Consider the following 115343-nt stretch of genomic DNA (forward strand, 5'->3'; position numbering starts at 1 on the left):
GTGTTCCCTTGGTTTATACACATCCGCAATCGCAATATCGGAAAGAGCATGGTGAAGCATGGCAATTGAGGCAAAGGGCCTGGAGATTCAGATCGGCGCACGCACGTTGCTTCACCCAACGGATTTCCATGTGGCGAAGGGCGACAAAATCGGTCTGGTCGGGCGCAACGGCGCCGGCAAAACCACGCTGACCCGCGTCATCACCGGCGACATGCTGCCCACCGCGGGCAATGTGCGCGTATCCGGCAAGCTCGGCTACCTGCCGCAGGACACCCATGCCGCCGATCCGACCCAGACCGCGCTCGACCGCATGATGAGCGCCCGTGACATCGCCTCGATCATCAGCCGCATCCGCAAAGCCGAGAAGGAGATGACCGACCCCGATCCCGACGTGATGACCAAGGCCATGAACCGTTACGACAAGGCCATGCAGGACTTCGACAAGGCCGGCGGTTACGCGGCCCAGTCCGAGGCGATCACCATGGCCGCATCACTCGGCCTGCCGCAGGACGTCATGGAACAGCAGCTGGGCACGCTCTCCGGCGGTCAGCGCCGCCGCATCGAACTGGCCCGCATCCTGTACTCCGACGCGGACACGCTGATCCTCGACGAGCCGACCAACCATTTGGACGCCGACTCCATCGAATGGCTGCGCAGCTATCTCAAGAAATACGAGGGCGGCTTCCTGGTCATTTCCCACTCCACCGAACTGCTCGACGAAGTGGTGAACAAGGTGTGGCATCTCGACGCGCAGCTCGGCCAGATCGACATGTATTCCCTTGGCTGGAAGGCGTATCTGCATCAGCGCGTGGTCGACGAGGAACGTCGCCGCCGCGAACGCGAAGTGGCCGAGAAGAAAGCCGACCGTCTGATGAAGCAGGGCATCCGCCTGCACGCCAAAGCCACCAAGGCTGTAGCCGCGCAGAACATGATGCGCCGCGCCGCGAAACTGCTGGAGAACACGTCGGAAGCGCAGAAAGCGGAGAAGGTCGCCGACATCCGGTTCCCCGAACCTGCACCCTGCGGCAAGACCCCGATCATGGCGAAGGACATCTCCAAGGCATACGGTTCGAACATCGTGTTCGCCGGCGTGAACCTCGCCATCGACAAGGGGTCGCGAGTGGTGATCCTGGGCTACAACGGCGCCGGCAAAACCACCACGCTGCGCCTCCTGGCACACATCGAAGAGCCGGACACCGGTTCCGTCGACTACGGCCACGGCTGCAAGATCGGCTACTTCGCGCAGGAACACGACACACTCGACCTCGACGCGACCGTACTGCAGAACCTCGTGCGCGTCGCCCCGGAACTCGACGACACCCAGGCGCGCAGCATCCTCGGCTCGTTCCTCTTCTCCGGCGACGACGCGATGAAACCGGCACGCGTGCTCTCCGGCGGCGAGAAAACCAGACTCGCCTTGGCCACACTGGTCACATCAAGGGCGAACGTGCTGCTGCTCGACGAGCCGACCAACAACCTCGACCCCGCATCCAGGGACGAGATCCTCAAAGCCATCGCCAAATACGAAGGCGCCATCGTGCTTGTCACCCACGACGAGGGCGCGGTACAGGCGCTGAACCCGGAACGCGTGCTGCTGATGCCGGACGGCGACGAGGACCTGTGGAACGACTCCTACCTGGATCTGGTCGCCGAAGAGTAGTAATACCGGCCGGCCGCATCCAACCACGGGCAGGCTCCGCATATGCCGGAGCCTGCCCGTTCCGTATCGAAGCGCACGATTGATAAGATGGGGGAGTCGGCCAGCCCCGGCGGAGCTGCACCGTCAAGGAAATTTGTATCCGGCGTGAGGTAGCAATATGGATATGACTGAACATGCAGATCAAAGCGTGAACACGACCACGATGGTCAAGGAATACACCAACCCGCTGAAAGCACCGATCGACAACGACATCAACCTGTTCGATTTCCTCGACCAGCGTGCAAGCCGCGATCCGGAAGGCTCGATGGTGGAATACAAGGGCGAAGACGGCCGTTGGCACTCCTTCACCGCACGCGAATTCCGTCAGAAAGTCATCGACATCGCCAAAGGCCTGATCGGCTGGGGCATCAAAAAAGGCGATTCCGTCGCCATCATCGCCCGCACCTGCTGGGAATGGACCGCACTCGACCTGGCGGTCATGTCCGTGGGCGCACTCACCGTCCCGGTCTACGAAACCAACTCCGCGCAACAGATCAAGAACGTCTTCAACGACTCGAAGGTGGTGCTCGCCGTCGCCCAGGACGATACGCAGCGCGACAAGGTCGAAACGGTGAAGGACGAAGTGCCGAGCCTACGCGGCGTGCTCATGATGGACGCCGGCGCCATCGACGCGATCATCGCGTTCGGCGAGGACGTCAGCGACAGGGAATTCTGGGCACGCAAGAACGCCGTGCATGGCGACGCGCTCGCCACCATCGTATACACCTCGGGTTCCACCGGCACTCCCAAGGGCGTGGAACTCACCCATGCCAGCTTCGCCTTCCTGTGCCTGTCCGCCACACAGTACATGCCCGGCGTGGTCAACGCCCCCGGTCGCAGGCTCCTGCTGTTCCTGCCGTTGAGCCACGTGTTCGCCCGCTACATGTCGTTGCTGTGCTTCGCCGGCACGTTGACGCTCGGACTGAGCTCCAGCATGAAAACCATCGTCAAGGATTTCGAAGGGTTCGGCCCCACGCTGCTGCTCGCGGTGCCGCGCGTGTTCGAGAAGGTGCACAACGCCGCCTCGCAGCGTGCCGGCACCGGTGTCGCCGGCAAACTGTTCGCCCGGGGCGCACGCACCGCACGCGAATGGTCGCATGTGCTGCAGGCCGGCGAGAAGCCGTCGCTGAAGCTGCGCGCGTCGCATGCATTGTACGAGCGTCTCGTCTACCGGAAGATCCGGACCATCTTCGGCCCGAACGCGCAGTGCGCCATCACCGGCGGTGCGCCGATGGACCCTGAACTGTCGCACTTCTTCAACGGCATCGGCATGCAGCTGCTCGAGGGGTATGGCATGACGGAAACCTGCGGTCCCGTGTGCGTGAGCCTGCCCGAGGATAACCGCATCGGCACCATCGGCAAGCCGCTGAACGGCGTGACGGTCGGCATCGCGGACGATGGCGAGCTGTGCATCCGCGGTCCGCTGGTGTGCAATGGCTACCATAATCAGTCTGAGGTCACCGCCCAGCAGATCGTTGACGGATGGATGCATACCGGCGATCTGGGCGATGTGAGTGACGACGGTTTCGTCTCCATCACTGGCCGTAAGAAGGACCTCATCATCACCGCCGGCGGCAAGAACGTGTCGCCCGCCATCCTGGAGGCTTCCGTCATGACCTCCCCGGTGGTGAGCCAGTGTCTGATCATCGGCGACAAGAAACCCTTCGTCGCGGCGCTGGTCACGCTTGATCTGGCGGATGCGAACGCTTGGCTCTCCGCGCAGGGCGCGCAGGGCGAACCGGATCTCGCCTCCCTAGCCCGCAATCCGATCGTCCGCTCCGAGGTCGAGCGCGCGATCAACGCGGCGAACGACGGCGTCTCGCGTGCCGAGTCCATCCGTAAGTTCGAGATCCTGCCCGACGAGTTCACCGAGGCGAACGGCATGCTCACCGCAAGCCTCAAGACCCGCCGTGCGCAGATCATCAAGCATTACGCCAAGCTCATCGACGAAGTCATCTACGTGCCGCTGAAGAAGTAGCGGATCGTCGGATAAGCCATGCGCCCCGATGCGAGCGGTTCCGTCCGCTCGCATCGGGGCGCAGTCCGTTCAACGGGGAATCGCGGATGGTTTTCGCGACACGCTCGAACAAGTGTTCGAACACCGGGGCGTGCGGTATCCTTGGGGCGAGTACCGCGGGCCCGTCCCGCAGAAAGGTGGGATGAGTATGGTCACCGGCAACACGAACGGCAGGGGAACGGCGGATGGTGCGCGCGCCGCGTCCAAGGCCAAGCGCGGATCCTCGAAGGCGAGGAACGCCAATGGTCCGGTGACGGTCAAGCAGGTGATCAGCGAGGACTCGTTCCTGTCGCGTGAGATCGCCAAAGCGCCGCTCATCGAACAGGATGGATGCCTCGTGGCGGACATCTCGCACATCCCCAACGATCTGAAGATCATCATCCAGGGTGCACGTGAACACAACCTCAAAAACGTCGACCTCGCCATCCCGCGCAATCGCATGGTGGTGTTCACGGGTCTGTCCGGTTCGGGCAAATCCTCGCTCGCATTCGACACCCTGTTCGCCGAAGGCCAAAGACGCTACGTCGAATCCCTGTCCGCCTACGCGCGCCAGTTCCTCGGGCAGATGGACAAGCCGGACGTCGACTTCATCGAAGGATTGTCGCCGGCGGTTTCCATCGACCAGAAGACCACCAACCGCAATCCGCGTTCCACGGTGGGCACCATCACCGAGATCTACGATTACCTGCGACTGCTGTTCGCACGCACCGGTGTACCCCATTGCCCGGAATGCGGCGAGCCCGTGCAGGCGCAGACCCCGCAGCAGATCGTCGACGCGCTGCTCGCCAAGCCGGAGCGCACGCGTTTCCAGATTCTCGCGCCCGTGGTCAAAGGACGTAAGGGCGAATTCGTGGACATGCTCGAACTGTTGCGATCCGACGGCTACGCCCGTGCGCTGATTGACGGCGAAATGCGCCAGCTGTCCGACGACATCAAACTCGCCAAAACACGCAAGCACACCATCGAAGTCGTGGTCGACCGACTGGTCGTCAAGGAGGGTGTGCGCCAGCGCCTCACCGATTCCGTCGAAACCGCGCTGAAACTCGCCAACGGCAGCATCGTCATCGACTACGTGGACGAGGAGGAGGGTAGCCCGGCCCGCCGCCAGCCGTTCTCCGAACATCGCAGCTGCCCGAACGGGCATACGCTCGAACTCGACGAGATCGAGCCGCGCACCTTCTCCTTCAACGCACCATACGGCGCATGCCCGGTGTGCACGGGTCTCGGTTTCAAACTGGAGATCGATCCGGAACTCGTCATCGCCGATCCGAGCAAATCGCTCAACGAGGGTGTCATCGAACCATGGTCGAACACCAAGATGACCTCGCAGTATTACAGGCATGTGCTCGAAGGCCTCGCCGACGAGATGGGCTTCTCCATGGATACGCCTTGGGAGGAGCTGCCGGAGGACGTCCGCCACGACATCCTGTTCGGCCATGATTTCAAGGTCAACGTCTCCTACCGCAACCGTTGGGGGCGTCTGCGCGAATATTCCACCGGTTTCGAAGGCGTGGTGCGTACGCTCATGCGCCGTCACGAGGAAACCGATTCCGAATCGATGAAGCAGTACTACGAGTCCTATATGCGCGAAGTGTCATGCCAGGCGTGTCAGGGCCGCAGGCTCAAGCCCGAGGTGCTGGCGGTCACCGTCGATGGCAAATCCATCTTCGACGTGTGCGACATGCCGGTGGTGCGTGAACTGGAATGGGTCCGCGGCCTGAACCTCACCGGCTCCGCGGCGCTCATCGCGGGCGAGGTGTTGAAGGAGATCAAGGCGCGTCTCGGCTTCCTCAACGATGTCGGCCTCGACTATCTGACGCTGTCGCGTGCGGCGGCCACCCTGTCCGGCGGCGAGGCGCAGCGCATCCGTCTGGCCACGCAGATCGGTTCCGGTCTGGTCGGCGTGATGTACGTGCTGGACGAGCCGTCCATCGGCCTGCATCAAAGGGATAACGAGCGTCTCATCGAAACGTTGCATCACCTGCGCGATCTGGGCAACACGCTTATCGTCGTCGAACACGACGAGGACACGATCCGCGGTGCCGACTGGCTGGTCGACATCGGCCCCGGCGCCGGCGAACATGGCGGCGAGGTCATCTATTCCGGCCCCGCCAGCCAACTGACGAAAGCGAAACGTTCGATCACGGGCGACTACATCGCCCATCGCCGTGAGATCGCCGTGCCGCAGCACCGGCGCAAAGTGCGCAAGACCGCGCGTCTGCGCGTGGTCGGCGCCCGCGAGAACAACCTCAAGAACATCACCGTCGATTTCCCGCTCGGCGTGTTCACCGTCGTCTCCGGCGTCTCCGGTTCGGGTAAATCCTCATTGGTCAACACGATTCTGTACCCGGTGCTGGCCGATAAGCTCAACGGCGCGCGCATCGTGCCGGGCAAGCATACGCGCGTGGAAGGCATCGACCAAGTGAAGAAGGTCATCCACGTCGATCAGAACCCCATCGGGCGCACGCCGCGTTCGAATCCGGCCACCTACACCGGCGTGTGGGACAAGATCCGCACCCTGTTCGCCAAAACGCCCGAGGCGCAGGTGCGCGGCTACGGTCCGGGGCGTTTCAGCTTCAACGTCAAGGGCGGTCGTTGCGAGGCCTGCCATGGCGACGGCACGCTGAAGATCGAGATGAACTTCCTGCCCGATGTCTATGTGGAATGCGAAACCTGCCATGGCAAGCGCTACAATCGCGAAACCTTGGAAGTCAAGTACAACGGCAAGACCGTGGCCGACATCCTCGACATGCCCATCGAGGAGGCAGCCGACTTCTTCAAGGCATACACCGGCATCTCACGCTACCTGAAGACGCTCGTGGACGTCGGCCTCGGCTACATCCGTCTCGGCCAGCCGGCCCCCACCCTGTCCGGCGGCGAATCGCAGCGCGTCAAGCTCGCCACCGAACTGCAGCGTCGTTCCGACGGCAAAACCGTGTACATTCTCGACGAGCCGACCACGGGCCTGCACTTCGAGGACGTGAACAAGCTGCTCAAGGTGCTGCAGGGTCTGGTCGACAAGGGCAATACGGTCATCGTCATCGAGCACAACCTCGACGTGATCAAATCGGCCGACTGGGTGATCGACCTCGGCCCCGAAGGCGGTGACGGCGGCGGTACCGTCGTCACCGAGGGCACGCCGGAACAGGTCGCGCAGTGCGAGGAATCCTGGACCGGCAAGTTCCTGAAGACGATGCTATGACCGCCATATTCGAACGTCACAGCCCCGACGAATGGCGCAAGACCGCTTCCGCGCTGCTCGACGGGCAGCGCGAGGGGCAGTCGGACGCGGCGGAGCGCCGCGGCGTGAACGTGAACGGTGCGCCCCTGCTGGGGGACAGCCGCGACCTGTTCCGTCCGAAAACCTCCGACATTCCGGCCGAACCCGGCGTCTACAAGTGGCGTGACGGCGAAGGCCGCGTCATCTACGTGGGCAAGGCGAAGAACCTGCGCAATCGTCTGACCAATTACTTCCAGCCGCTGTACCAGTTGCATCCACGTACGCAGACGATGGTGCTCACCGCCCGCAGCCTCGAATGGACGGTCGTCGGCAGCGAACTGGAATCGTTGACGCTCGAATACACGTGGATCAAGGAATTCGACCCCCGGTTCAACGTGCAGTTCAAGGACGACAAGACCTACCCGTATCTGGCGGTGTCCATCGGCCAGGAATACCCGCGTGTATGGGTGACGCGCAGCCGCAACCGCAAGGACACTAGGTATTTCGGCCCTTACGCCAAGGTCTGGCCGATGCGCCAGAGTCTCGACACGCTGTTGCGCACCTTCCCCGTCCGCACCTGCAACTCCAATGCGTTCCACAAGGCCGAGCTGACGAACCGACCGTGCCTGCTCGCATCCATCGGCAAATGCTCCGCGCCGTGCGTCGGTCGCATCTCCGCGGCGGAGCATCGTCGCATGGTCGAACGGCTGGTCGGTGTGATGACCGGGCGTATCGGCAAATCCTATATAGCCCAACTCACCCGCGATATGAAGGCCGCCAGCGCCGACCTTGAGTTCGAGAAGGCGGCCAAGCTGCGCGACGAGATCCAGCTGCTGTCCACGGTGGTGCAGAGCAATGCCGTGGTGATGGACGATCAGGTCGACGCCGACGTGTTCGGCTTCAGCACCGATGAGTTGGAGGCATCCGTCCATGCCTTCTTCGTGCGTGCCGGTTCGATTCGCGGCGAACGCAACTGGAACGTCGAACGGGTCGAGGATATCGAGGACGCCGATCTCATGGCCGATTTCATCGTGCGCGTGTACGCGGATGCGGCCGGAGCCGGAATCCCTGAATCCTCCTTGGAAACCGACGGCACGCGCATCGTCACCTCGCGTGACGCGCTGGCCCCCACGCAGTCGGTCACCGCCACGGATGCCGTGGCACGCGCCCAAGCCACACGCGAACGCAATCAACGTCAGGAGCAGACTGGTCGCGCCGACCTGCTCGCCCCGGTCGCGCCCGTACCGAGGGAGGTCATCGTCCCCATCGAGCCGAGCCGACGCGAGGAGTTGGAGGAATGGCTGACGGGTCTTCGCGGGGGAGCGGTGTCGATACGCGTCGCCGCACGCGGCGACAAGAAGCAGCTTATGGACCGTGCGAACGAGAATGCGGCGCAGGCGTTGCAGCGTTCCCGGATGAGCCGCATCAGCGATATGGAGGCGCGCACCAGGGCCATGAACGAGGTGGCCGACGCGCTGGGATTGAACGAGGCACCGCTGCGCATCGAGTGTTACGACATTTCGAACACGGTGGGCGGCGCGTTCCAGGTCGCTTCGATGGTGGTGTTCGAGGATGCGGTCGCGAAGAAAAGCGAATACCGCCGTTTCGCCATACGCGGTGATGACGGCAAAGGCGCGCTCGACGATCTGTCAGCGTTGTATGAGACGTTGACCCGCCGGTTCCGCCACGGCAATATCGCCGGTGATTCTGGCGAGGATATGAGCGAGGGGCGGGCGGCCTCCACTGACCGTCGCCATTTCGCCTATAAGCCGAATCTTGTGGTGGTCGATGGCGGCAAACCCCAGGCCACGGCCGCGGCCAAGGCCCTCCGGGACTGCGGTGTGACCGATGTCGCGGTCTGCGGCTTGGCCAAACGTCTCGAGGAGGTGTGGGTGCCGGACGACGATTACCCGATCATCCTCAAACGCCAGTCCGAAGGCATGTACCTGCTGCAACGTGTGCGCGACGAATCGCACCGTTTCGCCATCACCTACCATCGTCAGACCAGAAGGAAAGGCGCGCTGCGCAGTGCCCTCGACGATATTCCGGGCATCGGCGAACAATATCAGAAACGTCTGCTCGCCCATTTCGGCTCGGTCAAGGCCATGCGCGGCGCGAGCGTCGAGGATTTCGAAGCGGTCAAAGGCATCGGTCATGCCAAGGCGAAGGTGTTGTACGACGCGCTGCACGCCGACGATAACGGCTCCGGTTCCTCCGACGGTTCCTCCGACGGATCATCCGACGAAACTTCCACCGAATCCTCCGGCGAATGAACGATAGCCGCGACTCGGGCGTGTGGTGACGCTACCATGGAAGCGGAGAGAAGGAGATAAGGGCATGACCATTATCAACCATCGCTGCGCCGTACTGGGCAAGCCGATCGCGCATTCGCTGTCGCCGGTGCTGCACAACGCCGCATACCGCGCTTTGGGACTCGACGATTGGTTCTACGACAGGCATGAAGTGGGCGAGAGCGATCTCGACGGTTTCCTCAAGGGGCTTGATTCCCAGTGGGCCGGATTGAGCCTGACCATGCCGTTGAAAAAAACCATTCAGCCCTACGGTGAACCGTCGAATAAGTGGGCGAGGGAACTGGGGGTGGCCAATACCGCCGTGTTCGACTGGTCGGCTCCGAACGCGTCCGGCGTCGAAGGTCTTCCCGCCATCAGGCTGTACAACACGGATGTTCCCGGCATCCGTCTCGCCTTCGACCACGCCTATCGCGTCCACGGCGTCGACGAACCGGGCGACAGGTCCGGTGAGGCGGTCATCATCGGCAACGGCAACACCGCGACGTCGGCGCTTGCCGCGTGCACCATGATGCCCGGCATCGGCCATGTGACGATCGTGGCCCGCCATCCGGACGGCAACGCCGAGCTTGAACCTTTGGCGGGCAAATTCCTGCCGGGGGAGCACCCCATCAGCATTCTTGGCATGGATCATGCCGTCGAGGCGCTTCGCGCGGCGGATGTGGCGATCAACACCATTCCCGGCCATGCCGCTGACGGTGTGGCGGCCCGATTGCTTGACGCGGCTCCCGCCGTGAAGGGTACGTTGCTCGACGTGGTCTACGATCCGCGTCCGACCGAACTCATGAAGGCGTGGAGGCGTTGCGGAGGCCTGGCCATCGGCGGCGAGGAGATGCTTCTCTATCAGGGCATGATCCAGGTATGGCTGATGACGGGTATCCGCGGTGAGGACCCGCAGAGCACGGATCCGGCTGATCGGGAACGGAATGAAGCGTTGGGATCGGCCATGCGCCAGGCATTGGAGGAGGCGTTGTGATGAGCGGAGAGAACACGACATCCAAACGGAACGATAGCGACGAGGCGAACCGGCCGGCACCGGCCAGCACCTTCGAGGTGTTGCTCATCACCGGCATGTCCGGCGCGGGGCGCTCTCATGCCGCGGACTGCTTGGAGGACATGGGCTGGTATGTGGTCGACAACCTGCCTCCCAAACTGCTCGTGCCGCTCGTTGACATGATGACCAACGTGGCCGGTCCTACGACCGCCGCCGCGGACAACGCCGCTGTGCACAAGCTGGCCGCGGTCATCGACGTGCGTTCCCGCGCGTATTTCGACGATCTCAACGAGGTGCTCAGCCATCTCGACGATCTCGGCGTACGTACGCGCATCCTCTTCCTCGATGCCGCCAACGACGTACTGGTCACCCGTTACGAGAAGGTGAGACGCCCGCACCCGTTGCAGCACGGCAACAGCCTCATCGACGGCATCATGGAGGAACGGCAGCTGCTGCAGGGGCTCAAGGAGCGCGCCGATATGACCATCGACACCTCCCGCCTGAACATCCACCAGTTGTCCACGAAGCTGTACGAGGCGATGGTCGGTTCCGGCCCATCGACGGTTTCCGTCCACATCTTCAGCTTCGGGTTCAAATACGGAACCCCCACGGATGCGGATTTCGTCGCGGATGTGCGCTTCCTGCCCAATCCGTATTGGGTGCCGAGCCTGCGCGAATTGAACGGCCAGGACAAGGCGGTATCCGATTACGTGCTTTCCAGCGACGGGGCGACCGAATTCCTCGACGCCTATGAGAAGGCGTTGATGATCGCCATCAACGGGTACGCGAAGGAAGACAAGCATTTCGTGACCATCGCGGTCGGATGCACCGGCGGTCAGCACAGATCGGTCGCCATGAGCGAAGCCCTGGCGGACCGGTTGCGCTCACATGGGCTGGAAGTCAGCGTTTCCGCACGTGAACTGCGCCGCCGTCATTGACGGTCCATACGCCGCCCGTCAATATGCTCACATGGCGAGACGAGTGGTTTTAAAATAATGAAATCTGAGAGAGTCTTGTCCAAGTAGGTCGGTATCACAGAACTTCGGTGAAGTCGTGTGTAACCCCGCGACAGGTCTGCAAAGAGCAATGGAACAGATGGATTGAGGAGGTCTGCTCTTGGCGTTTATTGATGATGTGAAGAGCGAGCTCGCTGAGCTGGAAGACGAGAAGGTGGACGCCCGCAAGGCACAGGTCACCGCCATGATTCGCTTCGCCGGCGGCTTTATGAATAACGCCCAGAAACAGATCGTCATGCTTGCCACGTTCGATTCCCTTACACCCGCCGAGTGGTTGAAGAAGAACATCGAGGAGCTGTACAACCTCGAGGCCCATATCGCCACGTCCACGCGTACCACGCCCAGGGGAACGCATCAGTACCATATCGTCAAGGTGGAGCGCGGCGCGGTGAACCTCGCCGTCGCCACCGGTCTGATCGACCGCAACAGGGCGGTCCGTGGCCTGCCGGCGAAGATCGTGCAGGGCAAGATCGCGCAGGTTCGTGCCGCGTGGAGGGGCGCGTTCATGGTCAGGGGCATTCTTTCCGATCTGGGCAAGAACCCCTTCATGGAGATCATCTGCCCGACCAATGAGGCGGCCATGGCGTTGGCCGGTCTGGCACGTCGCCTAGGCATCACCGCCAAGCCGCGTCAGCTGAGCAAGTCCTTCCGTGTGACGCTCACCGACCCGGATTCCATCGAACGCATGCTCAACTCCATGGGTGCGGTTCGTTCGTCCCGCGACTGGACCGGTAAGCGTTCCGACGGCGAAACCCGTTCCAAGGCCAATCGTCTGGCGAATTTCGACGACGCGAACATGCGCCGCAGCGCCAAGGCCGCGGCCGAGGCATGCGACAAGGTCCGTCAGGCCTTCGACCTGTTCGAGAAGAACGGCGTGGATGTGCCGGAGAATCTGCGTGTGGCGGGCAAGCTGCGTCTCGAGCATGGCGACGCGAGCCTTGAGGAGCTTGGCCGTCTCGCCGAGCCGCCGATTTCCAAGGATGCCATCGCGGGCCGTATCCGTCGTCTGCTGCAGCTGGCCGATAAGACCGCGCGTTCGCTCTCCTGAGCGTTTCGACGCGATTCGAAGATTTTTGGGGCGAACCCCGTTTCAGACCCACCCGAGTGGTGGGTCTGTTGTATTATGCGAAGTGGCAAGAAGTCGCCACTTTCCGCGTCAAGCGGTTAGGAAAGGATACACATGAAGACACTCAAGGATCTTGGAGATCTCAAGGGCAAGCGCGTTCTGGTCCGCGCTGATTTCAACGTCCCGCTGGACGGCACCACCATCACCGACGACGGCCGCATCAAGGCCGCCCTGCCGACCATCAAGACTCTGCGCGAAGAAGGCGCGAAGGTCATCCTGATGGCTCACCTCGGCCGCCCGAAGGGCAAGGTCGTTCCGGAACTGTCCCTGGCTCCGGTCGCCGCCCGCCTCGGCGAGCTGCTCGGCATCGAGGTCCCGCTGGCCGCCGACACCTACGGTGAGGACGCCCAGGCCAAGGTCGCCGCGATGAACGACGGCGACGTCGTCCTGCTGCAGAACGTCCGCTTCAACCCGGAGGAGACCAGCAAGGATCCGGAGGAGCGCGCCGCCTACGCCAAGAAGATCGCCGCCCTCGGCGAGGCTTTCGTGTCCGACGGTTTCGGCGTCGTGCACCGCGCCCAGGGTTCCAACTACGACGTTGCCGCCGATCTGCCGGCCGCCGCTGGCCTGCTGGTCGAGAAGGAAGTCAAGGCCCTGTCCCGTGCCACCGAGAACCCGGAGCGTCCGCTGACCGTCGTGCTTGGCGGCTCCAAGGTCTCCGACAAGCTCGGCGTCATCGACAACCTGCTGGACAAGGCCAACCGTCTGGTCATCGGCGGTGGCATGGCGTACACCTTCCTCAAGGCCAAGGGCCTCGAGGTCGGCACCTCCCTGCTGGAAGAGGACCAGATCGAGACCGTCAAGGGCTACATCGAGCGTGCCGAGAAGAACGGCGTCGAACTCGTGCTGCCCACCGATGTCGTGCTGAACCCGGTCTTCCCGAAGTCCGATGAGGACATCGCTCCGGAAGTCGTCGCCGCGGACGCCATCCCGGCCGACAAGATGGGTCTGGACATCGGTCCGGAATCCCAGAAGCTCTTCCACGACAAGATCGTCGACTCCAAGACCGTCGTGTGGAACGGCCCGATGGGCGTGTTCGAGGTTCCGACCTTCGCCGAAGGCACCAAGGCCGTGGCCCAGGGTCTGGTCGACGCCACCGCAGCCGGTGCGTTCACCATCGTCGGTGGCGGTGATTCCGCTTCCGCCGTGCGTAACCTCGGCTTCCCGGAGGATGGCTTCTCCCACATCTCCACCGGTGGCGGCGCTTCCCTCGAGTTCCTTGAGGGCAAGGAGCTGCCGGGCCTGAAGGTGCTCGACTGAGAGAACGGTTCCAAGGAACCCTTGATGTGACTGGCCGAGGGGCGGCTCCGTATGGATCTGCCCCTCGCCCATTACGAAAGGAATCACGCGCATGGCAGCGAAGCGAAAGCCTCTGGTGGCGGGCAACTGGAAGATGAATTTCGACCATATCGAAGCCACGTATTTCGTGCAGAAGCTTTCCTGGCTGCTCAGAGACTCGCGATTCGACTACAGGCGCTGTGAGGTCGCGCTGTTCCCGTCGTTCACCTCGCTGCGCAGCGTGCAGGTGCTTGTCGAAGCGGACAAGCTGCATATCGGCTATGGTGCGCAATCGGTATCCGTGATCAATCAGGGGGCGTTCACCGGCGACATCTCGGCCGATATGATCGCCCACCTCGGCTGTTCCTATGTGATCATCGGGCATTCCGAACGCAGGAAATACCATCCCGAGGATGACGCCAACATCGTCGATCAGGTGCGTGCGACGCTCGCCGCGGGCATGCGTCCGATCCTGTGCGTGGGGGAGAGCTTCGAGGAACGCCGTCAGGGCATCGAACTCGACTTCGCCGTCGGGCAGGTGCGTGACGTCACCAGGGACCTGAACGAGGACGAGGCCGCCAAACTGATCGTCGCCTACGAACCCGTATGGGCCATCGGCACCGGTATGGTCGCCACGCCGGATTCCGCCCAGGACGCCGCGCAGGCGATTCGCGCGGATCTGCGGAAAACCTTCAATGAGCATGTGGCCAACAGCGTGCGCATCCTGTACGGCGGTTCCGTGACGTCGAAGAACGCGGCGGAACTCATCGAGGAACCCGATGTGGACGGCTTCCTGGTGGGCGGCGCCTCGCTCGACGCCAACGAATTCGCATCCATATGCCGTATCGCGGCCGGGTCGAAGGCATGACCCAGCCGTTTTCCAACATACAAACCGTAATACGTATTTTTTCAAGACGTTGCGCTATGCTGTAACAAGATGTAATGGAACCCGGAGGTAATCGACCCGTGACTGCTCTCAAGATCACACTGGAGATTGTTGTCGTGCTGCTCAGCTGCCTGCTGACGCTGCTTATTCTGATGCACAAGGGCAAGGGCGGCGGCCTTTCCGACATGTTCGGCGGTGGTCTCACCCAGAACGCGGGTACTTCCGGTGTCGCCGAGAAGAACCTGAACCGTTGGACGGTCATCATCGCGCTGCTGTGGGTCGCGATCATCATCGCCCTCGGCCTGTTGACCAAGTTCGGTCTGATCTGATTCATTCCTATGTGACGTCGGCCCATACCATTGTGGTTATGGGCCGACGTTTTTGTTTGCCCAATCGTAAAGCACGCGCGTAAAGCGTGAAGAAAGAGGGGTCATGATGGTTTCCGTGAGCAGTAACAAGGTCGTTGTGGTCGGCACCGGTCAGGTCGGCTCGACCACGGCGTTCAGCATCATCACGCAGGGATTGTGCAATGAACTCGTACTGATCGATCCGGCCACGGCCAAGGCGATGGGCGAATGCCGCGATCTTGACGACGGCAGCGAGTTCCTGAACCGTCACGTCAAGGTGCGGGTGGGGGATTACTCCGATTGCGGTGATGCTGATGTCATCGTCATCACCGCCGGACGTCGCCCGCCTATGGGTTCCGACCGCATGGGCGAGCTGGCCTTCACCGTCGGCATCGTCGGCGAGATCACCGACAACATCATGGCCAGCGGATTCGACGGTGTGATCGTGGTGGTGTCCAATCCGGTGGATGTCATGTCCTGGTATGTCTGGAAGCGCAGTGGCCTGTCACGCACGCAGGTGCTTGGCACCGGCACGGCGCTCGACACGTCGCGTCTGAAAACCATCATCGGCGAGGAAACCGGTCTGGATCCGCGCAACGTCGGCGGTTTCGTCATGGGAGAACATGGCAATTCCCAGTTCGTGCCGTGGTCGGCGGTGTCGCTTGGCGGCAAGCCTTTCGCGCAATTCCTCAACGACAATCGGAACCGTTTCTCCTCGGTCTCCACCGACGATTTGGAAGCCAAGACGCGTGAACGCGGCAATGTCATCAGGGATGCCAAAGGCGGAACGAACTACGGTATCGCCTCCACCGTAGCGGGAATCGTGCAGACCATCCTGTGGGATGAACGGCGCATCGTCCCCGTGTCCACGCTGCTTGACGGTGAATATGGCGAGCATGACGTGTTCCTGGGTGTGCCCACGGAACTGCGCTCCAATGGCGCCAATGAAATCGTCGAACTGTCGTTGACCGCCGATGAACAGGCCAAACTGCATCATTCCGCGCACGTCGTGCGCTCCTACTGCGAAGGGCTGCTGTGATGAACGAATCCGAAATCATGGGAAACGATGCCGCGACGTCGATGATCGTCGCCGATCTTGACGGCACGCTGTTGCATGACGCCGCGGTGTTCGAGGATCGCTTCATCACGCAGCGTTCCATCGATGCCATCTATCGTCTGCATGATAACGGCGTGAAGTTCGTCGTCGAAACCGCTCGTCCGGTGAGCACCGGCTACCAGTTCGTCGAGAAACTGCCGGTGGATGGCGTGGCTTATCTGAACGGCGCTCTGATCGATTTCGCCCCGGGCCTGTCCGATTACGGCATGCTGACCAGCGGGGATATGCCCGCCGATGGGCATCTGGTGAAAATCGGCTTCTCGTCGCAGCGTGCTTGCGAAGTGTGCCGTTTCCTGTTGGGGGAGATGCCCGGGCTGAAGATCGGCATCGTGATGGATGACGTGCGGTACACCAACTTTGACGTGAGCGAATATTGGAAGACGCAGACCTGGCGGTACACGGATTTCGAGGATGTGCCCGACGGCATCGGCGACAAGATCATCATGTTCCCGGAACCGGAGCAGTGGAATCCATTGCGCGAGCTGATTCCCGCCGACTTCGACGTGCATATTTCCGAAGGGTCGCTGTGGATGCTCATGAATCCCGACGCGAACAAGGAACACGCCTTGGGGTTGCTTGCCGACCGCTTCCATGTGCCGCTATCGCAGACCGCCTCCTTCGGCGACGATCTGGTCGACATCGATATGCTTCGTCGTTCGGGCAGGGGAGTGGCCGTGGTCAATTCCAACCCGGAGGTGCTTAAGGTCGCCGACGAGATCTGCCCGGCCAACAATGATGACGGCGTGGCACAGTGGATTGAATCGCATCTGCTGTAACGGTGCCTGTGCCGTCGTGTGACCGGCACCGTATACACGGTACGCATACGCGACGGCACAGAAAGTTCAATTTCCTATGGTGGCTGTGGTGAAAAATTGAACTTGCATACGTATTGTTTTCATAATCTTCACATTATGAATTGAACTTCCGGATCATGCGGATACCTATGGTGTTAGACTTTGAACCAGTGTTTCCACAGAATTGAACTGGAGGTCGTCATGACCAATGCATCTTTCGTCAATCGCCTCAACGAGGCCATGGCGTTGCGCAAGATGAAACAGATCGATTTCGTGCATGCGGCCGAACGGCAGGGCGTCAAACTCGGCAAAAGCCATATGAGCCAATACGTCGGCGGCAAAACGGTTCCCCGGGCGGACATCGCCCGTTTCCTCGCTGCGACGTTGCGGGTGGACGAACGATGGCTGATGGGGGAGGACGTTCCCATGGAACACGGTACCGCCGCCATGCCCGGGCAGCCGGAGCGAATCGACGAAGGTCATGAAGCAACATCGACGCAATCGGAGGATAGAAAGCCCATGCGTACCTTTACCAAATCACACAAGCTTGATAACGTGCTGTACGATGTCCGCGGCCCGGTTGTGGACGAGGCCGATCGTATGGAAGCCGCGGGAACGCACATCCTGAAGCTCAACATCGGCAACCCCGCGCCTTTCGGATTCCGCACCCCCGACGAAGTGGTGCATGACATGGCCAGCCAGCTGCCCGACACGGAAGGCTATTCCCCGTCGAAGGGTCTGTTCGCGGCACGCAAGGCCATCATGCAATACGCCCAGCTGAAGAACCTCCCGAACGTCAGCATCGACGGCATCTACACGGGCAACGGCGTGAGCGAACTGATCAACCTGAGCATGTCCGCCCTGCTCGACAACGGCGACGAAGTGCTTGTGCCGGCCCCCGATTACCCGCTGTGGACGGCCTGTGTGAATCTGGCCGGCGGCAAGGCCGTGCACTACATCTGCGATGAGGAATCCGAATGGTACCCGGACATCGAGGATATGCGCTCCAAGATCACCGACAGGACCAAGGCCATCGTGATCATCAACCCGAACAACCCGACCGGTGCGTTGTATCCGAAGGAAGTACTCGAGCAGATCGTCCAGGTCGCCAGGGAGCATCAGCTCATCATCTTCTCCGATGAAATCTACGATCGCCTGGTCATGGACGGGCTTACGCACACTTCCATCGCCTCCCTCGCGCCCGACCTGTTCTGCGTGACGTTCTCCGGTCTGTCGAAATCCCACATGATCGCCGGATACCGTGTGGGTTGGATGGTGCTCAGCGGCAACAAGCGTGTGGCGAAGGATTACATCGAAGGCCTGAACATGCTGACCAACATGCGCATCTGCTCCAACGTGCCGGCGCAGTCCATCGTGCAGACCGCGTTGGGCGGTCACCAAAGCGTGAACGACTACATCGTTCCCGGAGGCCGCATCTACGAACAGCGCAATTACATCTACGAAGCGTTGAATTCGATTCCGGGCGTGTCCGCGAAGAAACCAAAGGCCGCGTTCTACATCTTCCCGAAGATTGACGTGAAGAAGTTCAACATCACCGATGACGAACAGTTCGCCCTTGATTTGCTGAAGGAGCAGCATCTGCTCGTGGTACACGGCGGCGGATTCAACTGGAAGGAGCCCGATCATTTCCGCGTGGTCTATCTGCCGCGCATCGAAGTGCTCAAGGACGCCACCGCGAAGCTCACCGACTTCCTCGAGTACTACCATCAGTAACTTCCATGATCGTCATTGCCGTAATCGCATGAGCCGGCCGATATCGGTGACCGGCGACGACAGAAACGGTTGTTCCGCTCCCCACCATGCATCGGTTGGGGAACGGAACAACCGCTTTTCGTTTGCGCTGACATGGCATGGTCGATCGGCTGCACTGATGGCTACGTTGAATCGGCTGCCTGCTACAAAAAATCCCCGCCATCTTGACGATGACGGGGATTTTCTAGCTATATACCGTTGAACGGTGCTGTATCAGCGAATGATTCAGCCGTTGACGCGGTCGATGCCAGCCTGGACGTCGGCGAGGACGGTGTCCCAGGACTTGATGAAGGCGGCGACGCCGTCGGCTTCCAGCTTGTCGGTGACATCCTTGATGTTGATGCCAAGCTCGGCCAGCTTGTCCATGATGGCGTGGGACTCTTCGTAGGTGCCCTGGATGGAGGCGGCGCCGTTGCCGTGATCGGCAAGAGCGTTCAGGGTCTTCTCCGGCATGGTGTTGACGACGAACGGAGCAACCAGCTCGTCGACGTACTTGCAGTCGGAGTAGGCGGCGTTCTTGGTGCCGGTGGAGGCCCACAGCGGACGCTGCTTCTTGGCACCCTTGGCTTCGAGCTCAGCCCAGCGCGGATCGTTGGCGAACTTGTTCTCGAACAGTTCGTAAGCGAGGCGAGCGTTGGCGACAGCGGCCTTGCCTTCGAGAGCCTTGGCCTCATCGGAGCCGTTGGCTTCCAGCAGCTTGTCCACGGCGGTGTCCACGCGGGAGACGAAGAAGGAAGCGACGGAGCCGATGTGCTTCAGGTCGTGGCCGTTGGCGGCAGCCTGGGCGATGCCCTCGATGTAAGCGTCGATGACCTGCTCGTAGCGCTCCAGGGAGAAGATCAGGGTGACGTTCACGGAGATGCCCTTGGCCAGGGTGGCGGTGATGGCCGGCAGACCTTCGAGGGTTGCCGGAATCTTGATCATGGCGTTCGGACGATCAACCTTCGCCCACAGTTCCTCAGCCTGCTTCTCGGTGGCTTCGGTCTCGTGAGCCAGACGCGGATCGACCTCGATGGAGACGCGGCCGTCGACGAAATCGGTCTTCTCGGCGATCTCGCGGAAGATATCGGTGGCGTTGCGCACGTCGGTGGTGGTGAGCTCGCGCACGGCGGTCTCAACGTCGACCTTGCCCAGTTCCTTCAGCTGCGGGTCGTACGGGCCGACCTCGTGCAGAGCCTTCTGGAAGATGGACGGGTTGGTGGTGACGCCGACGACGTTCTTGTTGGCGATCAGGTCCTGCAGGGAGCCGGACTCGATGCGGGAGCGGGACAGATCGTCCAGCCAGATGGAGACGCCGGAATCGGACGTACGCTGAGTTGCTTCGGTCATTGTTTTTCTCCTTATATTCCGTTATGGAACAAATCTTGTTATATCAAAGGGGGAGGGGCGTCGGCGCTTGCGGCGCCCCTCCGAGGAATCACTTGGCGGCTTCGACTTCGGCGATGGAGGCCTTGGCGGCTTCCACCACGTGCTCGGCGGTGATGCCCAGATCGATCATGTTCTGAGCTCCATCACCCTGCAGGCCGAACTGCTCGATGGAGACGGGCTTGCCGTAGGAGCCGAGGTACTTGTACCACGGCATCGCCACGCCGGCCTCGACGGAGACGCGAGCCTTGACGGCGGCCGGAAGCACGGCCTCCTTGTACTCGGCGTCCTGCTCCTCGAACCATTCCATGGACGGGACGGACACGACGCGAGCCTTAACGCCTTCGCCGGCCAGGGTCTTGGCGGCGGCGACGGCCCACTGGACCTCGGAACCGGAAGCCATGATGATGACGTCCGGGGTGCCTTCGGTGTCGACGAGCACGTAAGCGCCCTTCTTCACGCCGGCCTTGGCCTTCTCGGCGGTCTCGGCGAGCACCGGGACGCCCTGACGGGTCAGAACCATAGCGGTCGGCAGGGTGTTGTCCTTCTCGAAGAAGTAACGGTAGGCTTCGGCGGTCTCGTAAGCATCGGCCGGGCGAACGACCTCAAGCTGCGGGATGGCGCGGAAGGAAGCCAGATGCTCGACCGGCTGGTGGGTCGGGCCATCTTCGCCGACGGCGACGGAGTCGTGGGACCACACGTACAGGTTCGGGATCTGCATGAGGGCGGCCAGACGGACGGCGGAACGCTCGTAGTCGGAGAACATGAAGAAGGTGCCGCCGAACGGACGGGTGTGGGAGCCCAGCAGGATGCCGTTGGTGATGGTACCCATGGTGAACTCGCGCACACCGAAGTGCAGCTGACGACCGTACGGGCTGCAGACCGGCCACTGCTTGGTGGCGCACTTCGCCGGGGCGAAGGTCTCGGCGCCCTTCAGATCGGTCTTGTTGGAGCCACCGAGGTCGGCGGAGCCGCCCCAGAGTTCCGGCATGACAGCGGCGATGGCGTTCAGCACGGAGCCGGAGGCACCACGGGTGGCGACGTTCTTGCCGGCTTCGAAGGTAGCCTCAAGGTCATCGATGGCCTTGTCGAAGCCTTCCGGCAGCTCGCCGGCCTTGATGCGGTCGTACAGGACAGCCTTGTCCGGGTTGGCCTTGCGCCATGCGTTGTACTTCTCGTCCCATTCCTTGTGGGCTTCCAGACCGCGATCGGCAACCTTGCGGGCGTGGGCCAGGGCCTCTTCGTCCACGTGGAAGGACTCTTCCGGATCGTAGCCGAGGAGCTTCTTGAGGCCGGCAACGGCCTCAGCGCCCAGCTTGGAGCCGTGGGAGGACGGATCGTTGGTCTTGCCCGGGGTCGGCCAAGCGATCAGGGTGTCGACCTTGATGAGCTTCGGCTGGTTCGGGGCGGCCTTCTGAGCCTTGGCGATGGTGTCGGCCAGACCCTCGACGTCCTCCTTGTAGGAGCCGTCGGGCTGGATGAAGCTGAACTCGTCGGTGTACCAGCCGTAGGCCTGGAAGCGCTTGAGCACATCCTCGGCCAGCACCAGGTTGGTGTCGCCTTCGATCTGGATGCGGTTGGCGTCGAAGATCACGGTCAGGTTGCCGAGCTCCTGGTTGGCCGCGAGGGAAGCGGCTTCGCCGGAGATGCCCTCTTCGATGTCGCCTTCGCCGCAGATGACCCAGATGTTGTGGTCGAACGGGGATTCGCCTGCCGGGGCTTCCGGATCAAGCAGACCGCGCTGGTAGCGCTGGCCGTAGGCGAAACCGATGGCGGACGCGAAGCCCTGGCCCAGCGGGCCGGTGGTCATTTCGATGCCCGGGGTCAGACCGTATTCGGGGTGGCCCGGGGTGCGGGTGTCGGCACCGCCACGGAAGTTCTTCAGATCATCCAGGGTCAGGCCATAGCCAGAGAAGTAGAGCTGAACGTACTGGGTGAGGGAGGCATGACCGCCGGAAAGAATGAAACGGTCGCGGCCTTCCCACTGGGGATCGTTCGGATCATGCTTGATGAAGTGCTGGTACAGCGTGTAGGCGATCGGCGCCAGAGAAACGGGGGAGCCGGGGTGGCCGTGTCCCGCACGTTCAACCGCGTCAGCAGAGAGGACCTTGGCCATCTTGATGGCACGCTCGTCGAGCTCGGTCTCCTTGAATTCGGTCATGGATTACTTTCCTTCCAATTGGTCGGGCCGCGTATCCGGCTTGTGCCGGGCGCAGGACGCCCTCACATTGCGGTTCCTATGCTAGCGTCGTGATACGACGTTGCGTGCAATATCGTGCACTATTTGGCGTGTTTTGGTAACTCCTGTTCTGTTAACGTTCGCGTTTCGTTCCTGATTCGCTGCGAACGAACGTTTCCGCATGAAGTCGGGAATGTCCACCTACAATGAACGGTGGTCTAATTTCGCAAGAGGAGGTATGCATGCAGCAGTCGCGGAGGTTGTTGGTGCTGCGTGCCGTCGTCGAGGATTACATCCGTTCGCAGGAACCCGTCGGCTCGAATGCGATCGCCCACAGGCATGATCTTGGTGTGAGCTCGGCTACGGTGCGCAACGACATGGCCGCATTGGAGGATGAAGGCTACCTCACCCAGCCTCACACGTCGGCCGGGCGTGTGCCCACCGAGAAGGGGTACCGGTATTTCGTCGATCAGCTTGCCACGGTGGTGCCGTTGTCCGCGGCGCAGCGCCGGGGAATAGGTGAGTTCCTGTCAGGATCGGCCAATCTGCAGGACACGTTGCAGCGGGCGGCCAGACTGCTCGCGCAGATCACCGGGCAGGTAGCCGTGATCGCCTCGCCGTCGCTGTCGAAGTCGTCGCTGCGGCATGTGGAGCTCGTGCCGGTGGCCATGAACGTGCTGCTCGCCGTTGTGGTCACCGATACGGGTCGTGTCGCACAGCACACGCTTCCCGTTTCGACCATGCCGTCGACGGAATCCATATCGCGGTTCACCGAAGCATTGAACGCTTCATGCTCCGGTTTGTCGCTCGCACAGGCGGCGCAACGGATGCAGGCGCTGGAAGCCGATCCGCGTTTCACATCACTCAAGGCGCTGACGGTGCAGTTGGAACGTGCGTTCGTTTCGATGGCCGATGACGAGAACGCGAGCGAATTGTATATGTCCGGCGCATCGCATCTGGCCCACCAGCGTTCCGCGGCCAATCTGGCGCCGCTGTTCGACGCGTTGGAGGAACAGGTGGTGCTCATGAAGCTCATGAGCGCATTGAGTGAGGAATCGTTGCGTGGTGATGGCGTCAACGTCGCCATCGGCTCGGAGACGCATACCCCCGGATTGCTGAACGCGGCCGTGGTGACCAGTGGATACGGTCATGCGGGTCATGCCGTCACGCAATCCGATCATGACGATGACGAGCGGGACGAGAGCGGGAACGGCGACGGAGTTTCGCGCGAGCATAATGCCGGCGAGACCGATAAGACCGCCGCGGCAAACAAGCCGGATGTGGCGGTGGTGCATGACACCGCAGGTGAACCCGTGGCATTCGTCGGTTCGATCGGTCCGACCCACATGGATTACGCGACCACCATCTCCGCGGTGCATGCGGTGGCCAGATACCTGACTTCGTTCCTCGCGCACGAGGAGATCGACGAATAAGGCGAGTGACCTTGCCTTGTGACAGAATTACCCGCTAGTACTCGGATAGAGCAGATAAAGCAAAGGAACTGGATAGAGTGGCAGACTACTACGAGGTTTTAGGCGTTGACCGCAACGCGAGCGAGGACGAGATCAAGAAGGCCTATCGCAAGATGAGCCGTAAATACCATCCCGATATCGCCGGTCCGGAATTCGAGGACAAGTTCAAGGAAGTCAACAACGCCTATGAGGTGTTGGGCAATGCGGAGAAGCGCCGTATGTACGATTCGGGCGTCGACCCGAATAACCCGAACTCCGGCGGTTTCGGCGGCGGCTTCGACATGGGTGATATGGGCGACGTGTTCAGCTCGTTCTTCGGTGGTGCGTTCGGCGGTTCCCAGGGGCCGGTTCCGCGTACGCAGCCCGGCCGCGACGCACTGGCCAGCATGTCCGTCGATCTGAAGACGGCGGTGTTCGGCGGTACCGAGCAGGTCCGCGTCAACACGTTCGTGCTGTGCCCCCAGTGCTCCGGCACCGGTTCGGCCGACGGTTCCCGTCCCACCACGTGCCCCGACTGCCAGGGTCAGGGCATGCGTCAGAAGGTCGTCCGCACCATGCTCGGTCAGATGATGACCACGGCGCCCTGCGAACGCTGCGAAGGCCACGGCAATATCATTTCCAACCCGTGTTCTTCCTGCATGGGTCATGGCCGTGTGCGTACCACCCGCAATATCGGCGTGAACGTGCCGGCGGGTATCCGTGACGATTCCCGTATCCGACTCGCCAGCCAGGGCGAGGTGGGCGAATGCGGTGGCGCCGCAGGTGATCTGTATGTGGACATCCACATCAAGCCCGACAAACAGTTCACCCGTGACGGCGATGATCTGCATTGCTGGGTGCGCGTGCCTATGATCTGGGCGGTGCTCGGCCATGATGTCGACATCGACACTTTCGATGGCACCAGGACGTTGCAGGTTCCGGCCGGCTGCCAGCCGGAGGATACCGTGACGCTCAAGGGTCTTGGAGCCGGTCGTCTGCGCGATGACGGCGCCCGTGGCGATCTGGTGGTGCATGTCGCGGTGGAGATTCCGACGAAGCTCTCCGATGACGAACGCGGACTGATGGAACAGCTGGAACAATCCTATGAGGAGTCCCACGGCGGCGATAAGAAGCCGGTTGCGCAGAGCTCACGTCCGACCCGTGAGAAGAAGGGCTTCTTCTCCAAGCTGAAGGATGCGTTGAGCTGATCAGTCACTGAGACGAATAAAAGCAGGCTTTTCGCCTGTAAATGAGCCGCGTCGCCGATGTTGGACTGAAGAAATTCAGATTGATGATCGGGGATGCGGCTCTTTCGTATTTGTATGAATCGGGGGAAACACCATGATGCCGGAACTGCAGGTGGTCATGGCGCTTGGGTTTGTCAAACCGAAGTCGTTCCTCGTGGTCTACTCTTGTAGTCGGAGGTTGCTATCCTTGTCGCTCATGATGTCACGATGAGCCTCTTTAATACCATTCTTTACGGCCCATTTAATGACAAAATATAAAGTAATTAAAACTACAATCGCAGTTCCGCCACTTATTCCTAACTCTTCCCACATAATTTAATTCTCCAGAATATATTGTTGTCGTTCAAGTGTTGTATGGATATTTTTTATAGCGATTAGACTCTTGTATTTATTTTCGCTATTATGATTTAACGACCAATGCAGGCAAACTGTTCTTCCTGCGAAGATCTACTACTCTTCTTTGAGAAAAACCTTGAAATAAGCTATTGTCTTGTTTTCTCCTCAAAATAGATTGATTCTCGCCCTGTGAATTTTGATACATTGGGTACTTTTTAAGTGTGTATATACCATAATACGCAAGAGCGACATAAGAGAAGAGGCAAGTTGCTAAAGCTACTAGAGGGTACTGATTACTTGTTGAGTAGCAAAAGGGAATGCCGCAGAGATTAACAATTAGATGCAATATAATAGGAACCCACAAATTGTCAGTTACAACATAAGCTGCCCCAAAATAAATACCAAGTGCAGTTGCCCAAAGAGTTTTAGCTACTACAGTTATAAGTGGTTGTCCAATAGCTCAGAAAATATGTCCTAACCCGAATAATGCAGAGGTGATCAGAATTGCATACAGTGCTGCATTTTTCTTTTGTGCGAACCATTCTTTAATGATGTTTTGCAGTAAACCTCTTAGATACAGTTCTTCCGTAATGGCAACGCCTATGTAGTACACAACACCTTCGACGGCAACTCTCCACACCGTTGACCTATTATCAAATGGCGCCAATCCGACGCAGAACGCAATCGTAACTATGGCAGTCGCGATTACCGCAGGTAATCCATATTTTTTCAATCCTGGCAGTATTCCATTAAATCGTAAACCGAAATGCCATTCTTTAATGAAGAATCTTTTGCATACCCAACAGATTACAAATGCAAATAAAAAATTCAACATCAATGTAATGTAAATCGGATTGATGTCTTTTATTTTTACATTACAAAATAGGACTGCCGGTAAAGCAGTCATCTCCATGAATGTCATTACAAGAGTCAAAATAACTGCTATGACTGTCGTGTTCTTTTTGATTCCCATGTGGCCCCGCTAAAAAACATATTCTTCATCCGAGATGGATGTTTCTCCGAATTATACGTTTTGTCCATTCGAACGCTTGAGACCGGGGCTAATGCGTGGCACCGTGCATGGGGACGCCAAACGATGCCAGATACGACTGAGGGACGCGCCTCGGAGAAATTTCCGGAGTGCGTCCCTCGTAGTCGAGCCAGTGCCCTGACGAACAGCGCCTAACGATCGAGGCGCAGTCCAAGGTGGAAGGCGTTTGTGCTTATGCGGCTCCGTTCGTCAGCCTGCCATGGAGGGGTCGATGGCAGGCAGCACGCCGGTGATGAGCAGCAGAGCCACCACGACGGCGAGCGCGATGCGGTAGATGGCGAACGCCTTATAGGAGAAGGTGCTTACGAACTTCAGGAAGGCGATGATCACGATGTAGCCGACGAGGAACGCGACGATGGTCGCCGCGATGGTCGCGGGCCAGCCGGGGAACGCGCCGATCGCCGCGCATGCGTCGGCGGCCTTGGTGGCGGAGCATGCGTTGACGTCCTTCACCGCGGAGACCGCTTCGAGGATGCCGGCGCCGAACACGGCGGGAATGGCCATCAGGAAGCTGGTGCGGACTGCCGCTTCACGGGTGTAACCCATGGCGCGTCCGAAGGTGATGGTGCCGCCGGAGCGGGAGACGCCGGGGATGAGGGCGAGCATCTGGCCGATGCCGAAGATCAAGGCGTCCTTGGCGGTCATCTCGTCCATGGTTTTGATCTGCTTGGAACGTGCGTCGAACACCCACAGCAGCACGCCGAAGAGGGCGAGCACGGTGACGGTGATCCACAGGTTCCTCAACGTGGTTTCGATGACGTCCTTGAACAGCAGGCCCGCGATGAGAATGGGCAGGGTGCCGATGATGATGAACCAGCCCATTTGGGTGTCGCTGTTGTGGGCGCCCAAGCGGGACTTCCAGTCCTTACCTTCCTTGCCGAACAGGGAGCCGAACCATGAGCCCAGGATACGGATGATGTCGCGGCGGTAGTACAGGATCACGGCGAGTTCGGTGCCGATCTGGATGATGGCGGTGAAAGCTGCTCCGGGGTCGCGGCCGATCATCAGATCACCGACGATGCGGATGTGCGCGCTGGACGAGACAGGCAGGTACTCGGTCAGGGCCTGTACGAGTCCAAGGAAAATGGATTGGATGAAATTCATGATGTCGTTATTTTCCCTAGTTCACTTCCGTGAATTGCGGATGGTTTGCTGTATTGACTGTTGCTACTTTACTCAGGCATCATCACGAAACCGAGGTTTTCCCAGGTATTGTCCAGATTGTCTCACGCGATGCACACAATAAGTCCATCGACCGTTCAGAAAAGGAGTCGAAATGGCGACGTATCGCAAGCATAGGGCATTCGCACCGAAGGGGTTCTTCGAATGTGAGGGACGTGGTCTGCAATGGCTGGGGGAGGCGCAAGCCCAAGGTGGCCCCAGGGTTGTCGATGTGATCGGTTGGGGTGACGGGTATCTCGATATCGAGCGCGTCGATTCCGCTATGCCGACCATCGAGGCGGCGAAGGCGTTCGGGGCCGCGTTGGCGAGGATGCATGATGCGGGTGCACCGTATTTCGGTTCGGCTCCGGCCGGCTATGAGGGGACATGCTATTTCGGCCCGCTGCAGGACCCTGTGCCGATGGATACCGGCGAATGGACCGACGTCGCCTCCTATTACGCGCAGGGCCGTCTGCGCCCGATGGTGGAGCTTGGCGTGAAGCGTGGTGAACTTGACCAATATGATGTGGAGCTTACGGAGGATGTGATCGCCGCGCTGCCTGATCTGCTGGGCAAGGCCGCGTCGGACAAGCCCGCGCGGGTGCACGGCGATCTGTGGAGCGGCAATGTGATGTGGACTGCAGATCGCGGCGAGACGGAAGCGGTGCTGATCGATCCCGCCGCCCATGGCGGGCACCGCGAGGAGGATCTTTCCATGCTCGCTCTGTTCGGTGTCACGTATTACCGGGATATTCTCGAAGGCTACCAGTCCGTGCATCCGTTGAAGACCGGATGGCAGGAGCGCCAAACCCTGTGGCAGCTGTATCCGATCGCCGGGCATTGCGTGTTCTTCGGCGGCGGCTACGTGAGCCAGTACCGTTCCATGTGCCGTTCGTTGCTTCGCTGATCGATTTCCACTGCTTTTTGTGTGGTAGCAGGCTGGGACGCATGATATGGGATGAAACCGAATCGTCTGATTCCGAGTAGTCTGTTGGAGCAGGAGGGTGACATGCTTTTGAGGAGAAAGGGGAACATGTCATGAATACGGAGGATCCGGTTATGTCCGGTCAGGACGCAACTCCTGCAGCGGAACCGTCGGGCCGTCCGGCCAAGAGGAAGCGCATGGGGTTCGTCGCGGCGGGTGTGGCTGTGGCGGTGCTGTTGGCGGGCGGCGGCTGGGCCGGGTGGAACGCGTACGAGGCCCACCGGCTGGAGTCGGCCCGCGCGGCGTGCGCTGACGCGTCGGAGTCGCTGCGCGTGGCGATGAACGAATACAACACGCTCAGGGACGGGCGGGTGACCGACGCGAAGGCGGTGACCGCCAAGCAGGTCGCGGACGCGAGGACCGTGACCGCGCTGGCCGAGGCGCTGGATGCGGAGGAACCGAAGACGGCCGCATGCGTGGCGGATTCCCGCGCGGACTACGAGGAACAGGCGGGCCGGGTGGAGGCGAACCGCGACAGGTACGCCAAGCACAAGTCGAGCCTCGCGAAGGCCGTGGAGGCGGTCGAGGGGTCGCGCGACGCGAAGGTTATCGCGGACGGGGCGAAGCTCCTGAACGACAGCAAGGGCAAGGTCGCGGATGAAAAGACCCGCACCGCGTTGGACAAGGCCGTCAAGGCCAAGGACGCGCAGGCGGTCGCCAAGGCCGTGAAGGCGGTGGACGCTTCCGTGAAGGCGAAGGCCGCGGCGGACGCGAAGGCGAAGGCGGCGCAGACGCAGACGGCCCCGGCCGGTGAGACGGGTTCGGCGGCGTCCGGTTTGACCGGCGGCGGGTACGCGTCCTCCGGTTCGACCGGGTAATCCGGCGGCTACTCCGGGTATTCGTCCGGTTCGACCGGTTATTCGGGCGGGTATTCCTCCGGTTCCACTGGGTATGCGGGCGGTTCCACCGGCGGCGGGTCCGGCGCGTCGAACACCCCAGCCCAGTCCTCGAACAACGGTGGCGGTTCCAGTGCGCCCTCCCAGTCCACGAGCGGCGGGTCGGGAGCTTCGGGCAGCGGGTCAGGAGCGCCCAATATGAATGGGTGGGATAGTAGCGGCTGGGTGCCGATAGAAGGCTCCGGTAGCGTTGGCAGCAGCGGTACATATTGGTGGTGATGCTATTCCCTTGCTCCTGAGAGGCGACCCAACTTACAAGGAAACCTTGTAGGTTGGGTCGCCTTCTTTTGTCCGCATAGACCTTTCCCGTGCGTGGGCATCGTCCGGTGCCCGCGCGGTCTAGAGAAAGGTCATGTATGGGTTCCAACAAACCCCACAGGCTGCGGCGGTTCGTGAAGGCGGCCGTCGCCACGCTCGCGGCGTTCGCGGCCACGGCGACCATGGGCGTGTCGAGCGCCCAGGCCGCCGTGGACAACCCGACGCTCGCCAGCGAACCGGCGTGGACGGGCGGCGTCATCGCCGGTTTCTTCGGCGCGGGCTACGACGAGTGGCTCGGCTCCTACAACGCGGGCAACGAGAAGGGCTACTGCTACGAGTCCGGCATCCCTACCGCCAGCGCCGCGCAGTACGCGTCCCCGTCCATGGGCTGGACGCAGAAGGAGGACAGCGCCCTGTCCCGGCGCATCGGCTGGCTGCTCGCGTATCCGGGCCAGGAGGACAATTCCCTCGATAACGCGGGCGTGGCCTACGCCATCCACATCCTGAGCGGCATCGACATCGGCCAGCAGGCCACGCGAGCCAAGCTCGCGGGACTGCCCGACTCCACCCCGGTCGGCTTGTGGCATAACGTCACGGTCGGCGGCACGAGGACGCACGAGGGGAACACCACGCTCGGCGCGGTGCGCCAGAAGGCGGCCCAGTTGTGGGCGCAGTCCGAATCCGCCTCCAAGTCCGGCAACCTCAACGTCAAGGAAATCCAGTACACGGACGCCCAGCGGCACCTGCGCACCAAGGAAATCTGGTACAAGGACGGCAACGGCCAGTTCGCCTCCACCGACGTCATCGTCACGCTCGATAACGTCTCCAAGTTCGATGCGGCGGCGAACGGCATGTACGGCGGTACCGTCTCCGCCGATGGAAAGACATGGACCGGCAAGACCCAGCCGAGCCTCGGCGCGGCAGGCCTCCAGCTGCCGTTCACCGCGACCGGCGACGGCGGCGGAAAATACAATGTGAGCTACAAGCAAGTCTGGTACACGTACCAGTACCCGCAGAACGCGCAGGGCTTCCAGCACATGGCGAAGAAGGGCGCTGGAAATCAGGACCCGGTCAAGGTCGAATCCCACGCTTACAACGTGCAGTGGAGCTTCCAGCCGCAGGCCGTGACCGTGACCGACCCGAAGAAGCTCGAACCCGGCGACACGCCCGTCGACAAGGTGACCAGCTCGGTCGGTGACCTCATCTCCGGCACCGGCGCGGACGGCACCACCCACAACACGTGGAACGCGAACACCGAGGTCAGGGCCGAAGGCTATTACTACACGTCCGAGGATGAGGGCATCCTCCAGCCCGTCAAGCGCAACGCGAACGAGACGGTCGACCAGTATCTGGCCCGCGTGAACAAACTGTACGGCAATCCGGTCGCCACCGGTTCGACCGTGTTCACCGCCGCCGGGCAGACCAACACCGTCCGTGCGCAGGCCAACGGCGTGGATTACACCGTGCCCTCCGATTTGGCGGGCTACTACGGCACGTGGGTGTGGGTGATTCGCAAGAACGCCCAGGCCCAGCCCGACCGCATCACGGGCGACTTCGTGGCCGAGGCGGGCAACAAGGACGAGGCGAGCCTGCATCACATCAATATGCAGGTGTCCAGCCAGACGGCGAACGCTACCATCACCGACAACGGCGAACTGGCCGACCGCATCACCCGCGGATAAAGATCTGTTCGGCCGTCAGAACCTTTTCAGGAATTCCTCCGCTTCCTGAACCAGCTGATCGGCCTTGTGGGGATCACTGCCGGATGCTTCCTTCGACTGCTCCGCCTTATCCCAATCCTCTTCGAGCTGATGCACGTAATCGCTCAACTGATTGCTGCATCGCGTGAGCATGGAGGCCTTGGCCTGCCATTCCCGCGTCTCCCTGATGAGTTTCGAGCTTTCGAAGCGAATGCCCAGCTTGTGCCCCAGAGCGTCAAGCAATGCCAGTGTGCCCATCGGGCAGTCGTCGTTGCCCATGTATTGCGGTACGGAAACCCATATCGACGTGCCTGCGAAACGCTGCTCGCGTGCCATGGCCTCCAATACGGTGGTGATGCCCACGGGGCCGCTGTATTCGCCGCAATCGCAATCGCTGTCGCAATCCACGTCGTCACATACGCCGACAGGGAGCGGACGCGTGTGCGTGCAATCCGCGAACATCGATCCGAGCGTGATGACGCTGCCCACATGGAGTTCGCTGGCGATGGACAGCACTTTCTGACAATACTCGCGCCAATGGTAATTCGGTTCGGGGCCGATGAGCGTGATGAGATGCTGGTCGGGGGAGCAGGACACGTCGTAGAACGACGTCTGAGGCCAGACGATGCGCGCTTTTCCATTGACGCGGCATAGCGTCGGACGTGACACTTGGTAGTCGTAATACCCGTCGCAATTGATATGTCGTATTTCGCATGCGTCGTAGGAATCGATGAGATGATGGAGGGCGTTCGTAGCCGACTGGCACGCGTCGTTCCATCCGCCGAATGCGGCGATCAGCGTGGATTCTCGTTCTTCACTCATATAATGCAAGCATAGCTTGCGAATGCTTTGGAAGCGTTGATTTCATGCCGTTTTCTCTGCGGGCGAGCAGGGCGACACGCCGAGTTTGCAAATCACGCGGATATCATTATAGTAGTTACTTGTGCTCAGGCAGGAACGACTGCTAGGAGCACAAGGCGGACATAGCTTAGTTGGTAAAGCGCAACCTTGCCAAGGTTGAGACCGCGGGTTCGAGTCCCGTTGTCCGCTCTAGGTCCGAAGAGTTGACAGACCTTTACGGTGGGTTAGCCAAGCGGTTAGGCAGCGGCCTGCAAAGCCGTATAGACGAGTTCGACTCTCGTACCCACCTCTCGGACTGAGGCGGAGCAATCCGCCTGATTTTTTGCAGACCTGGGCGGTTGGCGCAGAGGTAGCGCACTTCCCTGACACGGAAGGGGTCACAAGTTCGAATCTTGTATCGCCCACTCAAGCTGAAGTGATTCGGCTGAATAATTGAAGATCCGTCATGTACGGGCGATTGGCGCAGCGGCTAGCGCACTTCGTTCACACCGAAGGGGTCGTAGGTTCGATTCCTACATCGCCCACGAATCCTGTCAAGGATTTTTGCGGACATAGCTTAGTTGGTAAAGCGCAACCTTGCCAAGGTTGAGACCGCGGGTTCGAGTCCCGTTGTCCGCTCCATTATTACCCCGCTTCGTGCGGGGTTTCTTGTTTTCAAGCCCTTGTCACATGCCGATAGCGTTGTCCTTATATACGTTCCTTATTCATGGCTCTCTGTGTTTTTCGCTTTCGTATTCGCATTCACGGGTGTTTCGGCTTCGTGGAATGCAATGGAATCGTGAAGAATCGGGGAGGAGTTATCCACATTTTCCGTATGGCTGGACATTGCCATCCCTCATCCGTCATCGTGAAGCGGACAGACCCTAGGAAAGGAGATGAGGGATGGCAGGGAACAAACAATCGGAACAGGGCAGACGAAGGGTGATGCGCATCCGCCGCATGGTGGAGGAACGATGGCGTTCGGCAAGAGCATCCGTCATATGTTTGCTGATCGTATGCGCGTTGGCGGTGCCATGCCTGGCGTGGTCCGCGCAGCCGAAGGCACATGCTTCCGGCGAACGCAGCGCCTGTAGCGCCGCACAGGGAACGGTATCAGGTGCTGCCATGGCGTCGGATACGGAGACGCGGGGTGGGTATGTGGCGGTCGAATCCGCCTTGGGGAACACCTGCCATGCGATGCTCGACTGGCCTCTGCGCAAACCGGTCAGCATGCTGAGGGCATACGACGGGCCGGCCCAACCGTGGTTGTCCGGTCATCGAGGCGTCGACCTGAAGACAATGCCCGGCGAGGAACTTCTGGCGCCAGGCGACGGGGTGATCTCGTTCGCCGGCAAAGTGGCAGGGAAGGACGTGGTCAGCATGAAGCATGGGGAGCTGATCCTCACGTTCGAGCCTGCCGTCACGCAATCCTTTGTGGGGGCTTCCGTCAGACGAGGCGAACGGTTCGCAACCGTGGGCGAGCAGTCCGACCATTGCGACGATGTCTGCCTGCACTGGGGCATCCGCTCCGGCAAGCAGTCCTACCTCGATCCCGCATCGATGGTGTCGCCATACCGCATCGTGCTCAAGCCGGCCCGTTGAAGACAGGCGTTGCCTGCGATGCTATGCCGGGCGCGAGATGCTGGTTTTTGGACATACGAAAGGGGCGCGCATAGTAAATGCGCGCCCCTTGGGAAACCCGTGGCCGGATCAGGCCGACAGGTGGAGGATCACTTCTTCTTGGTGTACATCCGGGTGTTCAGCAGCGTGGCGTAACGCTTGATGACCTTCGGACGGATGACCTTCATCGAAGCGGTCATCAATCCATTCTCCTGCGTGAACTCCTCGGGAAGGATGATGAACTTGCGCACGGATTCGGCGCGGGAAACACCCTCGTTCGCCTGATCGACCCACTTCTGCACCTCGGCGCGGACCGCGGCGTTGTCGGCGGCATCCTTCAAAGACATGTTCTCGTCAAGGCCCTTGCTGGCGAGCCACGGGCGGAGGGTCTCCTCATCCAGCGTGATGAGCGCGGAGATGAAGGGGCGCTTATCTCCGAGCACCAGAGCCTGGGACACGAATTCGCAACGCTTGATGACCTCCTCGATCGGGCCGGGGGCGACGTTCTTGCCGCCTGCCGTGATGATGAGGTCCTTCTTGCGGCCGGTGATGTACAGGAAGCCGTCGTTGTCGATACGGCCAAGATCACCGGTGGCATACCAGCCGTCCTCGGTGAAGGAGGCTTCGGTGGCCTCCTCGTTCTTGTGATAGCGGGGGAACACGGAGGTGCCCTTCACCTGCACTTCGCCATCCTCGGCGATACGCAGCGAGAAACCGGGGAACGCGGTGCCGACGGAACCCTGATGGAACGTCTCCCCGGGAACGGTGAAGGAGCAGGGGGCCGTCGTTTCGGTCAGGCCGTAGCCCTCATACACCGGGATGTTCGCGCCGCGGAAGAACTCCAGCAGCTTCGGGTCGAGAGGCGCGCCGCCAGCCACGATCCACTTGGCACGACCGCCAAGCACCTCGCGCAGCGGCGTGTAGACCATCGGGTCGAACGCGGCGCGACGTGCACGCAGCATCACGGATGCCTTGCCGTTCTCGCTGATCTCCTGCATATAGGACTGTGCGGTGACCACGGCGGAGGCGAAGGCGAGTCCCTTCGGGCCATGACCGGCCTTCTGGGAGGCCGCGTTGTACACCTTTTCAAGCACACGCGGCACCACGATCATCACCGTGGGCTTGGCCACTTGCAGGTCCGCGGTCAACGTCTTGATGCCCTGCGCGATATAGATGTGCAGCTCGCTGGCGACGCAGATGTAGTTGATGGCACGTGCGAAGGAATGCGCCTGGGGAAGGAACAGCAGCACGGTGTTGCGCTTGTCGTTCAGCAATTCGGGCATGTAATCGGGAAGATTGAGCGCGGTGGCGCAGTAATGCTCGTGGGTCATCTCCACGCCCTTCGGCGCGGCGGTGGAACCGGACGTGTACACGATGGAGCACAGATCGGTCTTCCTGACCGATTCGATGCGCTCGTCAAGCTCCTCGTCGCTTACCTTGGCGCCGTACGCCTTCAGCTCGTCGAGACCGCCGGTGGCGATGGTGACGATGTGTTCCAGCGAGGGGCATTCCTCAATCGCCCCATCGGCCTTCTCCCGCATGTCGGTATCCTGCACGATAAGCAGACGGGCGTCGGAATTGTTCACGATGTTGCGGATCTGCTCCGCGGAATCCGTGTCATAGATGGTGGCGAGCACGCCGCCGACGGCCATGACGGCCGCGTCGGTCAGATTCCACTCGTAGCAGGTGCGGCACATGAATGCCACGCCGTCGCCCTTGCGCAGTCCGTACTTCATCAGGCCCTTGGCGATGGCGCGTACTTCGGCGAGGAACTCGTTGGCGGTGCGATCCACCCACTCGTTGCCGTCCTTATAGGTGTACAGCACGTCGTCGCCGCGCCTTGCGGCACGGTCGGCGTACAGGTCGTAAATGGAAACGCCGTCATCCAGCGGCGGATTACCCTGGGTGGTGGAGGTGAGCAGACCGGTCTCCGGATCGATGTCGGTGATGGTCGGACGGTCATGGCCCCATTCATCGGTGTGGGGGAGTGTGATACCGCTTTCGTCCTTGGCCGCGATATTGCCCGCGTAATCGGGCTGGTCCCCGGAATTGCCGCTACCGGGATGCACGAAATCCGTTCCGAGCTTCAGTGCCTTTCGGGTGAGATTGGTGGTCTGCTGCTTCAGCGAAGAGATAACGGACACGTGACGCTCCTTGATACTGTTCTGTTCTTGACTATCCAGTTCTCAAATAAGCCAGTCTAATCCTCTTATCGCGACACGTCACCTTACGGTAGCGTAGGGAAACCGCCACGTCAAACGTTATCAGCCGTACCGTGAACCGTCCGTTTTGTGGACATATACAAAGCGGCTCGGCTCAGTTGGTGGGAAAGGGAAGTCCCCATCACGGGTCTTTGACTACACTGATGCGGCGTAGGAAAAAGGCACGGCCAATAGCTAGAAAGGGCTCTCATGGCTGAACAGAAGGAAGCCACGGTGACCTTCGGTGTGCTCAACGAGACGTCGGATACCGAATCCCGCGTCGCGCTGACCCCCGATATCGTCATCAGGCTCGGCAGGAACGGTGTTTCCTGCATCATCGAAAGCGGCGCAGGCAACGCCGCCGAATACACGGACGAGGATTACAAGGCCGCCGGCGCGACTGTCGCGTCGCGCGACGAGGTCATCAACGCCGCCGACGCGCTGGGCTTCATCGACCGACCGTCCGCGCAGACCATTGCCAAACTCAAGGCCGGTCAGTGGGTGATCGGCATGCTCGGCTCGTTCACCGACGCCGCATACGTCGAATCCCTCGCCAACGCTGGCCTGGTGGGCGTCGCAATCGAAAAGCTGCCCCGTCAGCTCAGCTCCGCCCAGTCCATGGACGAGATGACGTCCCAGAACTCCGTCATGGGTTACAAGGCAGCAATCACCGCCGCCAACGCATACGGTTCGTTCCTGCCGATGATGACCACCGCCGCGGGCACCATCCGCCCGGCCAAGGCGTTGGTGCTCGGCGCCGGCATCGCCGGCCTGCAGACTATCGGCACGCTGAAGCGTCTCGGCGCGGTCGTCACCGCGTACGATGTGCGCCCCGCATCCAAGGGCGAAGTCGAATCCTTGGGCGCCAAGTTCCTCGACCTCGGCCTTGATTTCTCCAAGGGCCAGGGCGAAGGCGGCTATGCCCGTGCGTTGACCGCCGAGGAGCAGGCCCAGCAGCAGGCCGCCGTCGATGAGAAGGCGTCCGGCTTCGATATCGTCATCACCACCGCCAAGGTGCCTGGCCGTAAGCCGCCGGTGCTGCTGACCAAGGCCGGCGTCGACGGCCTGCATCGCGGTGCCGTGATCGTCGATTGCGCCGCATCCGATCTCGGCGGCAACGTCGAGGGCTCCACCGTGGGCGAGCAGGTCACCGAAGGCGGCGTCAAGCTGATCGGCGCCCCGTACCTCGCCAGCGGCGTGGCGACCACCGCATCCAACCTGCTGAGCCGCAACGTGGCCGACGTGCTGACCCACTTCGTGCGTGACGGCAAGCTGGGCATGGATCTGACGGAAGAACTTGACAACGCGCTGGTCGTGGCCGGCCGCGTCGAGTCCGAGGAGAAGAAGGAAGAGAAGTAACATGCCTACGCTTGTTGTATCCATCACGCTGTTCGTACTGGCGTTGCTCATCGGCATCGAGGTCATCGGCAAGGTCCCCGCGACCCTGCACACCCCGCTGATGTCCGGCGCGAACTCCATCCACGGCATCGTCATCGTCGGCGTCGTGATCGTGGCCGCCGAGGCCAACTCCCCGCTCGCCTATGTGTTCATCTTTCTGGCCGCCGTGCTGGGCACCATGAACGTCGTCGGCGGCTATGTGGTCACCGACCGCATGCTCGAGATGTTCAAGTCCAACAAGAACGAGAAGAAGGAGGCGAATAAGTGATGCAGAGCGCAGCCACCGTGGGCGCCATCGATATCGTCGCCTGGTTCGTCTACCTGTTCTCGGCCGTCATGTTCGTGGTCGGCCTGCACTTCATGAACTCCCCGAAGACGGCCCGCAAGGGTAACCGTCTGTCCGCGTTCGGTATGATCGTCGCCGTCATCATGGCCTTCGTCGTGCTGTTCGCCAAGGGATTCGTCAACATCATCGCCGTCGTCGTGCTCGTGGCCGGCATTCTCATCGGCGCCATCGCCGGTGTGGTCTCCGCCAAGAAGGTCAAGATGACCGACATGCCGCAGCTCGTCTCCGTGTTCAACACCGTGGGTGGTGGTGCCGCCGCGCTCGTGGCCCTGAACGACGTGCTCACCAAGGACGGCACCCCGGATCTCGTGGTCCTCATCACCGCCGGCCTCGGCATTCTCATCGGCTCCGTCACCTTCACCGGCTCGCTGATCGCCGCTGGCAAGCTGCAGGGCATCAAGTGGGTCAAGAAGCTCAGCCTTCCGGGCAAGGGCGTGTGGAACGTGCTGTTCGCCGTGCTCGCTATCGCCTCCCTCGTCATGCTGTGCGTGCAGCCGCAGCAGCGTCTCATGTGGTCGATCCTGACCACCGTGTTCGCTCTGTGCTACGGTCTGGTCTTCGTCATCCCGATCGGCGGCGCCGATATGCCCGTCGTGATCTCCGTGCTGAACGCCTGCACCGGTACCGCAGTCGCCATGAGCGGTCTGGCCATCGACAACGTGGCCCTGATCGTCGCCGGCGCACTCGTCGGTTCCGCCGGCGTGACCCTGTCCATCCTCATGGCCCAGGCCATGAACCGTCCGCTGCTCTCCGTCCTTGCGGGCGGCTTCGGCGGCGGTTCCGGTTCCGCCGCCGCGGGCGATGGCCCCGAAGGCACCATGAAGGAAACCTCCTCGGACGATCTGGCCGTTCAGCTGGTCTACGCCGACAAGGTCATCTTCGTGCCGGGCTTCGGCTTGGCCCAGGCGCAGGCGCAGCGCGAACTGGCCGATCTGGGCGAACTGCTCAAGGGCCATGGCGTGGAGGTCTCCTACGCCATCCACCCGGTCGCCGGTCGTATGCCCGGCCACATGAACGTCCTGCTCGCCGAAGCCAACGTGCCTTACGAGGAGCTCGTCGATCTCGATGAGATCAACCCGCAGTTCCCGCAGGCCAACGTGGCCCTGGTCGTCGGCGCGAACGACGTCACCAACCCGGCCGCACGCAAGCCCGGCACCCCGGTCTCCGGCATGCCGATCCTCGACGTCGACAAGGCGCAGAACGTGGTCGTCATGAAGCGTGGTCGCGGTACCGGTTACGCCGGCATCCAGAACGAGCTCTACTTCGAGGACAACACGCAGATGTTGTTCGGCGATGCGAAGAAGAGCCTGCAGGCCGTGATCGCGGCCGTCAAGGAGCTGCTGAACTGATAGCGTGACGCTCGCCCGCTAAGGCGCCGCAGCGTCATCACCAGAGCAGGCCGCTCGGTTGCGCAAGGCCTCTCCCGTGGATTACGGGAGAGGCCTTGCCGCGTTTTCGGGAGGTCTTTCGGGAGCGTTTCGGCTGAACTACGCGGAACGCGACACGCGAGTTATCCACATTTCCACAATTTTCGGCGAACCGGTGGCGACGCCGATACGACCTGTGCCACAGTGTCCATACCCATTACAAACAAAGGAGTTGCAATGAGCACGACATTCAATATGGACGACATGGGTCTGCTGCAGGAGTTCAACAGGCTGGGCAGACGGTTCGACGAGATGACATCACATGAGGCTTTGGGCAAGGTGCTGAATGGCGATGATCCGGTTTCGCCGTGCCGGCCGTTCGAAACCGATGAACGGTTGGCCGGCATGGTGGACGATCTGTTCGGTAACACCTCATGGTCCACGACGCTGCTGGCGGCCACGGTCGTGCCCGATGGGCGATTGACGCGGATCTGCCGTGATTTCATCTCGAACTGCGCCAATACGGTACGTGCCCATGGCATCAGCGTCTGGCTGTACGACCTGATTAACGACGCCGCGATCGCGATATCCCTCGACCGGCCCACGGAACGCATGCCGCCGCTGATCCGCCTGTGCGAGGGCGACGAGCTCGCCCGACGATGCAGGCCGAATGCCGGGAAACGTTACGGCGGTAGGAAGAAGCGTGAATTGGATATGACCGAGCACATACATCAGATGTATCGACTCGGCGCGTACGTCATGCTGCGTTGGGGCGCCGACGAGCCACGATCCGAAGCCATCGCCCGGATGATGCTCGCCGATGGCGGTCTGGGCATGTGCATGCTCAAGGAGGATGCGAAGGTGATGGCGATGGGTCCGTCACCGGACATGCGTTACCTCAGGGTGATCGACTATCTTGATGAACTTCGTGCGGCGGCGGATAAGGAATACGCGTATGCCGAACACCCCCACGTCAAAGCGCTTGCCGAGCGCGTCGCGGAGTGCTTTATGGATGATCTCAAGGCGGATGACCGTTACCTGTATGATGCGGACAAACTGATCGAGGCATATGCGGCGTTGTGGGATACGCGGACCATGCCATCCGAACGGATGCGCGGCGACCTGGAATTCAGACGTGTCAAACCCGATTGCGCACTGTGGGAGAATCCCGTGTATCTGCGCGAACTGGCCATATCGCTTATGGGAGCCAACGGTTCGGCGGATCTGGTACAGGGCTTCGAACAGCGTGACCGTGAACGTTTTGAACGTGGACGGGAATATCTGCAGAGGCTGAGGGGGATCGTCGAACTGCGGGGAATCAAGATGTTGCCGCCGATCATGGTCGTGTTGGGCAAAGCATGGGCGGATGACGTGGAACCGGCGTCGAACGTCGAGAGGACCAGGATGCTGCGCGGATATTGGAGATGCGGCGACGATGCCGCCGTGGTGGTGCTGTCGCGTCTGATGTATGACGGCTCCGCGAGGAAGGCCGCCACGGCCATTGCGGCATGCGATGTCGAGGAATACGTGGCGGCGTTCCCGATGCTGGGCGGTGGTTCATCCGACGGTGGTTCATCCGACGGTGGTTCATCCGACGGTGGTTCATCCGACGATGGTTCGTCCGGTGGTTCGTCTGGTGGTTCGTTCGACGATGACGATGCGTCCGATGAGCGCGATGACGAGAGGGGAGTCGTCGTTCTTGCCTGATTCGTTCGCCGCCCAGGGGCGTGAACGAGGCCGGACATGGGGCGTATATCGTATTCCGGATGCCGTATGCCGCCGCCCGGCCTCGTCCGATTCCATGGATATCGCGAACAGGGACCGCATAGTGGACATGCCGCGAGCGTGGGTTGACCCTACAACGGTTGTAGGGTTTAGGGTTTCCTGAGGAAATCAGTCAAGGAGAGGACCCGCGGGAAACCATGGAGAGGAATCTGACGACAGGCAGCGTGTTCAAAACCATCATCACCTTCGCGTTGCCCTATCTGCTTTCGTATTTTCTGCAGACGTTGTACGGCATGGCCGACCTGTTCATCGCCGGCCAGTTCATCGGGGTGGACGGCATCACCGCCGTGGCGAACGGCAGCCAGGTGCTGTACATGCTGACCGTGGTAATCGTTGGACTCGCCATGGGCGCGACCGTCACCATCGGCCATGCGGTCGGGGCGAACCGGTTCAGCGACGCGGCCAGAGTCATCGGCAACACCATCACGTTGTTCATATGCCTGGCGGTGGTGCTTACCGTGACGTTGCTGTGCAGCGTGCATGGCATCGTCGCGCTGATGGGGACACCGGTCGAGGCGGTGGACGGCACGGCCGCATACCTGAGCATATGCTTCGCCGGCATCCCGTTCATCGTCGCCTACAACGTCATCAGCTCCATCTTCCGCGGTCTGGGGGATTCACGAAGCCCCATGTATTTCATCGCGGTCGCCTGCTTCTGCAACATCGCGCTCGACTATCTGTTCATGGGAGCGCTGCATATGGGGCCGTCCGGCGCTGCGTTGGGCACCACGCTCTCCCAGACGATCAGCGTGATCGTCGCGCTCATCGCCATCAGGCGCAAGCGCACCGGCATTCATGTGGGTGCCGGCGACCTGCACCCGCAAAGGTCCGTGCTCAAGGAGATCCTGACGATCGGCGTGCCGACGGCGGTGCAGGACGGATGTATCCAGGTCGCCTTCATCATCATCACGGTCATCGCCAATTACCGTGGGCTTGATGACGCCGCGGCCGTGGGCGTGGTCGAGAAGGTGATCAGCGCCCTGTTCCTCGTGCCGTCATCCATGCTGGCCACCGTATCCGCCGTGTCCGCGCAGAACATCGGCGCCGGCAAACCGGCACGCGCACGACGGACGCTTCGGTACGCCACCGCCATCACCGTCATCTACGGCATTGTCATCTCGGTCGTCGTGGAGTTGACGGCAAGCTCCGTCGTCGGCCTGTTCACCGCCGACACCGCGGTGATCGTGCTGGGCACGCAGTACATCCGCAGTTACATCATCGACAGCATCTTCGCCGGCGCCCACTTCTGTTTCAGCGGTTTCTTCGCGGCATATGGCCGTTCCTACATCGGGTTCATCCACAACATCGTGGCCATCACGCTCGTCAGGGTCCCGGGATCGTATCTCGCGTCGAAACTGTTCCCCGACACCCTGTTCCCCATGGGGCTCGCGGCCCCCGCCGGTTCGCTGCTCTCCGTGCTGATCTGCCTGGGCTTCTACTTCTGGCTCAAGCGTCGCAGCGTGCTTTCGGCAACGGGGGTGAACGTTGACGGCGAAGCGTGACGAGGCGGATCACGCCATGCCGAAGGATGCGAGGCTGTTCCGCATCGGGCAGGTGGCTCGCATGTTCAACATCTCCCTGGGCTCGCTTCGTCATTACGAGCGATGCGGGTTGCTGGAACCCGCATACGTCGATCGGCGTACCGGATACCGTTACTATGGCGTCAAGCAGTTCGAGGTGCTCAACACCATCCGCTATCTGCGGGTGTTGGATATGCCGTTGGAGCAGATCGCCGAGTTCCTGCATAATCGCGATGTCCGCGTCATCGAGGACAAGCTGGTCGCGCAGAAGGCCCTCATCGAGCGCAAGCAGCATGAACTGGAGATGATCTCCAGGAAGATCGGGCATCGGCTGGAACGCTTGCGTGATGCCGTGGATACGGACCTTGACGTGATTCGACTGGTCGATCAGCCGGCCTGCAGAATCGCGTGGATCCGTGATTCGCCGACGCTTGATTCGTATCTTGGATTGGAATATTCAATCCGTCGTCTGGAGGAGCGGCAGGACGATCCGATGGTTTTCCTCGGCAATGTCGGCGTGGGTGTGTCGGCCGAGAATCTGGAACAGGGACGATATGACGATTACGGTCTGGTGTTCCTGCTGCTCGACGACGAGGACGAGTATCGGGGCGAGACCGTGGAACTGCCGGAAACGAAATGCGTGCGCGTCCGATTCGGCGGCAGTCACGGCGACGCCCCGGAACGATATCGTGCAATCATGCGCTATATCGGGGAGCATGGTCTCGAGGTCGCCGGGTTCTCGCGTGAGATCGCGCTCATCGACGAGGGACTGACCTCCGACCCCGAGCGTTTCGTGACCGAAATAAGCGTGCCGGTCCGGCAAGTGCGGCAGTAGGGGGAATCCGGGAACGAAGAGGCGGGAAGCCAGCCGCGCGATCGCGGCTCGACTTCCCGCCTCCTCGTATGTCATGACGTGTCGTATGTCATGACGTGTCGTATGTCATGACATGGCCGGACGGTTACTTGACGCTTTCCTTGAGTGTCGGTGCAAGGGTGCCGGCCAGCGCACGCTCGCCCGGCCTTGCCAGCGGGCCGACCAGCTCGTGTGCGGTGTACGGTTCCTCGAGATAGTCGATGTCGCTGGGGCTCAGATGCACGCCGAGCGCCTCGATGGCATCGTCCACGCGTTCCGGCTTCGAGCAGCCGACGAGGGGAGCCGTCACGCCCTTGGCCCAATGCCATGCGAGGGCGACCCGCGCCATCGGCACGCCGAGCCGTTCGGTGACTTCGTGCACGCGTTCGATGATCGGCATATCCTGCGCACGCGCCCGGTCATACTTGTTGCGCATGGTGCCGTCGGTGGAGCCACGCTTGGAACCGGAATCCCAACCCATGTGGGTCAAATGCCCGGACGCCATGGGGGAGTACGGCGTGAGCGCCACGTCATATTGGCGGCAGACGGGGATCATCTCGCGTTCATCCTCGCGGTACAGCAGGTTGTAATGGCATTGCATGCTGGTGAACTTGGTCCACCCGTTCGCCTCCGCCACGGTTTGCAGGGTATGGAACTGGTAGGCGTACATCTCGCTCGCACCGAGAGCGCGGACTTTGCCGGCCTTCACTAGGGAATCCAACGCCTCCATGGTCTCCTCGATGGGAGTGCCATAGTCGAAACGGTGGATGATGTACAGGTCGAGATAGTCGGTGTCCAGACGCTTGAGCGTGCCGTCGATCTCACGTTCGATGGCTTCGCGGGACAGATGCCCCTCGTTGAAAAGGAGCTCAAGGCCGGCCAGGCGGTGCGCGTCCCCGCCGATACGAAGCATTGGCATGGCGCGGCTCCCGGCGAATCGTTCTCCCATCTCGCCTTCATGGTCCCGACCGGCGATCCGAAGGCGATAAGCAACGAATGGCTCGAGCCCGTGGACGCCGAAGCATACAACGCGCTCAGCTGAACCGGATTCCACGAAAGACGCAATCGCTGAAGACCGCACCCGAAACGGTGCGGTCTTTTCACATTCGAGGGAATGTCGCTACGCTAACTGCCATTATCATGATATTGCTAACGGTTTTTAGCCGAGGAGGGCGTCATGAGGAGAAGCGATACGCGGCAAAGGATCATCGAGGAGGCTTTGCACCTGTTCGCATCCAACGGATATGATGCGGTCAGCGTTTCGCAGATAGCGCAGGCCGTGGGTATCAAAGCCCCGTCCCTCTACAAGCATTTTCCCAGCAAAAGGGCCATTTTCGACGCGATTGTGGAACACATGAGGCAACTGGACGCGGAGCACGCGAAACAGGCCGAAGTGCCGGGGATGGACGAGGAGGAAGCCGAATCCGAGATCGACGCCCCCGAGCCGGCGAAACTGCGCGCGTTCATGGTCGACCGGTTCCGTTACTGGACGGAGGACGGCCTCGCCCACGACTACCGGCGCATGCTCACCCTCGAACAGTACAAGTCATCGGAGAACATGGCCATGTACCAGAAGGTGCTCGGCAGCGGACCGGTCGCATACATCGAGGACATGCTCGGCGCGATGCTCGACGAGGGGCTGCTGCGCGGCGACGATCCGAAGAGGATGGCGATCGAACTGTATGCGCCGTTCTTCCTGCTGGTTAGCGCCGCCGACGCGGTGGAAAGCAAGAACGCCCGCCGTCGCGTGCTCGACATCTTCGCGAAGGGCGTGGATGACTTCATGGCCAGATACAAGGCGTAGCGCGGCATGTCCGCATGGCGGCGGGCCGCCTTCGCGCGGGTCCACCCCGCGGATATACTGGGAGCCCGGTGATGGGACTCGCCTGGGATTCGTATGGATCCCGAACCGCAATTCCGCTGATGGTTCCTGCGACATGCGGGTGTGCCATGCCTTAAGGCCGGGTTTCCACGCGGCACCCCGCGGAAAAGAGGGTGTATGGCACGATTACATATCATTCGTCTTAATCTCGTATGCGTGGTGTTCCTCGGAGGCTGCGTCGGCACCGCATTGCGGTACTCGCTTTCGGGCCTCGCCGACCTTGGTCCGTTCCATGTCGGGACGTTCGCCGCCAATATGATCGCATGCTTCGCGTACGCGGCGTTGTCCGCTTGGCTGGGCGGTACCGGCAGGATCGCCGGTCGCGCGAAAGAGTACGTGAACCGCGGATTCGGCATGGGCATGTGCGGCGGCCTGTCGACGATGTCCACGCTCGCGCTTGAGGAGTTCATGCTGCTGCGCGGCGGCGATGCCGCAGGATGCGCGTTGTATTGCATTGTGACGTTCGCCGTGGGCTGCGTACTCGCCTACGCCGGGGTGCTCGCCGGTCTGCGTCTCGCCGGTGCGGGGAATGGGAAGGAGTCGAACCGATGAACGCGTTCATCGTCATGGCGGTATGCCTGTGCGGCGGCGTCGGGGCTTCGGCGCGGTACATCTGCGATTCGTATATCAAGGCCTTCTGGAGGAAGGCGTTCCCGCTGTCCACGTTCGCCATCAACATCGTCGCCGGGTTCCTGGCGGGACTGGTCGCCGGCCTGTACGCGGATTCGGCCATGTCCGGGCAGGCGCGTCTGCTGATGGCCACCGGTTTCCTCGGCGGGTTCTCCACGTTCTCGACCATGATGAACGAATCCGTGACCCTGTTGCGCGGCGGGAGGACCGCGGTGTTCGCCGGGTATATGGTGGCATCGATCGTCGCGCCCGTGGCATGCGCCGCGCTCGGATTCCGTTGCGCCGCGTGAGGGGAACGGCCATGGCTTCCAAAGCGGGCACGCCGACGCATGTGGAGCATGGGTTCGGACCGGTGTGGGACGCCGGGTCGCGCGTGTTGGTGCTCGGTTCCATGCCCAGTCCGAAATCCCGTGAGATGCGGTTCTACTATGGTCACCCGCGCAACCGGTTCTGGCCGGTCATGGCCGCGATCTTCGGTGACGGTTCCTGCCTGTGCGAAGAGTGCGACGATCCTGCGCAGGTGGTGAGCGAACGCACCGATTTCGCGTTGCGTCACCATGTGGCGTTGTGGGACGTGATCGCCTCCTGCGACATCGTGGGCGCAAGCGACGCCAGCATCCGCAACGCGGTGCCCAATCGTCTCGCCCCGCTCGTCGCCGGATCGCGTATCGGCCACGTCTTCACGACCGGCGCCACGGCCGCGCGTCTGTATCGCACGCTGTGCGCGCCCGCATTGGAGGCGGCCGGATTCGCCGACCTGCCCATGACGCGCCTGCCGTCCACCAGCCCGGCCAACGCCGGCATCGGTCTGCCGGCTCTCATCGAGGTGTACGGATGCGTGGCCCGGGCCGCCGAATCGTAGGCCATCGCCGGTCCGCGGGCGTCGCCGGTGCGCGCGAGCGTGGACCGTCACATCATGTCCATGAGCATGTAGCCGAGCATCAGCTGCATGCGGTTCTTCAAGCGCGACAGATCCATGCCCAGCACGTCGCCCGCCTTGGCGATCTTGTAGTTCACGGTGTTGCGGTGGACGAACAGGTCGGCGGCGGTGTCGCGCACGCTGCCGTTATGGTCGAGATAGCCTCGCAGCACGTCGGTCAGATCCGTCCCGTTCTCCTTGTCGTATTCGAGCAACGGGCCCAGCACCTGCCGGTAGTATTCCTGTGATATCTCCGGATCCTCCACGCCGAGCAGCACGCGGTAGGCGCCGAGATCGTCGAAGAAATTGATCCGGTCGTCCAGTTTGCCTCTCGATTGCAGTTTCAATATGGATTCGGCCTGGCGATGGCTTTTGCAGATGCAGCGGATGCTCTGCGTCAGCTTGCCGACGCCGATCGAAACGGTCTCCTTCCCGCGCAGCGCACGTTGCGTGGTCTCCAACACACCTCGCCCGACGTCGCGCAGCTCCTCCGGGCTGGTGCAGTGGACGACGGCCACGATCCGTTCCCATTCCCCGTAGGTGGCGCTGAAACGGACTCGGCGGCGCAGGTATTTCCGCACGGTTTCGCTCATCGCGTCGATGCGCTTGTACGGATCGTCGGCGAAATCGTCAAGACGGATGATGATGACCGCGTAACGCCACTCTATTTCGAAATGGAATTCGGACAGCGCGGGGATGTACAGTTCCTGCCGGTCGGGGTAGGAGATGGCGTTGCGGAACGCGTTGCCGATCATACGGTCCTTCGTCTCCTCGTCGATGAGGCGGCGGCACAGCGGGCGTGCGATGCTTTCGAAGGGGACGTCCTTGGGGATGGCGAACAGGGGGAAGGCGTGTTCATCGCAGAAGGTCGTCACCTCTTCGGGGATGTGGTCGATGTAGTGGCCGGTGTCGAGGGCGACGCCCGCCGCGTCCCTCGCATACAGGGTGCGCACATAGGACATCAGGTCGTCATCGCCGCCCAACGCGACGCCGGTGGTGAGGATGAGCTCGTCACCACCCAGATAATCGCTGAGCATGGTGGACTCCAGCACATGCACCCACGTGACCCGATGTGTGAGACCGTCGGATCCGGCTAGCAGATCAAGCCTTGCGTCGGGGCATCCATCGAGCAGCTCCCTTAATTCCAAAGCCATGCGTAATCTCCCTGAAACATTGATGTAACGGCGTATCGGCGGTCGTTCTCCGATTACTTGGATGCTTTGGAAGCCTATCGGCGCCATATTGCGCCCTCCTACGCAGGTCCGCATTCCGAACGGCCTGAGTGTGTTAACAAATCCACGCCGATTGTGCCCGGGCACATTCGTTTTTGGGTCGGGGCGGCTGGAGAAGGAAAACGGAAACCAACATACTGAAGTCAGTTCACGCCGAAGAATCCAGCTGAACGGATCGCGCGAACCACGATCCACACCAAGCATCGCAAGGAGGACAGCATCATGAAGCTGCAGGATACCGGACTGACCTTCGAAGACATCAAGGGCAAGGTCAACAAGTACATGATCGAAACCTACGAGCGTTTCGACTTCCTGGCCGATCACGCCAAGGGCGTCTACATGTACGACGAGAACGACACCCCGTACCTCGATTTCTACGCGGGCATCGCCGTCAACTCCGTCGGCAACTGCAACGAGAAGGTCGTCAAGGCCATCCAGGACCAGGCCGCCACGCTGATGCAGACCTTCAACTACCCGTACACCGTGCCGCAGGCCCTGCTCGCCGAGAAGATCTGCACCTCCATCGGCATGGACAAGATCTTCTACCAGAATTCCGGCACCGAGGCCAATGAGGCCATGATCAAGATGGCCCGCAAGTACGGCGTCGAGAAGTACGGTCCGGAAAAGTACCACATCGTCACCGCACGCGAATCCTTCCACGGCCGCACCTTCGGCGCCATGTCCGCCACCGGCCAGCCGGACAACGCCTGTCAGATCGGCTTCGGCCCGATGACCGAAGGCTTCTCCTACGCGCCGTTCAACGATCTGGAAGCATTCAAGGCCGCATGCAACGAGAACACCATCGGCATCATGGTCGAACCGGTGCAGGGCGAGGGCGGCGTGCACCCCGCGACCCAGGAGTTCCTTCAGGGCCTGCGTGAATTCTGCGACGAGAAGGGCATCCTCCTGCTGCTCGACGAAGTGCAGTCCGGCTGGGGCCGTACCGGTGCGCTGATGTCGTACATGAACTACGGCATCAAGCCCGACATCGTCTCCATGGCCAAGGCGATGGGCGGCGGCATGCCGATCGGCGCGATCTGCGCCACCGACGAGGTCGCCAAGGCGTTCACCATGGGCTCGCACGGCACCACCTTCGGCGGCCACCCGGTCTGCTGCGCCGCCTCGCTCGCGGCGGTCACCGAGATCATCGACCGCGACCTGCCCGGCAACGCCAAGAAGGTCGGCGCCTACTTCATCGACAAGCTCTCCAAGCTGCCGCACGTCAAGGAGGCCCGCGGCCAGGGCCTGTTCGTCGGCGTCGAATTCGACGGCACCATCAACGCCGTCGACGTCAAGCACGGCTGCTTCGACCGCAAGCTGCTCATCACCGCCATCGGCAAGGACGTGATCCGCATGGTCCCGCCGCTGATCATCACCGAAGAGGATGCCGACAAGGCCGTGGCCATCATCGCGGACGCCATCGATTCGCTTTCCGAATGACCTCCGATCTGATCGGAAGGCACAACGCATGAAAGGCGGAACAGCATGAAGCACATGGTCATCACCATCGGCTGCGAATACGGTGCCGGCGGTCCGGAGATAGGCAGGATGCTCGCCGACGCGCTCGGTATCGAATACTACGACCGCGATCTGGTCGACAAGATCGTCAACGATCTGGACGTCGACAAGGAGCTGGTCGAGAAGGCCGACAAGTCGACGAACGTCCCCTACACCTTCGAAACGACGCTGGGCCCGCGCTACGCGAACCTGACGAACCGGGTGATCTCGCTGCAATACCAGGCCATGCACAAGATGGCCGAGAAATCCTCCTGCGTGATCATCGGACGCAGCGCGAACTACCTGCTGCAGGACCGCGACGATCTGGTCAACATCTTCATCTACGCGCCGGAGGAGGACCGGGTGCGAGCGGTGATGGAACGCCAGTCGGTGAGCGAAGCCAAGGCGCGGGAGATCATCAGCTACAACGACGAACGCAACCGCAGCCGGCACCAGTACATCACCGGCACGAACCGCGGCGACCGCACCCAGCGCGACCTGCTCATCGACAGCAGCCTGCTGGGCTGGGAGAAGACCTGCCAGTACCTGCTCCTGCTGGTGGAAATGCTGAACGAATAACACACGATCCGCCGTGCGGCCCGGGGAGTGAGGACCGCACGGCGATGCCATCGCACAGGACGCATTCGGAAGGAACGACGATGGAAACACATACAAGAACAAATTCGAATTTCAACAAGACCTTCAGTTCCATGGACATCCTGATGATCGCCTTCGGCGCCATGATCGGATGGGGATGGGTGGTTTCCACCGGCGACTGGATCGGCACGGCCGGCGTCGTCGGCGCCATGCTGGGCTTCATCCTCGGCGGCGTGATGATCTTCTTCATCGGCATGGCCTACGCCGAACTGACGCCCGCCATGCCGGAATGCGGTGGCGAGCACGTGTTCAGCATGAGGGCCATGGGGCCGGTCGGCTCGTTCATCTGCACCTGGGCCATCATCCTCGGCTATGTGAGCGTCGTATGCTTCGAGGCGTGCGCGTTGCCGACCATCATCACCTACGTGTGGCCGCAGTTCCTGCAAGGCTACCTGTATTCGGTCGCCGGATTCGATATCTACGCCACCTGGCTGGCCACGGCCATCGTCTTCGCGGTGTTCATCACCGTGATCAACATCATGGGCGCGAAAACCGCCGCCAAACTGCAGAACATCCTGACCCTCGCCATCGGCGCGGCCGGCATCCTGCTCATCGCCGCATCCGTGGTCACCGGCAACCCCTCCAACCTGGAAGGGCAGATGTTCGCCGGCAGCGGCATGCAGGGCATGATGAGCACCATCATCAAGGTCGCCGCCGTCAGCCCGTTCTTCTTCATCGGCTTCGACGTCATCCCGCAGGCCGCCGAGGAGATCAACGTGCCGCTCAAGAAGATCGGCAAGATCCTGATGCTCTCCATCGTCCTCGGCGTCGGCTTCTACGCCTTGGTCATCTTCTCCGTCGGCTACGTCATGAACGGCAGCCAGATCGCCGCATCCTACAACGGCAGCGGCCTGGTCACCGCCGACGCCATGGCGAACGCCTTCCACAGCACCATCATGGCGAAGGTGCTGATCCTGGCCGGCATGTGCGGCATCATCACCAGCTGGAACTCGTTCATGATCGGCGGCAGCCGCGCCATGTACTCCATGGCCGAGTCCTACATGATCCCGAAGTTCTTCGGCAAACTGCATCCGAAGACCAACACCCCGTACGTTTCCATCCTCGTCGTCGGCCTGCTCAGCGTGCTCGCCCCGTTCGCCGGCCGCAAGATGCTCGTCTGGATCGTCGATGCCGGCAACTTCGGCTGCATCCTCGCCTACTGCATGGTCTCCCTGTCCTTCATCATCCTGCACGTGAAGGAACCGACCATGCCCCGCCCGTACAAGGTGAAGCATTGGAAGTTCATCGGCGCCATGGCCGTGCTCATGTCGGCCATCATGATCATGCTTTACATCCTGCCCGGCACGGGGGTCACCCTCGCCCCGCAGGAGTGGGCGATGGTCGCTGGATGGACGCTGCTCGGCGTGGTGTTCTTCATCTTCAGCAAGCTCGTCTACAAGGAGAAATTCGGCTATTACGCCCAGCTCACCGTCGGCGAAACCGCCGGAAACGAAACCGAGGAGGACACGTCCATCCCGGCACGCGCGGCGACCAATCTCATGGCCGTGGAGGCCAGCGCCCCGGACGAGTGGAACCACGGCTTCGACTACTTCCTGCCGGTCAACCTGGTGTTCGGCCAAGGCAAGGTGGAACAGGTCGGCAAGATCGCCACCGTTCACGGTTCGACCGCGATGATCGTTACCGGCGGCAATTCCGTCAAGCGCACCGGCACCTACGACAAGGTCCGCACGCTCCTTGAAAACGAGGGCATGGACACCGTCCTGTTCGACAAGGTCACCCCCAACCCCCTGACCACCACGGTCGAGGAAGGTGCGAAACTGGCCGTCGAACGGCACGCCGACGTCATCATCGGCCTCGGCGGCGGCAGCGTCATGGATGCGGCCAAAGGCATCGCCTTCATGGCCATGAACGACGGCGACGTCACCGAATACATCTACGGGGAGAAGACATCCGACAAGGCCCTGCCGCTCATTCTCGTGCCCACCACCTTCGGCACCGGTTCGGAATCCAACGGGTTCGCGGTCATGACCAACCCCGACAACGGCGACAAGAAATCCCTGCGCAGCCCAGCGCTCGTCGCCACCGCGTCCATCGTCGACCCCGACCTCATGCGCAGCATGCCGAGCGGTGTCATCGCGGCCAACGGATGCGACATGCTCTGCCACTGCATCGAGGCCTTCACCGCCAACAACGCCCAGCCGTTCACCGACGCGCTCGCACTGTACGCGATCCCGCTGATCGCCAACAACATCGTGAGCCTGTACCGTGGCGAAGGCACCGACGAACAATGGTCCAAGGTCTGCCTGGCCGGCACCATCGGCGGCATGGTGATCAACACCGCCGGCATCACGCTGGGCCATGCCATGGAACATCCGGTCAGCGGCCTGAAGGACGTCACCCACGGCAAGGGGTTGGCGGCCATCGAACCCAAGGCCATCGAGGCGACCTGCAAGTACAACCGGTTCAAGTTCGGGCGCGTCGCGAGGATCCTCGGCGGCTTCACCGCGGAGGATTGCGCGCCACGCATGAGGACGCTGCTCAAGGATCTCGACCTCGACGTGACCCTCACCGACCTCGGCATCGAAAAGAAGGACATCCCGTGGCTCGCCGGCAACGCCCGCAAGGTCTCGCCCGGCAACCTGGTGAACACGCCCGGCTCCGAACTCGTCACCACCGAGGAATCGTTGGAGCGGCTTTACGAGTCGATGCTCTGAAACAGCCCGACGCTTGGTCCAAGGCGGGGCCCGCACCGAACCTACGGTGCGGGCCCCGCCTTTTCGTGTGCCGCGAATCCCGTGTCGAGTGGGATAAGCTTGTAGGGAACGAGTTTTTCGTCTTGTTCGAACAGACCGGCACGTGAGAGAACGCCATGGGGAACGACCGCCGGGTCGACACGGCCGAAACACAACGAAGTGAAGTCGAGGAAGAACCATGGGTAAATACGAAATCGACGTGAAACGCCTCCTGCAATATGTGGGCGGCAAACCGAACATCAAAGCGGTCTCGCATTGCATCACCAGGATGAGGTTCGTGCTGGCGAATCCGGGCCGGGCGGACATCAGCCTCATCGAGGCGCTGCCCAGCGTCAAGGGCACATTCACGCAGGCGGGGCAGTTCCAGGTCATCATCGGCAACGATGTGGCCGAATTCTACAACGAGTTCACCGATGTGGCGGGTATCGAGGGCGTGAGCAAGGAAGCCGTCAAGGACGCCGCCAAAAGCAACCAGAACATCCTGCAACGCGTCATGGGCGTGCTGGGCGAGATCTTCGCCCCGATCACCCCGCACTCGTCTGCGGCGGTCTCATTCTGGGCTTGCGTAATGTGATCGGCGAAATCCGTTTCTTCAACGACGGCACCCAGAGTCTGGCCGGCATCTCCCAGTTCTGGGGCGGCATGTACCAGTTCCTGTGGCTTATCGGCGAGGCCGTGTTCCATCTGCTGCCGGTCGGCATCGTATGGTCCATCACCAAGAAGATGGGCACCACGCAGATCCTCGGCATCGTGCTCGGCCTGACGCTCGTCTCGCCGCAGCTGCTCAACGGCTTCTCCGTCGCGTCCACGAAGGCCGCCGACATCCCGTTCTGGGATTTCGGTTTCGCCCATGTGCGGATGATCGGCTATCAGGGGCAGGTCATCGCGGCCATGATGGCCGGCTTCGTGCTGGTGTATCTCGAACGCCTCTTCCGGAGGATATGCCCCGAGGTCATCAGCATGATCGTGGTGCCGTTCTGCTCGCTGCTGCTCGCGGTGCTCATCTCGCATACGATCGTCGGGCCGATCGGCTGGAGGCTCGGTGACGGCATCGCCCATATCGTGTATTCGGGCCTGACATCCCCGTACCGTCTGTTCTTCGCCGCCATCTTCGGCCTGCTGTATGCGCCGCTCGTGATGACGGGCCTGCACCATATGACCAACGCCATCGACTCCCAGCTGATCGCGGCCACCGGCAGCACCATCCTGTGGCCGATGATCGCGCTGTCGAACATCGCCCAAGGCTCGTCCGTGGTGGCCATGTCCGTGCTGCAGAAAAGGAACAAACGCGCCCAGCAGGTCAACGTTCCCGCGTTCATCTCCTGCTATCTGGGCGTCACCGAACCTGCGTTGTTCGGCGTGAACCTCAAATACGTGTTCCCCTTGGTGTGCGGCATGCTGGGTTCCTCCTGCGCGGCCATGATCTCGGTCGGCTTCGGCGCGGAGGCGTTGAGCATCGGCGTCGGCGGCATTCCGGGCATCCTGTCCATCAGGCCCCGCTTCTTCCTTGTGTTCCTCGTCGCCATGCTCGTGGCCATGATCGTGCCGTTCCTGCTCACCCTGATCGTCGGCAAGGCGAAGCTGACCACATCCGAACGCGGCTTGGTATCCGCCGAAGTCGAGGGGGCGGACGTCGCCGATTCCGCCGCCCGGGGAGCCGGGGATGATGGGGATGCCGTTTCCGCCGTTTCCGCCGGGGCCGCCGAACCCGTCGATGACGGTAAGGCCACCGCAATCGTCGACGGCAAGGTCATTCCGCTCGATCAGGTGCCGGACGAAGTGTTCTCCAAAAAGGTCGTCGGCGACGGATTCGAATGCCTTGCCGGATTGGGAGACAGGGTGCGTCGCGGCGATCCGCTCATCCGCTTCGACGCGGGGAAGATCCGCAAGGCTGGGCATCCATGCACCACGATGCTCATCGTCACCTCCGAAGGCGACGCGACCGGCATAGCGATGCACACCGGCATCGACGCGAAGGCCGGCAGCACCCCGGTCATCACCTGGAACAACCAATCCTGACGCGCCACGCCGACGCCCTCCCATGCGGGGCGTCGGCATCCGTCAGCCATCACACCGACAACCGCACCGACAACCGCACCTCCGAAACGGCCATAGCAAACCGCATACAACGACCACGATCAAGGACACACCATGAACCACAGCAGCAAACCGCGTGACTTCCGCAAAAGCGTCGTCTACCAGATCTACCCGAAATCCTTCCGCGACAGCGACGGCGACGGATTGGGCGATATCAACGGCGTGATCGAGAAACTCGACTACATCAGGGATCTCGGCGTCGACTGCGTCTGGCTGACGCCGTTCTTCGTCTCGCCGCAGTATGACAACGGCTACGACGTGGCGGACTATTACAATATCGACCCGCGATACGGCACCATGGGCGATGTCGAACGGCTCATCGCCGAAGCCGACAGGCGAGGCATCGGACTGATGTTCGACATGGTGTTCAACCACGTGTCGACCGACCACGAATGGTTCCGCAAAGCCATCGCCGGCGACCCGTACTACAAGGATTTCTTCTTCTTCCGCAAAGGCAAGGGGGAGGGATGCCCGCCGACCAACTGGGCGAGCAAGTTCGGCGGCAGCGCATGGCAGTATGTGCCGGAATTCGACGAATACTACCTGCATCTGTTCGACCGCAGCCAAGCCGACCTCAACTGGGAGAACGAGAACGTGCGCCGTGAGATCCGCAGCATCGTCCGCTTCTGGATGGACAAAGGCGTCAAAGGCTTCCGTTTCGACGTCATCAACCTCGTCAGCAAGGCCGCGTTCGAGGACGACCCCAAGGGCGATGGCCGCAGGTTCTACACCGACGGGCCGAAGATCCACCGGTATCTGCGCGAACTGAACGCGACCACCTTCGGCACCGACGCGCGGATCGTCACCGTGGGGGAGATGTCCAGCACCAGCATGGAGGAATGCTACTGGTATGCCGGGCACATGGCCGGCGCACTGTCCATGGTGTTCAGCTTCCATCATCTCAAGGTCGATTTCGCCGGCGATGACGAATGGGTGATCGTCCCGCCCGACTTCGCCAAACTCAAGCGCGTCATGTTCGACTGGCAGACCGGCATGGCCGACCATGACGCATGGAACGCGGTCTTCTGGTGCAACCACGACCAGCCGCGCATCGTCTCACGGTTCGGTGACGACGGTCGGTATTGGCGGCAGTCCGCCACGATGCTGGCCACCATCATCCACTGTCTGCGCGGCACGCCATACGTGTACCAGGGTGAGGAGCTGGGCATGACCAACGCCGATTTCACCCGTATCGACCAGTTCCGCGACGTGGAAAGCCTGAACTACCATCGCATCCTGCAGGACAGGGGACTGAATGCCAAGGATGCGATGCGCATCGTGCAGATCCATTCGCATGACAACGCACGTACGCCCATGCAATGGGACGGATCGCGGTACGCGGGGTTCATGGACGAGCCGGAACGAGGCGCGCGGCATGCGAAGCCATGGATCGGCGTCAACGCGAACCATACGGTCATCAACGTCGAAAAGGAGAACGACGATCCCGATTCCATCCTGAACTATTACCGTGCGCTCATCGCCCTGCGCAAGAAGCTCGACATAATCGCCTACGGCGATGTGGAACCGCTTGCACCCGCCCACCCGTCGATGTTCGCCTACCGCCGCCGCCATGACGGCCATGAGCTCATCGTGGCCGCGAACCTCCACGGCAAGGACTGCATGTGGGAGGAAACCCCGGATCTCGCGGGATTCGAACGCGTGCTCGGCAACTACCCGAACCAGCGGGTCAAGGCATACGCCCGGCGCGTGCTGCTGCGCCTCTACGAGGCCAACGTCTGGTATCGCTGAAACCGTCGTGTCGGGCGGGTCGCCATGGCCGATCCGCCCGACACGACGCCATCCCATGGGCTCGCCGTTCCGGCTTGCGCCGGGGCATCCGATATGAGACGCCGCGCCGAAACGCAACCGTCCGCCATTATGCTGTGTGGTGTTTTCGGAAAGGAACCCCACACATGTACATCCATTCAAGAACGGCATCCATCATCTACAAATTCGCTCTGACGCTTATCGGCGTCGCGGCGCTGCTGTACGCCGCGGGCTTGGGCGACGGGCATTTCAACGGCTCGTTCTTCTGCTATTTCACCAACCTGAGCAACATCGCCGTCGTCGCCTACCTGTGCGCCGCCGCCGTGGCCGCGTTGCGCAACGGCGCACTCTGGCCAGAACCGTGGATGCCGAAGCTCAAGCATGCTCTCATGCTCGCCATCACCGTCACCTGGCTGGTCGCGCACTTCCTGCTCGACCATGGCGGCGTGTTCGCGGGCGGCACCTTCCATTGGACATCCCTCGTACTGCATTACATCGTGCCCATCGGCATGATTCTGGACTGGCTGCTGTTCGACCGCAAGGGCACGATGCGCGCCGTCGAACCACCGTTCTGGACGGTGTTCCCGCTGTGCTACCTCGTTTGCATCATGGTGGGTGTCTGGTGCTTCGGCCTGAACGTGCGCCCGGCCCAGCACAGCCGTTGGCCGTATGATTTCCTCGACTTCGACCATAACGGCGTGCCCGCCGTGACGGTCACCATCCTACTGCTGATTGTCGGTTTCGTGGTGCTCGGGTACGTGTACATGCTGATCGATCATCTGATGGCGAGGAAGGGCGTGGACTCGCAGCCGAACATCTGACGGGCATGCCGTGGTCCCAGGCGCCCCGGCCCATGGTCGCTACTCTGCTGGCGAAACACGGTTTGCGCAACGGGGTGCGGGCGTAGCATGGCTTTCGTCGGCAGACGTCGGATCGGCCGACCAACCGATGAAGGAGTTTTCATATGTGCACTGGCATTCGCTTCACCGACGACGAAGGCAACATGGTATTCGGACGCAACCTTGACTGGAGTTTTTCGTACGGCGAAACCGTTCTGGTCACGCCCCGCGGATTCTCCGGCGACTACGCATACGGTGACATCGACGGCGAGCGCAGCCGTGCGGTAATCGGCGTCGGCGTGGAAATGGGCGGCATGCCCATGTACTTCGACTGCGCGAACGAATCCGGGCTGGCCATCGCCGGCCTGAACTTCCCCGGTTACGCATCGTTCGCCTCTGAACCGGAGGACGGCCGTATCAACATCCTCACCGGCGAATTCCCGCTGTGGGTCGCCCGCAACTTCGACACCGTCGACGAGGCCGAGAAGGCACTGGCCAACGTCACCCTCGTCGCCCCCGACGATCCCAAGCGTCCCAAGTCGTTCCTGCACTGGTTCGTCGGCGACGCTACTCGCAGCATCGTCATCGAGCAGATGGCCGATGGCATGCACATCCACCACGACAACGTGGACGTGCTCACCAACCAGCCGACCTTCGACTGGCATATGGAAAACCTGCGCAACTACATGAACGTCGGTAGCGACATGGCCGAACCCGTCACATGGGGCGAACAACAGTTGACCGCATGGGGTGCCGGCGTGAGCATGCACGGCATCCCCGGCGACGTGAGCTCGCCGTCCCGCTTCGCCCGTGTGGCGTACACCAATACCCATTACCCTGTGCAGAACGGCGAAACCGCGAATATCGCCAGGCTGTTCCACACGCTCGGCTCCGTGCAGATGGTCGAAGGCATGGCCAGGATGGCTGACGGCAAATATGAGCGGACACTGTTCACCAGCGGTTACTACGCGAAGACGAACGCCTACTACATGAACACCTACGAGGATCCCGCCATCCGCACATACCCGCTCGCCGACTACGACCTTGACTCCACGGAGATCATCAAGGCCTGACCGGCATACCGCGAAACACGTCGCGCCCCGCGCACATCACGGCAAGGCCGCTTCCTCGCGATGGGAACCTTCCACCCATCGCAAGGAAGCGGCCTTGCCGTGATGTGCAAGCGGCCATCATCGCGACTAACCAGCACAGCGCCGCTGTTCCCGACTGCCACCCGCGGCAATCGGGAACAGACGGCAGGGTAGTCACCGCACAATATTGGGTATGGTCTTTCGCCCATGCGCCGATACGGGGACACATACACGGCGGACGACATACCACTCTTCGCGCACGCCGAAAACTGCTAGAATGCTACGTGCCGCGCATTGCCGCAGATTGCACGTTACTGCAGGCCAAACGTGCGCCTGATGAAACACTCCACCTTATGCCAGTACGCGTCCGGTGCCACGTCTGAACTTTCCATATGGTCGGCGCCGGGCACGAGCAGCCGTTCGCGATCGATGCTGGAACAGGCATTGTAATTCATGGCGAGGAAACGCGGGCTCACCATCCGATCGCCGCCGCCGTGGATGAACAGCATGGGAACGACCGCATGTTTCAACGACTTGACGCAGGACGCCTCGGTGAAATCGTAGCCCGCACGCTTCCGGCAGATCAGTCCGGCCGCATCCACGCACATCGCCGCTGCCAAACGCGGCAGGTGGAACATGGAATGCGCCATGTCGATGAACTCGTCGCGGGCGGAGGAATACCCACTTTCCGCGATGCCCGCGACCACATTGCGAGGTAGGCGCGGATCGCCCACCGTGTTCATCACCGTACTTGCACCCATCGAACCACCGTACAGCAGAATCCTCGCATCGGGGTCGCTGGCGACGATGAGACGAATCCAATCCAGCAGGTCATTGCGTTCCAGCCAGCCCATGCCCACATAACGCCCTTCGCTGAGCTCATGGCCGCGCTGCGCCGGGGTCAGTACCGTGAATCCGAGACGGGCGTAACGATGTGCCCACTTCGCCATCTCCGCCGGGGCACCGGTATAGCCGTGCACGCAGATCGCATAGGCATGGGGCAGGGGAGCGGCGCAATCCGGGTCGAACAGCCAGCCGTGCATGCGAAGACCGTCGGAGCTGACGATCCGCACCGGCTGCTTGGCCTGTTCGAACCATTCACCGGCCTCCTTGGCCTCACCCATGTTCATCTTCTCGTTGCGGTCGGGCGCGATGAGATTCCTACGGAAGATGGAGTTCTTGGACCGGGTGTCGATGGCGAATCGGAACATGCCGTCCGCGGTGATGGCAAGCAGTCCCGTCGCCGCGAGTGTGGCCGTCGTGGCTGCAATACAGGAAGTACGAACGATATCGTGGGTGTCATGCTGCGTCATCATTGCCTCGTTTCGGACATTCACTACTTCAGTACAGCTTACCTTCCTCCGGAGCGTTCGCGGCGTGCGGAGGTTTGTCCGGGCCATGCGTATGATTGAGAAGGCTTTGGCGAGGGAAGGCACGTGCGTGCGCTTCCGTTATCGACTCGGCGTATCTCACCCTCCTCGGGTGTTGTTCGGCGCGTCGTGGCGCCAATACAAGAACACTACGAAGGAGCAATTCCAACATGGCCAACACCATTTCCCTGAACGGTGAAGCACGTAACGAGTTCGGCAAGGGCGTCGCCCGTCGCCTGCGCGTCGCCAACAAGATCCCGGCGACCATCTACGCCGGTGGCACCGAGCCCGCATACCTCACCCTGCCGATGCGCGAGACCACCCTGGCCCTGCGTCACACCAACGCCCTGTTCAGCCTCACCTTCGACGGCCAGACCAAGATGGCCGTCGTCAAGGACGTGCAGAAGAACCCGGTCAAGCGTATCATCGAGCACATCGACTTCCTCGAGGTGAAGGCCGGCGAGAAGATCGACGTCGAGGTGCCGGTGTTCGTCGAAGGTCAGCCGAAGGGCGCCGCCGTGGCGTTCGTCGACATCCAGGAGCTTAAGGTCCGCGCCGATGTTGCCAACCTGCCTGAGAAGATCGTCGTGAATGTCGAAGGCCTGACCGACGGCACCAAGGTCCTGCTCAAGGACGTCCAGCTGCCGGAAGGCGCCGAGCTCGACATGGACGATCTCGAGGAGTCCGTCGTCACCGTCGAGGTGCCGGAAGACGCCACCGAGACCACTGCCGCCGCTGCTCCGGCCGCCGATGCCGCTGCTGATGCTGCTCCGGCCGCCGACGCCGAGTGAGCGTAATCGCCGCAGACGTGACCATATAGTTTGACGAAGGCCCGCGAATGATCGCGGGCCTTCGTTGCTTTCACGATGTGAACCTTTCCCGCGGCAAGCCGCATCGCTGTGAGAAAGTAAACATCAGCGCCCGCCACAAGCGGACAACATAGGAAACGGCCGCCCCCAACGGCCATCGATGTCAAGAAGAAGTGAAATGACTGAGAACACACATCACGATCCCGCAGCTTTGGACAAGCTGACCGAGGCATTCACCGTCCTGCCGAACGAGAACCCGGCATCCGACGCCAAGCGCAACGAACTGATCGACAAGCCGGCGTTCGGCCAGGTCTTCTCCGACAACATGGCGCACATGACCTGGACCAAGGGCGAAGGCTGGTCCGATCGTCGCATCGAACCGTACGCACCGCTGAAGATGGATCCGGGCGCATCCGTGCTGCACTACGCGCAGGAATGCTTCGAAGGCCTGAAGGCCTACCGTCACGCCGACGGCTCCACGTGGCTGTTCCGTCCGGATGCGAACGCCGAGCGTTTCCAGAACTCCGCCAAGCGTCTGTACCTGCCCGAACTGCCGATCGACGACTTCATCGGCTCCGTCGCGGCCCTCGTCAAGCGTGATGTGAACTGGGTTCCGTCCCGCCGCGAGTACACCCTGTACATGCGTCCGTTCATGTTCGCCTCCGAGCCGTTCCTGGGTGTGCGCGCCCCGCAGGAAGTGGACTACTGCGTGATCGCCTCCCCGTCCGGCCCGTACTTCCCGGGTGGCGTCAAGCCCGTGAGCATCTGGGTTGAAGACAAGTGGTTCCGCACCGGCCCCGGTGGCACCGGCTTCGCCAAGTGCGGCGGCAACTACGCCGCGTCCCTGCTCGGCGAATACACCGGCATCGACCACGGCTGCCAGCAGGTCTGCTTCGTCGACGCCGCGACCAAGACCTACCTTGAGGAGCTTGGCGGCATGAACATGATGGTCGTGCACAAGGACGGCCACGTGGAGACCCCGTCGCTGACCGGCAACATCCTGCCGGGCGTGACCCGTCGCTCCCTGATCCAGCTGCTGCAGGACGACGGCCACGATGTGGTCGAGACCATGATCGCTCTGGGCCAGTTGCTCGAGGACATCAAGTCCGGCGAGGTCACCGAGGTGTTCGCCTGCGGTACCGCCGCCATCATCACCCCGATCGGCCGCTTCAAGTCCGAGAAGTTCGACGTGACCGTCGCCGACGGCAACTCCGGCGAACTGACCATGGCCCTGCGCAACCAGCTGCTCGGCATTCAGCTCGGCGAGATCGAGGATCCGCACAACTGGATGTGGAAGGTTTGCTGATTCGCATCCGCTGAATCACTAACGTGAACCGCCGGAGGGCGGGACATGCGCCGCTTAACGCGACGCGCGTCCCGCCCTCTGTTTCGTTGTTTCCGAACATCGTGACCGGGGCGGGATGCCGGGATTCGGAATCAGGCGAATGATGGTAGGCTCGCCTAGGCCGAAGGAATGGAGGAAGTTATGGAAGTCGCCTTGGAGAGCAACGCGTTCTTCTGGGGAATCGAATATCTGGCGACGTTCTGCTGCGGCATGGTCGGGGGACTGACCGCAGTGCGCAAAGGGTATGACATTTTCGCGATTCTCGTCACGACATGGCTGACGGCTTTGGGCGGAGGCATCATCCGCGACGTGCTGCTCGGCGTATCGCCGCCCGTGGGCGTTTCTGACAAAGGACTGGTGATCACGGCCCTGCTCGCGGCGATCACGGTGGCCGTGGCGCATCCCGAAATCAACAAGTTGAAATGGTCGATGCTGACCTTGGACGCGTTGGCGTTGGGCCTGTATGCCGTCAACGGTACCAGCAAGGCCATGATGTACCACATGTCCGGCATCGCCGCCGTGTTCCTGGGCATGTTCACCGCTCTGGGCGGCGGGCTGATCCGCGACATGCTCATCAACGAAGTGCCCATGGTGATCCGCGACAAGCACTGGTATGCGGTGCCATCAGCGGTCGGCTGCGTGCTCACCGTGATCGTCTGCAAGGGCGTGGACGCAGGCATCATCGATTTCGCTACGGAGGAGATACTCGACGTGCTGATCGTGGCGCTGATGGTCGGCATGAGATTGGTATCCGTGATCTTTGACATCCAGCTTCCCGGGGCGTTGACACGGCATACCGCCCATCTTCCGGAAAATGCGAAGAAGGGGGACACGCCAGCGGCGCGCCGTGGGGAACGCGAGCGCAACGACTGACGGATTGCCGTGAGGGCTTTGCATAACAAAAAATCCCGCAGGAAAACCTGCGGGATTTTCATGTGCTAGGCGCTACGGCTCACAGAGCGTTGATCGCCAAGGCGAGACCGGACTTGCGGTTGGCGGCCTGATTCTTGTGAATCACGCCGGCGCCGGCAGCCTTGTCGAGCTTCTGAGCGGCGACCTTGTAGGCGGCTTCGGCAGCGGCCTTATCGCCGGCCTCGATGGCCTTGCGGGTGGCGCGGATAGCGGTCTTCAGACCGGACTTCACGGCCACATTGCGCTTGTGCGACTTCTCATTGGTGAGAACGCGCTTCTTCTGCGACTTAATGTTTGCCACGTTTACTCCAAACGATGTGTATTACAAGGACATACAAAAGTTAGAGGATAGCATGGGGGTTGGAAAAAGTCAGGATGCCACGCCGTAAACAGCGCGGGAATGACGGCGAACAGGCCGGCACTTGCTACACTGGGTGAAGTTTGAGCATTCGTCAGGAGGCATATTCGGTGGTCGTTCAGCACAACCAACCCGGTTCCACAGATCAGTCGTTGATCCGCAACTTCTGCATCATCGCGCATATCGACCATGGCAAGTCGACCGTCGCGGACCGTATTCTCCAGTTAAGCGGCATCGTGCCGGAACGTGAGATGCGCGACCGTTTCCTCGACCGCATGGACATCGAACAGGAGCGCGGTATCACCATCAAATCCCAGGCGGTGCGCGTGCCGTGGACCTTCGACGGCACCGAATACACGCTCGGCATGATCGACACCCCCGGCCATGTCGACTTCACCTACGAGGTCTCCCGTGCGCTGGCCGCGTGCGAGGGTGCCGTGCTGCTGGTGGACGCCACGCAGGGTATCGAGGCGCAGACGCTGAGCAACCTGTACATGGCCATCGACCACGATCTGACCATCATCCCCGTGCTGAACAAGATCGATCTGCCGAGCGCCGAACCGGACAAGCATGCGGAAGAGATCGCCGGACTCATCGGTTGCGAACCGTCCGACGTGCTGCGCGTCTCCGGCAAAACCGGCGAGGGCGTGGCCGATCTGCTCGACCAGATCGTCATGGACGTGCCCGCGCCCAAGGGCGATCCGGAGGCTCCCGCCCGAGCTTTGATCTTCGATTCCGTGTATGACTCGTACCGCGGCATCGTCACATACATCCGTATGGTCGACGGCGAACTGCGTTCCCGTGAGAAGCTGCACATGATGGGCATCGGCATGACGCACGATCCGATCGAGATCGGCGTGATCAGCCCCGACATGACGCCTACGAAGGCGCTTGGCGCCGGCGAGGTCGGCTATGTGATCACCGGCGCGAAGGACGTCAGCCAGTCCAAGGTGGGCGACACCGTCACCTCCGCGCTCAAGCCGGCGACCGAACCGCTGCCCGGCTACCGCGATCCGAAGCCGATGGTGTACGCGGGCCTGTTCCCGATCGACAACGCCCAGTTCCCCGAACTTCGCGAGGCGTTGGACAAGCTCAAGCTCAACGACGCTGCGCTGGTCTACACGCCGGAAACGTCGGTCGCATTGGGATTCGGCTTCCGTTGCGGCTTCCTCGGCCTGCTCCACATGGAGATCGTGTCCGAACGACTCAGCCGTGAATTCAACCTCGACCTCATCCAGACGGCTCCCAACGTCACCTATGAGGTGACCGCCGAGGATGGCAGTGAGCATCATGTGACCAATCCGAGTGAATTCCCGGACGGCAAGATCAAGAAGATCGTCGAACCGATGGTCGCCGCCGACATCATCGCGCCGAAGGAGTTCATCGGTGCCGTCATGGATTTGTGTCAGGATCACCGCGGCCAGATGGGCACGATGGAATACATCTCCACCGATCGCGTGGAAATGCATTACCGTATTCCGTTGGCCGAGATCGTGTTCGATTTCTTCGACCAGTTGAAGAGCCGCACGAAGGGCTATGCGTCGCTCGACTATCACGAGGACGGCGAGCAGTCCGCCGATCTGGTGAAGGTGGATATCCTCATCCAGGGTGAGAAGGTCGATGCGTTCAGCGCCATCGTGCACCGCGACAAGGCTTACAGCTACGGCGTGATGATGACGAAGAAGCTGCGTGAGCTGATTCCGCGCCAGCAGTTCGAGATTCCGATCCAGGCGGCCATCGGTTCGCGCATCATCGCCCGCGAGAACATCCGCGCCTTGCGCAAGGATGTGCTCGCCAAGTGCTATGGCGGCGATATCACACGTAAGCGCAAGCTGCTCGAAAAGCAGAAGGCCGGCAAGAAGCGCATGAAGATGCTCGGGCATGTGGAGGTGCCGCAGGAGGCGTTCATCGCCGCGCTGTCCACCGGCGAGGACGCCACCGACCGTGACACCAAGGACAAGATCCGCGCCGCGCAGAAGACCGAAGGCTGATGCTCGAGGTTGACGCAGTGAAGCGGGAAGCCCTGTGGGCTTCCTGTAGGCGAGGTGAGCGGCTTGCCGCGAAGGCCGCAGCGCGTGGAACGGGGGTATCCCTTGGAATATGAGATCTACATCCACGTCCCATTCTGTATGAGACGCTGCGGCTACTGCGATTTCAACACGTATACCGCCGTCGATCTGGGCGGCGGCGCATCGCGCGGCAATTACGCCAATATGGTGATCCGCGAGATGCGGTTGGTGCACGACTGGCAGCAGGCGCATGGCATTGATGAGCCGCCGGCTTCGACCGTGTTTTTCGGCGGCGGCACGCCGACCATCCTCAAGGCCGCCGATCTGGTGGCTGTGTTGGACGCCATCCGCGAGACTTGGGGAATCGTGGATGGTGCGGAGATCACCACCGAGGCGAATCCGGATACGGTGGACGCCGATTATGTGAGGGAACTGGCCGATGGCGGGTTCAACCGTATTTCCTTCGGCATGCAGTCGGCTGTGCCGTCCGTGTTGCGCACGCTTGACCGCACGCATACGCCGGCCAATGTCGTGGCGGGCGTTGAGGCGGCGAACGCCGCTGGCATGCGTTCCAGCGTGGACCTGATTTACGGTGCGCCGGGGGAGAGCCTCGACGATTGGCGCACCTCTGTGAAAACCGCCATCGATTTGGGTGTGAACCATATTTCCGCGTATGCGTTGGCCATCGCCCCGCATACGAAAATGGGTCGTCGGATCGCCGCGGGAACATTGTCCACGCCCGATGATGACGATGAGGCGAGCAAATACGAGATCGCTGACGACCTGTTGGGCGCCGCGGGACTCGAATGGTATGAGATCAGCAACTGGGCGCGGCCCGGCTACGAGTCCCGGCATAATCTCGGTTATTGGCGCAATGTCGATTGGGCGGGACTGGGCCCTGGGGCGCACAGCCATTACAACCGCTGTTCCGTGGATTCCCCTGAAGGCGTGGGGGAGAGGACGACTACGCCGCTCGGCCTGCGCAGTTGGGATATCGCGCATCCCCGGCTGTGGGGGCGATCCATTGATGGCGGCAAGGTGCCGTGGGCCGGAAGCGAGCGGATCTCCCGCGAGGAGAATCTTGAGGAGACCATCATGCTTGGTCTGCGCATCCGTGAGGGTCTGGACTTGAGTCGTCTCGGTGGTGCGGTCGACATGGCCCGTATCCGCCCTATGGAGGATGAGGGTTTGATCGAGATCCGCGACGGTCGTGTGATTCCCACGCGAACCGGTCGCCTGCTCAACGATACCGTCATCGAACGGTTCTTCGATGCCTGCTCGTTGTAGGTGCACGTGCGGATAACACTGAGGGGTGCGGAACATGATGTCCCGCACCCCCTCAATCATTCTTTCGGCTGTTACTTGGAGCCTTGTTCCTGAAGGCTTTCCGCCAATGGTGTTTCGTGGAGCATCGCCATGAGGATGCCGGCGACGATCATCAATGGGACCACGAGCATGAACAGGGGGATGAGCGCGTCGTTGTAGGCGGCGGCGACCGTGCTTTGCACGTGGGATGGCAGCGCGTGGACGATGCCCGGCGTGAACGAGTTCGGGTCGACGCCGAGCGCATGGGCGCCGCCCAGCGGTTTCAGCCGTTCGACGAGCAGATGGGTCAGGTTGCCGGTGAATATCGCTCCGGCCACGGATGAGCCCAATGTGGTACCGATTTCACGGAAGAAGTTCGTCGCGCTGGTGGCCGTACCCACCATGGTCGCGGGGAATTCGTTCTGCACGATGAGCACCAGGATCTCGAAGCTCAGACCCATGCCGAATCCCATGACCGTCAAATACAGGCAGACGAGGAACGGGGATGCGGTGGCCGTCAGCGTGCACAGTCCGAGTGCGCCGGCCAGCGCGATGATGAAGCTGGCCACCATGAGTTTCCTGTACCGGCCGTACTTGGCCACCAGTGCTCCGGAGATCAGTGATGCCACGAAGTACAGAATGGACGAGGGAACCTCCATGTATCCGGCGAGGGTGGCGCTCATGCCGTGCGCCAGCTGGAAGTAGGTGGGCAGGTATGACATGGCGGCCATCATGGCGAATAAGATGATGAATCCGCCGACCGTGGCCAATACGAAGTTACGGTTCCTGAACAGTGTGAGCGGCATGATCGGTTCGGCGGCGTGTTGTTCGGCGATGACGAAGAGCACGCCGAATATCAGGGTCGCCGCGATCAGGCCGATGATGACCGGCGAACGCCAATCATGCTGTACGCCTCCCCAGGAGGTGGCCAGTGTGAGCGTGGTCACCGCCACGGCGATGGTGATCATGCCGTACGAGTCGAAATGCTTCAACGACGCGTGCTGCGGGTATTTCGGCAGCAGGATGGCGCAGATGAGGATGCAGGCCGCGGTCAGTGGGATGTTCATCCAGAACGCCCAACGCCAGGTCAGGTGATCGGTGAACAGGCCGCCCAGCAGCGGGCCGATCAGCATGGGCACCGCCCAGCCGATGCCCATGGCGTTCAGGTAGATGGCGCGTTTGCGGGCGGGGATGATGTCGGCCACGATCGCCTGCGAAAGCACCATCACCCCGCCGCCGCCAAGTCCTTGGATGGCGCGGCCGGCGATCAGCCCGGCCATGTTCGGTGTGAATCCGCAGATGGCCGAGCCGATGAGGAACAGGGCGAGTGCGCCGAGGAACAATCCCCGTCTGCCGATGAGGTCGCCGATCTTGCCACATATGGGCATGCCGATGGTGCTGGCGAGCACATAGCATGTGGTGACCCAGAGCATGTGGTCCACGCCGCCCAGTTCGCCGACGATGGTCGGCAGCGCGGTGGCGACGATGGTCTGGTCGAGCGAGCTGAGGGTTTCTCCGATGAGCAGGGCGGCGAACACCAGTCCAATCGAGCGTACCTGGAGCGTGCCGTCCGATGTGCGTGCGTTCATGCCTCGCATCCTTCCGGTGTGGGATCGTTGTTCATGGTTTCTTCGACCCGTTGCACCAGCTCATGCATTGTGTCGATCATGGCCGCGATGCGGTCCACGCCGATCTGGTTCATGCACAGCTCCTCGGCGCGGCGCTCCTCGGCTCCGACACGCCTCGCCTTCTCCAATCCCGCTTCGGTCAGGGTGTGCACTTTGCTGCGTCGATCGGATTCGGATGCCTTCGTCGTGACCAGTCCGCGTTCCTCCAGTGAGGAGATGACCGAGCTGGCGGTCTGTTTCGGCATATAGAGGGGGATGCACAGCTGTTTCTGCATCCTTCCTTCGGGATGGTCGCGCAGCTCCTCCAGTACGCCCATGCTGAAGTACGTTTCGCCATGTCGTTTCGCCAATGCGCCGTATACCTTGTCCAATCGCAGTCCCAGGGTGTACAGCTCGTCGATCGGATGCAGCCGTTCCAGAGACGTTGTTTCCACGGTTCCTCCAATAGTCTGAGAATGGACTAATATAGTCCGAGAACAGACTAAACAATGGTGTGGCCAAAGAGGGGATGGCTCTGGGCGAGGGGGAGTGACGGGAACGATGATATGGAGAACGGCTCATTGCGAATCGACGTCGTTCCCTCGTGAGAAAGGGTCTTGACTTTTCCCGGTATTCGTTATATGGACATGATAATGTTCATGACACAAGGGGGCGGTATTCTAATCCACGCATTAAAGAACCGCAAGACTGTTCTTGCCCAAAAAACAATGAAGGTGGTTTCGGTGACTTTCCACGCCCCGTTAGATCTAACGATCCATGATTCCCAAGGTATGTACGATCCTGGAGCTGAGCATGACGCTTGCGGCGTGGGTATGGTCACCACCCTCAACAAGCGCCCGGAACGCAAGATCGTCGACGACGCCATCGAAGTGCTCGTCAACCTCAACCATCGTGGCGCGGTGGGCGCCGAGGAGAACACCGGCGACGGCGCCGGCATCCTCATGAGCATGCCCGACGAGCTCATGCGCGCGACCATCGACGCTGAACTGCCCGAGGAAGGGCATTACGCCGCGGGCATCGCATTCCTCGACCGTGACATCGCGACCTCCGGCCAGCAGGAACAGGCCATCGCCCGCATCGTGAGCGAAGAGGGCCTGGAGACGCTCGCCTGGCGCGTGGTGCCGACCAATCCCGACGGTCTGGGCCTGCAGGCGCTGGCCAGCATGCCGTCCTTCAAGACGCTTGTCGTGGCCGATCCGGAAGGCAAGCTCGCGGGCGTGGAACTCGACCGCAAGACCTTCCGCATCCGCAAGCGCGTGGAGCATGAGGTGGGCATCTACTTCGCCTCGCTGTCCGCGCGTACCATCACCTACAAGGGCATGCTCACCACCATGCAGCTCAAGCCCTTCTTCCTCGATCTTTCCGACGAACGCATGAAGGCCAAGGTCGCCATCGTGCACTCCCGCTTCTCCACCAACACCTTCCCGAGCTGGCCGCTGGCGCAGCCGTTCCGCCTGCTGGCGCACAACGGCGAGATCAACACCATCCAGGGCAACCGCAACTGGCTGTCCGCGCGTGAAGGCCGACTGAGCAGCGAACTGCTCGGCGAATTCGAGCCGCTGCTGCCGATCACCACACCCGGCTACTCCGATTCCGGTACTTTCGACGAATGCCTCGAACTGCTGCACCTCGCCGGCAGATCCCTGCCGCATGCCGTGTGCATGATGCTTCCCCCCGCGTGGGAGAAGAACGATCAGCTCGATCCGGACGTCAAGGCGTTCTACGAGTACAACAACACGCTCATCGAACCGTGGGACGGCCCCGCGCACATCGTGTTCACCGACGGTACCCAGGTCGGCGCCCTGCTGGACCGCAACGGTTTCCGCCCCGGCCGCTGGCAGCTCACCGACGACGGCTACGTCGTGCTGGCCTCCGAAGCTGGCGTGCTGCCCGAGATCGCGGACGAGCACATCGTCTCCAAGGGCCGCTTGGAACCGGGCAAGATGTTCCTGGTCGACACCGATGAAGGCCGCATCATCCCCGACGAGGAGATCAAGAAGAACCTCGCCTCCCAGCACCCGTACCGCAAGTGGGTCGAAGGCAACACCATCGAGATGAGCCAGCTGCCCAAGCGCGAGCACGTGAACCACTCCGGCCAGTCCGTGCAGCGCCGCCAGCGTGCGTTCGGCTACACCGAGGAGGACCTCAAGCTGCTGCTCACCCCCATGGCCAACACCGGCAAGGAGCCGCTGGGATCCATGGGCAACGACGCGCCGCTCGCCGCCCTGTCGTCCCGCAGCCGCATGCTGTTCGACTACTTCACCCAGAAGTTCGCGCAGGTCACGAACCCGCCGCTGGACTGGGAGCGCGAGAAGATCGTCACCTGCCTCGAATCCGCCATCGGACCGGAGCCGAACCTGCTGTCCGACAGCGAACTGCACGCCAAGAAGATCCTGATTCCGCTGCCCGTGCTCAACTCGGATGAGATGGCGCAGCTCAAGCGCCTGGACAAGGCCAAGCTGCTCGGCGGCTACTACAAGCCGTACGTGGTCAAGGGCCTGTATCAGGTCGCAGGCGGCGGCAAGGCGCTGAAGGAACGTCTGGACGAGATCTTCGTCGAAATCGACGAAGCCATCGCCGCGGGCAAGAATTTCCTCGTGCTTTCCGATCGTGATTCCAACCATACGTGGGGCCCGATCCCGTCTCTGCTGCTCACCTCCGCCGTACAGCACCACCTGCTGCGCCGCCATACGCGTACGCAGATCTCCATGGTCGTGGAGGCCGGCGATGTGCGCGAAATCCACCATGTCGCGCTGCTCATCGCCTACGGCGCCGCCGCGGTGAACCCGTATCTGGCGTTCGAATCCGTCGAGGACCTGGCCCGTCGCGGCTACCTCAACGTGGATGCCGAAACCGCCGTGAGCAACCTCACCAAGGCGCTGTCCACCGGCGTGCTCAAGATCATGGCCAAGATGGGCGTCTCCACCATCATGAGCTACCGTGGCGCCCAGCTGTTCGAAGCCGTCGGCCTTGACAAGAGCGTCATCGACGAATACTTCACCGGCACCACCTCCCGTGTGGGCGGCGTCGGCCTCGACGAGCTCGCCGAGGAGGTCGCCACCCGTCACCGCGTGGCCTATCCGAACCAGTGGACCGCGACCCCGCATCGCAACCTCCGCACCGGAGGCGACTACAAGTGGCGTCGCACCGGCGAGGATCATCTCAACGATCCGGAGGCCATCTTCCTGCTGCAGCAGTCGACCCAGCGCGGCGACTACGGCATGTTCAAGAAGTATTCGGACCACATCAACGACACGTCCAACCGTCTGATGACCCTGCGCGGCCTCATGAAGTTCAAGCAGACCCGCAAGCCGATCGACATCTCCGAAGTCGAACCGGCCAGCGAGATCGTCAAGCGTTTCTCCACGGGTGCCATGAGCTACGGCTCCATCTCCCAGGAGGCGCATGAGACGCTCGCCATCGCCATGAACAAGATCGGCGCACGTTCCAACTCCGGCGAGGGCGGCGAATCCGAGGACCGCATCAATGATCCGCTGCGCTACAGCAAGATCAAGCAGATCGCATCCGCCCGCTTCGGCGTCACCAGCGATTACCTGGTCCACGCCACCGACCTGCAGATCAAGCTCGCCCAGGGCGCCAAGCCCGGTGAGGGTGGCCATCTGCCCGGCGCCAAGGTCCCACCGTGGATCGCCAAGGTGCGTCACGCCACTCCTGGCGTCGAACTCATCTCCCCGCCGCCTCACCACGACATCTACTCCATCGAGGATCTGAAGCAGCTCATCAACGACGCGAAGATGGCCAACCCGAAGGCCCGCGTGCACGTCAAGCTCGTCTCCGAGTTCGGCGTCGGCACCATCGCCGCAGGCGTGGCCAAGTGCCATGCTGACGTGGTGCTGATCTCCGGCTACGACGGCGGCACCGGCGCAGCTCCGCTCAACGCCATCAAGCATGCCGGCACCCCGTGGGAGATCGGCCTGTCCGAAACCCAGCAGACGCTGGTACTTAACGGCCTGCGCTCCCGCATCACCGTGCAGTGCGACGGCGAGCTCAAGACCGGTCGCGACGTCGTGATCGCGGCGCTGCTCGGCGCCGAGGAGTTCGGCTTCGCCACCGCGGCGCTGATTGTCGAAGGCTGCGTCATGATGCGCGCCTGCCAGAAGAACACCTGCCCGCAGGGCATCGCCACCCAGGATCCGGAACTGCGCGCACGGTTCAAGGGCAAGCCCGAACACGTGATCAACTTCTTCATGTTCATCGCCGAAGAGGTCCGCGAACTGCTCGCCCAGCTCGGTTTCCGCACGCTTGAGGAGGCTGTCGGCCACGTCGAATGCCTCGACCAGAACGACGCGATCAAGCGCTGGAAGTCCGATGGCATCGACCTGAGCAACGTGCTCATGCAGCTCGGCCCGGTTCCGGGAACGATCCTGCACAAGACGATCGATCAGAACCATGAGCTTGACAAGGCGCTGGACAACAAGCTGATCGAAATCGCGCAGCCGGCCCTCGAGAACAAGGAGCCCGTGCGTATCGACATGCCGATCCGCAACGTGAACCGTACGCTCGGCACCATGGTCGGTTACGAGATCACCAAGCGTTACGGCGAGGAAGGCCTGCCCGACGACACCATCGACATGACCTTCCACGGTTCCGGCGGCCAGTCCATCGGCGCGTTCATTCCGCGCGGCGAGACCATGCGCATCTACGGCGAAGTCAACGATTACGCAGGCAAGGGCCTGTCCGGCGGCCGCATGATCGTGCGCCCCGAATCCGGCATCACCTTTGATCCGCACACCAACGTGATCGCGGGCAACGTGACCGGCTTCGGCGCCACCTCCGGCCAGATGTTCGTCGCCGGCCGTGCGGGCGAACGCTTCGGCGTGCGCAACGGCGGCGCGACCTTCGTGGTCGAAGGCGTCGGCGATCACGGTTGCGAGTACATGACCGGCGGCACCGTGGTCATCCTCGGTTCCACCGGGCGCAACCTCGGCGCTGGCTTCTCCGGCGGCAACGTCTACGTGCTCGACCTCGACATGGACAAGGTCAACCCGGATGCGGCGAAGAACGGCGCCCTGCTGTTCGAACCGCTCGACGGCGAATCCGACAAGCTGGTGCATAGCCTGGTCAAGCAGCACGCCGAGGAGACCGGTTCCGCGTTCGCGGCCGACCTGCTCGCCGACTGGGCGAACGCGTCCAAGCGGTTCACCCGCATCGTACCGAAGCACTTCCTCGCCATGCAGAAGGCGATGAAGGACGCCGAGGAGAAGGACATTGATTTCAATACGCCCGGCGTCTGGGAACAGGTGTACGAGCAGGTTATGGAAGGAGCGCGCTGACATGGGAGATCCTCGTGGATTCCTGAAGGTCCGTACCCGTCGCGAACTGGCCGAACGCCCCGTTGAGGAGCGAATCAAGGATTGGTTCGACGTCCACGCCGAATCCGGCCTGCAGCCTTGGACCACCGAACAGGCCGCACGCTGCATGGATTGCGGCACCCCGTTCTGCATGAACGGCTGCCCGCTGGGCAACATCATCCCCGAATTCAACGATCTGGTCCGCCAGGAGAAGTGGGAGGACGCGTACAACCGTCTGTCCGAAACCAACAACTTCCCCGAGGTCACGGGCCGTATCTGCCCCGCGCTGTGCGAGGCCGCCTGCGTGCTGGGCATCCACCAGCCGCCGACCATGATCAAGAACGACGAGTGCACGATCATCGATCAGGCATGGAACCTGGATTACGTCAAGCCGCTGCCGCCGCAGCGTCTGACCGACCAGACCGTGGCCGTGGTCGGTTCCGGCCCCTCCGGCCTCGCCTGCGCCCAGCAGCTCACCCGCGCCGGCCACACCGTGGTCGTGTACGAGCGTGACGACGCCATCGGCGGTCTGATGCGTTACGGCATCCCGAACTTCAAGCTCGACAAGCGACTGCTGGACCGTCGTGTGGAGCAGATGGAGGCCGAAGGCACCGTGTTCCGCACCGGCGTGGAGATCGGCAAGGACATCTCCTGGGATGATCTGCGTTCCCGCTATGATGCCGTGGTTGTGGCCATCGGCTCCACCGTGCCGCGCGACATGAAGCTTCCCGGCCGCGAGCTCGAAGGCATCCATTTCGCCATGGAGTTCCTGCCCGACGCCACCCGTCGCGTGTACGGCGTCAAGCCGGTGCACGATATCACCGCCAAGGACAAGCACGTCGTCATCATCGGCGGCGGCGACACCGGTTCCGACTGCCTCGGCACTTCCATCCGCCAAGGCGCGAAGGACGTCACCGTGCTGCAGATCATGCCGCAGGAGCCGAACGAGCGTCCCGACAACCAGCCGTGGCCGACCTTCGCCCGTCTCTACCAGAAGACCTCCTCCATGGAGGAAGGTTTCGAGACGGGACGCGCCGAATACGTCTACAACACCGATTCGGTGAACTTTGTCGGCTCCGAGGAGGATCAGGCCAAGGTCACGATCGAGAACTCCACCGCCACCGAAGGCTTCGTCGCCGACGAGAACGGCCATGTGACCGGTCTCAAGGTCGTGAACGTCGCCCCTGGCGAGAACGGTCCGTTCACCCGCCGGCCCGGTACCGAGCGCGTGATCCCCGCCGATCTGGTGCTCATCTCCGTGGGTTTCTTGCACCCGGACACCACCACGCTGGTCGACCAGCTGCCCGTCGAACTCGACGGTCGCGGCAACGTGGCCCGCAACGACGCTTTCGCCACCTCGCAGGATGGTGTGTTCGCCTGTGGTGATGCCGGTCGCGGCCAGAGCCTCGTGGTCTGGGCCATCGCCGAAGGCCGTTCCTGCGCCGCGGCGGTCGACGAGTACCTGACCGGAGCCACCGAACTGCAGGCGCCCATCGTCGCTTCCAAGCGTCCGATGATGCTGCCTCGCTGACCAGCGTTCCGCCGATAATACGGGTGTAATACGGGCGGTCGTGCGATTCCCTGCCGATGCGGGGGTTGCGCGGCCGCCCGATTGCTATGTGAAAACCGCCGTGCGAAGCGGGAATCGGAACGAAAAACGACCGAATCCCGCGCCGTGACCGGGAAAAACGACCGGCATGCAGTAAAGTGACATGCAGCGATACGTAACAAAGGAGTGTTTCAATGCCCAATCGTGCAGAACGTCGCGCCAAGGCCAAAGCCGACCGCAGGGGAGTGCCCTCCCAGTACGACCAGACCCGTGGGCGCGGGCGTGCGGGAATGATCGACGAATACCAGTTGCAGGAGAAGTCCCGCAGACTGCAGGAGGGGACCGACGGCCCCTGGAAGCCCACCGCACACACCATCACGGAGCAGGAGAGCCTGCTGACCACGAACCCCGATTACACGAATCCGAAGATGTTCAAGGCCCCGCATTCCGTACGCCAGTGGTTCCGCGTGGTCAGCTGGGTGCTGATCGCCCTGTCCATCATCGGCTTCTTCGTGGTGATGTGGCTGCCGAGCCACCCCATGTGGCTGATCGCCACCGTATCCGGCGTGTTCATCGTGGGCGTGCTGAGCCTGTTCTTCACAGCCGGCAACTACAAGCACAATCCGAATCTCGACGAAAACGGCACCGCGGTCTGACGGCGGTCGACCGTATGCCGTGTATGGCGTAACGGGGATGCGGACGGGACAAACCGTCATTCGCATTCCCGTTTTCGTATATGCCCCGGGCATAGGGGGAGCACGGGCGGCTGATATGGTTGGACGGGGAAACGGTTCGCCGGGTAAGAGAGGTTAACGGGGTGGCAGACGATTCACTGAAATGGCTTGGCGATGAGATCCGCAGCGAATGCGGCGAGGGGATGCTGCAGCGCGCGCAACGGATCGTGTGGTATGAGCAGGACCGGATAATGGGGGCGCAATGTCTGGATTCGTCGGACGGTGACGGCACCCGCATCACCCTGACCGCCCGTATGCGAGCCGCGTCGACATCGGCCGGCACCTATACCGTGCAGGCGACCATCGACCTCGGCGACGAACTGCTCCTGTCACGGTATTGCAGTTGCCCGGCGTTCGGGAAAACCGATGCGGGCGGATACCGGAGCATGGCCGGGTACCGTGATTTCGACACGGACGATTACGGGGATGGCGGCGCGTGCGGCTCATACGGCTCGTATGGGGATTACGACGACTACGACGATTCCGGGTATGAAAGCTACGGCACGGGTGGTTCGACGTTCGGCCATGTTCCCAATGACGATGAGCGGGGCGTCACACCCGCACACTGGTCCGGAAGCCTGACCGCGAACGCGCGCTATACCGGGGTCTGCAAGCATGTGGCGGCCATGATCCTGCTGTTCCTCGACAATCCGGACTTGTTCCACGGCTACCATGGGGTGGCCGGTGCGACGCCGCGACGGCTGGCTGACTATATGCGTCAGCTCGACGGGCGGAACGCCGGAACGGATGAGGATGTTCGCAGTGTTCTTCTCGAACGCATGGACGGGGCGAGACGGCGTCTCGCCGCCGAACAGGGCAAGCCGCAACCATCGGTCGGCAGGCCGGGCGCAGCAAAACGCGCCGGCACGCCGCCCGCGGTCAGACCGGGAAGCGTGGAACTGGAACCGACGCTGGTGCTCGGCTACGGGACATGGTCGCTGCAACTGCGCATCACGCATGCCGCGGGCGGGGCGAACGCCTCGTATGTGGTGCGGAACATCGCGAAGATGGTGGCCGACATCCGATCCGGCGTATACACCAGTTACGGCAGGAAACTCGCTTTCCGTCACTTCCCGGAGATGTTCTCCCCGTTCTCCCGGAGCCTGATCGATTTCATCGAACGCGCGATCCGATCCCGCAGGATCGCCATGCTGCAGAACCATCAGTACGCATCCGGCGTGATGGTCGACCGCGAATTGTTCCTCGCCGACTGGGAGGTTTGTGATCTGCTGGACCTGTACCATGAGCTGCCCGCCTCGATCGGCCTGCGATTGGACGGCACGACCGTATCGGGTGAGCAGGGTGCGCCCATAGTGGAAGGCGGCCCGGATGTCACCTTCCACGCGGAGTACACGCGTCGCATGGCTTCCGGCGGAGTGCGGATCACCGGCGATCGCACGGTGCTCGCCACCATTGCCGGCCAGCACAGCCGGTACATCCTCGCTTCGAAGGGCGGGCGTTCCCGGCCGGAGCTCCACCGTTGCCCCGCCGCGTTCGCCCCGGCGCTGCATGCGTTGGAATCATTGTGCACCGGTGAACCGGACGGCGTGTTCGTGCATGAGAACGACTGGCCGATGTTCGCCCGTACCATCCTGCCGGCGCTGGCGAAGGCCGGCATCGGCTTCGACGTGCCGCAGGAGATCGCGTACATCGCAAACGGCGAATGCGGGCTCGAATTCTACCTGGACCGCGATCTGAACGGCGTCACCTGCGAAGCCGTGGCCCGATACGGTGATTTCGCGTTCCAGCTCGTTCCCGCGGCGAAGTCGTTGCGCGGCATCATCCATCCGGATTCCACCAGTCGGGCGTCGCTCGTCAAACGCGACGCGGAACATGAACGGCTCGGCGTGGAACTCGTCGAACAATTGTTCCCCGAACATGACGATCATAGCCTTGCACGCATCGACGAACAGGATGAGGATGCCGTTCTGCTGCTGCTCACCGACGGCGTGGACATGCTCCGTTCCATCGGCGAGGTGTTCTCCACCGCCGCGTTCGACGGCATGCTCAAGGAGAGCGCTCCGACGGTGAAGGTCGGCCTGTCCATCGATTCGAATCTGGTGGAGATCTCACCAATCGCCGACGAGGTGCCGATGAACGAGGTCGGTTCGCTGCTGGCAAGCTATCGGCGCAGGCGCCGCTACCACAGGCTGCGTGACGGTTCCTTCGTCGACCTGAAAGACGCCGATCTCGATGAACTCGACACGGTCGCCGTCGATTTCGGGCTGACCGAACGCCAGCTCAACGAAGGCGGCATCGAATTGCCTGGCTATCAGGCGTTCCTGCTTGACTCTGACGTTTCCGACACCGAAAAAAGCGCATCGTTCCGCGCATACGTCGACGACGTCAAGGTGATCGACCCGCGGCGCTATGAGGTGCCGCAATCGTTGCGCGGCGTGCTGCGCCCATACCAGGTCGAGGGATTCCAATGGTTGTCGACGCTGTGCGACAAGGGGTTCGGCGGCATCCTCGCCGACGAGATGGGTTTGGGCAAATCCCTCCAGACGCTCACCCTGCTCGAATCCCGCAAGGGTAACGGTTGTTCGCTTATCGTCTGCCCGGCGTCGCTGGTGTACAACTGGGCCGCGGAATGCGCGAAGTTCACGCCCGACCTGCATGTCGAGATCGTCGCGGGGGGCAAGGCCGAACGCCGTCGCGTGCTGGCGACCGTGGCGCGGCCTGCGGATGCCGACGATACAGGGGAGTCGGGCGGGGCGGGCGATACTGACGAGGCCCGCGCCGCTGATGCGCCGGACATCCTGATCACGTCCTACGATCTGCTGCGCCGTGACATCGACGATTACGGGGATTGCGCGTTCGATTGCGTGGCGATCGACGAGGCGCAGTACATCAAGAACCATACGACCAAGGTCGCCAAGGCCGTGAAGCGGCTGCGGGCCGAGCATCGTTTCGCGCTCACCGGCACGCCGATCGAGAACCGGTTGAGCGAACTGTGGAGCATCTTCGATTTCCTCATGCCGGGATTGCTTGGTTCCTACGCGAGATTCCGCGAGCGCTACGAGCAGCCGATCCTCGCGCCGGGGCCGGAACAGTCGGTCATGGCCGCCAAACTGCAGGCGCTGGTCGGTCTGTTCATCAAACGCAGGCTGAAACGCGACGTGCTCACCGACCTGCCGGACAAGTTCGAGAACGTCGTCACCGTCAGGCTTGAGGGGGAGCAGCGCAAGCTGTACGCCGCGCATGAGCAGCGTCTGCGCGCCTCGCTCGACAAGGTCGACGATGCCGATTTCGATACGAGCAGGATTCGTATCCTCTCCGAGTTCACGCTGCTGCGTGAGATCTGCTGTTCGCCGAAACTCGTGTACGCGGATGCGAAGAACGCCTCCGCGAAGCTTGACGCGATCGACGATCTGGTGTCGAGTTGCATGGATTCCGGCAAGAAGGTGCTTATCTTCTCGCAGTTCACCTCGTTCCTTGATCTGATCGGCGAACGGCTCGCCCAGCATGGCGTCGCGTTCCATTCGATCACCGGCGAGACACCCAAGAAGCGTCGCGTCGAACTGGTCGACCGGTTCAACGGCGATGATGTGCCCGTGTTCCTCATCTCGTTGAAGGCGGGCAACACCGGTCTGAACCTGGTGGGCGCGTCCGTGGTCATCCATGCCGACCCGTGGTGGAACGCCGCCGCGCAGAACCAGGCCACGGATCGTGCACATCGCATCGGGCAGACGCACGATGTGAACGTGTACCAGATCGTGGCGCAGGACACCATCGAGGAGCGTATCCTGCGACTGCAGAAGGAGAAAAGCGAACTCGCCAAGCAGTTCACGGATGGCACCGCGGGCGGTGGCGTGGGTTCGCTCACCAAGGACGAGCTGCTCGGCCTGCTGTCCTGATGCGGTCACAGGGGATTTCCGTACGCGCCGGCGCTGCCTCCGGTACGTCACCGTGCCGATGAGGTAAGCTGAAAACGACTCCAATTCCAATGATGGAAAGGATCTTCCCCCATGAAAGTCGACATTCTCACCCGAGAGTATCCTCCGCACGTCTACGGTGGTGCCGGCGTGCACGCCGAGGAACTCTCCAAGGTTCTGGCGGAACGTATCGACGTGACGGTACGCGCGTTCGACGGTGCGCGCACCGACGCGGATATCCCCGCCATTCCCGGAACCGACCCGAAGGGCTCGCTGCGCCTGTTCGGCTATGACACGCCGGCCGAGCTGAGTGATGCCAACGCGGCGTTGAAGACCTTCGGCGTCGACCTGCAGATCGCCAACGACGTGGACGCCGATCTCGTCCATGTGCACACTTGGTATGCATGCTTCGCGGGGCGTCTGGCCCAGCAGCTGCACGAGGTGCCGTTGGTCATCACCGCGCATTCGCTGGAACCCTTCCGCCCGTGGAAGCGCGAACAGCTTGGCGGCGGCTACAACCTGAGTTCGTGGGCCGAACGTGACGCCTATGAGCATGCCGACCGTATCATCGCCGTTTCCGGAGGCATGCGCGAGGATATTCTCGCTGCCTATCCGAACGTCGACCCGGATAAGGTCGTCGTGGTGCACAACGGCATCACCATGTCCGATTTCGCCACCCCGGCCGAGGACGATGAAGGCTGGAAGGTGTTCGACCGGTACGGCATCGACCGCAGCAAGCCGACGCTGCTGTTCGTCGGTCGTATCACACGTCAGAAGGGCCTGCCGTACCTGCTCAAGGCGCTGCATCTGGTCGATCCGGGCATTCAGGTGGTGCTGTGCGCCGGCGCCCCGGACACCCCGGAGATCGCCGAGGAGGTCAAGACCGCGTTCGCCAGGCTTGATGAGGAACGCGGCAACATCATCTGGATCGAGGAGATGCTGCCCAAGCCCGAACTCAACGCGTTGGAGCATGGCTGCGATGCGTTCATCTGCCCGTCGATCTACGAGCCGCTCGGCATCGTAAACCTCGAGGCCATGGCCTGCGGTCTGCCGGTGGTAGCCTCCGCGACGGGCGGCATCCCGGAGGTCGTGGTCGACGGCGAAACCGGTTACCTGGTGCCGATCGACCAGCTGCATGACGGCACCGGCACGCCGACCGATCCGGACAAGTTCGTGGCCGACATGGCCGCCGCCATCGACAAGGTGATGGCCGATCCGGAACTGGCCAGGAAGATGGGGCAGGCCGGTTATGAGCGTGCACGCGATCATTTCAGCTGGGAGTCGATCGCCGACCAGACCGTCAAGGTCTACGAGGACGTGCTCGCCGAACGCAAGTAAGCCAGGTCCGGCCGCCGATCCGCACGTGTTCGTGACGGCTGGTGGACGGCGCAAGGCATGATGGCAGGCCGCGCGATATTCTTGCACACGGAATATCGCGCGGCCTTCGTGTCGCAGGACAACGCATATGCGAATGGGGATGAGATGAACGAAACCGTATTGCAACTCGACAACGTGGAATTCCGCCGCAACCGTCGTGTGATCATCACCGACATGAACCTGACCATCCATGCGGGGGAGCGCTGGGTGCTGTTCGGCCCCAACGGCATCGGCAAGTCGACCACCGTCGGCATGCTCGCCACGCGCACTTTCCCCTCCGAAGGCAAGGTGTTCATCCTCGGCCATCAGCTCGGCAAATACGACGTGTTCAAACTGCGCACCCGCATCGGCCTCGCCTCCGCCGCGCTCGGCCGGCAGTTCCCCGAAGGCGAGGACCCGTTGAACGCGGTGGTCACCGGATTGACTTCGGTGACCGGCAAATGGCATGACGAATACACCGCCGAGGAGTATGAACGCGCACGCCGTCTGCTGCATGATTTCTCTGTGGGCTATCTCGAAGGCAAGCAGATGTGGCGCCTGTCCGAGGGCGAGCGCACCCGCGTGCTCATCGCCAGGGCGTTGATGGGCGACCCGGAGCTGCTCATCATGGATGAGCCGACCACGGGTCTTGACTTGGGCGGCCGTGAACAGGTGATGCGCACGCTGAGCCGTATCGGGCGCGAATCCTCGGAACGTGCGGTGGTGCTCGTCACGCATCGTCTTGAGGAGATTCCCGAAGGCTTCGACCATATCGCCATCATGGGGCGCAAACCCGTCTCCTCGGAGGACGCCACCGAGGATGGCATCGACGCCATGGGCAATCCTTCGGCCGGCACGATCATCTACACGGGCTCCCTGGAGGATGGTCTGACGGACGAACGCCTGTCTGCGCTGTTCGGCATGCCCATCGAGGTCGAGCATTCGCACGGGCGCTGGGCCGCATACGCCGTGTGAGGGAACCTGTCCTCGGTTCCCGTGACTTTCGACGGGGGCATCGTCCGTCTTTCGCGCAAGTCGCGGATACTATGTGAGAAAAGCCGTGCAACTGTCCAGTTGCGCGGCTACTTTCGTTCCTTATGAGTGAGACTGAACCGAAGTTCCGTTACAACGCCGCAATGGCGCAGGACATCGAAACCAAATGGCAGAAGAAGTGGGATGACGAGGGCACGTTCTGGGCGGCGAACGTCGCCGGCGATCTGAAGGACGGCAAGGGCCGCAACGCCGAAGGACGCCCGTCGTACTTCGCGATGGACATGTTCCCGTACCCGTCCGGCAAGGGTCTGCACGTGGGCCATCCGCTGGGTTACCTCGCCTCCGACGTGGTGAGCCGCTACCACCGAATGAAGGGCGAGAACGTGCTGCACGCCATGGGCTATGACGCCTTCGGCCTGCCCGCCGAGCAGTACGCGGTCCAGACCGGCCAGCATCCGCGCGTGACCACCGAGGCGAACATCGCCAACATGTCCCGCCAGCTGCACCGCATGGGCCTGAGCTTCGACAACCGCCGCAGCTTCGCCACCATCGACCCCGGCTACGTGCGTTGGACGCAGTGGATCTTCTCGCGCATCTACGATTCCTGGTATGACGAGGACGCCACCAACCCGAGCGGTTCCAAGGGTTCCGCTCGTCCGATCAGCGAACTGGTCGCCAAGTTCGAATCCGGCGAGAAGGCCATCCCCGGCCATGAGGGTCAGGCTTGGGCCGATCTGAGCGAGGCCGAGCAGGCCGACGTGCTCAACGATTTCCGTCTGGCCTACATCTCCAAGTCCCCGGTGAACTGGTGCCCGGGCCTGGGCACGGTGCTCGCCAACGAGGAGGTCACCGCCGAAGGCAAGTCCGAACGCGGCAACTTCCCGGTGTTCCAGCGTGAACTGCGCCAGTGGTCCATGCGCATCACCGCGTACGGTCATCGCCTCATCGCCGATTTGGACGGCATCGACTGGCCCGAGAAGGTCAAGCTCATGCAGCGCAACTGGATCGGCGAAAGCCACGGCGCGTCCGTGCATTTCGAGGTCGAGACCGCTGACGGCGTGCAGGACATGGAGATTTACACCACCCGTCCCGACACCCTGTTCGGCACCACGTTCGCCGTGGTCTCCCCGGAGCATCACCTGCTGGAACACGTGCCCGCCGCATGGCCGGAAGGCACTCCGGAGGATTGGAAGGGCGGCTACGCCACGCCCGTCGAAGCTGTGAAGGCCTACCGTCTCGAAGCGGAATCCAAGACCGCCAAGGATCGTGTGGACGAAGCCTGTGAGAAGACCGGTCTGTTCACCGGCCTGTACGCCGTCAACCCGATCACCGGCGCCAAGCTGCCGCTGTTCACCGCCGACTACGTGCTCATGGATTACGGCACGGGCGCCATCATGGCGGTGCCGGGCGGCGATCAGCGTGATTACGATTTCGCCGTCAAGTTCGGCCTGCCGGTCATCTACACCGTGCAGCCGCTGCCTGAATCCGGTGACGACCTGTCCGCCTACGAAGGCAAGGCGCCGTTCGTCTCCCACGACGGCATCGTCATCAACTCCTCCGTCGAGGCGACCAAGGCCAAGGGCGACGCGCTGAGCCTCAACGGCCTGCGCGTGGACGATGCCATCGCCAAGGTGAACGAGTGGCTCGAATCCGCCGGCGTCGGCAAGGGCACCGTCAGCTACCGTCTGCGCGACTGGCTGTTCAGCCGCCAGCGCTACTGGGGCGAACCGTTCCCCATCGTGTACGGCGAGGACGGCACCCCGCATCTGCTGCCGGATTCCATGCTGCCGATCAACCTGCCGGACGTGCCGGACTATTCCCCGCGCACCTTCGACCCGATGGACGCCGAATCCAATCCGGAGGCCCCGCTGAGCCGCAACGAGGATTGGGTGAAGATCCGCCTCGATCTGGGCGACGGCGAGAAGACCTACTACCGCGACACCAACACCATGCCGAACTGGGCCGGCTCCTGCTGGTACTACATGCGTTACATCGACCCGAACGACACCGCCAACATGGTCGAGAAGAACGAGTTCGACTACTGGATGGGCCCGAACCACAACAAGTATTCGGGCGACGAAGGCGGTGTGGACCTGTACATCGGCGGCGTGGAACACGCGGTGCTGCACCTGCTGTACTCCCGCTTCTGGCACAAGGTGCTGTTCGACCTGGGTTACGTGGATTCGGCTGAACCGTTCCACAAGCTGTTCAACCAGGGCATGATCCAGGCCTACGCCTACACCGACGACCGTGGCCAGTACGTGCCGGCCGACGAGGTCGTGGAAGGCCCCGCCGGCGAGGACGGCGAGCCGACCTTCACCTGGAACGGTGAACACGCCAACCGTGAGTTCGGCAAGATGGGCAAGAGCCTGAAGAACATCGTCACCCCGGACTACATGTACGAGAACTACGGCGCCGATACCTTCCGCCTGTACGAGATGAGCATGGGCCCGCTGGACGAATCCCGTCCGTGGAACACCCGCAACGTCGTCGGCAGCATGCGTTTCCTGCAGCGCCTGTGGCGCAACGTGATCGATGAGGAGACCGGCGAGGCGAAGGTGACCGAGGATACCCCCGACGTCAAGACCCTCAAGCTGCTGAACAACACCATCGCCGACGTGACCGTCGAGATGGAGGGCATGCGTCCGAACACGGCCATCGCCAAGCTCATCGTGCTCAACAACCATCTGACCGGCTTGAAGAGCGTGCCGCGTGCGGCCGTCGAACCGCTGATCCTCATGCTCGCCCCGATCGCGCCGCACGTGTGCGAGGAACTGTGGAGCAAGCTGGGTCATGGGGAGTCCCTGTCCGCCGCGCCGTGGCCGGTCGCCGACGAGCGTTACGTCGGTCAGGACACCGTCACCGCGGTCGTGCAGATCAAGGGCAAGATCCGCGCCAAGCTCGAAGTCTCCCCGGACATCGCTTCCGGGGACCTGCAGCGCATGGCGTTGGAGGCCGTCGCCGACCGTCTGGGTGGCAAGGAGCCGCGCAAGGTGATCGTCAAGGCGCCGAAGATCGTGTCGATCGTCCCCGCCGAGTAACGGCGGCATCCCGGTTCGCCGGGCATTGAACGAAAAACGGCATCCGCATTCGTGCGGATGCCGTTTTTCGTATTCGTGGCATCACGGCGCAAGCACCGTGGAAGAAAGTCGTCTGCGCTTCGGTCATCCGTCGCATCGGTAACAATGGTCCGCTACGATGTTCTGCGGTCCGCGCATGGGGTCGGAGGGATCCGCGTGCACATCCCGAGAGAAAGAAACGGATACAAGACTATGGATAAAGTCACGAAAATGTTCAAGGGCATTGCCGCCAAATACAACGGCGTGGCCCTGATCCTGCGTATCGTGATCGGCATGATCATCGGCACGATTCTGGCGTTGACCGTGCCGGGAGCCGTCTGGATCGGCGAGTTCGGTACGCTGTTCGTCAGCGCGTTGAAGGCCATTGCCCCGATCCTGGTGTTCGTGCTGGTGGCGAGCGCACTCGCCCAGGGCAGTTCCAAGCTGGACAGGCGTTTCGGCCTGGTGCTGTGGCTCTACCTGTTCACCACGTTCATGTCGGCCGTGGTGGCCGTGTTCTCCAGCCGTCTGTTCCCGCAGACGCTGGCGCTCGGCAAGGCGGCGAAATCCGATGTGGTGCCGCAGGGGCTCAGCGAGGTGGCGCAGAACATGCTCACCGCCATCGTCACCAATCCGATCCAATCCATGATCGACGGCAATTACATCGGCATCCTGCTGTGGGCGTGCCTGTTCGGCCTGGCCATGAAGGGCATCGCCTCGGAGAGCAGCAAGACCTTCATGGCGAATGTGGCCGATTCCGTGTCGCAGCTGATCCGCTGGATCATCAACCTCGCGCCGTTCGGCATCATGGGCCTCATCTTCACCAACGTCTCCGAGAACGGCCTGTCCACCTTCGCCAAGTACGGCAGCCTGCTGTTGCTGCTGGTGGGCACCATGCTGTTCATGGTGCTGGTGGTCGCCCCGGCCATCATGTTCGCCTACCTGCACCGAAACCCGTATCCGCTGGTGTACCGCTGCTACAAGGAATCCGGTCTGACCGCGTTCTTCACCCGCAGCTCCGCGGCGAACATCCCGGTCAACATGCAGCTGTGCGAGAAGCTCGGACTCGATAAGGACATGTATTCCGTGTCCATTCCGCTGGGCGCGACCATCAACATGAACGGCGCGGCCATCACCATCACCATCATGTCGATGGCGGCGGCGAACACCATGGGTATCCAGATCTCCCTGCCCGCGGCGATCGTGCTGTCCGTGGTCACGGCTTTGGGTGCGTGCGGCGCTTCCGGCGTGGCCGGCGGTTCGCTGCTGCTCATTCCGATGGCATGCTCCCTGTTCGGTCTGTCCAACGATGTGGCCATGCAGGTGGTAGGCGTCGGATTCATCATCGGCGTGATCCAGGATTCCGTGGAAACCTGCGTCAACTCCGCCAGCGACGTGGAGTTCGCCGCCACCGCGGAATACCGTTCCTGGATCAAGCAGGGGCGCAGACTGCCCGATTTCATGTACTCCAGGAAGGAACGCAAGGAGCTCGGCATCGCCTGATGCGATGCGTTTCGCCTGTTCGGCGTTCCGGTTTGTCCGGTGATGGCCCGGCCCGTTATGGGCCGGGCCATTTTCGTGCCATTGCCGGTTGCCGGCATATCGGTTACCTGCATGCCGTTTGTGATGGAAACGTGACGGATTACGAGGGTCCCGTCCACATGCCCCGTACGGTTGGACATTCCACGTGCCATGGCCCACTGTGGTGGCATGGGTCTTCAACGTGAGCGAATCAATGCGGGTGCCGCGGCGCGTAGGCTGCGTTCCCTGGAGGAGCCGGGCGACGTCGATGTGCGGCGTGCCGGGCGGAGCAGCGCCGTCGACGCCGGGCGTCCGGGTCGTCTTGCGCCGCCGCGCCCGCCGATCCCGCCCCGTGCGGGTCGCCGGGGCGCGGGGAAAACCTCCATCGGCGAACTTTCCGGTGTCAGGCCGGGGGATGCGGATGTCACGGTCGAACATCGCATGCGCAGGGACGCGCCTCGTCTCAGGTTCACGCCGGGGCACGCGCTGGCGGCCATGCTGCTGTTGGTGGCCGTCACCTGCGCGAGCCTGACGTTGCTGGTGCGCCAATCCCTGAACTATGCGACGGTGGGCCAAAGCGCGAGCCATGGCATCGTGCGCACATACGAGGATACGCAGGGGGAGTCGGGTGCAACGTCCGATGCGACGCAACCGCAGGGGACCGTGACGCAACCGCAGGGGTCCACGGAGCAGCCATCACAGCCGGAACCGCAGACGTCGAACGGATCGCAGGAACCGCAGGGCATGGACGCGAAGGATACGCGCATCAACCTCAATACGGCCACATTGGAGGAACTTGATTCCATCAACGGCATCGGACCGGTGACCGCGCGGAAGATCCTCGACTACCGTGCTCGCACGGGCGGTTTCTCCAGCGTCGACCAGCTGCTCGAGGTGTCGGGGATCGGTGCGAAGACCTTGGAGAAGATCCGCGCGAAGGTGACGGTGTGACGATGGGTGGCGCGGACGCCGATATGGGGCGTGAACGGGGGAGCCGTGACTGCAGGCTGCTCCCCGCGGCCCTTGTATTGTGGACCGCGATTCTGGCCGCCGAAGCGTTGTTCGCCATCCTCATCAAAGGGGAACAACCGTTAGCCGAATGGTCGGGGGACGGCGCATCGTGCGCGCCCGGCTGGCTGATGCCCGTATGCATGGCGACGGGTGGTTTCGCTGTGGGTGTCATCCTGTCGAAACGGGGGATGACGTTCATCCGACACGGCGCAGACATGCGCGTCGCCATGATGGTCGTGATCATGGTCTCGATCGTGGGCGTGACCTCGGCTTGGGCGCATCTGCTCGTGCGATGGCATGATCCCGCCGCGGCCGGCGCCCGGAACGGGAAGGTCGAGGTCGTCGCCGTCGGGCGCATCACGGAACCGTTGAAGACGTCGACCATCCGCGAAGCGGACTGTCAGGCGGAAATGAAGCTCGAATCGATACTGCTGCAGGGGGTTTCAAGGCGTTCCTCGACCCAGGTCAGGGCATTCTTCACGGGAGGTGATTGCGCCGCGGCGTCCCGCGGCGCGACATACCGCGTATCGGGCGTATTGCGCGAGGCGGAGTACGGGGGCACGCCATTGTGGCTCACGGTCGGCTCCGACCGCAACGTCGAACGTGTCCGGGATCCACCCGTGACCGATCTCGTCCGGGCGCACATGCAGGAGCGGTTCTTCGACGCGGTCTCCCGTCTGAGCGATCAAGGGCGTGTACTGGTCCCCGGGTTGACCATGGGCGTGCTCGGCCAGGATCATGTGCCGTCCGACGGCCGATGGGAGGCTGGCATGGTCGACGAGACCTATGCGAACCGGTTGGAGGATTCGTTCCGCAACGCGGGCATCATGCATCTCATGGCGGTGTCGGGCGGGCATTTCGTGCTCATCGCCTCGCTGGTGCGCCGCCTGTGCTCGAGGTTCCTGCTGCCACGCGCCGTGACCGCCTGCTGCATCGCGGCGAGCTACGGATTACTGGCTTCGTTGATGGCGCCCGGCGATTCGGTGTCGCGGGCGCTGATCATGGGATGGTTCAACGCGGCAGCCATGGCAGTGGGGCGCAGACCGCAGGCGTTGAGCGCATTATGCTGCACGGTCATCGGAACATTGCTGGCCGACCCGGCCATGGCACAAAGCTACGGTTTCGCGCTGTCATGCGCCGCGGTGCTCGGCATCGTCATCCTGACCGGACCGCTCACGTCGGCGTTCACGAGGATCCTTCCGAAACCGATCGCATCCGGTCTCGCCATGACCGTGGCCGCGCAGTATGCGACCATGCCGATACAGATACTGATGAAACCCCAATTGCCCGTGCTGTCATGCGTGGCGAACCTGCTGGTCGCGCCGGTCGTATCCTATGCGACGCTGCTCGGCCTGGCCGCATTGCTATGCGCCTGGGCCGACGATGATGTGGCGTACGGTCTTGTCTGGCTCGCCTCCCTGGGCACGCGCGTGATGGAGGTCGTCGCCGACGGCCTCGGCAATGCGGATGTCGCGGTGCTGCCATGGAAAGACGGCATCACCGGGGCATTGGCGATGGCGGGCATTGAAGCGGCGGCGCTCATCGCCATCCGCATGATCGTGCGCCGGGGCGGACGCGGGAGCGATGACGGGCCTGCCGCCAAACGGTTCACCCGCGATCCGCGCAACAGGCTGGGCATATGGTTCGCCGACACCGTGCGCCTCGTGACGGACTCCAACCGGACCGCATGGCGTGGTCGGGAAGTGAATCTTCACGGCGAATCCGACTGAATGTGAGACAAGATGGCCGGTTTTGTCTACGATAATCGTATGATTCACACCGGTTCGCATTCCTCGACGCCGGTATGCGGCACGCGTTTGCCTCCCATTCAGGGGCTTGTGGAGGTGTGTCGTTCCTTGTACCGGATGCCGTCGTGGTTGACGGCACCGTTAACGATTCGCTCTTTTTGTGAGGTTTTCCCAACATGGATATGGTAATAGCGTTGCTTCCCGCCCTGTTCTTCGGTGCGACGGGCATCATCACCACGCTGCTCGGAGGCAAGGCCGTACAGGGCACGCTCGGCATGACCTACGGCGCGGTGATCTTCGGACTCGGTCTCATGCTGATCTACGTGGTGCCCAACGCCGGTTGGGATTACGTGCTGAACCCGCGCATCTGGGTGGTCGGTTTGTTCTCCGGCCTGTTCTGGGCGGTCGGATCGGCCGGACAGTTCACCGCGATGAAGCAGATCGGCGTCACGCTGGCCATCCCGCTGTCCACCGCGGGCCAGATCGTCACCAACGCGCTCATGGCCGCGCTGGTGCTCGGCGAATGGAACACCGGCCGCATGTGGCTGTTCGGCCTGATCTCCGTGGCTTTGGTCTGTGTCGGCGCGTTGTGCACGTCCGTGCAGGACAAATCAGAGGAGCAGGGCGTGCAGCAGGTGCCGAAAAGCCAGTTCACCGCGGGCCTGATCTCCGTGGCGATCTCCACGCTCGGATTCATGCTCTATTTCGTCTTTCCGAACCTGTTGTCCAAGATCGGCTACATCTCCGACGACGTGCACGACGCTCCGAACGGTACCGGCGTGCACTACATGACCGCGGTCATCGCCCCGCAATCCATCGGCATGCTCGCAGGCGCCCTGCTCATCGTGCTGTTCGTGGCGAAGGAGCCGTCGTTGATCGTCGAAAAGCACACGTTCCTCAACATGATCACCGGCGTGGTGTGGGCCATCGGCAACGTGCTGATCTTCATTTCCTGCGCCAATCCCAACATCGGCCAGGCGGTCGCCACCACGTTCTCCCAGCTGAACGTGATTGTGGCGGTGCTGGGCGGCATCCTCATCCTGCACGAGAAGCGCACGCGCAGGCAACTGTGGTTCATCGCCCTGGGCACGCTACTCATCGCGGCCGGCGCGGTGCTCATGGGCAATCTCGGCGTACTGTGACATCGTCCGGTCCCGGCGCGCGTCCGCATGCCGGGACCCGTGTCAGGGAATGGCGTGTTTCGGCTAAGCTGCAAGGAAGGAACCGACCGCAAAGGAGAACACCATGGCGCAGGCGTTGATCATCGTGGACGTGCAGCCGACCTTCTGCGAAGGCGGCGAACTCGGCGTACGTGGAGGCAACGCCGTGGCCGAACGCATCGCCCGATACGTGGCCGCGCACCGCGGCGACTACGCGTATATCGCGACCACGCAGGACTGGCATATCGAACCCGGCGAACACTGGTCGCAGCAACCGGATTTCGTGGACACCTGGCCCGTGCACGGCAAGGCCGGCACGCCGAACGCGGACCTGCATCCCGCCATCGCCGCCCTGCAGGTCGAGCATCATTTCAAGAAAGGCCAATACTCGCCCTCATATTCCGGTTTCGAAGGGTACGAGGACAACACCGACCGCATTCCCACCCGTGAGGAATCCGCCGCCATGGCCCGAACGAACACCACGCTCGCGAGCGCCTTGGCCGGGGCCGGCGTCACACGGGTCGACGTGGTCGGCCTGGCCGAATCGCATTGCGTCAAGGAAACCGCGCTCGACGCGCGAAACCTCGGCTACGAGGTCCATGTCATCGAAGACCTGACCGAACCGGTCAGCGAGGAACTTGGCGCCGCCGCCCGCAAGCGGATGCGCGAAGCCGGCATCATCCTCGATTAGCATGCTGCGACGCACTCCCACCGCGAAACCCTCGACGTGAATCTCCCCGGCGGGAGGATAATGGTTCCGGCCCAACCGAGAGACGAGGAAAGACAGGGGAGACATGGCCGACGCAGCGGAACATGAGCAACGAACAGGCAGCCCATTGGGAACCGCGCCCGTCGGACGATTGGCCGTATCGCTCGCCTTCCCCGCGATCGTGGCGCAGGCATGCAACGCGCTCTACACCATCATCGACAGACTGTTCCTGGCCCGCATCCCCGGAATCGGCGATCTTGCCATGACGGGCGTGGGCGTCTGCTTCCCGATCATCCTGGCCGTCTCCTCGTTCGCCGCGCTCATCGGCAGCGGCGGCGCACCCCTCGCATCCATCGAACTCGGCCGCGGCGATGTCGACAAAGCGGAACGCATCCTCGGCACCAGCGTCGCCGCGCTCGTCATCATGGCCATCGTTCTGCCCGCGCTTCTGCAGGCTTTCAGGGAACCCATCCTGTTCGCCTTCGGCGCAAGCCCGGACACCATACCCTACGCCACGCAATTCCTCTCCGTATATCTTTCCGGCACCATCTTCGTGCAACTCGCGCTCGGATTGAACACGTTCATCACCGCCCAAGGCAAGGCCCGCATCGCCATGGTCTCCACGCTCATCGGCGCACTGCTGTCCGTGGCGCTCGACCCGCTGTTCATCTTCACGCTCCACATGAGCGTATACGGCGCCGCGTTGGCCAATGTGCTGGCGCAGGCCGTGTCCGCGGCGTGGGTGGTCATGTTCCTATCGTCGAAACGCAGCGTCATCCGTCTTCGTGCGCGCAACATCCGTGTAGGCAGGACGCTCGGCTCCATCCTCATGCTCGGCGTCTCGCCGTTCATCATGCAGTTGACGGAATGCGTGATCCAGGTCGTGTTCAATTCGAGCCTGCAACGGTACGGTGGAGACGCGTACGTGGGCGCGATGACCATCATCACCAGTCTGATGCAGCTCGTATGGGTGTTCTCGAACGGTGCCACGCAAGGCGTGCAGCCGATCATCGGCTACAACTACGGTGCCGGGAAATTCGATCGCGTGCGCCGCGCCTACCGTGGCACGACCGTCACGCTGATCATCCTGAACAGTCTCATGGTGTTGACGTATGCGATGTTCCCCTTCGCGTTCGCGGGACTGTTCACCTCCGACCAGGACATCACGGACGTGGTGGTGCGCATGCTGCCGTTGTTCAGCTGCGGCATGGGCGTGTTCGGCGTGCAGAGCGCCACGCAATGCGCGTTCGTCGGCATGGGCCAGGCGAAACCCTCACTGTTCCTGGCGATCCTGCGCAAGATCATCCTGCTGGTACCCCTCGCGTTGCTCCTGCCGCATGTCGCGAACCTGGGAGCCGCGGGCGTGTTCCTCGCCGAACCGATCTCGGACGTCGTATCCGCCATCACGGCAGGCATCCTGTTCCACAGACTGTCGCCGAAACTGCTCGGCGAATAGCGGCGAAACGCCCCGGAACCATAAGCTGCCCGACCGGCAGACCTGCCTGATCTGGCGTTCGCGCTCGCCGGCGCGAGGCGTCGGCGGTCGCGATCCGTGACCAGTGCGAGCGAACGGATACGTTCCGGGAACGAGAACATGCGGTTGATGGCGTTGATGATGGAACCGACGCACAACGCCGAAACGACGGTCCCCAAGCCGACGCCGCGCAATTCGCCGAAGAACACGAACGAGAGTGCGACCGCGACGGCGATCAGCGTGATATCGAACACGATCTTCGTGGTGCCGTACTTCACATGGGAAACAATCGACAAGGCACGCACCGCGCCCTCGCCCGGAACCATGAGCACATTGGGGGACACCTCGATCACGATGCCGAACCCCATGATGCAACAGCCCGCCACAATGCACGCCAGACGTTGCCACAGCATCGTCGGGGTCAGGAACGACAACAACGACATGCTCACATCGATCATCGAACTGAACAGCAGATTGACCACGATCTGCAACAACTGCACCGGACGGAACCCACGACGCAGCAACACGATCTGCAACACGATGAACAGCATGTTCATCACGAACGTCATCGCGCCGAAACTCAACGGAAAACGTATACTCAACACATACGGCACACTGGAAATCTGCGACGTACCCATATCGCCCTTGGTGATCAACGCGATGGCGAAGGAATTCACCACCACCCCGCACGCAAAACACGCAAAACGAACGACGATATGGTTCACAGCATCTCCTTTCCGACCAAATGCATTGGATAACGTAAGGAGGCGTCTCGACACCAGAACGACACCACGCCACACGCCACGCCACGCCGCACCCGGCACCCCCATGGCCACACTGTGAAACAACACTCGGAACACGACGGCGGAAGAGGTAGACCAGAACTAGTTCCGATCCGGCAACGACGCAGAGAACGGAACACCATTGGAGGTACAGAACATCATGCGCAAGAACACCATCGACACCATTCGCAACACCCACGCCATCGACTTCATCCCCGACGACTCAGCCAGCCACGAATGGACCGAACACGACAGCCGCCTCGTCGAAGAATACGCGGCACAACTACGAACCATCAACCTCGACTAACCCACCAACCCAAACCATCCAAACCAAACACACGTCCCGCCCGCCGAACCAACACCACCCACACCCAAGACAACCGGCATGCGGGGCGTTCCCAAACCACCACAATCGAACAAACGTTCGAACACAGGAAAGGATTGTCCACCGATATAGAGAAATTGAAACCATGGCAAAACATGCAGGAAACCCACCCATGCGCATCGTATACGGAGGAGACAGCTTCCTCAACGACCAAACCATGCGCGACCTATGCCATAAGGCACTCACCGTCCGCCCCGACGCCGAACTCATCGAACTCGACGCAACCAACACCGACCAATACGCCTTCGACGAAGCAGTCAGCCCCTCACTGCTCTCCGACACCGCAGTTGTGCACATCACCAACCTGCAAAACGCCGACGACAAACTCGGCGAAGCCATGATCGCATACTGCAAACAAGCCTGCGCCAACCCCAGCGAATCCAGCATCGTCATCTGCCAACACGAAGGCGGCAACAAAGGCAAACGCCTCATCGACAAACTCACCCACGCAGGAGCCGGCAAAGAAGACATCCCCGACCTCAAAAAACCCGAAGCCAAACTCAACTTCACCATCAGCCAATTCGAACGCCACAACCGACGCGTCGAACCACAAGCCGCACAACAACTCGTCGACGTCCTCGGCGAACACACCGGCGAACTCGCAGCCATGTGCAACCAACTCTGCTTCGACTTCGACGACAACCCCATCAGCCTCAACCGTGTCAACCAATACCTCACCGCCAACGCCCAAGTAACCGGATTCGCGCTCGCCGACACCGCGCTCGCCGGCCGCACCGCCGACGCGATCATCATGATGCGCTCCGCCATAGAACAAGGCACCGCACCCATCGCACTCATCGGCGCGCTCGCCTCCAAACTCCGCGGCATAGCCAAAGCCGCCGCAGTGAAATCAGGCACCATCTCCACCGCCGAAGCGGGCATGCCGTCATGGATGCTCAAACGCATCAAACTTGCAGGATGGACCTCCGCCGGACTCTCCACCTGCATCCAAACCCTCGCATGGGCCGACGAACAAAGCAAAACCAACGGCGGCGACCCCGTCTACGCACTCGAACGCAGCATCGAATGCATCGCGTCGAAAGGACGATGAAACGAACATGCAACCCAACACCACAACCAGCGCAACCATCACCATCGAAGCGCCAACCAGCATAGCCATGCGCGAAATAGGCGAACACATCGCCCACATCGTCCACGGCGGCGACGTACTCCTCCTCTCCGGCCCCCTCGGCGCAGGCAAAACCACCCTCGCACAAGGCTTCGGCACCGGGCTCGGCATCAAAGAGCCCATCGTCTCACCCACTTTCACCATCGCCCGCGAACTCAACGGCACCTTCCCCAACGGCGACCACGCCCACATGATCCACGTAGACGCCTACCGACTCGGCGGCAACGACTACGCCCCCGGACAAGACGGCATCGGCCGGCTCCTCGACGAACTCGAATCACTCGGCCTCGACGAAGAACTCGAAGACCCCAGCGGCAACACCGTCATCCTCATGGAATGGGGAGAGCAAATGGCGGCCGCCCTCGCACCCGAACGACTCGAAATCCACATCAGCAGGCCCACCGCACCCACACGAAACACCAACGAACCGACCAGCGAAGGTACTAGAATCGTCACCTTGGTGCCAGTCGGCAGCGACTGGGCACAACGAGCAGCAACCCTCGCAGGAAAGTGACACAACATGGGCGCGAACGAAACAATGCTGGTAATCGACACCTCATACGGATCCACCGTCGGCATAACCGGACACGAACCCCTCACCGAAACCGACTCACGCACCCACGTCGAAAAACTCCAAGTCAACATCGCCACAGCCGTACAGCAAGCAAAACTCACCCCCAACAACATCACCACCATCGTCGCAGGCATCGGCCCCGCACCCTTCACCGGTCTACGTGCAGGCATCGTCGCAGCCAAAGCGCTCGCCTTCGCCACCGGCGCCAAGCTGGTAGGTCAGGATATCCTCGCCCCTCAGGCGTGGTGGAACGCCGAACGTCGCGGTGAAACCGACGCCGATACGCGCGTGCTGACCCTCGCCGTGAACGACGCACGCCGCAAGCAGCTGTATTTCGAGCTGTGCGCTCCCGTCAGCGGCGAGAATCCGGATCCGGAACCGTTGATCGCCATGGACATCGACTATCCTGCGGGCATCGTCACGCGCGTCAACGAAGCGGTAAACGCCTATGAGGCGAGTACAGGCAAGCGCGTGCTGGTCGATGTGGTGGGGCATGGCGCGGCCAAATACGCCAGCGTGCTGCAGGGCATCGATTCGTTGGGCGATGTGGTGGACGAATCCGTACTCGACCAAGGCGCGCATGGTCTCGATATCTTCACGCGCCGGGCCGTCGCGCGCGTTGCGGACGATACGCCGGTTGAGCCGCTGTACCTGCGTCGCCCTGACGCCGAAGTGCCGAATCCGCTGAAGCATGTGCTCGGCCATGGCGGCGCGAAGGCCACACGATGATCATCGACATCAACGAGCTCGATAGGGAACTGGTGGTCCGTTCCATCGCGACGTTGGAACGGGAACTGTTCGGCAAGGGCGCGTGGAGCGAATCCGCCGTGCGGCAGGAACTGGACGCGCCCGCCCGTTTCTATTTCGCCGATGTGGCGGAAGCGGATGGCGGCGCGGAGGGGCGTCCCGTCATCCGTGGATACGCGGGATTCTGGTACGACGGCGACGATGCTGAGATCATGACCATCGGCGTGGGACGTGACTATCAGCGCCATGGCATCGCCGCGGCTTTGCTGCAACGGCTTATCGATGAGGCCCGTACGCAGGGGGCCGCACGCATGCTGCTCGAAGTGAGGGTGGATAACGACCCGGCATTGGCATTGTATGAACGATTCGGCTTCCAGCGGCTCGGATTGCGCAAACGGTACTACCAGCCTGAAGGCATCGACGCATACACCATGAGCTTGGATGTGGCCGGGCCCCGCATCGTGGGATTCCAATCCGGGCATACCGCCGCATAACCGCGCACAGGGAAGCGCACAAGCAAGGAACCATACGTGAAGCGCGGGAAACGCGCAGAAAAAAGGAGGACGGCAATGAACGAACCCATTGTCCTGGGCATCGAATCCACCTGCGACGAAACGGCCGCCGCCGTCGTGAGGGGGCGTACGCTGCTGTCCAACGTGGTCGCGTCCTCCATGCAGGAGCATGCCCGATACGGGGGAGTGATCCCCGAAATCGCGTCACGCGCCCATGCGGAGGCTTTCGTCCCATGCGTGAGCAAGGCGCTGGCGGACGCGAACATGACCCTGTCCGATGTGGATGCGATCGCCGTATCCGCGGGCCCGGGTCTTGCCGGCTGTCTCGCCGTGGGCGTCTCCGGAGCCAAGGCGCTGGCCTGGGCGAGCGGCAAACCGCTGTACGGCATCAACCATGTGATCGGGCATATCGCCGTGACGCAGCTGCAATTCGGTCCGGTTCGCGAGAACACCATGGCGTTGATCGTCTCCGGCGGGCACACGTCGCTGCTGCATGTGACCGACATCGCACGCAAGATCGATGTGGTCGGCACCACGCTGGATGACGCCGCGGGCGAATGCTTCGACAAGGTGGCGCGACTGCTCGGCTTCCCATATCCGGGAGGACCGCACATCGATCGTCATGCGCGCAACGGCAATCCGAAGGCCATCAAGGTGCCCCAGGGGCTCACGCAGGGTCAGGCGGGTGCCAGGCACCCGTACGATTTCAGTTTCTCCGGCGTGAAAACCGCCGTGGCGCGTTGGGTGGAAGGCCAGCAGGAGCTGAGCAACGAGATCCCCGTGGACGACGTGTGCGCCTCCCTGGCGGATTCGGTGGCGACCGTGCTGTCGAAGAAAACGATGCGCGGATGCCGCCAGTACGATTCCGATACGTTGATCGTGGGCGGCGGTTTCTCCGCCAACTCGCAGCTGCGCGCCAAGCTCGTCGAATACGGCAGGAGCAACGGCGTGGACGTGCGTATCCCAGAGATCAAGCTCTGCACGGATAACGGCGCGATGGTCGCCGTGCTCGGCGCGAATCTTGTGGAGGCCGGGGTCGCCCCAAGCGCACCTGATTTCTCCATCGATTCCGCCATGCCGTTGACGACGATTTCCTTGTAAACCCTTGCAACACAATGGGACACGCCGTAAGTGAAATCGACTTGCGTTCGTTCCCATTGTGTGTATTATATGTGTCTTGTGCGCAAGGGAAACCTTGCAGGCTACATTCCCGCGTAGCTCAGTTGGCAGAGCGTCTGACTGTTAATCAGAATGTCGCTGGTTCAAGCCCAGCCGCGGGAGCTCGGAATGGTTTTCCGCAGGAAAGTCGTTCGAAACAATTGAACATTCCCGCGTAGCTCAGTTGGCAGAGCGTCTGACTGTTAATCAGAATGTCGCTGGTTCAAGCCCAGCCGCGGGAGCCCATCGGAGGCCGTCGGCGTTACGCCGGCGGCCTTTTTGTTTTCCATGATGACGTTCCGGCTGCTGCATTCTACTGGCGTCCGCCCATGATGCGGATGATCTGCTTGATGACGGCGAACGGGAACATGATGACGAAGCCGATCAGCCAGAGCAGGCCGCGCACGGCGCAGATGATGACGGCGGTCAGGATGGAACCGAGCAAAAACCACATGGTATGCCTCTTTCGTATGGCGCTTCTTCTTCGTTGTCTTACGTCCCCGTTTGCGGGGGACTTGCTTACATAGGTATTCACCGGACAAAACGGGTTCGGTGTGTCCTGCAAGCGTCACCTGTCGTTCTTAAGTAGACATATTGATGACAAGTGTATAATTAATGCTGCGTGATGATGCGTACGATTCGATCCATGAAGGGGGAACGGTCGCAATCATCATTGATATTGCCCGTTACGGTTCTCGGGAGGTGATGTCGTTGGTGGCGGCATTGAAAAGGGGCTGGGTCATCATGTATGCAGTGGGTACCGCGGTAGCATACGCGGTTGCTGTGTACTTCTGTATGGACGTTCGGTTCCTATTCAGTTGGAAGGGCATATCCATCGTCGTGTTCTTCACCTTGGTCTCGACATTCGTAACGGCCTGGTTGTCGCGTGTCGATCATCCGGATATCGGCGAGGAAACGGAGGATGATGATTCGAATATCACACCATGATGATTCCCGTCTTCTGATTTTCGCATAAGGTCAATGTGAGTGGCGCCGTCATAACGATGGAGCCACTCACATATGGTGCGATCGCGCGCCTTCGCGATCCGCGTACGACACCGTTTGCATTTGTCGCGCCGAATGCCTATCGTGGCTGCTGTTGATACCCAGTCCAGGCCTGCACATTGGTACCGCGGGCCCCGATAGCAAAGGACACATCATGGCGCAAAGCTCCATCTCCATCACAGTCAACGGCGAAGCGAAGGAGGTGGAAGCAACCACCACCGGCGTCGAACTGTTCTCCGATGACAAGAACATCATCGCGGTGCGTCTGAACGGCGAACCCCGCGACCTGTACACGCCGCTCTCCGACGGCGACGTCGTCGAAGGCATCGCCCTCGACTCCGAGGACGGCATCGCGATCATGCGTCACTCGGCCACCCATGTCATGGCCCAGGCCGTGCAGGAGATCTACCCCGACGCCAAGCTCGGCGTCGGCCCCGTGATCAAGGACGGCTTCTACTACGATTTCGATGTCGAACAGCCGTTCACCCCCGAGGATCTGAAGAACATCGAGAAGCGCATGCAGCGCATCATCAAGTCCTCCCAGTCCTTCCGCCGCCGTGTGGTGACCGAGGAGGAGGCCCTGGCCGAGGAAGCCGATCAGCCGTACAAGATCGAGCTCATCAAGGACAAGGAAGCGCATCTCGATCCGGCCGCCGCAACCGAGATCAGCGAGAAGGAACTGAGCTTCTACGACAACGTCGACCGTGATGGCAACGTGGTGTGGAAGGATCTGTGCCGCGGACCGCACCTGCCGAACACCCGTTACATCAAGGCCTTCAAGATCGAGCGTTCCGCCGCCGCCTACTGGCGTGGCAGCGAATCCAACCCGATGCTGCAGCGCATCTACGGTGCGGCGTTCGCCACCAAGGAGGATCTCAAGGCCTACCAGACCCGTCTTGAGGAGGCCGCCAAGCGCGATCACCGCAAGCTCGGCGCCGAGATGGACCTGTTCTCCTTCCCGGATGAGATCGGCCCCGGTCTGGCCGTGTTCCACCCGAAGGGCGCTGCCGTCATCAACGCCATGGAGGACTACTCCCGCGAGATGCACCGCAAGCATCACTACAGCTTCGTCCAGACCCCGCACATCACCAAGGGCGGTCTGTACGAGACCTCCGGCCACCTGCACTGGTACAAGGACAGCATGTACCCGCCGATGCGTCTGGACGAGGAGAAGGACGAGAACGGCAATGTGACCAAGCAGGGCTTCGACTACTACCTGAAGCCGATGAACTGCCCGATGCACAACCTGATCTTCAAGTCCCGCCAGCGTTCCTACCGCGAGCTGCCGCTGCGCCTGTTCGAGTTCGGTACCGTCTACCGTTACGAGAAGTCCGGTGAGGTGCACGGTCTGACCCGTGTGCGCGGCCTGACCCAGGACGATTCCCACATCTACTGCACCCGTGAGCAGATGAAGGATGAGCTGAAGAACCTGCTGAACTTCGTACTCGGCCTGCTCAAGGACTTCGGTCTGGACGACTTCTACCTGGAGCTCTCCACCAAGGATCCGCACAAGTACGTCGGCTCCGACGAGATCTGGGAGGAAGCCACCAACACACTGGCTGAAGTCGCCAAGGAATCCGGTCTGGAACTGGTCGACGATCCGTGCGGCGCCGCATTCTACGGCCCGAAGATCTCCGTCCAGGCCCGCGACGCCATCGGCCGCACCTGGCAGGTCTCCACCATCCAGCTCGACTTCAACCTGCCTGAGCGCTTCCAGCTCGAATATATCGCCGCCGACGGCACCCATCAGCGTCCGGTGATGATCCACCGCGCCCTGTTCGGTTCCATCGAGCGCTTCTTCGCCGTGCTGCTCGAACACTACGCTGGCGCCTTCCCGGCATGGCTCGCCCCGGTCCAGGTGCTCGGCGTCCCCGTCGCCGACGAGTTCGCCCCGCACCTGCAGAAGTTCATCGCCAGCTTGGAAGAGGAGACCGTCCGCTGCGAGATTGATCTGTCCGATGATCGTTTCGGCAAGAAGATCCGCAACGCCTCCAAGTCCAAGGCGCCGTTCATCCTCATCGTCGGCGAGGAGGACATGAACAACAACGCGGTGAGCTTCCGCTTCCGCGACGGCAGCCAGCTCAACGGCGTTCCGGTCGATGAGGCCAAGGCCGACATCATGAAGGTCATCAAGAAGCGTGTTCAGGTGAACACCGTCGATGATTTCAAGGCGGCCATCGCCGACTGAAATCCCATGGCGCTAAGCGGCAATGTCTGCTTAGCGCCATACAATCTTTTCGTTTGTCAGTAATCGTTTATTTGCGAGGAGCATTATGTCCGGTCATTCCAAGTGGGCGACCACCAAGCACAAGAAGGCTGCCATCGACGCAAAGCGTGGCAAGCTGTTCGCCAAGCTCATCAAGAACATCGAAATCGCGGCCCGTCAGGGCGGTGGCGACCCCGACGGCAACCCGTCGCTGTACGACGCCATCTACAAGGCCAAGAAAGCCTCCATGCCGGCCGATAACATCAAGCGCGCCGTCAAGCGCGGCTCCGGTGAGGAAGCCGGCGGCGCCAACTACGAGGACATCGTGTACGAAGGCTACGCACCCGCAGGCGTCGGCCTCATCATCGAATGCCTGACCGATAACCGCAACCGTGCCGCCGCCGAAGTGCGCTCCACCCTGACCAAGGGCAACGGCTCCCTGGCCACCAGCGGTTCCGTGTCCTTCAACTTCGAGCGTAAGGGCCAGATCGTGGTTCCCGCCGAGGGCGTGAACTTCGATGACCTGTTCGAGAAGGCCGCCGAAGCCGGCGCCGAAGACGTGACCGAGGACGGCGAGGTCTTCACCGTCATCACCGGTCCGTCCGACCTGACCGAGGTGCGCAAGGCCCTGCAGGACGCCGGTTTCGACTACGATTCCGCCGATCTGGTCATGGCTCCGAAGAACGAGGTCGAGCTGAGCCTCGAGGATGCCCAGAAGGTGTCCAAGCTCATCGACAACCTCGACGATCTGGACGATGTGCAGAACATCTACTCCAACTGGACCGCCTCCGATGAGGTCATGGCCCAGCTGGACGAGGAGTAATCCTCGATGATCATTCTCGGCGTCGACCCCGGGCTCACGCGCTGCGGGGTCGGCGTTATTGAAGCCGGCGCCTATCGCCGGCTTTCGTTTATTCATGTGGATGTGGTGCGTTCCGCACCGGATGTATCCCAGGATCTGCGCTTGCTCGCCATCTACAACGGGCTCGTCGAGAAGATCGAACGGTTCGCGCCGGATGTCGTGTCCATCGAACGCGTGTTCGCGCAATCGAACCACAATACCGTGCTCGGCACCGCGCAGGCGGCGGGGCTGGCCATGCTCGCCGCCGCGCAGCGCGGCATTCCGGTGGCGCTGCATACGCCTACCGAGGCGAAGCTCGCCATCACCGGCGACGGTAGGGCACAGAAGATCCAGGTCGAGCGTATGGTCACCCGTATCCTGAACCTAAGCGCCATGCCGACACCGGCCGACGCCGCCGACGCCTTGGCTTTGGCGATTTGCCACGCTTTGCATCCGGCGGGCGCATTGCAGGGAGGGGAGCGCGAACAGCATCTCACCCCGGCTCAGCGGCAATGGGCCCAAGCCGCGCAGAAAACACGCCGTCGTTCCTCCACGGATAGGGGAATGTGACGGTTGGTGCTGCGCATCATGCCGAACTCGTGTAAACTGTCGAACAGCTGTTCGAATAGGGAGGCGTGATGATCGGTTCATTACGGGGAACCGTCGAAGTGGTCGATACCACGCAGGCGGTGATCGAGGTCGGCTCGGTCGGTTACGAGGTCCGCATGCCATCGGCGGATCTGTCCCGTCTGCACACTGGGCAGGAAACGCATGTGTGGACGTATCTGAATGTTTCGCAGGATGCCATCACATTGTATGGCTTCCTGGATTCCTCATCGAAGAAGATGTTCCTGCAACTCATCAAGGTCAGCGGCGTCGGGCCGAAGGTCGCATTGTCGCTGTTGTCGACGCTGTCTCCCAACGATCTGGCCAAGGCGGTGGCCGACAACGACGCGGCGGCGCTGGCGAAGGCGCCGGGCATCGGCAAGAAAGGGGCGCAGAAGATCATCCTTGAGCTGAAAAGTTCCATCAAGTTGGAGGATCTGGGGGAGTCGGATGCCCGTCCGCAGCAGGTCGCCGATGCCGGTGCCATGCAGGTCGTGGAAGGTTTGATGTCCCTTGGCTGGCATCAGCAGGACGCGCAATACGCGGTGCAGGCGGCATGTGAATCGAACGGCATCGCGTTGCCGTTGTCGCAGGAGGATGTGCCGCAGGTGCTCAGGCTGGCGTTGACTTCTTTGGATAGAGGACGGTGAATGAATGGCACAACCATATGAGCGGGTGAACACCGACGCCAACGAGGAATCATTGCGCATGGTTTCCTCACAGCCTATCGGCAATGAACCGGTCAGCGACGAGGAACTGCGCCCGCATGTCCTGGATGGCTTCATCGGCCAGCCTCAGCTCAAAGCGCAATTGCGCCTGTTCCTCGACGCCGCACGCAAACGCGAAACGCCTCCGGATCATATCCTGCTTGCCGGCCCTCCGGGCTTAGGCAAAACAACGTTAGCCATGATTGTGGCTAACGAACTTGAGGTTCCGATTCGCATCACCTCCGGCCCGGCCATCCAGCATGCCGGCGATCTGGCGTCCATTCTCAGCTCGTTGGAACCGGGGGAGGTGCTGTTCGTCGACGAGGTGCATCGTTTGCCACGTGCGGCTGAGGAGCTGTTGTACATCGCCATGGAGGATTTTCGCGTCGACGTGATGGTTGGCAAGGGGCCGGGCGCGTCATCCATTCCGTTGACACTGCCCCGTTTCACCATGATTGGCGCCACCACGCGTGAAGGTATGCTGCCTTCGCCTCTGCGCGCCCGATTCGGTTTCACGGCCCATTTGGATTTCTACCCTCACGAGGAGCTGGAAAAGCTGGTGGAGCGGTCGGCGGGAGTGCTCGGTCTCGAACTCGGCCAGGACGCCGCGCATGAGCTCGCCTTGCGTTCACGCGGCACGCCGCGTATCGCCAACCGCCTGCTGCGTCGTGTTCGTGATTGGGTCATCGTCCATGACCTACCCAGGGCGGAAGCCGAAGACGTGCGCCAGGCGCTTGCCCTGTACCAAATTGACGAGGAGGGGCTCGACAGACTGGATATCGCGGTCCTCAACGCCATCGTGCGCAACTTCCAGGGAGGCCCCGTAGGACTGAACACGTTGGCGGCCATGGTGGGCGAGGAATCGGAGACCGTGGAAACGGTATGCGAACCATATCTGGTGCGTGAGGGCTTCCTCATCCGCACGCCGAAGGGGCGCGTTGCCATGCCGAAGGCGTGGCAACATCTCGGCATGCGACCGAACGAGGATGATGTCAACAAGAGTTTCTAGTATTACCCTTTGGATTATCGTTATTCTTAAAGGAGCGTATAGTGCCGCAGCCCATGTTTCTCGTCGTTCTTATAGTCGTCTTTGGCGCCATAATGCTCTGGCAGTCCAAGCAGGCCAAGAAACAGCAACAGCAACAGCAGGACTTCCGTACGAACCTTCAGCCGGGTACTGAGGTCATCACCATCGGGCGGATCATCGGCAAGGTCGTCGAGGTCGACAACCAGTATGACGAGATCGTCATCGACAGCGAGGGCACCAGGATGCGTCTCGCCCTGAGCGCCATCGCCCGTGAATACACCCGCCCCGCCTATGTCTCCGATGACGAGGTCGACGAGAACGGCAACCCGTTGCCTAAGGACGAGATCGAAGCCGCCGCCGACGACGAAACCGCGCAGTCCGCGGAAGCCTCCGATGAGGCTCAGGAAGCCGTCGAGGCCGACAGGGCCAAGCCGTCCACCGAAGCCAAGAACGACTGAGGGTAGGGCAATGGCCAACAACGACATCATCATCAAAGCGCTGAGAGCCGTCGGCGAAGAAGACGCCGAATATCTCGTATCCCTCATCGGTTCGACTCCGGGATTCCCCAAGGAAGGCATTATCTTCCGCGATTTCATGCCCGTGCTCGCCGACGCCCGTGGTCTGGACATCCTGATGCGCGGTTTCGCGGCAACGCTTCCCGTTGCGCCCGAGGATTTCGACGTCGTAGCCGGACTCGAATCCCGCGGTTTCCTTTTCGGCCCCGCTTTGGCAAGCAGATTCGGCAAAGGGTTTGTAGCCATCCGCAAGGCGGGCAAACTGCCGCCGCCGGTATTCGCCGAATCCTATGATCTCGAATACGGATCGGCCAGCGTGGAAGTCGAACAGAACGCCATCCATCCGGGCGAAAGAGTGCTTATCGTCGACGATCTCATCGCCACCGGCGGTACGGCACGCGCGGGCGCTGATCTCATCAAGAAGGCGGGAGGCATCGTCGCGGGCTTCAGCTTCCTGATGGAGCTTGATGGCCTTGACGGTTGCTCCAGACTTTCCGAGGCTCCGATCAGTACACTCATCGCGATGCCCGCCTAAGGGCAAGCGTCGCGCAGGCAACAGTAAAACAGCCAGACACAATCAGGAATCGATCGCATCATGGATCTATACGAGTATCAGGCACGGCAACTGCTCGAAGAGCAGGGGATTCCCACACCCAAGGGCATCTACGCGCAGAATTCGCACGAAGTCGCGGAGGCGGCCGAGAAAATCGGCTACCCGAACGTCATCAAGGCACAGGTCAAGATCGGCCACCGTGGCCAGGCGGGCGGCGTCAAGCTCGCGAAGACCCGCGACGAGGCGATCCTCGCCGCCGAGGACATCCTGCCCATGACCATCCACAAGCACAAGGTCAACGGCGTGCTCGTGGCCGAAGGCAAGAACATCCTGCACGAATACTACGTGTCCATTTCCGTTGATCGCTCCTCCAGGGATTACGACGTGCTCGCCACCGCCAACGGCGGCACCGAAGTCGAAGAGATCGCCAAGGAACATCCGGAATCCGTCAAGAGGCTCCATATCGAGGCCTTGGACGACTTCGACATCGAAGCGGCCCGTCAGATGGCCGAAAGCATCGGCTTCTACCATGCCGACGTCGATCAGGCGGCCGATATCCTGCTGAAGATGTGGCGCTGCTTCAAGGAGAACGACGCCACGCTCGTCGAAATCAACCCGTTGGCCAAGATCGGCGATCCGGACGATGAATCCTCGAAGATGCTGTGCGCGTTGGATGCGAAGATCTCGCTCGACGACAACGCCGCCTTCCGCCACGATGGTTGGAAGCGTTTCAGCGATCCGATGGCGAATGACGAGTATGAACGTCGTGCCAAGGAGCATGGTCTGCATTACGTGCATCTGAACGGTCAGGTCGGTGTGATCGGCAATGGCGCGGGACTGGTAATGAGCTCCCTCGACGCCGTCTCCGGTGCCGGCGAGGATTTGGGAACCGGCGTCAAGCCCGCCAACTTCCTCGACATCGGTGGCGGTGCATCCGCCGAGGTGATGGCTGCGAGCCTTGAGATCGTGCTCAGTGATCCGCAGGTCGAATCCGTGTTCATCAACGTGTACGGTGGCATCACCTCGTGTGAGCAGGTGGCGAAGGGTATTCTCGAAGCGCTCGATTCCCTGTCCGTCGTCAAACCCATCGTCGTTCGTTTCGACGGCAATGCGGCGCAGGAAGGCCTGTCCATCCTCGGCGCGTCCAACAATCCGAACATCCATGTGGCAAGCACCATGGAGGATGCGGCCTACGAAGCCGCACGCATCGCTTCTTCCGCAAAGGAGGCAAACTGATGGCATTGTTCATCGAAGACGATGCCCCGGTCATCGTCCAGGGCATCACCGGGCATCAGGGCATGGTGCACACTGCCCGTATGCTCAAGGCCGGCACGAATATCGTCGGCGGCGTCAATGCACGTAAGGCCGGTTTGGATGTCACCTATCCAGCGGCACGCAACGGCGAGGACGCCACCATCCACGTGTTCGCGACCTGCGCCGAGGCGAAAGCGGCCACCGGTGCCGTCGCCTCCGTCGTGTTCGTTCCGCCGCGGTTCGCCAAGGACGCCGTGGTCGAGGCCATCGAAGCGGGCATCAAGCTCATCGTGGTCATTACCGAAGGCATCCCGGTCGCGGATTCCGCGTACTTCGTGGAACTCGCGTTGCGTAACGGTGTGCGCATCGTCGGCCCGAACTGCCCCGGTCTCGTCACCTTCCCGGCGACCGAGCAGACCCATGGCGTCAATCTCGGCATCATTCCCGACGGCATCGTCAAGCGCGGTCCGCTCGGCCTGGTCTCCAAGTCCGGTACGCTGACCTACCAGCTCATGGGCGAGCTCAGCGACATCGGCTTCACCGCATGTCTGGGTGCCGGTGGCGATCCGATCGTCGGCACCACGCTGCTTGATGCGTTGCAGGCGTTCGAGGCGGACGAGAACACCAAAGCCGTCATGATGATCGGCGAAATCGGCGGAAGCGCCGAACAGGACGCAGCGCAGTGGGCGAGCGAACACATGACCAAGCCCGTCGTCGCATACATCGCGGGCTTCACCGCTCCGGAAGGCAAGCAGATGGGTCATGCGGGCGCCATCGTCTCCGGTGGCAAGGGAACCGCGCAGGATAAGAAGGAGGCCTTGGAAGCCGTCGGCATCAAGGTCGGTCGCACGCCCGCGCAGGCCGCGGACTTCATGCGCAAGGCAATCGCGAGCATCCGATAGACGAACTGGTAAGGTCCAACAGCATCAATGAAGAAGACATCGGTTACCTCGATTCTCAAAGGAACCCTTGCAGCGGCAAGCGCGTTGTTCATTTACGCTCTTCCGCTTGGATGCTTCATCGCATTGACGCTGTTGGTCGTCTCCATGGAGGAGGGCAGTGACAATCTCACTGCCCTCACCGTGCCGCTGACGGAAAGCACGGTGCTGCTTTCCCAAGGGGTGCCGTTCACGTTCGGCACCATCCGGATGGCGATCATCCCGTTGATGCTCACCGTCCTGCTTATCGCGCTTATCGCGCAATGCCTCGCCAAAGCCGGCCCCAAGGCTGATGTATGGCTTTCCGGTCTTCTTGTCTGGGTGCTGCTCAACCAGTTCTGCATCAGATTCACCAATCTGCAGATTCATGATGATGCCATGACGATCGCCGGCAAGAGCGCGCTCGTCTGGCTGCTCGGCGCGGCACTGGCCGTCATCAGGTCCGGGCCCGCGGTCGGGAAACTGCGTGGACTGTGGTGCAAGCTGATTCCGCAGGCCGCACGTTCCATCATGGTTGTCGCGGCCGTCGTCGCCGGAGGCGTGATCGCGCTGATGCTGCTGATTGGTTTGGTCACCGTCATCGTGTGGGCGGTGAACGGCAACGCCGCCATGGTCAGAATCTTCGATCTCATCAACATGCGCACCGGGTCGAGGGCACTGACTTCCATCGCATATCTCGCATGGTTACCCAATCTGATGGTATGGGCCATCTCCTGGATCGCAGGCGCCGGATTCACGGTGGGTGATCTGGGAACGTTCACACTGTGGATCGGCCAATCGTCCAAACTGCCGCCATTACCGCTGTTCGGCATTCTTCCGCAGTCCGTGACGGATGCCAACACCAGGATGATGTTGCAGATGTGCATTCCTGCCGCATGCGCTTTGGTCGCGTTCGCCGCGATGCTGTTCGGCCCTCTGGCGATTCGTGTCGCCAAACAGGCGGATCGCGATGAGGGTCGGCGTTTGATCTTCCTCATGGTCCGTCATGCACTGATGCTGTGCGGTGCGGCCATGATCATTCTGCTTTTGTCATGGGGCGCGTTCTGCGTATCGAACGGTTCGTTGGGGAAGCGTCATCTTGCGGGCATCGGCGTCGATGTCGTCACTTCGATGCGCATGGTCGGGCTTGGCATTCGTCAGGGATTCATCACGGCGTGGCTTGTCACGTCCGCCATTACGGCTTTGGTATACGCGCTTCGGCGGCTTCTCATGTCGGCGAAGAAGGAGAAGGAGGATTCGTCGCCGGAAAGCGATGAATCCGATTCAGAGAAGATTTCATTGCAAACAACAGCAAGGGAGGAAAACGATGACAGCAAGTCGTCCAATCAAGAGGGCACTGGTCTCGGTCTTTCATAAGGAAGGCATCGAGACTCTCGCCAAGGCGTTCGTGGAAGCCGGCACCGAAGTGGTTTCGACCGGTTCCACCGCGAAGCGTCTGGCCGAACTGGGAGTAGCCGTCACCGAGGTGAGTGAGGTTACCGGCTTCCCCGAGTGCCTGGATGGTCGCGTCAAGACGCTCGACCCGCATATCCATGCGGGCATTCTCGCCGATATGACCAATCCCGATCATGCCGCCCAGCTGGAGAAATTCGGCATCAAGCCGTTCGACCTGGTCGTCGTGAACCTGTATCCGTTCGCCGACACCGTGCGTTCCGGCGCCAACGAGGCCGACACCATCGAGAAGATCGACATCGGCGGCCCGACCATGGTGCGTGCGGCGGCCAAGAACAGCGCCACCGTCGCGATCATCACCGATCCCGCGGATTACGCGCTGGTCGCGGGCCGTATCAGCAACGGCGAGGGCTTCACCCTTGAGGAACGCCGTTGGCTGGCAGGCAAGGCGTTCGCGCACACCGCCTCCTACGATGCCACCATCAACGAGTGGACCGCCAAGCATTGGCCGAAGCCCAGCACCGTGGAATCCACCGTCGAGGGCGAGGAACCCGTGAACGAAGCCGTGTTCCCGGCGACCTTCACCCGCACATGGGATCGTTCCCACACCCTGCGTTACGGCGAGAACAGCCACCAGCAGGGCGCCCTGTACCTCGATCCGCTCAACCAGACCGGTTTCGCCCATGCCGAACAGCTGGGCGGCAAGCCGATGAGCTACAACAACTACGTGGATGCCGACGCCGCGTGGCGTGCCGCTTGGGATATGGCTCCGGCCATCGCCGTCGCCGTGGTCAAGCATAACAACCCGTGCGGCCTGGCCATCGGCGCCACCGCGGCCGAAGCGCACAAGAAGGCGCACGCATGCGATCCGATGAGCGCCTATGGCGGCGTCATCGCCTGCAACACCACGGTCACCCTCGAAATGGCCGAAAACGTGCGTCCGATCTTCACCGAGGTCATCGTGGCCCCGAACTACGAGCCTGAGGCACTGGAACTGCTGCGCACCAAGAAGAAGAACCTGCGCATCCTCAAGGTCGCCGAACCTGCCAACCCGAAGACCCAGTTCCGTCAGATCGAAGGCGGTCTGCTGGTGCAGCAGCCCGATCTCATCAACGCTCCTGGCGACAATCCGGATGCGTGGAAGCTCGTGTCCGGCGAACCCGCGGACGAGGCGACGATGAAGGATCTCGTGTTCGCATGGCGTGCCATCCGCTGCGTGAAGTCGAACGCCATCCTCATCGCCCATGATGAGGCCACCGTCGGCATCGGTATGGGTCAGGTCAACCGTGTGGATTCCTGCCATCTGGCGGTCGACCGTGCCAACACGCTGGCCGATGGCGCCGACCGCGTCACCGGTTCCGTCGCGGCATCCGACGCGTTCTTCCCCTTCGCGGACGGCGCCGAAGTGCTGATGAACGCCGGTGTGAAGGCCATCGTGCAGCCTGGCGGCTCCATCCGCGACGAGGAGGTCATCGAAGCGGCCAAGAAGGCCGGCGTGACCATGTACCTCACCGGTACCCGTCACTTCCTGCACTGATTCCGCATCGCGCCGCCCGTCCGCTCACCGACAGCCTGGTGGACGGTGTGATACGCGGTAAGGCTCGGCCTGTTTGCCGATATAACGGGCCGAGCCTATTATTATGCCCATATGCCGTTTTCCGGCGCTTGAACGAATCTTCCAGACAAGGGGAGCAATGCACGATCATCCATACGTCAGCGAAGCCAGTGAAGGCAAGCCTTGGTTTGAATGGTGCGTTGCCGTCGTCGTCATCGTCGCCGGCGTCATCGCGGCTCTTGGATACACAACGGCCGCCACGGTGCTGATTTCCGTGGCGGCCATCATCTCCGGCTCCATACGCCTGATTCTGCGTGATAGGAGCCCATGGAAAGTGCGATCAGTCGCGTTCGACTCCTTCATCGGAATCTGCCTTGGCATCGGACTGCTCGTCACGTACTTCAGCTTCTGATGCCGTATTCGGTTCCTCGGCGGTAGTGGTCGTGCTCTCGGTGGGGGTTTCGACGGGGGCATTCCCATCCGAGTTCTGCTCGTCGGTTTCGTCGTAGGCGCCCAGCTGTGCGGGGTCGTCGCCCTTCTTCGGGGCCTTCACCATCATGACCAGAGAAACCACCGCGGCGGCCAGCACCGGGCACACCCAGAACAGCCACAGCTGCGAAAGCGGGTTCTGCGTCAGATCCTGATTGTATGCGAACAGCGCGATGCCCGTGGAACGTGCCGGGTTGAGTGCGGCACCGGTGACGGGGAACGTGATCGTCGCGCCGAAAGCGTAGGCGACACCCATGTAGGCCGCGTAGTTCTTCTTGCCGTACTGGGTCATCGCCACGGCGATGATGACGATCGCGGCGACGATCTCCACCGCGGCGGCCTGGCTGACGGAGAAGTTCAGACCATACTGCTGCAGCGTGGTGTACGCGAGGGAGCCCTTATCGAAGCCGTTGATCGCGGTGGTCAACCACTGCTTGGCGGCGATGGTGGAGGAGACCGGCAGCAGGGACTTGATCAGCAGGCCCGCCAACGCGCCGCCCACGACCTGGAAGATGATGTAGAGGATGCCGTCGAGCACCTTGGTCCTGCCGGTGAGCATGGCGGCCACGGTGACGGCGGGGTTGAACTGGCCTCCGGAAACGCCACCGAGGAAGATGATGGCGGCCGCATAGGCCAAGCCGGTGCCCAGGGCGACGTAGGCGAGGTTGAGGCTGAAGATGATGGAGCCGAAGGTGCACATCACGTAGACGGCGAAGCAAACGACGAACGTGCCGAGCAGCTCGGCGCCGAGACGCAGCACGAGCGGCTTCTCATCCTTGGAGGTTTCCAGCGTCACGTCCTCCACGGGGACGGTTGCAGCAGATGTCATGTCAATCCTTTGAATTAATAATGGAACGGGTAAAACACCCGTATGACGGCTGCCAGTTTAGCAGCACCGTCAGGTACGGTACCATAGAAAAGTTGGAAGAACCTTATAGGGCCACGTTGGGAGAACGATGCCAAACGCATATTCCCGTGCCAGAAAGGCACACGAAAACAATCAGGAAGGCATTCGCCTGCAGAAGCTGCTCGCCCAGGCGGGATTCGGTTCCCGTCGCAAATGCGAGCAGATGATCACCGATGGACGCGTCGAAGTCGATGGCGAACTGGTCACCGAACTCGGCACGCGTGTCGACCCCACGCATCAGGAGATCCGCGTCGACGGTTCCCGCGTCCGCATCAGCAACAAGCACATCACCCTCGCGTTGAACAAGCCGCGCAAGGTGCTGTCCGCCATGGACGATCCGAAGGGCCGCTACACGCTGCGCGACATCGTCGGAGACAAGTACGAGCGCATTTTCCACATGGGACGCTTGGATTACGATTCCGAGGGGCTGATCCTCATGACGAACGACGGCGAATTGAGCCAGCACGTCATGCACCCCAAGTATGAGGTCGAAAAGACCTATATCGCCACGTTGGAGGGCAAGATCTCCGGCACCGTGTGCCGTCGTCTGGTCACCACCGGCGTGAATCTGGATGACGGTTGGATCAAACTCGACCGTTGCGCGATCATCGACGCCACCCACGACACCACGATCGTCAAGGTCGTGCTGCATTCCGGCAAGAACCGCATCGTGCGCCGTATCTTCGGTTCCATCGGCTTCCCCGTGAAGCGTCTGGTCCGCACGCAGATCGGTCCGATCAAGCTCGGTGACCTCAAGTCCGGTTCCTACCGTGTGCTGAGCCAGACCGAAGTCCGTTCGCTGTCCAAGGAGGTCGGACTGTGATTCGCGTCGCCATCGACGGCCCCGCCGGCGTGGGAAAATCCTCCACGTCCAAGGCCTTGGCCAAGTATTTCGGATTCGCGTATCTCGACACCGGCGCCATGTACCGTGCATGCGCATGGTGGTGTCTGAAGCAGGGCATCGATCTGGATGCCGAGCAGGTCGATGAGCGTGTGGTCACCGAAGCGGTGGGGGAGTTCTTCACCGGCGACCACTTCGACATCGGCGTTGATCCCGACAATCCCAGCGTGAGCGCGGATGGCGAGGACATCTCCGAGGCGATTCGTTCCTCCGAGGTTTCCAGCCATGTCTCGAAGGTGTCGAACATCATCCCGGTGCGTAACGTGCTCATCGCCGCCCAGCGTGCGTACATCGCGCGTGAGGCGTCCGTGGATTCCTTCTCCGGTGGTCTGGGTGTCGTGGCCGAAGGCCGTGACATCACCACGGTCGTCGCCCCGGATGCCGAAGTGCGCGTCCTGCTGACCGCGCGTGAGGAAATCCGTCAGGCGCGACGTTCCGGCCAGAGCGCCGCCGGCGTCGGCGCGGAGGATGTGGCCGCACGGGACCGCATGGATTCCAAGGTGACGAGTTTCATGACCGCCGCCGATGGCGTCACCACGGTCGACAACTCCGATATGGATTTCGAGCATACGCTCGACGTGCTCATCGATATGGTCGAGAACGCCATCGAGGAGCAGGAGTACGAACGTTACGCCGCCAATCTTGAGGATTACGAGCTGGATGAGGGCGACGAGGCACTGATCGCCAATGCCGACCGCGAGGATACCGCGGACGATGGCAAGGGCAAGTCCGTGGGCGTGCTCGCCATCGTGGGCCGTCCGAACGTGGGCAAGTCCTCGCTGGTGAACCGTATCCTCGGCCATCGTGTCGCCGTCGTGGAGGACACTCCCGGCGTGACCCGAGACCGTGTCAGCTATGACGCCGAATGGGCGGGCACCGATTTCAAGCTTGTGGACACCGGTGGCTGGGAGGTCGACGTCGAAGGCATCGACTCGGCCATCGCATCCCAGGCCGAAGTGGCCGTGAATCTCGCCGATGCCGTCGTGCTCGTGGTGGATGGCCAGGTCGGTCTGACCAACACCGAGGAACGCATCGTCAAGATGCTGCGCGCGTCCGGCAAGCCGGTCACGTTGGCCGTCAACAAGATCGACGACCGGGAAAGCGAATACCTCGCCGCCGAATTCTGGAAGCTCGGCCTCGGCGAGCCGTACCCCATTTCCGCCATGCATGGCAGGGGAGTGGGTGATCTGCTCGACGTGGCCATCGACTCGCTGCGTAAGGCGGAGAAGACCTCCGGTTATCTCACCCCGTCGCATCTTCGCCGCGTCGCCTTGGTGGGCCGTCCGAACGTGGGCAAGTCCTCGCTGCTCAACCAGCTGGCCCGTGAGGAGCGTACCGTGGTCAACGATCTGGCGGGTACCACCAGGGATCCCGTCGATGAGATTGTGAATATGGACGGTAAGGATTGGCTGTTCATCGATACCGCCGGCATCAAGCGCAGGCAGCATAAGCTGCGCGGCGCGGAATACTATTCCTCGCTGCGCACCCAGGCTGCCATCGAACGATGCGAGCTTGCGCTCGTGCTGTTTGACGCCTCCGTCCCGATTTCCGATCAGGATCTGAAGGTCATGAGCTCCGCGGTCGACGCGGGCCGTGCCATCGTGCTCGTGTTCAACAAGTGGGATGCCATGGATGAGTTCGACAAGCAGCGTCTCGAACGTCTGTGGGCCACCGAATTCGACCGTGTCACCTGGGCGCAGCGCGTGAACATCTCCGCCAAGACCGGATGGCATACGAACCGTCTGACGCGTGCCATGGAGGAGGCGCTGCGGTCCTGGGATACCCGAATCCCCACGGGCAAGCTCAATGCGTTCCTGGGCCAGCTGCAGTCCGCCCATCCGCATCCGCTGCGTGGCGGCAAGCAGCCCCGTATCCTCTTCGCGACGCAGGCCTCCACTAGACCGCCGCGTTTCGTGATCTTCGCCACCGGCTTCCTGGAGCATGGCTACCGCCGCTTCATCGAACGCTCGCTGCGTGAGGAGTTCGGTTTCGAAGGCTCGCCCATTCAGATTTCGGTGAATATCCGCGAGAAGAAGAAGCGCAAGTAAAGACCCCTTCGGACGGCGTGGAATGCGTGCAGCGACACGCGCCACGCCGTCTTTTGGCGAAAAGCGGGAGTCTGTGCTAAGTTTCTTTCTCGGTGCTGATTGCACCATCGGGCCGTAGCGCAGTTTGGTAGCGCACTTGACTGGGGGTCAAGGGGTCGCGGGTTCAAATCCCGCCGGCCCGACAAGCAAAAAGCCGTAGTTGGAATTCCAGCTACGGCTTTTTCATTTCATCGCCACCTCACATCAGGTTCTCATCGTAGATGGCGCGAATGCCGCCGATATACTTGGGACGGTACCGTGCGCAGATGATGCGTGCCTTGCCGATCGAATCGATTGAAATACGCAGCGGGACGGCCACCGGGTGCATATGCATGCCAATCAGCGTGCCGCCGATGTCGATGCCGGCTTTCGCTTT

At 61.8% G+C, this 115343-nt stretch carries 91 protein-coding genes, 8 tRNA genes, 3 pseudogenes and 1 riboswitch (1 of these 103 running past the window's edge); of the genes and pseudogenes, 85 read left to right on the forward strand and 17 right to left on the reverse strand.

Annotation, left to right across the window (positions count from 1 at the left end; genetic code table 11):
* Positions 1-58: 58 nt before the first annotated feature.
* The 13 genes from BUB29_RS02030 to BUB29_RS02090 all read left to right on the forward strand — a co-directional run bounded on the left by BUB29_RS02030 (position 59) and on the right by BUB29_RS02090 (position 18537).
* Positions 59-1660: an ABC-F family ATP-binding cassette domain-containing protein gene (locus tag BUB29_RS02030; RefSeq protein ID WP_033522883.1), complete on the forward strand. Its 1602-nt coding sequence runs from the start codon at positions 59-61 to the stop codon at positions 1658-1660.
* A 163-nt stretch (positions 1661-1823) separates the two neighbouring features.
* Positions 1824-3677, forward strand: coding sequence for an AMP-dependent synthetase/ligase (locus BUB29_RS02035; RefSeq protein WP_033522998.1), 1854 nt, complete (start codon positions 1824-1826; stop codon positions 3675-3677).
* Positions 3678-3984: 307 nt separating this feature from the next.
* Positions 3985-6918: an excinuclease ABC subunit UvrA gene (gene uvrA, locus BUB29_RS02040; RefSeq protein WP_051915090.1), complete on the forward strand. Its 2934-nt coding sequence runs from the start codon at positions 3985-3987 to the stop codon at positions 6916-6918.
* Positions 6915-9209: an excinuclease ABC subunit UvrC gene (gene uvrC, locus BUB29_RS02045; protein ID WP_033522882.1), complete on the forward strand. Its 2295-nt coding sequence runs from the start codon at positions 6915-6917 to the stop codon at positions 9207-9209. Before uvrA ends, uvrC begins: the two co-directional genes overlap by 4 nt.
* Before the next feature lie 70 nt (positions 9210-9279).
* Positions 9280-10221, forward strand: coding sequence for a shikimate dehydrogenase family protein (locus BUB29_RS02050; protein WP_193349151.1), 942 nt, complete (start codon positions 9280-9282; stop codon positions 10219-10221).
* Positions 10221-11177 carry an RNase adapter RapZ gene (gene rapZ / locus BUB29_RS02055; protein WP_033522880.1) on the forward strand — a complete coding sequence of 319 codons (957 nt, stop codon included), beginning with the start codon at positions 10221-10223 and terminating at the stop codon, positions 11175-11177. The genes BUB29_RS02050 and rapZ overlap by 1 nt, the downstream gene beginning before the upstream one ends.
* 178 nt (positions 11178-11355) lie before the next feature.
* A complete protein-coding gene (gene whiA / locus BUB29_RS02060; protein WP_033522879.1) occupies positions 11356-12303 on the forward strand; it encodes a DNA-binding protein WhiA in 948 nt (315 codons plus the stop codon).
* Positions 12304-12435: 132 nt separating this feature from the next.
* A complete protein-coding gene (locus BUB29_RS02065; RefSeq protein WP_033522878.1) occupies positions 12436-13641 on the forward strand; it encodes a phosphoglycerate kinase in 1206 nt (401 codons plus the stop codon).
* Between the two features lie 91 nt (positions 13642-13732).
* Entirely contained in the window at positions 13733-14527 is a 795-nt protein-coding gene (tpiA, locus tag BUB29_RS02070; protein ID WP_033522877.1) for a triose-phosphate isomerase, read from the forward strand.
* A gap of 98 nt (positions 14528-14625) precedes the next feature.
* Positions 14626-14874 carry a preprotein translocase subunit SecG gene (secG, locus tag BUB29_RS02075; RefSeq protein ID WP_033522876.1) on the forward strand — a complete coding sequence of 83 codons (249 nt, stop codon included), beginning with the start codon at positions 14626-14628 and terminating at the stop codon, positions 14872-14874.
* Positions 14875-14980: 106 nt separating this feature from the next.
* Positions 14981-15931, forward strand: coding sequence for an L-lactate dehydrogenase (locus tag BUB29_RS02080; protein WP_033522995.1), 951 nt, complete (start codon positions 14981-14983; stop codon positions 15929-15931).
* On the forward strand, positions 15931-16785 hold the full coding sequence (locus tag BUB29_RS02085) for an HAD family hydrolase (RefSeq protein WP_234356094.1): 855 nt from the start codon (positions 15931-15933) through the stop codon (positions 16783-16785). Before BUB29_RS02080 ends, BUB29_RS02085 begins: the two co-directional genes overlap by 1 nt.
* A 219-nt stretch (positions 16786-17004) precedes the next feature.
* Positions 17005-18537: an aminotransferase class I/II-fold pyridoxal phosphate-dependent enzyme gene (locus BUB29_RS02090; RefSeq protein ID WP_073117559.1), complete on the forward strand. Its 1533-nt coding sequence runs from the start codon at positions 17005-17007 to the stop codon at positions 18535-18537.
* A gap of 264 nt (positions 18538-18801) precedes the next feature.
* Here the strand turns inward: BUB29_RS02090 and tal are convergent, their stop codons facing one another.
* Together tal and tkt are read right to left on the reverse strand one after the other, a co-directional pair.
* Positions 18802-19905 carry a transaldolase gene (tal, locus tag BUB29_RS02095; RefSeq protein ID WP_003826288.1) on the reverse strand — a complete coding sequence of 368 codons (1104 nt, stop codon included), beginning with the start codon at positions 19903-19905 and terminating at the stop codon, positions 18802-18804.
* Between the two features lie 88 nt (positions 19906-19993).
* Complete coding sequence (gene tkt, locus BUB29_RS02100) at positions 19994-22102, reverse strand: transketolase (RefSeq protein ID WP_033522875.1); 2109 nt, start codon at positions 22100-22102, stop codon at positions 19994-19996.
* 224 nt (positions 22103-22326) lie between these two features.
* Here tkt and hrcA point away from each other — a divergent pair, with 224 nt between their 5' ends.
* Positions 22327-23553, forward strand: coding sequence for a heat-inducible transcriptional repressor HrcA (gene hrcA, locus BUB29_RS02105; protein ID WP_407640893.1), 1227 nt, complete (start codon positions 22327-22329; stop codon positions 23551-23553).
* Between the two features lie 77 nt (positions 23554-23630).
* Positions 23631-24779, forward strand: a complete 1149-nt coding sequence (dnaJ, locus tag BUB29_RS02110; protein WP_033522873.1) for a molecular chaperone DnaJ — start codon at positions 23631-23633, stop codon at positions 24777-24779.
* A gap of 198 nt (positions 24780-24977) precedes the next feature.
* On the opposite strand, the gene BUB29_RS10280 is transcribed toward dnaJ, so the two are convergent.
* The 3 genes and pseudogenes from BUB29_RS10280 to BUB29_RS02120 all read right to left on the reverse strand — a co-directional run bounded on the left by BUB29_RS10280 (position 24978) and on the right by BUB29_RS02120 (position 27309).
* Positions 24978-25130 (reverse strand): DUF6019 family protein, encoded by a 153-nt coding sequence (locus BUB29_RS10280; RefSeq protein WP_407640894.1) that lies wholly within the window; start codon positions 25128-25130, stop codon positions 24978-24980.
* 88 nt (positions 25131-25218) lie between these two features.
* Positions 25219-26127: pseudogene (locus tag BUB29_RS10025) on the reverse strand (CPBP family intramembrane glutamic endopeptidase).
* Positions 26128-26394: 267 nt separating this feature from the next.
* The gene (locus BUB29_RS02120) at positions 26395-27309 is read right to left on the reverse strand and encodes an undecaprenyl-diphosphate phosphatase (protein ID WP_033522872.1); all 915 of its coding nucleotides are present in this window, start codon (positions 27307-27309) and stop codon (positions 26395-26397) included.
* 172 nt (positions 27310-27481) lie between these two features.
* Between BUB29_RS02120 and BUB29_RS02125 the strand changes: the two genes are divergently transcribed.
* The 3 genes from BUB29_RS02125 (at position 27482) to BUB29_RS02135 (ending at position 31187) form a co-directional block, all read left to right on the forward strand.
* Entirely contained in the window at positions 27482-28273 is a 792-nt protein-coding gene (locus BUB29_RS02125; RefSeq protein ID WP_033522871.1) for a fructosamine kinase family protein, read from the forward strand.
* Between the two features lie 131 nt (positions 28274-28404).
* Entirely contained in the window at positions 28405-29169 is a 765-nt protein-coding gene (locus BUB29_RS02130) for a BAR domain-containing protein (RefSeq protein ID WP_052109180.1), read from the forward strand.
* A 434-nt stretch (positions 29170-29603) separates the two neighbouring features.
* The gene (locus BUB29_RS02135) at positions 29604-31187 is read left to right on the forward strand and encodes a hypothetical protein (protein ID WP_033522870.1); all 1584 of its coding nucleotides are present in this window, start codon (positions 29604-29606) and stop codon (positions 31185-31187) included.
* A gap of 15 nt (positions 31188-31202) precedes the next feature.
* Here the strand turns inward: BUB29_RS02135 and BUB29_RS02140 are convergent, their stop codons facing one another.
* Positions 31203-32027: a PAC2 family protein gene (locus tag BUB29_RS02140; protein ID WP_033522869.1), complete on the reverse strand. Its 825-nt coding sequence runs from the start codon at positions 32025-32027 to the stop codon at positions 31203-31205.
* Between the two features lie 155 nt (positions 32028-32182).
* Here BUB29_RS02140 and BUB29_RS02145 point away from each other — a divergent pair.
* The 6 genes from BUB29_RS02145 to BUB29_RS02170 all read left to right on the forward strand — a co-directional run bounded on the left by BUB29_RS02145 (position 32183) and on the right by BUB29_RS02170 (position 33647).
* A tRNA-Gly gene (locus BUB29_RS02145) sits at positions 32183-32255 on the forward strand.
* Positions 32256-32284: 29 nt separating this feature from the next.
* Positions 32285-32355, forward strand: a tRNA-Cys gene (locus BUB29_RS02150).
* 43 nt (positions 32356-32398) lie between these two features.
* A tRNA-Val gene (locus BUB29_RS02155) sits at positions 32399-32470 on the forward strand.
* 47 nt (positions 32471-32517) lie between these two features.
* Positions 32518-32590: transfer RNA gene (locus BUB29_RS02160), tRNA-Val, on the forward strand.
* 21 nt (positions 32591-32611) lie between these two features.
* A tRNA-Gly gene (locus BUB29_RS02165) sits at positions 32612-32687 on the forward strand.
* 261 nt (positions 32688-32948) lie between these two features.
* On the forward strand, positions 32949-33647 hold the full coding sequence (locus BUB29_RS02170) for a M23 family metallopeptidase (RefSeq protein WP_234356095.1): 699 nt from the start codon (positions 32949-32951) through the stop codon (positions 33645-33647).
* Between the two features lie 128 nt (positions 33648-33775).
* Here BUB29_RS02170 and BUB29_RS02175 read toward each other — a convergent pair whose 3' ends face one another.
* Positions 33776-35809, reverse strand: coding sequence for an AMP-dependent synthetase/ligase (locus BUB29_RS02175; protein ID WP_033522868.1), 2034 nt, complete (start codon positions 35807-35809; stop codon positions 33776-33778).
* 267 nt (positions 35810-36076) lie between these two features.
* Here BUB29_RS02175 and BUB29_RS02180 point away from each other — a divergent pair, with 267 nt between their 5' ends.
* From BUB29_RS02180 to BUB29_RS02205, 6 genes are all read left to right on the forward strand, one after another.
* Positions 36077-37225, forward strand: coding sequence for an NAD(P) transhydrogenase subunit alpha (locus tag BUB29_RS02180; protein ID WP_033522867.1), 1149 nt, complete (start codon positions 36077-36079; stop codon positions 37223-37225).
* A gap of 1 nt (position 37226) precedes the next feature.
* On the forward strand, positions 37227-37532 hold the full coding sequence (locus tag BUB29_RS02185; RefSeq protein ID WP_033522866.1) for an NAD(P) transhydrogenase subunit alpha part 2: 306 nt from the start codon (positions 37227-37229) through the stop codon (positions 37530-37532).
* On the forward strand, positions 37532-38959 hold the full coding sequence (locus BUB29_RS02190) for an NAD(P)(+) transhydrogenase (Re/Si-specific) subunit beta (RefSeq protein WP_033522865.1): 1428 nt from the start codon (positions 37532-37534) through the stop codon (positions 38957-38959). The genes BUB29_RS02185 and BUB29_RS02190 overlap by 1 nt, the downstream gene beginning before the upstream one ends.
* Positions 38960-39214: 255 nt before the next feature.
* Positions 39215-40684 (forward strand): hypothetical protein, encoded by a 1470-nt coding sequence (locus BUB29_RS09775; protein WP_051915059.1) that lies wholly within the window; start codon positions 39215-39217, stop codon positions 40682-40684.
* 215 nt (positions 40685-40899) lie between these two features.
* Complete coding sequence (locus tag BUB29_RS02200; protein WP_033522864.1) at positions 40900-42264, forward strand: MATE family efflux transporter; 1365 nt, start codon at positions 40900-40902, stop codon at positions 42262-42264.
* Positions 42248-43117, forward strand: a complete 870-nt coding sequence (locus BUB29_RS02205) for a MerR family transcriptional regulator (protein ID WP_051915061.1) — start codon at positions 42248-42250, stop codon at positions 43115-43117. The genes BUB29_RS02200 and BUB29_RS02205 overlap by 17 nt, the downstream gene beginning before the upstream one ends.
* A 124-nt stretch (positions 43118-43241) precedes the next feature.
* On the opposite strand, the gene BUB29_RS02210 is transcribed toward BUB29_RS02205, so the two are convergent.
* Positions 43242-44054 (reverse strand): aldo/keto reductase, encoded by an 813-nt coding sequence (locus tag BUB29_RS02210; RefSeq protein ID WP_234356096.1) that lies wholly within the window; start codon positions 44052-44054, stop codon positions 43242-43244.
* On the opposite strand from BUB29_RS02210, the pseudogene BUB29_RS10030 reads away from it, so the two are divergent.
* From BUB29_RS10030 to BUB29_RS02235, 5 genes and pseudogenes are all read left to right on the forward strand, one after another.
* Positions 43992-44177: pseudogene (locus BUB29_RS10030) on the forward strand (cupin domain-containing protein); the annotation flags it as partial. The gene BUB29_RS02210 and the pseudogene BUB29_RS10030 sit on opposite strands and share 63 nt — an antisense overlap.
* 135 nt (positions 44178-44312) lie before the next feature.
* On the forward strand, positions 44313-44939 hold the full coding sequence (locus tag BUB29_RS10250; RefSeq protein WP_033522863.1) for a TetR/AcrR family transcriptional regulator: 627 nt from the start codon (positions 44313-44315) through the stop codon (positions 44937-44939).
* Positions 44940-44997: 58 nt separating this feature from the next.
* Positions 44998-45075, forward strand: a riboswitch (Fluoride riboswitch).
* A gap of 59 nt (positions 45076-45134) precedes the next feature.
* On the forward strand, positions 45135-45569 hold the full coding sequence (locus BUB29_RS02225) for a fluoride efflux transporter FluC (RefSeq protein WP_033522862.1): 435 nt from the start codon (positions 45135-45137) through the stop codon (positions 45567-45569).
* Entirely contained in the window at positions 45566-45937 is a 372-nt protein-coding gene (locus BUB29_RS02230; RefSeq protein WP_033522861.1) for a fluoride efflux transporter FluC, read from the forward strand. The genes BUB29_RS02225 and BUB29_RS02230 overlap by 4 nt, the downstream gene beginning before the upstream one ends.
* Positions 45938-45948: 11 nt before the next feature.
* Positions 45949-46509: a DNA-deoxyinosine glycosylase gene (locus BUB29_RS02235; protein WP_033522860.1), complete on the forward strand. Its 561-nt coding sequence runs from the start codon at positions 45949-45951 to the stop codon at positions 46507-46509.
* Positions 46510-46556: 47 nt separating this feature from the next.
* On the opposite strand, the gene BUB29_RS02240 is transcribed toward BUB29_RS02235, so the two are convergent.
* A complete protein-coding gene (locus tag BUB29_RS02240; protein WP_033522859.1) occupies positions 46557-47720 on the reverse strand; it encodes a PucR family transcriptional regulator in 1164 nt (387 codons plus the stop codon).
* Between the two features lie 300 nt (positions 47721-48020).
* Between BUB29_RS02240 and BUB29_RS02245 the strand changes: the two genes are divergently transcribed.
* The 8 genes from BUB29_RS02245 (at position 48021) to bsh (ending at position 58442) form a co-directional block, all read left to right on the forward strand.
* On the forward strand, positions 48021-49238 hold the full coding sequence (locus BUB29_RS02245) for an aspartate aminotransferase family protein (RefSeq protein ID WP_033522858.1): 1218 nt from the start codon (positions 48021-48023) through the stop codon (positions 49236-49238).
* A gap of 45 nt (positions 49239-49283) precedes the next feature.
* Positions 49284-49874 (forward strand): cytidylate kinase-like family protein, encoded by a 591-nt coding sequence (locus BUB29_RS02250; RefSeq protein WP_033522857.1) that lies wholly within the window; start codon positions 49284-49286, stop codon positions 49872-49874.
* Between the two features lie 80 nt (positions 49875-49954).
* Complete coding sequence (locus BUB29_RS02255) at positions 49955-52627, forward strand: bifunctional amino acid transporter/iron-containing alcohol dehydrogenase (RefSeq protein ID WP_033522856.1); 2673 nt, start codon at positions 49955-49957, stop codon at positions 52625-52627.
* Positions 52628-52844: 217 nt separating this feature from the next.
* The gene (locus tag BUB29_RS10040) at positions 52845-53240 is read left to right on the forward strand and encodes a glucose PTS transporter subunit EIIB (protein WP_234356097.1); all 396 of its coding nucleotides are present in this window, start codon (positions 52845-52847) and stop codon (positions 53238-53240) included.
* On the forward strand, positions 53237-54685 hold the full coding sequence (locus BUB29_RS02260; protein ID WP_234356098.1) for a PTS transporter subunit EIIC: 1449 nt from the start codon (positions 53237-53239) through the stop codon (positions 54683-54685). The genes BUB29_RS10040 and BUB29_RS02260 overlap by 4 nt, the downstream gene beginning before the upstream one ends.
* A gap of 132 nt (positions 54686-54817) precedes the next feature.
* The gene (locus BUB29_RS02265) at positions 54818-56512 is read left to right on the forward strand and encodes an alpha,alpha-phosphotrehalase (RefSeq protein ID WP_033522855.1); all 1695 of its coding nucleotides are present in this window, start codon (positions 54818-54820) and stop codon (positions 56510-56512) included.
* A 164-nt stretch (positions 56513-56676) separates the two neighbouring features.
* Complete coding sequence (locus tag BUB29_RS02270; RefSeq protein WP_033522854.1) at positions 56677-57351, forward strand: Pr6Pr family membrane protein; 675 nt, start codon at positions 56677-56679, stop codon at positions 57349-57351.
* Positions 57352-57494: 143 nt separating this feature from the next.
* Positions 57495-58442, forward strand: coding sequence for a choloylglycine hydrolase (bsh, locus tag BUB29_RS02275; protein WP_033522853.1), 948 nt, complete (start codon positions 57495-57497; stop codon positions 58440-58442).
* A 329-nt stretch (positions 58443-58771) separates the two neighbouring features.
* On the opposite strand, the gene BUB29_RS02280 is transcribed toward bsh, so the two are convergent.
* Positions 58772-59776 carry an alpha/beta hydrolase gene (locus BUB29_RS02280; RefSeq protein WP_033522852.1) on the reverse strand — a complete coding sequence of 335 codons (1005 nt, stop codon included), beginning with the start codon at positions 59774-59776 and terminating at the stop codon, positions 58772-58774.
* Positions 59777-60000: 224 nt separating this feature from the next.
* Here BUB29_RS02280 and BUB29_RS02285 point away from each other — a divergent pair, with 224 nt between their 5' ends.
* The 3 genes from BUB29_RS02285 to BUB29_RS02295 all read left to right on the forward strand — a co-directional run bounded on the left by BUB29_RS02285 (position 60001) and on the right by BUB29_RS02295 (position 62857).
* Entirely contained in the window at positions 60001-60621 is a 621-nt protein-coding gene (locus BUB29_RS02285) for a 50S ribosomal protein L25/general stress protein Ctc (RefSeq protein WP_033522851.1), read from the forward strand.
* Between the two features lie 196 nt (positions 60622-60817).
* Positions 60818-61945 (forward strand): branched-chain amino acid aminotransferase, encoded by a 1128-nt coding sequence (locus BUB29_RS02290; protein WP_033522850.1) that lies wholly within the window; start codon positions 60818-60820, stop codon positions 61943-61945.
* Between the two features lie 180 nt (positions 61946-62125).
* Positions 62126-62857, forward strand: a complete 732-nt coding sequence (locus tag BUB29_RS02295) for a trimeric intracellular cation channel family protein (RefSeq protein ID WP_051915068.1) — start codon at positions 62126-62128, stop codon at positions 62855-62857.
* A 79-nt stretch (positions 62858-62936) separates the two neighbouring features.
* Here BUB29_RS02295 and rpsT read toward each other — a convergent pair whose 3' ends face one another.
* Complete coding sequence (gene rpsT, locus BUB29_RS02300) at positions 62937-63197, reverse strand: 30S ribosomal protein S20 (RefSeq protein ID WP_033522849.1); 261 nt, start codon at positions 63195-63197, stop codon at positions 62937-62939.
* Between the two features lie 167 nt (positions 63198-63364).
* On the opposite strand from rpsT, the gene lepA reads away from it, so the two are divergent.
* A complete protein-coding gene (gene lepA, locus BUB29_RS02305; RefSeq protein ID WP_033522848.1) occupies positions 63365-65245 on the forward strand; it encodes a translation elongation factor 4 in 1881 nt (626 codons plus the stop codon).
* 138 nt (positions 65246-65383) lie between these two features.
* Positions 65384-66550 (forward strand): radical SAM family heme chaperone HemW, encoded by a 1167-nt coding sequence (gene hemW, locus BUB29_RS02310; protein WP_033522847.1) that lies wholly within the window; start codon positions 65384-65386, stop codon positions 66548-66550.
* Positions 66551-66621: 71 nt separating this feature from the next.
* On the opposite strand, the gene BUB29_RS02315 is transcribed toward hemW, so the two are convergent.
* Together BUB29_RS02315 and BUB29_RS02320 are read right to left on the reverse strand one after the other, a co-directional pair.
* Positions 66622-68157, reverse strand: a complete 1536-nt coding sequence (locus BUB29_RS02315) for an MDR family MFS transporter (protein WP_051915070.1) — start codon at positions 68155-68157, stop codon at positions 66622-66624.
* Complete coding sequence (locus tag BUB29_RS02320) at positions 68154-68630, reverse strand: MarR family winged helix-turn-helix transcriptional regulator (RefSeq protein ID WP_033522845.1); 477 nt, start codon at positions 68628-68630, stop codon at positions 68154-68156. Before BUB29_RS02320 ends, BUB29_RS02315 begins: the two co-directional genes overlap by 4 nt.
* Positions 68631-68918: 288 nt before the next feature.
* On the opposite strand from BUB29_RS02320, the gene gltB reads away from it, so the two are divergent.
* From gltB to BUB29_RS02385, 13 genes are all read left to right on the forward strand, one after another.
* The gene (gltB, locus tag BUB29_RS02325; RefSeq protein ID WP_033522985.1) at positions 68919-73490 is read left to right on the forward strand and encodes a glutamate synthase large subunit; all 4572 of its coding nucleotides are present in this window, start codon (positions 68919-68921) and stop codon (positions 73488-73490) included.
* 1 nt (position 73491) lies between these two features.
* Complete coding sequence (locus BUB29_RS02330) at positions 73492-75039, forward strand: glutamate synthase subunit beta (protein ID WP_033522844.1); 1548 nt, start codon at positions 73492-73494, stop codon at positions 75037-75039.
* Between the two features lie 212 nt (positions 75040-75251).
* Positions 75252-75713: a membrane protein gene (locus tag BUB29_RS02335; RefSeq protein ID WP_033522843.1), complete on the forward strand. Its 462-nt coding sequence runs from the start codon at positions 75252-75254 to the stop codon at positions 75711-75713.
* Between the two features lie 221 nt (positions 75714-75934).
* On the forward strand, positions 75935-79648 hold the full coding sequence (locus BUB29_RS02340) for a DEAD/DEAH box helicase (protein ID WP_081966293.1): 3714 nt from the start codon (positions 75935-75937) through the stop codon (positions 79646-79648).
* 111 nt (positions 79649-79759) lie between these two features.
* Positions 79760-81004 carry a glycogen synthase gene (glgA, locus tag BUB29_RS02345; RefSeq protein WP_033522841.1) on the forward strand — a complete coding sequence of 415 codons (1245 nt, stop codon included), beginning with the start codon at positions 79760-79762 and terminating at the stop codon, positions 81002-81004.
* 144 nt (positions 81005-81148) lie between these two features.
* Positions 81149-81997, forward strand: a complete 849-nt coding sequence (locus BUB29_RS02350) for an ABC transporter ATP-binding protein (RefSeq protein ID WP_033522984.1) — start codon at positions 81149-81151, stop codon at positions 81995-81997.
* 122 nt (positions 81998-82119) lie between these two features.
* Positions 82120-85056 carry a leucine--tRNA ligase gene (gene leuS, locus BUB29_RS02355; protein ID WP_033522840.1) on the forward strand — a complete coding sequence of 979 codons (2937 nt, stop codon included), beginning with the start codon at positions 82120-82122 and terminating at the stop codon, positions 85054-85056.
* A gap of 231 nt (positions 85057-85287) precedes the next feature.
* Entirely contained in the window at positions 85288-86577 is a 1290-nt protein-coding gene (gene sstT, locus BUB29_RS02360; RefSeq protein ID WP_033522839.1) for a serine/threonine transporter SstT, read from the forward strand.
* A gap of 207 nt (positions 86578-86784) precedes the next feature.
* Entirely contained in the window at positions 86785-87546 is a 762-nt protein-coding gene (locus tag BUB29_RS02365) for a ComEA family DNA-binding protein (protein ID WP_052109179.1), read from the forward strand.
* A 2-nt stretch (positions 87547-87548) separates the two neighbouring features.
* Entirely contained in the window at positions 87549-89336 is a 1788-nt protein-coding gene (locus BUB29_RS02370) for a ComEC/Rec2 family competence protein (protein WP_051915095.1), read from the forward strand.
* A 194-nt stretch (positions 89337-89530) separates the two neighbouring features.
* Positions 89531-90496: a GRP family sugar transporter gene (locus tag BUB29_RS02375; RefSeq protein ID WP_033522838.1), complete on the forward strand. Its 966-nt coding sequence runs from the start codon at positions 89531-89533 to the stop codon at positions 90494-90496.
* A 103-nt stretch (positions 90497-90599) separates the two neighbouring features.
* Positions 90600-91205: an isochorismatase family protein gene (locus tag BUB29_RS02380; RefSeq protein ID WP_033522837.1), complete on the forward strand. Its 606-nt coding sequence runs from the start codon at positions 90600-90602 to the stop codon at positions 91203-91205.
* A gap of 103 nt (positions 91206-91308) precedes the next feature.
* Positions 91309-92679: an MATE family efflux transporter gene (locus BUB29_RS02385; RefSeq protein ID WP_051915097.1), complete on the forward strand. Its 1371-nt coding sequence runs from the start codon at positions 91309-91311 to the stop codon at positions 92677-92679.
* Positions 92680-92882: 203 nt separating this feature from the next.
* On the opposite strand, the pseudogene BUB29_RS10045 reads toward BUB29_RS02385, so the two are convergent.
* Positions 92883-93527 (reverse strand): annotated as a pseudogene (locus tag BUB29_RS10045) (YczE/YyaS/YitT family protein); the annotation flags it as partial.
* A 94-nt stretch (positions 93528-93621) separates the two neighbouring features.
* On the opposite strand from BUB29_RS10045, the gene BUB29_RS09785 reads away from it, so the two are divergent.
* The 8 genes from BUB29_RS09785 to BUB29_RS02425 all read left to right on the forward strand — a co-directional run bounded on the left by BUB29_RS09785 (position 93622) and on the right by BUB29_RS02425 (position 98226).
* Positions 93622-93786 (forward strand): hypothetical protein, encoded by a 165-nt coding sequence (locus BUB29_RS09785; protein ID WP_156098200.1) that lies wholly within the window; start codon positions 93622-93624, stop codon positions 93784-93786.
* Positions 93787-93949: 163 nt separating this feature from the next.
* The gene (gene holA, locus BUB29_RS02395) at positions 93950-94915 is read left to right on the forward strand and encodes a DNA polymerase III subunit delta (RefSeq protein WP_033522835.1); all 966 of its coding nucleotides are present in this window, start codon (positions 93950-93952) and stop codon (positions 94913-94915) included.
* A 7-nt stretch (positions 94916-94922) separates the two neighbouring features.
* Complete coding sequence (gene tsaE / locus BUB29_RS02400; RefSeq protein WP_033522834.1) at positions 94923-95507, forward strand: tRNA (adenosine(37)-N6)-threonylcarbamoyltransferase complex ATPase subunit type 1 TsaE; 585 nt, start codon at positions 94923-94925, stop codon at positions 95505-95507.
* 6 nt (positions 95508-95513) lie between these two features.
* Entirely contained in the window at positions 95514-96296 is a 783-nt protein-coding gene (gene tsaB, locus BUB29_RS02405) for a tRNA (adenosine(37)-N6)-threonylcarbamoyltransferase complex dimerization subunit type 1 TsaB (protein ID WP_033522833.1), read from the forward strand.
* Entirely contained in the window at positions 96293-96808 is a 516-nt protein-coding gene (rimI, locus tag BUB29_RS02410) for a ribosomal protein S18-alanine N-acetyltransferase (RefSeq protein ID WP_033522832.1), read from the forward strand. The genes tsaB and rimI overlap by 4 nt, the downstream gene beginning before the upstream one ends.
* A 75-nt stretch (positions 96809-96883) precedes the next feature.
* Positions 96884-97927, forward strand: coding sequence for a tRNA (adenosine(37)-N6)-threonylcarbamoyltransferase complex transferase subunit TsaD (tsaD, locus tag BUB29_RS02415; RefSeq protein ID WP_033522831.1), 1044 nt, complete (start codon positions 96884-96886; stop codon positions 97925-97927).
* Positions 97928-98034: 107 nt separating this feature from the next.
* Positions 98035-98107: transfer RNA gene (locus BUB29_RS02420), tRNA-Asn, on the forward strand.
* 46 nt (positions 98108-98153) lie between these two features.
* Positions 98154-98226: transfer RNA gene (locus BUB29_RS02425), tRNA-Asn, on the forward strand.
* Between the two features lie 71 nt (positions 98227-98297).
* Here the strand turns inward: BUB29_RS02425 and BUB29_RS09790 are convergent.
* Complete coding sequence (locus tag BUB29_RS09790) at positions 98298-98438, reverse strand: hypothetical protein (protein WP_156098201.1); 141 nt, start codon at positions 98436-98438, stop codon at positions 98298-98300.
* 161 nt (positions 98439-98599) lie between these two features.
* On the opposite strand from BUB29_RS09790, the gene BUB29_RS02430 reads away from it, so the two are divergent.
* The 13 genes from BUB29_RS02430 to BUB29_RS02490 all read left to right on the forward strand — a co-directional run bounded on the left by BUB29_RS02430 (position 98600) and on the right by BUB29_RS02490 (position 110995).
* Positions 98600-98932 carry a hypothetical protein gene (locus BUB29_RS02430; RefSeq protein WP_033522830.1) on the forward strand — a complete coding sequence of 111 codons (333 nt, stop codon included), beginning with the start codon at positions 98600-98602 and terminating at the stop codon, positions 98930-98932.
* Between the two features lie 211 nt (positions 98933-99143).
* Positions 99144-101177, forward strand: coding sequence for a threonine--tRNA ligase (thrS, locus tag BUB29_RS02435; RefSeq protein WP_033522829.1), 2034 nt, complete (start codon positions 99144-99146; stop codon positions 101175-101177).
* An 85-nt stretch (positions 101178-101262) separates the two neighbouring features.
* Positions 101263-102018 (forward strand): YebC/PmpR family DNA-binding transcriptional regulator, encoded by a 756-nt coding sequence (locus tag BUB29_RS02440; RefSeq protein ID WP_033522828.1) that lies wholly within the window; start codon positions 101263-101265, stop codon positions 102016-102018.
* Between the two features lie 6 nt (positions 102019-102024).
* Positions 102025-102606 carry a crossover junction endodeoxyribonuclease RuvC gene (ruvC, locus tag BUB29_RS02445; protein ID WP_033522827.1) on the forward strand — a complete coding sequence of 194 codons (582 nt, stop codon included), beginning with the start codon at positions 102025-102027 and terminating at the stop codon, positions 102604-102606.
* A 68-nt stretch (positions 102607-102674) separates the two neighbouring features.
* Positions 102675-103292 carry a Holliday junction branch migration protein RuvA gene (ruvA, locus tag BUB29_RS02450; RefSeq protein ID WP_033522826.1) on the forward strand — a complete coding sequence of 206 codons (618 nt, stop codon included), beginning with the start codon at positions 102675-102677 and terminating at the stop codon, positions 103290-103292.
* A 4-nt stretch (positions 103293-103296) separates the two neighbouring features.
* Positions 103297-104358, forward strand: coding sequence for a Holliday junction branch migration DNA helicase RuvB (gene ruvB / locus BUB29_RS02455; protein WP_033522825.1), 1062 nt, complete (start codon positions 103297-103299; stop codon positions 104356-104358).
* Between the two features lie 53 nt (positions 104359-104411).
* Positions 104412-104834, forward strand: coding sequence for a preprotein translocase subunit YajC (locus BUB29_RS02460; protein ID WP_033522978.1), 423 nt, complete (start codon positions 104412-104414; stop codon positions 104832-104834).
* A gap of 10 nt (positions 104835-104844) precedes the next feature.
* Positions 104845-105426: an adenine phosphoribosyltransferase gene (locus BUB29_RS02465; RefSeq protein ID WP_033522824.1), complete on the forward strand. Its 582-nt coding sequence runs from the start codon at positions 104845-104847 to the stop codon at positions 105424-105426.
* A 60-nt stretch (positions 105427-105486) separates the two neighbouring features.
* Entirely contained in the window at positions 105487-106680 is a 1194-nt protein-coding gene (gene sucC / locus BUB29_RS02470; RefSeq protein WP_033522823.1) for an ADP-forming succinate--CoA ligase subunit beta, read from the forward strand.
* Positions 106680-107600: a succinate--CoA ligase subunit alpha gene (sucD, locus tag BUB29_RS02475; protein WP_033522822.1), complete on the forward strand. Its 921-nt coding sequence runs from the start codon at positions 106680-106682 to the stop codon at positions 107598-107600. Before sucC ends, sucD begins: the two co-directional genes overlap by 1 nt.
* A 27-nt stretch (positions 107601-107627) precedes the next feature.
* Entirely contained in the window at positions 107628-108992 is a 1365-nt protein-coding gene (locus tag BUB29_RS02480) for a cell division protein PerM (protein ID WP_033522821.1), read from the forward strand.
* Entirely contained in the window at positions 108943-110565 is a 1623-nt protein-coding gene (gene purH / locus BUB29_RS02485; RefSeq protein ID WP_033522820.1) for a bifunctional phosphoribosylaminoimidazolecarboxamide formyltransferase/IMP cyclohydrolase, read from the forward strand. Before BUB29_RS02480 ends, purH begins: the two co-directional genes overlap by 50 nt.
* A 157-nt stretch (positions 110566-110722) precedes the next feature.
* Positions 110723-110995: a hypothetical protein gene (locus BUB29_RS02490; RefSeq protein WP_034249752.1), complete on the forward strand. Its 273-nt coding sequence runs from the start codon at positions 110723-110725 to the stop codon at positions 110993-110995.
* On the opposite strand, the gene BUB29_RS02495 is transcribed toward BUB29_RS02490, so the two are convergent.
* Positions 110924-111901 (reverse strand): MIP/aquaporin family protein, encoded by a 978-nt coding sequence (locus tag BUB29_RS02495; RefSeq protein WP_033522818.1) that lies wholly within the window; start codon positions 111899-111901, stop codon positions 110924-110926. The two genes, BUB29_RS02490 and BUB29_RS02495, sit on opposite strands and share 72 nt — an antisense overlap.
* Before the next feature lie 127 nt (positions 111902-112028).
* Here BUB29_RS02495 and BUB29_RS02500 point away from each other — a divergent pair, with 127 nt between their 5' ends.
* The 3 genes from BUB29_RS02500 to BUB29_RS02510 all read left to right on the forward strand — a co-directional run bounded on the left by BUB29_RS02500 (position 112029) and on the right by BUB29_RS02510 (position 115110).
* Positions 112029-112802 (forward strand): pseudouridine synthase, encoded by a 774-nt coding sequence (locus BUB29_RS02500; protein ID WP_033522817.1) that lies wholly within the window; start codon positions 112029-112031, stop codon positions 112800-112802.
* Positions 112799-114928 (forward strand): bifunctional cytidylate kinase/GTPase Der, encoded by a 2130-nt coding sequence (gene der, locus BUB29_RS02505; protein WP_034249754.1) that lies wholly within the window; start codon positions 112799-112801, stop codon positions 114926-114928. Before BUB29_RS02500 ends, der begins: the two co-directional genes overlap by 4 nt.
* A 108-nt stretch (positions 114929-115036) precedes the next feature.
* Positions 115037-115110: transfer RNA gene (locus tag BUB29_RS02510), tRNA-Pro, on the forward strand.
* A 56-nt stretch (positions 115111-115166) separates the two neighbouring features.
* Here BUB29_RS02510 and BUB29_RS02515 read toward each other — a convergent pair.
* Positions 115167-115343: the 3' end of a TIGR01440 family protein gene (locus tag BUB29_RS02515; protein ID WP_033523937.1), read on the reverse strand. Its footprint extends 396 nt past the window's final position; only the last 177 of its 573 coding nucleotides appear in the window; the start codon falls outside the window, past its right edge; its stop codon occupies positions 115167-115169.

The sequence above is a fragment of the Bifidobacterium merycicum DSM 6492 genome (assembly GCF_900129045.1).
Lineage (GTDB): Bacteria > Actinomycetota > Actinomycetes > Actinomycetales > Bifidobacteriaceae > Bifidobacterium > Bifidobacterium merycicum.

Excerpts from the sequence above, each read along its gene's own strand:
- BUB29_RS02210 (WP_234356096.1), bottom strand. The coding sequence starts at position 44,054 with ATGCCAATGCTTCGTATCGGCGGGGACGCGCACCGCCTGGCCGGCCTT.
- BUB29_RS02270 (WP_033522854.1), top strand. The coding sequence starts at position 56,677 with ATGTACATCCATTCAAGAACGGCATCCATCATCTACAAATTCGCTCTG.
- hemW (WP_033522847.1), top strand. The coding sequence starts at position 65,384 with ATGAGACGCTGCGGCTACTGCGATTTCAACACGTATACCGCCGTCGAT.
- BUB29_RS02170 (WP_234356095.1), top strand. The coding sequence starts at position 32,949 with ATGGCAGGGAACAAACAATCGGAACAGGGCAGACGAAGGGTGATGCGC.
- BUB29_RS02380 (WP_033522837.1), top strand. The coding sequence starts at position 90,600 with ATGGCGCAGGCGTTGATCATCGTGGACGTGCAGCCGACCTTCTGCGAA.
- tsaB (WP_033522833.1), top strand. The coding sequence starts at position 95,514 with ATGGGCGCGAACGAAACAATGCTGGTAATCGACACCTCATACGGATCC.
- BUB29_RS02030 (WP_033522883.1), top strand. The coding sequence starts at position 59 with ATGGCAATTGAGGCAAAGGGCCTGGAGATTCAGATCGGCGCACGCACG.
- holA (WP_033522835.1), top strand. The coding sequence starts at position 93,950 with ATGGCAAAACATGCAGGAAACCCACCCATGCGCATCGTATACGGAGGA.
- BUB29_RS02480 (WP_033522821.1), top strand. The coding sequence starts at position 107,628 with ATGAAGAAGACATCGGTTACCTCGATTCTCAAAGGAACCCTTGCAGCG.
- BUB29_RS10250 (WP_033522863.1), top strand. The coding sequence starts at position 44,313 with ATGAGGAGAAGCGATACGCGGCAAAGGATCATCGAGGAGGCTTTGCAC.
- ruvA (WP_033522826.1), top strand. The coding sequence starts at position 102,675 with ATGATCGGTTCATTACGGGGAACCGTCGAAGTGGTCGATACCACGCAG.
- tpiA (WP_033522877.1), top strand. The coding sequence starts at position 13,733 with ATGGCAGCGAAGCGAAAGCCTCTGGTGGCGGGCAACTGGAAGATGAAT.
- BUB29_RS02335 (WP_033522843.1), top strand. The coding sequence starts at position 75,252 with ATGCCCAATCGTGCAGAACGTCGCGCCAAGGCCAAAGCCGACCGCAGG.
- BUB29_RS02080 (WP_033522995.1), top strand. The coding sequence starts at position 14,981 with ATGGTTTCCGTGAGCAGTAACAAGGTCGTTGTGGTCGGCACCGGTCAG.
- BUB29_RS02340 (WP_081966293.1), top strand. The coding sequence starts at position 75,935 with ATGCTGCAGCGCGCGCAACGGATCGTGTGGTATGAGCAGGACCGGATA.
- BUB29_RS02495 (WP_033522818.1), bottom strand. The coding sequence starts at position 111,901 with ATGACATCTGCTGCAACCGTCCCCGTGGAGGACGTGACGCTGGAAACC.
- bsh (WP_033522853.1), top strand. The coding sequence starts at position 57,495 with ATGTGCACTGGCATTCGCTTCACCGACGACGAAGGCAACATGGTATTC.
- BUB29_RS02225 (WP_033522862.1), top strand. The coding sequence starts at position 45,135 with ATGGCACGATTACATATCATTCGTCTTAATCTCGTATGCGTGGTGTTC.
- BUB29_RS02035 (WP_033522998.1), top strand. The coding sequence starts at position 1,824 with ATGACTGAACATGCAGATCAAAGCGTGAACACGACCACGATGGTCAAG.
- tsaD (WP_033522831.1), top strand. The coding sequence starts at position 96,884 with ATGAACGAACCCATTGTCCTGGGCATCGAATCCACCTGCGACGAAACG.
- BUB29_RS02200 (WP_033522864.1), top strand. The coding sequence starts at position 40,900 with ATGGAGAGGAATCTGACGACAGGCAGCGTGTTCAAAACCATCATCACC.
- BUB29_RS02250 (WP_033522857.1), top strand. The coding sequence starts at position 49,284 with ATGAAGCACATGGTCATCACCATCGGCTGCGAATACGGTGCCGGCGGT.
- BUB29_RS02280 (WP_033522852.1), bottom strand. The coding sequence starts at position 59,776 with ATGATGACGCAGCATGACACCCACGATATCGTTCGTACTTCCTGTATT.
- BUB29_RS02245 (WP_033522858.1), top strand. The coding sequence starts at position 48,021 with ATGAAGCTGCAGGATACCGGACTGACCTTCGAAGACATCAAGGGCAAG.
- BUB29_RS02065 (WP_033522878.1), top strand. The coding sequence starts at position 12,436 with ATGAAGACACTCAAGGATCTTGGAGATCTCAAGGGCAAGCGCGTTCTG.
- BUB29_RS02120 (WP_033522872.1), bottom strand. The coding sequence starts at position 27,309 with ATGAATTTCATCCAATCCATTTTCCTTGGACTCGTACAGGCCCTGACC.
- BUB29_RS02135 (WP_033522870.1), top strand. The coding sequence starts at position 29,604 with ATGGGTTCCAACAAACCCCACAGGCTGCGGCGGTTCGTGAAGGCGGCC.
- BUB29_RS09790 (WP_156098201.1), bottom strand. The coding sequence starts at position 98,438 with ATGTGGTTTTTGCTCGGTTCCATCCTGACCGCCGTCATCATCTGCGCC.
- BUB29_RS02295 (WP_051915068.1), top strand. The coding sequence starts at position 62,126 with ATGGAAGTCGCCTTGGAGAGCAACGCGTTCTTCTGGGGAATCGAATAT.
- BUB29_RS02285 (WP_033522851.1), top strand. The coding sequence starts at position 60,001 with ATGGCCAACACCATTTCCCTGAACGGTGAAGCACGTAACGAGTTCGGC.
- BUB29_RS02375 (WP_033522838.1), top strand. The coding sequence starts at position 89,531 with ATGGATATGGTAATAGCGTTGCTTCCCGCCCTGTTCTTCGGTGCGACG.
- ruvB (WP_033522825.1), top strand. The coding sequence starts at position 103,297 with ATGGCACAACCATATGAGCGGGTGAACACCGACGCCAACGAGGAATCA.
- BUB29_RS02430 (WP_033522830.1), top strand. The coding sequence starts at position 98,600 with ATGCTGCGTGATGATGCGTACGATTCGATCCATGAAGGGGGAACGGTC.
- BUB29_RS02255 (WP_033522856.1), top strand. The coding sequence starts at position 49,955 with ATGGAAACACATACAAGAACAAATTCGAATTTCAACAAGACCTTCAGT.
- BUB29_RS02090 (WP_073117559.1), top strand. The coding sequence starts at position 17,005 with ATGACCAATGCATCTTTCGTCAATCGCCTCAACGAGGCCATGGCGTTG.
- BUB29_RS02290 (WP_033522850.1), top strand. The coding sequence starts at position 60,818 with ATGACTGAGAACACACATCACGATCCCGCAGCTTTGGACAAGCTGACC.
- sucD (WP_033522822.1), top strand. The coding sequence starts at position 106,680 with ATGGCATTGTTCATCGAAGACGATGCCCCGGTCATCGTCCAGGGCATC.
- rimI (WP_033522832.1), top strand. The coding sequence starts at position 96,293 with ATGATCATCGACATCAACGAGCTCGATAGGGAACTGGTGGTCCGTTCC.
- BUB29_RS02440 (WP_033522828.1), top strand. The coding sequence starts at position 101,263 with ATGTCCGGTCATTCCAAGTGGGCGACCACCAAGCACAAGAAGGCTGCC.
- BUB29_RS02085 (WP_234356094.1), top strand. The coding sequence starts at position 15,931 with ATGAACGAATCCGAAATCATGGGAAACGATGCCGCGACGTCGATGATC.
- BUB29_RS10040 (WP_234356097.1), top strand. The coding sequence starts at position 52,845 with ATGGGTAAATACGAAATCGACGTGAAACGCCTCCTGCAATATGTGGGC.
- BUB29_RS02490 (WP_034249752.1), top strand. The coding sequence starts at position 110,723 with ATGCACGATCATCCATACGTCAGCGAAGCCAGTGAAGGCAAGCCTTGG.
- purH (WP_033522820.1), top strand. The coding sequence starts at position 108,943 with ATGACAGCAAGTCGTCCAATCAAGAGGGCACTGGTCTCGGTCTTTCAT.
- tkt (WP_033522875.1), bottom strand. The coding sequence starts at position 22,102 with ATGACCGAATTCAAGGAGACCGAGCTCGACGAGCGTGCCATCAAGATG.
- BUB29_RS02180 (WP_033522867.1), top strand. The coding sequence starts at position 36,077 with ATGGCTGAACAGAAGGAAGCCACGGTGACCTTCGGTGTGCTCAACGAG.
- BUB29_RS02465 (WP_033522824.1), top strand. The coding sequence starts at position 104,845 with ATGGCCAACAACGACATCATCATCAAAGCGCTGAGAGCCGTCGGCGAA.
- tal (WP_003826288.1), bottom strand. The coding sequence starts at position 19,905 with ATGACCGAAGCAACTCAGCGTACGTCCGATTCCGGCGTCTCCATCTGG.
- sstT (WP_033522839.1), top strand. The coding sequence starts at position 85,288 with ATGGATAAAGTCACGAAAATGTTCAAGGGCATTGCCGCCAAATACAAC.
- BUB29_RS02265 (WP_033522855.1), top strand. The coding sequence starts at position 54,818 with ATGAACCACAGCAGCAAACCGCGTGACTTCCGCAAAAGCGTCGTCTAC.
- rapZ (WP_033522880.1), top strand. The coding sequence starts at position 10,221 with ATGAGCGGAGAGAACACGACATCCAAACGGAACGATAGCGACGAGGCG.
- BUB29_RS02185 (WP_033522866.1), top strand. The coding sequence starts at position 37,227 with ATGCCTACGCTTGTTGTATCCATCACGCTGTTCGTACTGGCGTTGCTC.
- glgA (WP_033522841.1), top strand. The coding sequence starts at position 79,760 with ATGAAAGTCGACATTCTCACCCGAGAGTATCCTCCGCACGTCTACGGT.
- BUB29_RS02125 (WP_033522871.1), top strand. The coding sequence starts at position 27,482 with ATGGCGACGTATCGCAAGCATAGGGCATTCGCACCGAAGGGGTTCTTC.
- uvrC (WP_033522882.1), top strand. The coding sequence starts at position 6,915 with ATGACCGCCATATTCGAACGTCACAGCCCCGACGAATGGCGCAAGACC.
- BUB29_RS02140 (WP_033522869.1), bottom strand. The coding sequence starts at position 32,027 with ATGAGTGAAGAACGAGAATCCACGCTGATCGCCGCATTCGGCGGATGG.
- BUB29_RS02230 (WP_033522861.1), top strand. The coding sequence starts at position 45,566 with ATGAACGCGTTCATCGTCATGGCGGTATGCCTGTGCGGCGGCGTCGGG.
- BUB29_RS02190 (WP_033522865.1), top strand. The coding sequence starts at position 37,532 with ATGCAGAGCGCAGCCACCGTGGGCGCCATCGATATCGTCGCCTGGTTC.
- BUB29_RS02365 (WP_052109179.1), top strand. The coding sequence starts at position 86,785 with ATGGGTCTTCAACGTGAGCGAATCAATGCGGGTGCCGCGGCGCGTAGG.
- BUB29_RS09775 (WP_051915059.1), top strand. The coding sequence starts at position 39,215 with ATGAGCACGACATTCAATATGGACGACATGGGTCTGCTGCAGGAGTTC.
- BUB29_RS02240 (WP_033522859.1), bottom strand. The coding sequence starts at position 47,720 with ATGGCTTTGGAATTAAGGGAGCTGCTCGATGGATGCCCCGACGCAAGG.
- BUB29_RS10280 (WP_407640894.1), bottom strand. The coding sequence starts at position 25,130 with ATGTGGGAAGAGTTAGGAATAAGTGGCGGAACTGCGATTGTAGTTTTA.
- sucC (WP_033522823.1), top strand. The coding sequence starts at position 105,487 with ATGGATCTATACGAGTATCAGGCACGGCAACTGCTCGAAGAGCAGGGG.
- BUB29_RS02315 (WP_051915070.1), bottom strand. The coding sequence starts at position 68,157 with ATGAACGCACGCACATCGGACGGCACGCTCCAGGTACGCTCGATTGGA.
- ruvC (WP_033522827.1), top strand. The coding sequence starts at position 102,025 with ATGATCATTCTCGGCGTCGACCCCGGGCTCACGCGCTGCGGGGTCGGC.
- BUB29_RS02500 (WP_033522817.1), top strand. The coding sequence starts at position 112,029 with ATGCCAAACGCATATTCCCGTGCCAGAAAGGCACACGAAAACAATCAG.
- tsaE (WP_033522834.1), top strand. The coding sequence starts at position 94,923 with ATGCAACCCAACACCACAACCAGCGCAACCATCACCATCGAAGCGCCA.
- BUB29_RS02130 (WP_052109180.1), top strand. The coding sequence starts at position 28,405 with ATGAATACGGAGGATCCGGTTATGTCCGGTCAGGACGCAACTCCTGCA.
- leuS (WP_033522840.1), top strand. The coding sequence starts at position 82,120 with ATGAGTGAGACTGAACCGAAGTTCCGTTACAACGCCGCAATGGCGCAG.
- BUB29_RS02370 (WP_051915095.1), top strand. The coding sequence starts at position 87,549 with ATGGGTGGCGCGGACGCCGATATGGGGCGTGAACGGGGGAGCCGTGAC.
- hrcA (WP_407640893.1), top strand. The coding sequence starts at position 22,327 with ATGAACGGTGGTCTAATTTCGCAAGAGGAGGTATGCATGCAGCAGTCG.
- BUB29_RS02330 (WP_033522844.1), top strand. The coding sequence starts at position 73,492 with ATGGGAGATCCTCGTGGATTCCTGAAGGTCCGTACCCGTCGCGAACTG.
- BUB29_RS02460 (WP_033522978.1), top strand. The coding sequence starts at position 104,412 with ATGTTTCTCGTCGTTCTTATAGTCGTCTTTGGCGCCATAATGCTCTGG.
- thrS (WP_033522829.1), top strand. The coding sequence starts at position 99,144 with ATGGCGCAAAGCTCCATCTCCATCACAGTCAACGGCGAAGCGAAGGAG.
- BUB29_RS02385 (WP_051915097.1), top strand. The coding sequence starts at position 91,309 with ATGGCCGACGCAGCGGAACATGAGCAACGAACAGGCAGCCCATTGGGA.
- BUB29_RS02235 (WP_033522860.1), top strand. The coding sequence starts at position 45,949 with ATGGCTTCCAAAGCGGGCACGCCGACGCATGTGGAGCATGGGTTCGGA.
- BUB29_RS02350 (WP_033522984.1), top strand. The coding sequence starts at position 81,149 with ATGAACGAAACCGTATTGCAACTCGACAACGTGGAATTCCGCCGCAAC.